Here is a 115,343-nt window from a genome sequence, read left to right on the forward strand (position 1 = left end):
GTGACGGCTCTTATATGTTTAGCAGATGGCATAATTAATAATTCACTTATTGTTTCTTCTTCATAATTTATTTTCTCTTCATACATTTTTTGTGCCATTGTTGCTGGTACAGTTTCATCATCATTACCATGAATAAATAATACAGGAATTGAAGAACAATATTTTAATTTATTAATAGGATCAATACTATTAATATTAAATTTATCTTTTAACCTAAAGAAAAATTTAACACCATAATAAAATCAAAATCAATGAAGGTTAAAGTATTGTTTACCCATAATTTTAATAATATGACTAAAACTATCAAATCCACAATCAGAAATTGCACATTTAACACCAAATTTACCAGTATCAAATCGAGATATTGTTTCCAAAACAGTACTGGCACCCATACTATTACCAATTAAAGTAATATTAGGAGGTTGTTTAAAATCTGTTTCTGCTAAATAATTATTAAGACTTAAAATAACAGCATATAAATCATCTGCTTCTTTATTACCAAAAGTAATTGCATCATGGATATTATTACTACCATGACCTCTTGTATCATAAGTAACAATACTATATCCCTGTTCATAAAAATGTTTAACTAAATATAAAATGCTATAGCGATTTTGTTGTCAACCATGAGTTGCAATTATTCATTTATGATTTTTATTAGATTGATGATTATTAATGAAAAAAGCTGATAACAAGCGATTATCATAAGTAGTTATCGTCATATCTTGTGCTTCCATCATATCCCAATTACTATCATCAATCATTAGTTGTAGAGCATTTTGTAATTCCATATCTCGATTATAAAAACTCAAAGTATTGAGATCAATTTTAGCAAAATTTGGATTAGTACTTCGTCCAATTCGTTGAAAATTTTCCATAACATTTCGCATCATCAAACCAATAAAAAAATTAGTAATTAAAAAAGGAATAATCCATAATGGAAAAGTAAATATCAAAATAATTTTTAATCATCAAGCAATTTTATATTTACTTTCTTTAACTGGTAAAGTCATTCTTGCTCTAAGTTTTAAATATTTTTCATTACTAACCATTATATTTTATTCCTCTCAAAATTAATTTGATAAGGCAATCTATTTTTTCTTACCTTTTAAATATGGATCTGGATATGTAACATCTTCTTTTGTTAAAATTCCTGTTGCTAAAAGTGCTGCCGCAGTAACAAAGTTATAAGGCTTATTAAAGTGTGGTAAGAAATACATATCAATTAATGGAATTTCATCAATAGTAACCTTTTTCAATATTGCTAATGAAAACATTGCAATTGTTTCTGTATGATCATGAGTTGAACCAATTTCAGCTCCAACAATACGACGAGAACTCTTTTCTCATATAATTTTAATTTTTACTTCATGATTTTCACTCATAAAAGGTGGAAACACTGTATCTTGATAAAAATATGCTTCTACATTATTAGATCCTAAAATTGCTTTTGCAGAAACTTCTGATAAACCAGTAGCACATAGTTTTCAACCAAAAACAGCAATTGCATTTGTTCCTTGAACACCAGGAAAGGCGATTCTTGTTTTAGGATCTGTTTTTGCAACATTTAATCCAGCAATTAAACCACTACGTACAGCATTAGTTGCTAAGGCAATATTAACATTTTTATTTCAAGCATTTGAACGAATATTAATACAATCACCAATTGCATAAACATTAGGATCTGAAGTTTGAAAATATTCATTAACTTCAATTGCACCACGGGGATCTAAGCTAAGTTGAACTTTACCATTCTCATCTTTCAAGATAGCAGTATTTGGTAAGAAACCAACAGCCATAATTACTAAATCAGCTTTATATGTTCCTTTATTAGTTTTTACTTCACTCACTTTATCATCTTTAATAATAAATTCTTGTAAAGTTTCTCCTAATTGTAATTTTACTCCTACTTTTTTCATATCTGCTTCAACATCATTTGTAAATTCTTCATCATAATAACGAGGCATAATACGATTTTCAAAATCAATTAAAGTAACTTCTTTTTTATCTTTATAAAAAGCTTCTACTAATTCAATACCAATATAACCTGCACCAATTACTACTACTTTTTTTACTTCTGGTTTACTCAAATCAGAAATAATTTCTTGAGCATGTTGGTATAGTTTTGATAAATGAATGCCATTTGTTAATTTAACACCATTTAAAGTATCTTTAACAACTACGCCATCTTTATGAGCAATTAAACCGGGAATTTCTTTACCACCTGGATTTAAGATTGGTCATGAACCAATCCCTAATACTAACTTATCATAACTTTCAGTAAATACTTCATTAGTATCTAAATTTTTAATAGTAACAATTTTAGCTTTACTATCATATTTAATCATTTCATGTTTTTCTTTAATTTTAACACCTAATGCTCTTAACTTTTCAATTGTGGCATAAAATAATCCTTTTGGATCAGTAAATTCTTTACCAACTCAAAGCGCAATTCCACATCCTAAAAATGAAATATTATCATTACGATCATATGCTACTACTTCATTATTTGGATTAGACCTCATAATTGCCTTTAGTGCTGTTGTTCCGGCATGATTAACACCTATAACAACTATCTTTTGTTTTCTTTCCATGCTAAAATCCTCTCTTACTTATTACTTTTTTTCAATTTCTTTTATTGTGTAATCACAAATACAAATATATATTATTTTATCACTTTTTATTTAATAGTTACAACTCTTTCTTTCGGTAGACAATATACCATTCATTTTAAAAACCTAAAATTGCAATTGGTCAATTTCCATCATGATAATTATCTTTATTACTTTCTTCTTTTCAATCACGACAAGTAACCCTACTACGACTTGATGATGACTTCTTAGTTAATTTATTAATTTCATTTATCATATTTTTATCAAAATTTTTAGGACGGTTGTCAAATTTACGAAATAATTAATTATTACATTAGTAACTTATTTTCAAAAATGAATTATTTGAAAAATAATGAAAATTAGACAAAATTACTCTCTTTAACCCTTAAATTTTTAAATTTATATTCGACGTATTTTAAAAAATATACATTTAAAAAAAATAAAAATTATTATCAAAGTTATTAAGGAAAAAGACAAGAAATAATCTTGTCTTTTTTTGTAATTGTAAAATTTTAAAATTTTTAATAATTTTCTTTAATACTATTATCAACACGTGTTAAGGAATTAAAAAAGTGAACCACAACACAGTTGTTCAAAATAGTGGCTAGCATGTGGACTTGCATGGATAAATAAGAAGTGGATGATGCCTAATAAAATATACTAACCAGAAATGGTAATTCTTGGGGTGGGAGCGAATTGGAAACTAGTGTATATAGACCTGTTGTAGGGACCTATTGTATTAATTCTATTCTTTATTTAACCAACCTTGCCACTCCCCAGTGAGCAAGTGTTGGTTTTATTTTTTATTTTTTTTGAAAAATTTTTTGGGCGAGAAAATAAATTTCAAACTTGTAAAAAAAATTGAGCGGGACCGGTTCAATTAAAAATATTAATTTGCTAAACGCAAATTAAATAAATATTGAATCGAATGCCTCAATGTTTTTTAAAATTTCACAATTTATTTTTGAGCCCAGAATTGCTGGAATGAATAAAACGAATAGTAGTATTATTAATAATCTAAAAATCAAAATATATGTTCTTTATGCTAGAAGCAACAGAACATATTAGGAAAGGATTATTATGCAAATAGAATTTAAAAAAGAACAAATTGTTAAAGATAGACCACAATCTATTCTTATTGATTATGGTGAATATAAATTACAATGTCCAAAATGAATGGTTAAAAATAATAGTTTTATTGCTGATGATAAATATACATATTGAGTTTTTAATTTAGAAAATATTAAAAGAAAATTAAGTGGTAATGAATTAATAAAATTATTAGAACCATATATTAAAGACCAAAAAATAACTGTTAATAAACCAACCGCTCCAAAAGAATATTATCTTAATGATATAAAACTTGAACCATTAAAATTTTATGAACAGCATAATAGTTGATTTATCGGTGAAATAACAGATAACAAAACTAAAATTACTAATCCTTGTTTTAAATATAACATTACGTGAGAAGAAAACAGAAAAGATTTTAAAATAAATAATCCATATAAACATGATGATTTACCAATTAATTATTTAGTTACTTCTTATAAGGAAATTTCAACTCATAATGAAAAAGTATTTTTGTTGAACATGTAAACAAAATAAATTAGATTATTTATTCTTTAATACTAATGATATAAAAACAAGAAAATATTTTTTAAGAGATAAAAATGGTAAAGCAATTTGTTATGACTGTATTTTAAATGTTAGGTTAAGTAGGAGGTATAAATATGGATAAAGAAAAATTAATTTATTATCTTGATAATGAATTTATGGAATTACTTAAAGATGATATTAGTGATGAAATTAAAATTAATATTAGTAATTGAAAACTTAAATTAATAATGAAATTACAAGAAAAAATTCAAAATGGTGAATTTGATTAATTATGCAATATGACTTAATTATTGGAATTGACCCCGCTGGAATTGGTAATAATGGAATTGTTATATATTCAAATGAAACAAATAGAATTATTTATATGGAAACATTCAACACAACACATGTTTTTGAAAGTAAAAATCGTTTTAAAAGAATACTATCGATAATTAAAGAACAATTTTTTGATAAAAAAATATTAGTTATTGTAGAAAATTTCTTTTTAAGTTCAAAGCAGTTATTAACTAATCCATTAGCAACTCCTAAAATTATTGGCGCGTTAATGGTATTAGTTCAAGATATTATGAACTGAGATTATCAAGAAAGTGAACCAAAAAATAAAAATAAAATAGAAAATTATAAAGGAAATATAAAATTAACAAAACATGAACAAGATGCATATAAGCATATTCAATACTATTTAAGGAATTATAAAAATGAAAGATAAAGCCAATTATGTCAAATTAACAGTAAAACTAAGTAACACTATTGAAGCAAAATATTACGAAAAAGGTAATAAGGAATTATATTATAGTGTTCGTGCTCAATGAAATGGATTAAACTATGTTACTTTAATTTTTAATAAACCAAAACTTTATAATCGATGTATTTTATTAAACAAAAATGATGAAATTTTAGTAACTGGTCAAATTTTTAATACTTTAAATATTCCTAAAAATCGTGCATTTTGTTCAATCAATGTTAAATGATTTAAAAAATGAAAAGAGTAAAAAATGATATTATGAAAAATTTTATTAATAGTACCAATATTAATAACAAGCATAACACTAATAATATTTTTAATATTTATTATTAAAGAATTAAAAAATGAATATAAAGTTTTAAAATTATTAAATTCAATTGCAAAAAATTTAGAAAAAAAATAATCAAATAAGGAGAATAAATAATGAATAGATGTACATGAACTGAAACAATAACATTTGAAAAATTTATTCATGAACCATATTATGATGAAATTAAAAATGAACAAAGACAAAGACAATGTGAAAATATGACAGATGAGCAATTTGATGAATATGGAAGAGCATATTGTAAAGAACATAGAATTAAAGTTGATGAAATTAATAAATCAAGACATAAAAATTGTATTAATAAAGAAAAATTAATTAATTTTATTATAACAACTCTAAAAGAAAATAAAGAATCTAATTCTAGTAATTTATTTAAAATAGGAAAAGAAAGTGTTTTATTTAATCTTCAGATTTATATTAATGAGGGAGACTTTGATAATGAATAAAGAAAAATTACTTAAATATATGAAAGATATAATTAAATGAACTAAAAAAATTAATTATACAAACTCTGATTTTGACAAAAATATTTTAAATTTATTAATTGAAAAAATAGAAAAAGGTGAATTTGACTAATGATAATATTGCCTACTTTATTTGAAAATAAAGATGAAATTGAAATATTATCACCATTTCCAAAAGCAATTCATACAAGTAATGATATTAGAGCAATTATTTTAAGACAATACCCAAATGTTAAATCAAAACATATAATTGTTTCTGACCCAGAAAGTAATGTTGCATTAATAGTTGGTGATAATGATGTTTATCAAGGTTGAATTAAAGTAACAATTAAAAAATTAGAAAATTAAAGGAGAATAAAATGCCAAGTATAGAAAATCAATCAAATTATACTTTAACTAAATTAATTAGAATTGGAATAAGTCCAATTTGTGCAATGATTGGTACAAGTGCTTATTATGGTCAAGTAATTGCAAATCCAGTATTAGGTTCAATTAATAGTTTATTATTTGGTAAAAAATTAGGTTTAGATATTTGAAATTTAAATCAAAGACCAAATACTAAAACTAAATTAATTAATAGTAGTAAAAAAATATTACTAGGTTTAGGAACAATTGGATTAGCAAATTATAGTAAATGAACAGAAAATAATATTAATCCTATTATTCCAACAACACCAACTCCAATAACTACTACAACTACAACTGAGGGTCCTCCATGATTACTATTAGATAAACAAGAACATCAGTCATTAATGGATTGAGATACATATATTAGTTTAAATGCTTATGGTATTTCAAATCTTATTAGTGGATTAACTGAGTTAATACCTAATAAATTTGAAGCAATAAGAAAGATTTGTAATATGGCTACTGGTGGTTGTTTAATATCAAGTGGTGTAGCAATGGGTATAAATAATGATTTTAATAATGCTTATGCAATACCTACTATAATTGCTGGTGCAAGTGAAATTATTCATAATTTATTACCTATGGAAAATACAAATCATATTGAAGAAATGCAAGAAACACCATTTACAAATGAAGCTACAAGATTAATTAATGATAATAGATTTACTATTAATAGTGAAACTGCAAGTCAATATTATGGTAGTGATAATATGAGCGAAGTACCATTAAATCATGATAATACTTCATTAAATTGAGATTATAATCACATGAGTTTATAAAGGAGGTGAATAATTTATGAATAAAGAAAAATTAATTGAATATTATAATAATGAAATTCAGACATATAAAGAGAGAATGGAACAGTTAAATAAAGAAATGGCCTTATTAGTAAGCATTATAAGTAATTCAAAATCGATGATTGAAAGAATTAATGGTGGTCAATTTGATGAATAATTAAAAATTAAAAATAAATAGTTGAAAGGAAAATATTCAAATGAAAGAATTTTTACATGAATTAATAATTATTGGAACAAGTGTTGGAACATTAATTTGTAGAGAAATTATTGTTTTATTAAAAAGATTTATCACAACTCCAAAACATGTTAGAGCAAATAACAAAATTATTAAACATCAAAAAAAATTAGCAAAGTTAAATGAAAAGATTAATAAAGGAGAAAAATAATATGACAAAAATTGAATTTAATGAAAAATATAGAAAACAAGATATCAGTATTGATAGAGATTTTGATTTACATATTGATAATTGTTTTAAATTTTCTGATATTGATACATTAGAAAATGCAGTTAATGATTATAAAAAATTAATAAGCGAAATGCCACAATTAGTTAAAGATTGATTATTAGGATAAGATTAGGAGAATATTAAATGTTAGAAAATGAAAATAATGTTCAACAAACAACTGAACCTTTAACTGAAAATAATGCTTCTTCACAAGAAATAGAAAATAAAGTTAATGAAGCAGAAAATAAATTAAATAAACTTAATCAAGAAATTAAAGAAAAAGAAATAATTAATATATTTAAAAAATATCAAGTTAAAAATGAATTTTATGATTATTTAAAATTTAAAACTAATAATTTAGAAAATTCAAAAATTGAAGAAACTATTAAAAAAATGATTAAAGAACAACCACTATTTAAAGAACCAATTAATACAGGTGGTAATAAACAAATAATTATTAATAATAAAACAAATGATAAAGAAAATTTTTTAATTAATTATAAAAAGAAAAATTATTTATAAACGAAAGGAAGAAATAAAATGTCAGTACCATTTAATCAAAATTTAGACAATACAGAGAGATTAGTAGAAGCACCAGAATTTATAGAGTTTTTTAAAATTTCAAATAGTCCATGGGCAAACTTTTTTCCTACTGAAATTGTTGACTCAGTAAATATTGAGTTTATTGTTAAAAAACCAAAAAAACCGGAAGTAAAAATTATTGCTTGGGATGATAAAAGTAAAAGATATGAATTACCATATGTTGATACAGATAAAATTAGTAAAAAAATAACTAAAAAATATCTTGCAGGAGAAATTATTGCAGATGTAGATTTAAAAGCAAATAATGGACAAAATTTATTAGATAGTATGCAATATGAAGTTGCAAATGATTTAGCAGATAAATTGGCAATTGATGATACACAAGCAATTGCAAAATTTGCTACTAAAATTGATATTGAAGATACAACACCAGTAGGCTATTTAAAATCAATGTTATCTGCTTGAAATACTTTGTTTCAATTTAGAAATATTGCAAATAGTAAATTTTTTATTACTAATGGTCTTTATGATAGTTTAGTTTATTTAGCAGATAATAAAGGTTTAATTACCGATAATCAGTTGGCACAACAATTACGTTTAAATGGAAATAATTTATATGTAAAAGGTGTATTATGTGAAATCGTTCTTGATGACTATATGATTTTTACTAATGATAAAAATGAACAACAATTAATGACCTTTATTTTAGCAACACCAAGAGCAATGAAAAGATACATGATAGAAAATACAGTTATTTATGTAGATTTTATTAAAGATGATAAAGCAGGAAGAGCATATAAAGTTGCTGGTGAAGTTGTTGGAGAAGCAATACCATATATTTCTAATAATGAAACAACATCAAGATGAATGTTATGTGGAGTTATTAAAACAGAAAAAACTGATTTAAAAACTAAAATTACAAGTTTAACAATTGATATTACTGCAAATGTTAATAACAATAATAGTGAATTAAATACACAAATAAAAAGTACTAATGAACTTAAATCATTAAATCCAAATTTAACAAATCCAACTATTAAATATTTTAGTGATGCACAAGGAAAAACTAATGTAAGTAATCAAAAACAAAAAGCGGGTGACTTATACATAGTTATTTCTTCAAATGTTAATGATTTAAATTATAAAGGTTCAACAAATCCAATTAAAATAACTCTTAAATAAAGGAAATTAATATCATGCCAATTGGTACAACTAGTACAGCAATACTTTTAAACATAAATAAACCAAAACATACTAGAACAAGTAACCAACAAGAAAATAAAAGTTTTTGATGAGAAATTTTAGAAATGATTGGTGTACAAGTTATAGCAGTAGCACTTGCTCCTTTTACTGGTGGATTAAGTGAAAGTGTAGCCCTTGGATTAGGTGCAAGTGATTTAGTTGTTAGTATTAGTGCTGTTGGTGTAGAATTTTTAACTGATTTTACTATTAATCAAGTTTATGATTATTTAAAAGGAAATGTAACAAAATTAAATACTTTTTTTAATATATTACCTGCATTTGCTGGACTGAATAAAATTAGTCGTGGTTATCGTACAAATAAATTTATTAAGTTAGCACAAAAAACTAAAACATTAGAACAAGTTGGTATTAAAGAAGCCAAAAATTTACAAGAAGTTATTAGTCAAGTAAGTGGAAAAGAAATTTTAACAGATAAAATTATTGGTAATAAACGTTATTTAATGAATTATAGTTTTACTCCTAATCGTGAAACAGTATTACGAGATTTAGGTTATGTTGCTGAAAGACAATATAAAAATAATTTTCAAAAATTAGAAGCACAAGAATTAAAAGATTATTTATTATTACAAAATACATTAATAAAATTAAGTCCACAATTAACTCTAAAATTTAAAATCAAAGATATTGAAAAAACAAATAACTTTTTAAAAAAATATAATACTGATTTAAAAAAAGTACTATCTATGAACCAACATGATTGATTAAATTTAGTTCATACAATACATTCAGAAAATAGATATGGAAAAACTTTAATTTTAGATTTACAAAAAATTCGTGCTAATTCTATTAAATTTAATTTTAAAAATAATGTTATTCATCAACTTGTTTTAAAAGCAAATCAAAGTTTTAAATATTTTGATATTAGATTTTATTTAAAAAAAGGTTTAAATAAATTTTGAAAAGATACACCATATTTTGAAAAAATAAGAGAAAGTATATATAAATTACAAGAAAAATTTGAAAAGTTAGAAAAACAAGCATTTGAAAAAATTAATAAATTAAAAGAAAAAGCAACTGATTTATTTACTAGTGCAGAAAAAAGAGCAATTAAACATGCACAATTAATTCCATTAAATTCACCAGTATTTATGGGTTGTAAAATTCAACCTTTGTCATTAGATAAATGTGCAATTACTATTTATCATCGCAATCCTAAATATAAACCAATTACAGTTGTTGATAGTATTCTTAAAGCAAAAACTTTTGTTACTCAAATACATCCATTTCATTGATATCTTTGATATAGTGGTTGATACATTGGTTATGGTGTTAATCATAATAAATGATTAAAAGCAATAGCATTTGCTCCACCAGTGGTTCAACAAGTAATTAGAGATAGTTTTAAAGTATATAGAGAAATATTTAGAACTATTAGAACTTATCATAAAGTAGTAAATGTTATTAATAATCCTATTGAAAATATTAACAAATCATTTAAAAATGTTGGTTTAAAGTTTTCAGTTAATACTTTATTTGGTACTGGATTATTACATCATTTAGAAAAGTTTGCATATAGTCAAGTTATAACAAAAAGTAAGAAAAAATTAAAAAAAGGTAAAAATAAAATACAAAAAGAAATTGAGCATATAACACATAAAAAAACAAAAAATATACTCATCATTATAAACAAGCATTTTTTAAGGAATGATAAATTATGATTAATAAACTTTGAACTGATGTCAGTCTTGAAAATTATAATAACTGATATCCATTAACTGGAAAAATTACAGAAACGCCACAGCAATACATACAAACATGACCTAATGTTAATGATTGATTTAAAACTTTTGCTATTCGTGCTCAAAATGATATTAATGCTTATCTTGATTTTATTTTATCTAAATTTCATTTTGATAGTTTTAAAGATGAATTAATTAAAGAAACATTAAGAGATATGGTTTATGTTATGGTTGAACATTGAGTATTTAATCGTACACCAATTGAATTTAATGTTGATGCAACTATTCAATTTAATAATGGTAATCAATTTAGTGCAAATAGTACTCCTACAATTAATGTTTGAGATTTAGCACCTAGTAGAATGAAAATATGAGCAAGATTAACAGAATTAAAACAAATATTTTCAAGTTATAATGATGATGAAATAGATGTTGAAAAAATTGACTTAAAAGCATTTTATACTAGAAATCAAGTTAATGAATTAATTCAAGAACAAAAAGAATTTACATTATCAAAGCAAATAAAATTATATGATGATTTAGTTGATGATAATGAAAATGAAATATATAGAGGTCCTGTTAGTAAATTTATTAATAAAGGTTATGTTGCAACTGATTATGATAAAGAAACTGAAACAATGATTTTAGATTGACCTGATGAAATTGGTACATTACCCCCCGAAGCATTACAAAATAATCCACAAATTGGTGATTATACGCATGCACCAACTTGTGATTTTTCTGCTAAACAACAAAAACGAATTACTACTAATGAAAATGAAATTACCAAATTAAATACTGAATTAATTAAAGCAAATGAAAATATTAATGATGTTAAAAATAATTGATTTAATATTGAAACTAGTCCTTTATGAAAAAAAATTAAAAATGAAAATATTAAAACAGATACATGATATATTATTGATTGAACATATTATTTTATCGATAGTAACGAACTTATTATAAGCAATAATAAATTAACTAAATCTAATATAAGAATTACTAATGGTCAAATAGAACAAAAACAAATAATAATTGAAAATATTGATGTTAATATTGACAAAGTAACATTATTATATGATGTTGATTTAATAAAGTTTACTATTATTAATAGCACAAAAAAGTATACACCAATAATTCATAATATATATCAATATCAAGGAACTGGGACACCAACTGAATTTATAGGAGAAGAAGGTACTGAACGTGATTATTATACAAAAATAGAAACTAATAATTTATTAGATAAAAAACAAGATAAATTAACTGCTGGTGAAAATATAACTATTGATGAAAATAATAAAATTAGTGCTACTAGTGGTAGTGGTGAATCATTATGAGAAATAGACCCTAATAGTTCAAATATAATTCAACCTAAAGAAAAAAGATTAATTACTGCTAATAATAAAAGAATTGTTTATATTGGTGAACCAGAACAAGAAAAAGATGCAACTACAAAAAAATATGTTGATGAAAAAATTGACAAAAAACAAAATAAATTATTATTGATAAATGAAAATATGGCATATGGAGAATTAAAATATAATAAATTACCAGAGGGAAAATTTGGTGATGATTTAGGAATACCACCTAATAAAGTTATTAAAGAATGAATTAGTGAAAATGTAAATAAAAAACAAGATAAAATAGAGAATTTACAAGATAAGATTTTTAATAATAAAGATGATAAAGATAGTAGTACAAGATTAGTTAATGAAATTATTAAAACAAATGTTGGTGGTAAAACTTTAATTTATAGAAATAATCCAGTTATAACTGATGATAATGATATTCCAAATAAAAAATATATAGATGATAAAATACCTAATTTAACTGATTATTATAATAAAACTGAGATAGATAAAAAATTAGCAGATTTTAAAATTATTAAATGAAAAGTAATAGGTAATAGAATTGATGATAAAACATGAAAAATTACATATGCACCATTATATCAATATATTTATCGAGTATTTGTAACATGAGAAGTTGCAAATGAAAAACCATTAGAAAAAGGTTATCAACAAGTTATATTTTTTAAATCACCAAGAGTAACGGGTACTGGTAATTGAAGAATTGCTTCGGGAAAAATTGGTAATAGTGATGCTACATTAAATATTAATTATGATAATACAAATTGAACTTTAACTTTAAATGGTGGTAATGGTGGAGCAATTATTAATTTTGAAGTATTAGAACAATCAGATGATAATGTTTATCAAATTAATAGTAAAACATTAAATATTATTGCACCTGAAAAAATTGATATAGAAAAACCTATTAAAATTAATTCATATAGTTTAGAAACTAATGAAATTAGAGAAAATGAATGAGATATTGAATTAAAAAATAATCCAACACCAACTATTCCACAATGAAAAGAAGTAGGAGAAGTTATAACAGATAAAAATAATAATAATCAAAATTATATAAAATATATATTTAAAGATAAAACACATTATAGAATATATATAAGTTATGGTGATTATACAACTAAAGAAAATAATAAAAATTATAGTTGACAAATAATTAATTTTTATTATCAATTAGATACAAGCGTTGTAAAAAGTAGTTTATGAATAGCAAATAATAACAATAACCAACAAACTGAAATTAATATTTATAACAATAGAATAATGTGGGGTATGGGTAGAAATTATATTTTTAAAAAATTAGAAGAATTACAGGAATAATATTATGATTTGAAAAATTATAAAGATTATTTTAGGTTTGATTGGAGTTTTATTATCTTCTGCTGTTGCTGGTTTAATTATATTTATTATTGTAAAAATTATATTAAAAATTAATCAAATATTTTAAAGAAAGGTGGTGAATATTATGTTAGGTAGATTTTTTAGAAAAGATAAAACAAATATTAGTGATAATCAAAATGAAAAAGTAAAATTTTTAACCAATAAAAAATAAAAGTACTCATGCTTCTATTTTAAATTATTTTGGTTTTAATGATTTTAATCATGAAACTTATTTTACTGATTTTGTAGCAGAAAATAATGCTAATTTATATAATGCTCCATTAGATATTAATAATGAAACTATTAAACAATATTTAATTAAACAAGAATTTTATAGAAAAAATTGAAATTCTATTTTTAAATTAAGCAAATTAGGAATTAGTGGTTATTTAATTTATATTGCTAATGATGATTTATATTTTCAAGTAGTAGATATACAACAAAGAGTTTATGATATTACTGGCAAATTAATTCAATGTACTATTTTTTATGATAGTTATCAACAAAATGCACAAACTGTAAGATTATTTGAAATTTATACATTAAATAATGAACAAGTAACTATTAATCGTGCAATTTATAGTATTAGTGATAATAAAAAACAATTTCCATTAGATTTTAAATCATATATTAATAACCCTAATTTAGAACAAGAACAAACATTAAATATTAATTATATACCAATATCAATTATGCGAAATAAAGCAAATGAGTTAGCAGATTGTAATAAAGTAATGGATAAGATTAAAGCATTAGATGTTATTTATGAACAAATTGTTTTAGATACCATTTTAAATTCACCTAAATTTATATTTAGTCAAACTTATGGTAATGTTCAATCTTTAATTGAAGATGCAGTAAGAACATTAGTTACTAAAAACTACATATTTAAAAGTGGTGGAGATAATAATGAACAAAACGAAAATATCAATATGACAAATAGTAATTTTAAAGGTAAAAATTTAACTGATATATATGATTGAAATGTTAATGAAATATTTAAACGTTGTGGTATTCATATACCAAGTCAAAAGAAATCTGCACAACAATCAGTACCTGAAAGTACAGCAGTAAATATTTCAACTATTAATTATATTGAACAAAAATTATGACAATTTAATATTGATATTCTTAAATTTATTCAAATATTAGTAAGTATAGATAAAGATTTATTAAATAGTAAAACATTTAATATTAATGATGAACAAGAAATTAATAATTTAACAGTTAAATTAAAATTATTTAATCCAGAAAATAACCAATTAATAGGAGATAACAATGGAAGACAACAACAAACCACAAACAAAGTTTCCACAGAAACAGAAGCAAACTAAACTTAATCAAGCAGAAGTAGAAAATGATTATTTAATTGATAATATTCCTTATGATTTTACTAATATGATGAGTGCTACTAGTGACCCAGATATTAATAGAGCATACGATGAATTTAAAAAAAGAACAATTTATATTTATGAAATTGAACGTTTATTTAAAAATAATGAAAATAATAGTTTAAGATTTTCAGCAAATACTATTAAAATTGGTTTTATTGATATTGATAAAGTATTAAAAACTATTGCTGTTGAAACATCAGACTTTACTATGCAATTAAATCAAAGAGCTAGCACAAATATTAATGATAATACAATTGAATATAGTATGACTGATATTAAAAATTTAATTTTTCAAGAAATAAATTTATTAAATCAATTTAAATTATATGCAGTTAGTATAAATGAACCATTAATTGAAAATAATATTGATAATTTATATATCATTAATAATTATTCACAACCTTATCAAAATCCAAAAACAAGAAGTACTAAAAGTATTACTATTATTAAAATTAAAGATTTTAAAACAAGAGATGGTTATCCAATTATTATTAAATTACAAAAACCATTAGATAAAGATACAAAAGTTATTGGTTTAAAAATTAAAGCACCTAGAAGCATGATTTTCGGCAATATAAAGGTACTTGGTGAAGTTGACAATATGGAAGTATACCCAAAGTTATTTATCAAGGATAAGATAGCATTTCCGCTATTATCAATGCCTATTGAAACTCAACCAAAAGTTAGAATATTACAACAATGATTTAGTGAACAAATCTTACCTTGAAAATTAGCAAAACAATTTATTGGACAAGAAAAATCAGTTTTAGATTTAATTGCTATTGGTGGGGGTAAAGAAACAAGAAAAGAAATAATTAAAAATGCAAGAGTTACACACGCTTGATTAGGATATTTTTTAAGTTCTTATTCTTTTGGTGAATGACCATTAAAAGAAAAGAAAGAACTTAAAGATAAAGAAGTATGAAAAATTCAGAGTGGTCCAATTGGAAAAGAATATACAAGTATTGCTACATATGATAAATTTGATGATATTGAAGTTGAAATAAGTGACAAACCACCAATTGATAGCTTACAACAATTATTATTAGATATGCTAAGTTATACATATAATTACAATAGAAATTTTGAAGGTGCTACATATAATGATAAAAATGGAAAACCATTAAATGATATAGCAATTTTACGTGCAAAATTTGAAGGACAAAAACCCGATGAAGTAATTACTAATTTATTTAAACAATGAGAATTAGATTATCCAAATTATGTAAATTTACCACAAATGCAAATATTTAAGCAAATATTTATTATGTTATCAAAATATATTTATTCATCTTTATCAATAAATAAAGGATTAAATGATGATAATAAAATTTTATTACCATATTACTTTGAATTAAAATCAAGTCCAATACATCCAACCAAAGATAAAATTTGACAGTATAAGGATGTAAAAGTAATATTAAAATCTGAATATTTTGATTTTTCAGATATCAATAATATTAAATTGAAAAATAATGATATTAGCCAAAATGAATTATTTAAACTAGATGATAATCAATTTAACTGATTATCCATAACAAATGAATTAGAAAGTAATAATATACCGTCATTAATTCCTGTTGATTGAACATTAGGAAATGGTGAATATGGAAAATATTTTACAAGAGCAATTATTGATAAAACAAAAATTTTAAATGCTTTAAATTTATATGGTTCAAATAAATCACAATTATTTTCTAAATTGGAATTTTATAAAGAAATATTACAAATTGATAATAATATTGAATTTGAATTACAAATTGAAAATCCGATTAATAATTTAAATCGGATTGAAATTAGTGGAATATTTGGTTCTGGAAATTATGATTTTATTTTATTAACAGATAAACAAGAAATAAATTTAACTAATATTAATTTATTTGATAAATATAATGAAAATATTTCTTATATTAATTTAGAAATTTAATTATCAAAATATCCATCTGGATAAATACCATCTCATTTTATGTCATCACTATTTTTTTCTGGTTTAATAGAAAAATATAACTCTATTTTGTGTTTATCATCATTCGTATATTTATGGGACCATATTGTTGTTCCAGCTCCCCCCAGTACGCTGTATAGTCATGTCCTAAATAAAAACTTAATTTTTGTCTTCCGTCTTTACATGCAAGACCTAAGGCAGTTGCTGAAATAATAAATAATATTGTCATAAATGAAAATAACCCAATAAATATATTTCTTTGTGTTTTTCTTTGTTTTGCTATGTTTTTAGCATAATGTAATTCTGTATTTTGTTCGTTCATATTTAATTACTCCTTTTTTCCTTGATTTTACTTATAAATTGTACTATTTTTGATTATTTTTACAAGTATGCTTTTAAACGCAAAAATAACGTCTAAATTAAAGGCGTTTATTTTATGATACCTATACTATTAATTATATTGAAATTGTTTGTTATATTTTAAATATGAAAGTGGTTTTTTAAATAATTTTTATTTTATTTAAAATTACACTTATATATTTATATAATAATTAAGTAAATTAATTTTTTAAATATATTTACAATAAATTTAGATTTTTTTAAAATAGTTAGGAGAAGTAAATGTGAATTTTAATTATAAATGAAATTTTAGAGAACAAAGTGCAAAAATTGATAAATTAGTTTTAGAACATATAACAAAAAAATGAGAAAAATGAGATTGAAGAATAAAAAATACAAGAGATAAAAAGAAATATAAAATTGTTGATTATCAATATCGAACAAGAAAAATAATGTATGGATTAGTAACTTATAAAAGAAGAATTTATGAATATTTTGATGAAAAATTACAAAAATGAGTTCGTGTTTGTTTAGTTGATGAATGACTAGAATTACCTAAATATAAAAGAATTGGTGAAGATGTTGAACAAACTATTATTAAATATTTTGCTGATGGAAAAAGATATCATGATATTTGTGCTATTTGTAAAAAAGCAGGTATTAGTGTTAGTACTGTTCATAGAGTTTTTAAAAATTTAGAAGTAATTGAAGCAAATCCAGTAAAAGTAAAATTAGAAAAAAATCAACCTATTTTTGTAGCAATTGATGATGGACATCGAAAGTTTTGAGATTTTAAACGTAAAGGTATAAAACACTCTATGAGATTAATAACAACATATACAGATAATATTAATCATAAAGTACAAAATAAAAGAGTAAAAGCAATTATTAGACCAACAAGAACAGCAATTGGAGTTAAAAAAACTGCTGAATTTGTTAAAGAACATTGTCAAAAATTTTATGAAAATGTTGAACAAGCAAAAATAATTATTTGTGGAGATAGTGCTGGATGAATTAAAGATGTAGCAGATTATCTTGGTGCTGAGTTTGTTTTAGATAAATTCCATTTAATTAGAACATTATATCTTGGTATAATGGCGGGAAATAAAGGAAAATATTGAAGTGAATATAATAATTGTAAAGATTTCATTAATAATGGTCAATATGAACAATTAATTGATTATTTATATAAAGAATTAGATAATCATAAAAAGTTAAAAAAACAATATTTTAAAAATAATAAAAAAGGTATTGTTAATCAAGGTGCAAAATGAAATATTGGTTATTTTACTGAAACAAATATTTGACATGTTTTAAAAGAAATGATTGTTAATAGAACATATAGTATTTTTATTTATATAAAAATGGTTATTTTTAAATGTAATCAAATAAATTTAAAAACATAATTTTACTTATTTTAAAATAAAAAATTAAAAAAACTTATTAAATTAAAAGTTAATAAGAATTTTTGTTATATATTTATGTTAATTAAATTATTAAAATGTTTTTATAATTTATAAAATTGAGTATTTTAATTGTAATATTTTTAAATTAGTAGTAAGATAAATTTACAATTTCATAAAAATCCAAATTATTTCTTGTCTAAATTTATAATAAGACTACAACGATTTAATTTATTCCGGATTTTTGACAACCGCCAAGATTTTATATTGATTTTCCTCACTAATTTTATGATTATTTTTTTCTTTAATGTATTTAAATTCCATACTTTTTTCTCCTTGAATCTTTAAAGTATTTATTTTTAATTAAAATTTGATAATTATTAAGTATTTTCACTTAATTTAAACATTATATATCAAAATAAAAAACCTTAATATATTTTTTTATTTTTTAAATATTTTTTAATAAATTATATGTATCTTGACAAATCATTAATTCTTCATTTGTTCTAATTTTAAAAATAGGAACTTCTGATTGTTTATCACTAATTTCTAAGTAATCATTATACTTATCATTATTTTTATTAGTTACTAATTTTAAAGTAAACACTTTAATTTCCTCAATAACTAATTGACGAATAATTGCAGAATTTTCACCAATACCTGCAGTAAATACTAATGCATCAATATTACTATCTAAATCATTACCATATTGAACAATATAATTAGCAATTCTTTGCACAAACATTTTTATTGCTAATTGTGATTGTAAATGATACTTATGGTTTTTATCATTACTACTTGCAAGAACATCACGTAAATCAGAAGAATGTCCACTAATTCCTAATAAACCCGAACTTTTATTTAAATCATTAGTAACAGTTTCAATAGTTGCTTCTGCTTTAACATTACACATATAACCATGAATAGAAGGGTCAATGATACCACTTCTAGAACCCATAATTAAACCATCTAACGGTGTTAATCCCATGCTAGTATTAAAACTTTTACCATTTTTAATAGCACAAATACTAGCACCATTACCTAAATGACAAATAATAGCATTAATCTTATCTTTTGGTTTATTTAAAATATTAGTTAATTTATCTAAAATATAACGATAACTAGTACCATGAAATCCATATCTTCTTACCTCATATGTTTTATATCAATCATATGGAACTGAGTAAAGATATTTTTCTTCAGGAATAGTACTATGAAATGAAGTATCAAATACTGCCACATGTTTAGCATGTGGAACTAATTTTTGGAAAGATGATAATCCTTTTAAAGCTGGTGGATTATGTAATGGTGCTAAAGGAATACATGCTTTGATACCAGCAATGACTTTCTCATCAATAACAATTGAGTTATTAAATTTTTGACCACCGTGAACCATACGATGACCAATTCGTTTAATATCATCAAAATTATTAATGACCTTATACTCAATTAATACATCAATTACTGTTTGCGCTCCTATAACATGATCAGCAATATCTTTTGTTACTTCATGTTTAATAAAGTTATCACCATTAGCAATTTCAATAATAAAATTACTATTTTTAATAGCTATCCTTTCAACTAAACCTTTACAAAGAATAGTAAAATGAGGTTGTTTATCATTATTAATAGCATTAAAAAGTTGAAATTTAATAGAACTACTTCCGGCATTAATAACTAAAATTTTATTTTGTTCTGACATATTTGTTTTATCTCCTTATTAATTCTTAATTAATGTTTGAATAGCAGTGATCAATGCTGTGTAATAAATGTCATCAATAGTAGCACCACGAGAAAGATCATTAACTGGCTGATTTAAACCCAAAACAATAGGACCAATAGCTTTATAATCACCTAATCTTTGGGCAATTTTATAACCAATATTAGCAGCATCTAAAGTTGGGAAAATAAATGCATTACAATGATTTTTAATTGTTAATTCTGGGAATTTTTTATTTCGCACTTCTTGATCTCAAGCAGCATCAAATTGAATTGGTCCTGCTACTTGCACGTTTTTTAATTTTAATTGTTGAACAAAGTTAGTAGCATTACGTACTTTATCAACACTTTCACCACTACCACTAGTATTAGTAGAATAAGATAACATTGCTAATTTAATTGGATTAAATTCTAAAAGTTCACCAAAGTGAATTGTAGATTTTGCAATATCTGCTAATTGTTCAGCTGTTGGATTTAAATTAATTGAACCATCACTAAATAAAAATATTTCTTCATTTTTATTCATAATAAATGTACTTGAAACAGTTTTAGTACCTGCTTTTGGTCCAATAATTTGCAAAGCTGGACGTAAAATATCAGCAGTAGTAAAAGTAATACCACCAACAAAACCATTAACCTCTTTATTATTTAATAACATCATTCCATAGTAATTACGACTTAATACCAATTTATTAGCTGCTTCTAAAGTTAAACCCTTTGCTTTTCTTAATTCATATAATTGATTAGTAAAATTTGTTACTTGATTTTCTTCAATAGATAATGTTTTAATATTAGAATTTTTAATATTACTAGGAATTTCTTTATCATTATTAAATAATAAAACCGGTGTAATAAAATTTTTAACAGGTGAATTATCATTAATAATTTTTAAAGCTACTGCCTGTACTTTTTCATTATCTCCTTCTGGAAATAAAATTCTGATTGGTGTTTTGCTTTTTTGTAAAATAGATAAAATAAAATCTAATAGTTTCATATTATCTTCTCTCCTTTAATTTGTTAATTTTGATTGCTAATAATAGTTGCAATTGCTTTATTTTGTACTGCTTTAATGATATTGTTTTCAACCTTAATATCAAATACCATAATTTTCAAGTTAGCTTCCATGCACATTGTTGAAGCAGTTAAATCCATTACTTTTAATTGTTTATTAGTAATATCTTGATATGATAAATGTGAATAACGAATAGCATTTTTGTTAATGTTTGGATCTTTATCATAAACACCATCAACGCCATTTTTTGCCATTAATAATATATCCGCATTAATTTCAGTAGCACGAAGTGCTGCTGCAGTATCCGTTGTAAAGTATGGTGAACCAGTACCACCAGCAAAAATACAAACATAGCCTTTTTCAAAACTACTAATAGCTTTTTTGTAATAAAAAGGTTCAGCAACTTGATTAATCTCTAATGATGTTTGCACAATAACTTTTACGTTAAGCGCTTTTAACTTTGATTCAATTACCAAAGCATTCATAATAGTCGCTAACATTCCCATATAATCAGCATTAATTCTTTTTAAACCAATCTTTTCTCCTTGTTTAGCACCACGTCAAATATTACCACCGCCAACTACTAAACCAACTTCTACTTTTGCCTTAACTAGGGTTTGAATTTGTTGACAAACATTATCAATACTTTCATTATTATATAATTCATTACTACCATCACCTAAAGCTTCACCACTAATTTTTAATAATATTCGTTTATATTTAAATTGTTCCATTTTTGATCATCCTCCTTAAATTTAATATTATAAAAAGCCACAGATTGCTTTGTGGCTTCTTATTTATTTACTGTTATCACTAGATAATGAATCATTATTTGCGCTTTCAGCGACAGTTTCTAATTCAACGTTAGCAATAACTTTTTGTGCTAAATGATCTTTAACAAAAAGTTGTGCTTGTGGAGTAATAATTGTTAAACGTTTTTTAATTTTTTTAATACCCTGTTCATAAACAATTTTTAAAACATTTTTCTTTTGTTCCAATGCAACAATTTTACTAGTATTAACGCTTTGTCCAAAGAAATAAATATTATGTTCATCAACTGCGATACCAAAATCAAAACTAAAAATATATGCTAATCCTAACATGATAACTAAAAATATATACTCTACTATTAATAAAGTTAAAAAAGCAGGATCAGATTTAATATATTCTGGTTCAAATGTTCAAACTTGCATTCCAATTGGAACAATCGAGATAACTAAACCAATTACACCAACTATTAATGTTGCTACTAATAATTTTAAATTCAAAAATTTAATAGTTGTTTTTGGTTTATTAAAACTATATCATCCTCAACCAAGAATAACTAATAATAATATAAACATTACTAATGCAATATAATATATAATTTGAAAATTCACTTTATTTACCTCCTAAATGTTTATTTGGCAGAACTATCAATTTTTTCACCTAATTGATAACGTATCATAGCTATAATTGTAGCATGATTTTTAGTTAAATACTCTTTAACCTTAATTGTATTATCTTTAATATAAAGTTGATCAACAATAGTTAATTCAGATAATACTTTTTCAAAACGACCTCTTATAATATTTTCAAGAATATTATCACGACGTTTTTTTGCTTTCAATTTTTCTTCTTCTTTTGTTTTTTCACTAATAATTGATAATTCTTTATCACGAACTGTTGCAGGTATGTGATCAATATCAATGTATTTAGCATCTGCTGATACTAATTGCATAGCAACATTATTTGGAATATCACTTTCCTTATCAACACCTTTGATAATAACTAAACCACTATATTTACCACCACCATGGACATATGAACCAAAAACTTCATCACTATTTTTACTTAAATATTGAAAACGATTTAAAACAATATTTTCACCTAATTTAGCGATAGCAAATCTTATCTCATCATTTAAACTTTCACTACTTCCATCAGCTTTTAACATTAAAGCTTCTTCAATAGTTTTAGGTTGATGTTTTAAAATTGTTTCTAAAATCTTAGTAAATAAATCATTAAAATCTTCTAAATCAGCAACTTGTTCAGTTTGACAATTTAATTCACCAATAATTGCATTATTACCACTAATAACAACTTTAGTAACCCCTTCAGTAGCTTTATTAATACTTTTTTTCTCTGCTTTTGCTAAACCTTTAATTTTTAATAGGGAAAGTGCTGCTTCAAAAATATTATTTTTTTCCATCAAAGCTTCTTTACAATCAGTAATTGGTAAATCGGTTGTATCTCTTAATCTTTTCAATAATTTAACATCTACTTTAACTTCTGACATATAAACTATTCTCCTTTATTCTTTATTTTTTTCAATTACATTTTCAGTTTTATTTTCATCAAGACTAATAGTTTCTTCTACTACTATTTCTTTTTTATCAATAACTGGTTTTACACTTTGTCCTTCATTAATAGCTTCAACAATTTTCTTTGTAATTAAAGTAATTGATTTTGTAGCATCATCATTACCAGGAATAATATAATCAATATTATCTGGATTTGAATTACTATCACAAATCGCAATAATTTTGATACCAAGTTTAACTGCTTCTTCGACAGCAATTTTATTAGTAATAGTATCAGTAACAAAAATAGCTTCTGGTAATTTATACATATTTCTAATACCACCAAGATTACGTTCTAAACGTGCTTTTTCTTTAATTACTAGCATTTGCTCTTTTTTTGTTAAAAGTTTAATTTCTCCACTTTTTTCTTTATTTTCAATATCAATTAACTTTTTAATACTTGATTTAATAGTTTTAAAATTAGTTAAATTACCACCTAATCAACGTTCTGTTACATAAGGTGAATTACAACTAATTGCAAGTTCTTGCACAGCTTCTTTGGCTTGTTTTTTTGTACCTACAAATAAAACTTTTCCACCATTTTCACTAGTTTCTTTAACAAAGTGACAAGCTTCATCTAATTTACACATTGATTTTTGTAAATCAATAATATGAATACCATTTCTTTGACCAAAAATATATTTACGCATCTTTGGATCTCATCTTTTAGTTTGGTGACCAAACTGAACTCCCGCTTCAAGGAGTTGTTCACGTGTTACAACTGACATATTGTCTCCTTCTAATTTGTTTTTCTTCCATTTATTTCTAACATTGGCCACTTTTTAATTAAAAAGCACTAGGCAATGAATTCACAAATGTGTTGCTTATTTTCATTAAATTAAGCCTGTATATTGTAGCATATTTTTTATATTTTAAACAAATTATTTTTAAACATAAAAATAGAATTGTATTTTAATAAACTATATTATAAAAATATTTTTTAGTTTTCTTAAAAAAATAATACCAATAAAAACACACAATATATTATAAAAATAAAAAGTAAATTACACATATAAAATATTCATTTATGATATAAAATACTAAAAACTTAATATTAAGTTTTTTTAAACTAATTACTTTAATTTTAAAAGTAAATAGTTTTTTTATATTTAAAAGGGAAGATGAAAGAAAAATGTTTAAATCTAAAACTCAAGAAAGACAACAACTTAAATATCATTTGCAAAATCAACAAAATAGATTAAAAGAAACTGTACTAGAAGAACAAACAATATGTGGAGTTACAGAATCATTTGTGAAACTTACTGAACAACAATTAAAAAAGCACAACTATGCTAATAGAAATGAGATAACTAATTTAGAAATAGATCAAAGATTAAGAAATAGATTTGCCATAGAAACAAAGACTAAAGGAACAACAAATGCTGGCATTTGTTCTAGTGATGTTTTATATGATAAAGAAATAAAAGCAAGTAAAAGTAAAATAGCACAAAACATAAGAACTGTTTATTATGCTCCACCTTCTACACATTCAATGTGAAGCCCTAAAAAACAAGTTAGACAATGAAATGAAGAAATGAAAAATAAAAGTAATCAAGATCTGGAAGTTCTCATTGAGATAGAAAACAAAATAGTAATCCTTTTAGTTCTCCATTTAAATAAAATTAAATATAACTATATAAAAAGAAGAGTGAAATTTCACTCTTCTTTGTTATATTTATTAATTTTAATAATTAAGATATAAATAAAGTCTCTTCAGTAGCAAATTGAATATCACCAATTGATATTTTTACTTTTATGGTATTTCCTTTAACAAAATTTCCTGTACCTTCTGCAGCTTCACTAACTTTAATTTTTAAAGCACCTTGTTTAATAAGGTCAGCAATACTTTTTACTGTTTTACCTTCAAGTTCAGTAGTTTTAAAATATTGTGTTAAATCTGTACCAACTGGAAATTTTGATTTTGGTTCCCCAGCTACAAATCCAGGAATAGATTCAAAATTAGCATTTGATATTGTAGTTGGTAAAATTGATGTAACTAATCCTTGATCTGATTGACCCAAAATATCTAATGAGAAATTATCACCTAATGATTTATCATTTTTTTGAAAATTAAAAATTAGTGTTCCACCAGTAACTACATAATCAACATTACCTGCCTTCTTAGAAATTGCAGGTGAATATGATTGAACATTGATACTAATTTCATTTGTTTTTTTAACCTCAAATATTCTGTTTTCACCTTCACCGGTTTTTGCTTCAATTTTTAAAACATTAACTAAAAAATTCGCAGCATCATTTGACTTAGCTTTTTGCTCACCAGTATTACCTTTTAATAAAGCTGTCGCAGTAATTGCTAATTGTTCAGATTTTCATGATGCTAATTTACTAGTTGCATTAATATCAATACTCAATTTAACTAGTGAATTAGCATTTGTATTTATTAAGAACTTACTTAATGAGTTAGATTATACCAAAATATAATTTTTCTTAAATAAAAAATGAAATAAATAATAAAAGAATAAAAGAATTAAATCTAATTAATATAAATTTTAATTTTAAATAAAATACCCTTTCTTTAAACAAATCATAAATGTTTATTCAAAACAATTTATTTGTCTAAAGAAAGGGGTAAATAACTAATTTAAATATATTTTCAAAAATAAATTTAATTTTATAAATCAATTTTAATATCTTGACGATCGCTATCTGATGCAAGAAAGTAATCTTTTGAAACTAAATTTAATGTTGATGCTACAACATTACTTGGAAAGGTTTTAATTTTACTATTGAACACCTTAACATTAGCATTATAAAATCTTCTAGCAGCAGCAATATTATCTTCACAATCTTTGGCACCTGATTGTAATTGTAAAACAGTAGTATTTGCTTTTAAATCAGGATAATTTTCTAATAAAGCATTAAATTTTCCAAAAGCTGCATTAAGTCCACTATCTGCTTTTGAAAGATCACTCATTGTTTCCATTTTTCCACTTCGTAAAGATACAACATCTGTTAATGTACTTTTTTCAAATTTCATATAACCTTTAGTAGCATCTACTAATTTTGTTAATAAATCAAAACGACGCTTTAATTGCACATCAATATCAGAAGCAGTTTCTTCAATTGATTGTTGTAATCTTAGAAAATTATTACGAGAAACAATAAATAAAATTATTGGAAATATTAAAACAAAAGATAAATAAACCATAATTTTTCCAAATAGTGACGGTTGGGCAGTAAATGATTCATTGCTTGGTTTAATTGTTGACATAATTTTCTCCTTTCTTATCAATATCTAATAACAAACTATGTTTAATAACTAGTCCATTTTTGGTAAGTTAAATATTATTTACACACTAAACCATAATAATTTTACTATATTTTTAAATTTAAGTAATGTATTTTTTTAAGTTTTTATTTAAACTTATAATATTTTTTATTTAAATTTATACTAAAATAATTACCTTTGCCAATAATAATATGATCAACTAAGGTAATATTAAAAACCTGAAAATTTTTTTTTAATTTCTTCGGTGATATATAAATCAGATAGTGAGGGTTCACTATTACCACTAGGATGATTATGAATACAAATTACTTTACTTGATTTATGAATAAGTGCCAGATGCAACATATCTTTAACATCAATTTTCATAGTATCATTAGTACCCTTATATAATAAATTTTGATGAATTAATTTATTTTGATTATTTAATAATAATAAATAAAAATGTTCTTGCGTTAAATTTTGATAATATGCATTAACTAAATTAAAAACATCTTCAGGAATAATAATTTTAAAATATTTTTTTTGACTTTCAATAGTTCTTATTCTTTTTACTATTTCTAAACAACTTAAAATTTCTAAAGCCTTACTAACACCAATACCTTTAATACTCATCAAAGATTTAATAGTTACTTTATTTAAATTTTCAAGACCATTAAAATTAGTAATTATTTCTTGCGCTAAAAATAATACTTTTTTTCTTTAGTTCCTGTTCGCAAAATAATTGCTAATAATTCATTATCACTAAGAGCGTCAAAGCCATATTTAATGGCTTTTTCTCTTGGTTTTTTTGTATTATTAAGTTCTTTAAAATTCATAAAAAGGCGGTATTAAATGTGTTAATTTTTCTTGAAATTTATTAAATTCATCTTTAATTTTTGTTAAATCTTTACTTTCATCTTTAGAACTATCTCATTTACTTTCAATACCACCTGGTAACTTAATACTTCCTGAAACACTATTTCATAAATTTTTAATAACAGGAATTGCTATCCCTGCTAACATGGCACCCATTAAAATTGAGCAAAACCACCACTAACTGCCTGACACTCTTGATCAGTCATTGGTTCTAAATCTTCTAAAATCATATTTATCAACCCCCTAAAACTTATTTTTATTTAAAAAATAGTTTTTTCCTTTTTAAATTTTATAAGTTTAAAAAAAAGTAATAGGATTTTCTAGATTATATTTAAAAACTTTAACTCTTGTTGATAATTTTTCAATAAGTAATTGAAAAAGAAAATCAACAAATTTTTGCTCCATATAATGACCAACCAAAATAACATTAATTTTTCTATCTTTAGCTTCCATAATATAGTTTCATTTCATTTCTCCAGTAATTAATAAATCAATATTGTTAGATAAATTACTAATAATATCACCACCAGCACCAGCAGATAAAGCAACAGTCACTATATTGTTATCACTCAATTTATTATTAACCAATTGTATATTTGCAACATTAAAATATTTTTTTAAGTTATTAATCAATTCTTTTAATGGCATTTGTCTATCAAATTTACCAACTATTGCCAACTTTTCTTCATTAATAAAATGAATATTTTTAATTTTTAATTCTTTAGCCATCAACATATTCATACCTACTAATGATATATCAAAATTAGTATGTAATGAATATACATTAATATCTGCTATTAGTATTTTACTATATAATTCTTTTTTTCAATTTGAAATATTAGATTGATTAATATCTTTGGCAAAAACTAATGGATGATGAGAAATTATTAAATCAATATTATTATTAATGGCCTCAGTTAAAACTTCATTAGTAACATCCAAACAAACTAAAATTTTATTAATATTGGTCTTTGTTTTTGATTTAATTTGTATTCCTGAAAAATCTCATTCACAAACATCTTTTAAAGGAAAATATGTTTCTAAAACATTAATTATATTATTGATAGTTAACATTTTAACTATTATCCTTTATAAAATTCTTTAATATGTTTAGATTTAGACGGATGTTTTAATTTTCTAATTGCCTTTGCTTCTATTTGTCTAATTCTTTCTCTTGTAACAATAAATTCTTTACCAACTTCTTCTAGAGTTTTTGGAGAATCGTACTTAGTAATATGACGATGAACAACCTTATCACTTAACAATTCTGTTTTATCTAAACTAGTATCATAGTGTAACTGTAAATTATTAACTACTGTTTTTAATTCAGTAATTTCTTTTTCATCTTCACAAAGTTCTAATAATCTTCTTAATTTTGTTGGTAAAATTCCAAAACGCATTCTAATAACTTTTTCTTCTCGTTTTGTTAATACTTCAGCAAAAACACGATCCAATTGTTCTCTTAATCAATGTCTTTCAGCATATTCATCGGGAGATAGCATATTTTTATCTTTAATAAAATCACCAAAATGTGTATCATCTTCTTCACCAATTGGTTTTTCTAAAGATACTGGTTCAATAGCAAGTTTTTTAATTTCACGAACACGATCGGCTGTCATGTTTTGTCCCATTTTATTGGCAATTTCCTCATGAGTAGGATCACGACCTAATTCTTGTGTTAAGTTTCTTTCAATTCTTGTTAACTTATTAATTCTTTCAACCATATGAACAGGTACACGAACCATTTTACCTTGATCAGCTAAACTTCGTGTAATTGATTGTCTAATTCATCAAGTAGCATAAGTTGAAAATTTAAAACCACGGCGATAATCAAATTTATCAACTGCTTTAATAAGACCAATATTACCTTCTTCAATTAAATCAGCAAAATCTAAACCACGATTTAAATGTTTTCTAGCAACAGAAACTACTAATTTTAAATTTGATTTAATTAATTGCTCACGACCATATGTTCTTTCCTCAACATCTTTTGATTCTAACATTTTAGCATATTTAATTTCCTCACCTTGACTCAATATTTGACTCGTTCCCAAAATATTAAAATAAGACTTAATTCCATCTTTTCTTCTTGTATCATTAGAGATCCCCATTGTATTTTTAAAACTCAAATCACTAACTAAAATATCAATATCTAAATCATCAGGTAATTGTTCATCATCAATATCGGTAAAATTAGCATCATCTTCAACTTCATCCATCAAAATATCAGTAAAGACTACTCCTTCTTTTTCTAACCGATCAAAAATTTCCTCAATCGTATCATCATCTAATTTTAAATGTGCAAACTCTTTAATGACATCTTCTTGTTTTAATTCTTTTGTTTGACTCTTTTCTAATTTTTTAATTAAATTACTTTCTACTTCCTCTAAAGTTAAAAGTTTTTTCAATTTCGTTTTTTGTTGTATAACAGCCATATTTTCACTTTATCCTTAATTTATCATCATACTTATTTTTTCTTTATTTTATTTTTTAATACTGATATTTCTTTTAATAACAATATTTGTTTTTCAATATTTTTTTCAGATTTCAATTTATCATTGATCATTTTTATTTCATAATCAATTAGTTGATTATTAATAATTTTTAAGTAATCATTAATAATTTGAGGTTTTAAATCAAACTTTTTATTTTTATACTTATCAAGAAGTTTTTCTAAAATATTTAAAAGTGAATTACCTTTAAGTTCTTCTAAAATTAAATCAAAATTAATTGCTTCTATTTGATTATTTTGATATTTTTGACTAATTAAAAAGTATAAATTCATAAAATCTTGATTTGGAAAAATAAATTTTTCTTTTTCTAAAATTAAATAAACATTTTTTGATAACATTACTAAAAAAATAAGTTGTTCTTGTGCTTCAAAAAAAATATTTTTTACTTCTATTTTAGATTTATTTTTGATACTAAAAGTTGTAGTTACTAAATTATTATCAATATTTAAAATTTGTATTAAGTCTTCAGTGGATAAATTAGTTATTTTTGCTAACATATTTAAGTAAAACTTTTTAGTAATAACATCATTGATTTTTGTTCAAATTGGAACTAATGATTTTAAAAATTCATTAAGTTCATAACTATCTTTTTTAATGTTATATTTAGTTAATGATAAATTAATTGCAAATTCAAAAGGATGAATGGTTTTTTTTATTATTTCATAAAATTTTTGAGGAAATTTATTTATTAATTCATCAGGATCAAATTTAGTATCATTATTGATAATTTGTACTTTAAAATTATTTGATAATAAAACACTAGCTATTTTTAAAGATGCTATTTTTCCTGGTAAATCACCATCTAAAAAAATAATAATATTAATAGTAATTTTTTTTAAAAGTAAAATATGTTCTTTTGTTAAATTTGTTCCCATTAAAGCAACAACATTTTTAATATTTTGATTATTTAGAGCAATAACATCCATAAAACCTTCAGTCAAATAAATAACTTCATTTTTTTTAATATAATTTTTAACATTATTAAAGTTATATAAAATTTTACTTTTCTTAAAAAAATCTGTTTCTGGACTATTAATATATTTATAACTTTTATCTTCTCTATTATAATTTCTTGCAGAAAAACCAACACAATCTCCATCTTCATCTTTAATAGCAAACATAATTCGATTTGAAAAGGTAGGAAGAAGTTGATCCTTATTATTAATTTTCATAAGTCCTAATTTTACAAATTCAATATTATCTTTATAACCTTGTGCATTAAGATAATCTATTAATTCATTATTAATAGGTGCATAACCAATATTAAAATATTTAATATTTTCAGTAGTAATATTACGATTTTGTAAATATTTCATTGCTTCTTGACCAATATCAGTTAGTAACTGATAACTAAAAAAATTCATTGTAATATTATTTAAAATTTTTAGTGGATTTTTTTTAGTTTCAACATTAAATTCAGATAAATTAATATCAAACTCTTTTAAATTTAAATTAACATTATCTGCTGCTTCTTTAAGAGCATTAATAAAATTAATATTTTTATATTTTTGTAAAAAAATAAAAACGTTTCCTTGTTCACCACAAGAAAAACATTTATAAATTTGTTTTTCTTGTGAAATTGATAATGAAGGAATAGAGTCTTCGTGAAAAGGACAGATAGCTCAAAAATTATTGCCTTTACGGATCAAATTTAAATATTTACCCATAACTTCAACAATATTAATTTTTGCTTTAACTTCATTAATTTTTTTATTAAACTCGATATCCATATTTTTTCACACAATTCTAACAAATAATGTCTAATTTGTCATATAAATATTCTTTAAGTTGATCAACTTTAACTATAACTTGATTTGTAGTATCACGATCTCTAATTGTAACAGTACCTTTAGTTTTTGTGTCATAATCAATTGTTACACAATACATAGTACCAATACCATCTTGATAACGATAAGATTTACCAACACTTGATGATGCTTCATAAATTACTCTTAATTGTGTTTTATTTAACATTTCAAAAATTTCATATGCCTCTTTACCCAATTTTGTTTTATTTAAAGACATAACAGCTACTTGATAAGGGCAAATACTCTTATTTAATTTTAACACTAACCGTTCTTTATCGTCTTTTAAAACTTCTTTTGTAAATGCTTCACAAACTAAAGCTAATAAAAGCCTTTCAACACCAATTGAAGGTTCAATAACTGAAGGAATAACCATTCTTTTTACTGTAACATTAGGATCTTGAATTTCAAAATTTACACCAGAATTCTCACTATGTTTTGTTAAATCATAATTCCCACGATTAGCTATACCACATAATTCACTCATACCAAAAGGAAAATTATATTCAATATCAGTAGTTGCTAATGCATAATGTGCTAGTTGATTTTGTTCATGATTTTTAAATTTTATATTTTTTGAATTCAATAAACCTACTAGAGAGAGAAATTCTTTACATTGATCAACTCAATAATTAAATCAAGTGTTATCATTTTTATCCTTTGGAATAAAGAAAAATTCTAATTCCATTTGTTCAAATTCTCTAGTACGAAAAATAAAATTACCAGGAGTTATCTCATTTCTAAAACTTTTACCAATTTGACCAATACCAAATGGTACTTTTTTATTACAACTATTTCTTACATTATTAAAATTTATAAATATTCCTTGTGCAGTTTCAGGTCTTAAATAAATTTTATTTTTATCTTCTTTTAAAACACCTTGATATGTTTCAAACATTAATTGAAATTGTCTAACTTTAGTTCAATCTTCATTATTGCATTTAATACATTTAATATGATTTTGATTAATATATGTTTCTAATTTTTCATTACTTCAATTATCACAATTAATACTAGGAAAATAATGATTAATTAAATTATCAACTCGAAATCGAGACTTACATTTTTTACAATCAATTAATGGATCACTAAAATTACTCAAATGCCCTGAAGCTTCTCAAACTTTAGATTTCATAATAATTGAACTATCTAACCCAACATTGTATGGATTTTTTTCGACAAAAAAAACTCATCAACTTTTCTTAATATTATTTTTAAGTGCTACACCAAGCGGACCATAATCTCAACTATTAGCAAGACCTGAATAAATTTCTGATCCTTGAAAAATAAAACCATTTTCTTTTAAATGAGTAATTATTTCCTTCATTGACTTATCATTGATAATTTTATTAATCATTGCCCCTCCATTAATCATAAAAATTTTCTTAAATATCTTAAATAATACATAAAATCTCTAAAAAGAATAATCTTGTTAATAATATGTTCATAGATAGGTTTTGTCAACCTATTATAAGTGTTATATATTATTAAAAACAATATAACAACTAATTATTAAAATATTTATGTAATTATTAATTTATTATTATATTTTTGACAGTGGTTTTCTAAAATATTAAGAATTTTATTAAGTTCTTCTTTTTCAACTTTTCATTTATTAATATCTTGATAATTTAATAAATAAAGTTGATATATTTTTTTAAACAAAACAATGTCAAAATTAATTATAGCTAATTCTAAAGAACAATTTTTACAAAAAATACCACCCAAATCATAATTAATTAAATACAAATTAGTTATTTGATTACAATTAATACAATTAGTAAAGTTAAACTGAATTCCTTGAAATATTAAACTATGAAATAAGAAAAAAACATAAACTTTCTTAAAGTTACTATTTATCATTAACTGTTCATATAAATTAAATAAAAAAGAAAAGATATTTTTATTATTAATACTAATTTTTTCTAAATAATTAATAATTATCTTGTTAAAACTTTTAATCAATTGATAACTTTTTTCATTTATAAAACTATTAAAACTTTTTATTTTTTTATATGTTATACATAAGTTTGAACAATCATAATTTTGATTAAAAATAAAAATTCAACAATCTAAAAGACTATATTTATTTAAATTGATTTTTATTTCTGGTAAAGAAACTATTTTAACACCATAATTTGATGTTAAAATGGTAACATTATTTATTGATTTAATGTAGTTAATGTTTAAAATCAAACCAGTATCAATATTAAACATATTTTAACTATAACCTAACTCTTTTAATTTTCTAGGATTATTTCTTCAATCAGGTATTACTTTTACAAAAGTTTTTAATATAATATGAGAATCAAAAATACTTTCTAAATCTGTTCTAGCTCTTATTCCAATTTCTTTAATCATACTACCTCCTTTACCAATAATAATTCCTTTTTGTGAGTCGCGTTCAACAACAATAACAGCATTAATATCAGTAATATTAGTATTTGGATTATAATTAATACTTTCAATTAATACTGCTACACTATAAGAAATTTCTTCTTCTGTTAAATTTAAAATTTTTTCACGAATAATTTCCTTAATTAAAGTATTATCTGAAACATCATCGTTATTTTCAATTAAATAATTCTTTTCACCAATTGGTAAATACTCATATAGTTTTTTCAATAATATATCTAAGTTCATTTCTTTTATAGCAGAAATTGGAATTATTTCTTTAAATGGTAATAAATCTTTTCACTCATTAATTTTATCCATTAATTTTTCTTTTGTTACTAAATCAACCTTAGTTAATAAAAGTAGAATAGTTGTATTTACCCTTTCTGATAATAATTTAATAATATGTTTATCGCTATTTCCAATGTATTCATTACATGGCGCTAATAAACAAATAATGTTAGTTTCTTTAGTGGCACGGTTAGCATCGCGATTCATCATTCGTCCAAGTTGGTTATTATGTTTATGAATGCCGGGAGTATCAAAAAATATGATTTGCATATCATCACTATTATAAATACCTTGAATTTGATTTCTGGTTGTTTGTGGTTTATTAGACACAATTGCCTTTTTTTCTTGAAGAATGGTATTTAATAAAGTTGATTTTCCAACATTACTTCTACCAATAAAACTAACAAAACCTGATTTAAAATTATTAGTCATAAATTAATTCCCTTTCAATGAACTTGGTTTAAACGCTAAAGGTAATAAGTCTTTTACTAATATTTTACAAATTGTTTTAGTATCATTATTTTCATTTTTATTACTAATATAAACAGGGCATGTTTCTGGCATAATTTCAATCATAAATTGACGACACATACCACAAGGAGAACCAACCGTTTCACTATCAGTAATTAAAAATAGACTAATAATATCTTCTTTTTTATAACCTTGAGCAATAACTTGTGACAAAGCTGCTCTTTCAGCACAAATACCTACTGAGTATGCAGCATTTTCAACATTTACTCCTAACACTTCTTTACTATTTTTCAAAATTACTATTGCAGCAACTCTAAATAAAGAATAAGGCGCATAAGCATTTTTTTGTATTACTTTTGCTTTTTTCAATAATACTAATAAATCTATATCTTGTTCCATTATACCACTCCTTATTTTCTAGTAATACCAAGAATATTTAAAATTTCATCTTGTAAATCAAACATAACCTTTTCTTCTACGCTATTTTGATGATCATATCCTAATGTATGAAGTAATCCATGAATAAAAAGAAATGATAATTCTCTAATTAAACTATGACCATATTCTTGTGCTTGCGCTACTGCCTTTGAATAACAAATATAAACATCGCCTAAATCTCTAATATCAATATTAATATTTGGAAAATCATCATCATTATTTCCAAATGATAAAACATCAGGAACATAATCTTTATGACGATACATTTTATTTAATTCAATACTAGTCTGTTCGTCATTAAAAATAACAGCAATACACCATGTAATTTTCTGTTTTAACTTAATAGCTACTGCATTTAAAATATTTTCTGATAAAATATTAAAATTTTTAATGTCATAGTTATGATCATTGTAAATATTTACAATATTAATTTTTGCTGGCATTTATCTACCTAACTTCTTTTTGATTAAATTATATCAATATTTACATTTATGTTGTAATATTATTTCAAATAAATGTTAACAAACTTTCTTTACCAATAATTATTAATACCATTTGATTTAAATATGTATTAGAATTAATGTTTTCTTCAATTAAAAGTTGATTATTATCATTTCATTTTGGAAAAAAAATTGTTAAATAACATTTATTAATAGAGAAAAAAATAGTAATTTGATTAAAACTATTAAACTTTAAACATTCTTCTCTTTTAAAATCTAATAAATAAGCAAAGTGTCCCTTATTTTCATATCTTGTCTCACTTATAAAAATAGTTTGACCATTAACAGCATAAACATGAGGAATATTAATAATTTTTAAACCTAATAAGAGTCCTAAAAAAAGAAAAATTGAACTACTTCCTAATAAATAAGTACTTTTTCTAAAAAAAATCATTATTCATTACCATCTATACTTTTATAATTATTTAAATCAATTACATTTTTAAATAATTTTACTAGTGTTAAATCATGACCTGCATAAATAATAATTATTTTTTTATAATGATTCAATAATAAAGTTATTAACTTTATTTTTAAATCATTATTGATGTTACTCAAAATTTCATCTAATAAAATTACTTTTCAATCATAAAAAAATAAACTTAAGAAAATAATTATTTGTTTTTGACCTTGACTAAGATTAGCCCCATATTCTTGACAATAATAAAATGTTGTTAAACCTAAACTGCCCAAGAGATCATTAAATCCTAATTTTTGAAAATTTATTAATTTTTCTTTTGTAATATTAAATGATAAAATATTTTCTAAAACTGTACCGTTATGAATAATAGAATTTGAATGTAAATAAATACATTTTTTTTGTCAAAATTCATATGAAATATTATCTAATCCAATTTCATTATTAATTAAAATTTTACCTTTAAAAGGCACATATTTCTGAATTAATAATGATAGTAAGGTTGTTTTACCAATGCCAGAAGGACCAATAATAATATTACTTTGTTTTAATATTAAATTTAAATTACTAAAAACTACTTTATTTCTTAAATTAAAATAACAATCTTTTAATACTATTTTATTAATTGATATTGAAAAAAATTTTTTTGTTATTCTTATATTGTAATCTACAATTAATAAAATTATTAAATCTTTGAAATGATTTAATAAAAACCGGAAAGAAAATAAGACTATTACCAATATTTTGAAAAAAAGAATTAATATAAATACTAATACTAGTAATAAATATTAATTGAGATAGATTAATTTTACCATCAAAAATTAATATTAATGATAAATATATAGTAATAAAACTAATAATATTTTTAATAAAACTTGTTAACAAACTATTATTAATAACTAAATTATTTAATTGTCAATAATTATTAATATGTGTATTATACTTTTTAACTAATATACTTTTAATATGCAGTTGCAAATTACGAAAATAGGCATCTTCAAAACTTTTTTGACTTAAAATTATTTGTTGCTGCAAATCTAATTTGGTAATTAGTTCTTTTTTTACTAATGGTTTTTTTCATAACATTATTATAAAATTAATTAATACTGTTATAAAACCATTTAATAAATTTACTAATCAAATCATAAAATGAATCTTAATCAAAACTATGCTAACAATAACACTAGTAATAAAATTAATAATTATCTCTAAACTATTATGACAAAACATAGTTGATATGTTATTAATATCTTGATATATTTGTAAAAAATCACTACCATTATATTTTTGTATTTCTATTGGTTTATTTTTAAATCATTTATTATGAAATAAATCTACTAAAAAGTTATTGAAATAAAAATAAAATTTTTGACATATTTTATTTAAAATATATTCAATTAAAATTTTCATTAAATTAATAAAAAAGAAACTTAATAATAAAATCATTGCTAACTGTAAACTATTATTTAAAATAATTTGATTAATAAAATGCTTATAAAATACTTGTGCTATAAAAAAGGTAGTAACTAAAAATAAATTATTAATTATAATAATTAATGAATAATATAAATAATTTGGAATCAAAAATGGTGAAAAATTTTTAATTTTATTCATCTTTTTTTTATTACTAATAAAAAATTTATTTATTATATTAGTTGAAATAACAACATTCGTAAAAATTTTTGTAAAATCTTCAATATTTTTTCAACTAAGTTCAATATCTTCTGGATTTGCCACCAGTCATTTATTTTTTTTCTTTTTGTAAATAACTATAAAATGAAATCCGACATTAGCATTATATATTTGAATAATTAATGGTTTAACAATTATTAGTGATTTTAATTTATCAAAATTAATATTATAAGCTTTTAATAATAAATTATAATTACTAGCCAATTGTTTTAATTCTAAAAGATTAATTCCCAATTTTGTTAAAAATATATCTTTTTTTATGTCATTAATTAATAACTTTTTCTTAAAATAAAACCTATATATTATAGCAAGACATGCCAAACCACAATCATTTTCTGTTTCTTGTTGAACAAAAGGATATTTCATATAAAAAATCACCGCCAATAATAATTAACAGTGATTACCATTTTTTCCTTTTTATTACTTACGATGTTTTTTCTTTTTAGCAGCAGCGCTTTGTTTTTCGCGTTTTTCATCACGCGCAGAAAGAAAATGTTTATGTCTTTTTTCTGCTCTTTTAGTTTCTTGGGCCTTTTTACTAAATCCTTTTAAAAGACGTTGAAACTCTTGTTCACTACTTGTTCGTTCTTCGTTTTCTTTGTTGTCTGATGATGGTGATTTTTTCACTGAATGCATTCATGTCAGCTCCTATTTTTTATTTTACTTTAACAATTATATTAGTAAATTAAAAAATTATCAATATTTTTATACAATATTAAACTTTTTATTTTAAAAAAAATTAAAAGTAAGATTATCTTTTAAAATTTCACACTTACTAACTATTATTTAATAATACTTAATGATTTTATCATATTTTAAATGTTTATGTTTTTAATAAATAAAACAAAAAAATTATTTATAAAATAAATCTAAATGAACGATTTGATACTAAAAATGGAATAAAATTTAAATCTTCTTTAGAAAGTTTGCCAACAACGTTACGAATACCATCATTTTTAATTTTATTTGTAATAATATGTAATTCACCACGATAATTTTGTGCTTTATTATTAAGAATAACAACATCACCTTTTTCTAATCATTGATTAGTATTGTTAGCAGGGATATCTAATTCTTGATATATAACTCGAGAAATAACACTACGAATTATATCACGTGCTAAATCAGATCTAACTTTATGAATATTTTTATCAAAAAGAATCTGTTGTTCACTATCAGTAATATTAGAATTTAACTCAATTTTTAACGATAAATTTTTATAATCAATTTCATTTATCATTTTCAAATCATATTCTGTTAAAAACTGGTTAGCAATAATTATCATATCAATGTATAAAGCAATATAATGACGAATTTGTGTTACCAATGGTCAATCACGATGCAGTTCTAATGTTGGTAAATTATCATTATATTTTCAAGGTCCAATTTTATCTTTTCCTAATAATGTAACAAAGCTGGCAAATGGAATTTTATTAACAACGCTTTCAGATTGATTTAAACAAAAAAAGTCAATATCAGCACCGGTATATCTTTGTGGATAAAAATTATAACAACTAATAAGGTTATTAACATTAACTTTATAAAATAATATTAAGTAGTTGATATCATTAATAACATATGAACCATTAATAAATATTTTAAAATTTAAACGATTTTGACTTAATTTTGCTTGATGCTTAATATCAATTCCTTCGTTGCAACGAATACCCGATAAACCATACATTTTAAAAAACTTTATGAAATCAAGTCGTTTATTAAGATTCAGATTAAATTCATTAATAAATTCAATATTAATATCTGCAAAAACATGCATATTATACTTTTTAGCAATTTGTGTTAATACTACTAATTTTTTTAAATTTTCATAATCTGTTTTTTTAAAACTAATTAAAGTTGTAAAAATAGTTTTAATATTATTCTTGGCTAATAATTCGGTATAATTTTTAATTTCTTCTAAATTTGCTAAATGTAAATAAACTGCAGCACCAATTTTTTCCATTTACTTCCTCCTTTACTTTTTATATATTAATTTTATCATTTTGTAACTTAATAATTTTTAATTTTTACAATAAATAATGTAAAGGATTCCTAGTTTGATAAAATAACTACTTCTACATAAAATAAGAAAATTGACTACGCTAATCTTAATTTTAATACAACTTATACATTAATAAATCTACTACTTATATTTATTCGTGTTAAATATTAACTTTATAAATATAATTATTTTTTATGCTAATATTTATTTATAATTTAATAAAAGTTGATTCCTAATATAGAAATTTATCTATATTAGGTTTTTTATTAAATTAAAATTAAAGAAAGGAAAAAGATTAAAAGATATGCCTTTAACTTATATAGAAAAAGAAAAACTATTTCAAAAGGAATGAGAAAAAAGAAAAAAAGAAGCATTAAAAAATATTAACAAAAAAATACCAGATGAATATTTATTAAAAATATTTGAAACTATAATCTTAGATAATGATACAAAAGTTAATGAGGAAAATCCTCAACAATCTCAAGAATTCGAAACGTTGGAAGAAAAACCATTACAAGATAATGATAATAAACAAGAATCAAAAAACTGAACACAATTTAAAACAGAGTATCCAAATATTGCACAAATAATAAAAAATAGCAAAAATACTGGCATTAAGGTATTAATATCTTTAATTAAATTTTTTGAAATTAATAATGACCCACTTGGAATTACAGAATACATACTAATTTTAAATGAAGAACGTAAAAAAGAAAAAATGAACATTAAAGAAATTGAAAAAAAATAAAAAATATTTGAAAAGAAATCCAAAAATTAAAAAAAGAACTATTTGTAGATGAACCATCATCATTATGATCTTGTTCTTCTGAATCAAAAGAAGAAAAAAATACTAGAGACATTGAACTTGAACTAATAAGAATAGGAAGGTTCGAAGTATCACAAGCACAAATGGAGCAATATTCACCAGAAGTAAAACAAATTATAAACGATTCAAAACAACTCTTAAAAGAATATGATGATGAATTAAATAAATCAATTACATTATAAATAATTTCTGTAATTACTTAATAAAAAGTAAATTTTTAGTGTTTATTAAGCAAAAACAAACATTTATACTTTTTTATCTTATTTAATTATTATTTTTGATATACTATAAGTGTGTATGACTATATAAATTAAAAAAAGAGGATAAAATGAAACAAAAACAGATTCAAAAAACAAATGATAAAAATGATCAAAAAGTAAAAAAAACTATCGAAACAAGTGATATTCAAACTGAAAATAATTTGAATTCAAAAGAAACTGATGAACAAACTGAAAATTATAAATACGAATTAAAAAAACTTAAATTTTATTTTATAATTAAATTATTAACAATAATATTTGCATTTTTATTGGCAGTAGTTTTATATTTAGGTTTTTTATTAACAAATAAATTAGACTTAGATACATTATTAGAGTTTGAATGACCTTTATTACTACTGATGGGAATTACAACCACAACATTACTTCCAAGTAAAATATCTAAAACTACTAAAATTTAAAATAATTTTATAATTATTATTTCTTATTGCTTAAATTATATCCTTTTAACAAAAAATATTATTAATCTCTTTAAAAATAAAATTTTAAAGAGATTAATTTTTATTTTAAATTAAAAAAAAATTATCACCAAATAATAACGTCTTATAACAAATTTTGATATGAAAAACTCTTTTCTACAATATTATGCTCATCTAAATCATTTATTGATTTTCATTTTTTACCATAATTTAAACTACTACTTCCTAATATTTTAGTTTTCTTTTCTGATTTATTAACTTTAGTTTTTAAAATTTTAATATCACTTTCTAACTCATTAATTTTAGTATTTAATCCATTATGTTCGCGAATTAATTTATCAAAACTATCCTTACTATATTTATTATTAATTGCTTTAATTTTATTACTTTCTCACATTCCACAAGTCAAAAATTTAAGTGGTCAATGTCACCATCTTCTTGCTAATTGTTTTTCATTTTTGAAATTCAAATTAAAATTATTAATTTGTCCACATATTTTATTTTTAGCTTCTTTTAGTATTTTTAAATCATGTATTTTTTCTTGCATTTCTTTAAAAATTTCATTAATGTCTGAACTATCATATAGTGTTAAATCATCTAAACTTTTAGAACTATCTCTATACTTTATTTTAACTTCTAAATCAGTTTGTGAACCTAATACAAATAACTTATCTTCTGAAGTAGTTAAAACATTACTCAAATCATATTTATATATATTTTTAAAATCTATTGCTAATGCCCCCTTATTTACTTGTGCTTCTAAAAAACTAATAGTTACAGTAAACAAAGATAAAATTGGCATTATTGCTTTATCAGAATATTTTTTAGTACTTTTTTCCGCAATTATCTTGAAGATAATTAAGATTTTTAATAACATTAGGAATATCTGCAACCAAAGATATACCTTTTAATTCTTCAATAATTCTTTTAAAATAAGGAATTTGAGTATTATGTTGTTTTTGATATCTTAACTTTATACTTTCAAGTTTTTTTATTAACTCTGTTGCAGATGACATTTTTTCTTTTACCATTTTTTAATTTCTCCTCTTTTAAAAAATAAAAAAACCCATTTATTTTTAATAAAAATAAGGGTTAGAAAACTTATATTAAGTTTATGATTTTTATTATACTATCTTTTTTTTAAGATTTTATTAATATACTTTTGTCATAAAATAATAATTAGTTTTTCTAAATTTTAAAAATTATTTATGTAAAAAAAGCTAAACATTTTCCTTTTTTAATAATTAGTTTTGGTCTTTCTTCTTTGTTAAATTCATTACTAATAGTTTGCGTACTATTATTAGTAACAGTAATATCTTGATTTGGATAAAACTTACAACCACTAAAATTATAAATTACTTCTTCATTGTCTAAACTAAAAAAAGAAATATATTTATATGTTAATTGTCAATTGTAAAAAATATATTCTGATTTTGCTTTTAGTAAAAAACAATAATTATTTTCACCTAATAAAATTGGGTTAAAACATTCATATTTTTTTAATATATTAATACTAGCAAGTAACATATCCCAACGTATTCCATCACTTACTATCACTATTTGTTGAAAATCAATTTTTTTGGAAATTGCAGTAACTATCGCAAGTTCACTATCAATAAAATCTTTTTCTTTATTAAAAGTAATAATTTCAAAATTATGTATTTTACTTTGATCATTTAAAATCTTTAACTGTTGTTTATTAATGGTATCATTATCACCACAAATAAACTTAATTGGTTTGTTATATTTTAATAATGATAAAACACCAGTTTCAACACCAATAAAAATTGGATTAATAAATTGTTCTCAATTTAAATTATAATCACGACAAACAATTACTAATTGTTTAATATCACTATTTTTCATAATTTGTTAACATCGCAACTTGTTTTTTTACTGAATTATCACTATTTAATAAATAACTACCCGCTACTAGGTAATTAGCACCAGCAGCAATACAATCATTTGCTGTTAAATTATTAATGCCACCATCAACAGCAATTGTAATATTTGGAAAATTATTATCGATATGTTTTACTAACATTTTAATTTTATTAATAGTTAAATCTAAAAAACGTTGTCCACCCGCACCTGGTTGCACACTCATAATTAAAATTGTATCAAGTTCTTTCAAATAATCATAAATTTTTGAAATTGGTGTATCAGGATTAATGGCAATTCCTTTTTTAAAACCAGGGTTTTTTCACTGCAGAAATTCTTTTAATTGTTCTTCTGTTAATGCTTCATAATGCAAAGTAATATTTTTAACTTGCGGTAAAATTATAAATGGTTTTAAATAATCACATACTTTTGATGTTGTTATCTTTACCATCATATGACAATCAATATTGATATTAGAACTAAATTTACATACATCACTTAATATTTTTGCACCAAAACTTAAATTTTCAACAAAATGATGATCCATAACATCAAAATGAATTCAATTAATTCCTGCATTTTGTAAATTTAATAAATCATCTTTTAAAGATAGAAAGTTAGCAGTTAAAATGCTAGCGGCAATTGTTACTTCTTTTTTCATATATTACCATCCTTTATTTTAAATTATTAATTTTATTGAATTCTATTAAAATTTTACAATAATCTTCATAAAAAAAACTAGAAATTATTTTATTTGCAACTGCTTTTTTAATTGCACATTCTGGTTCTTGCTGATGTAAGCAAGTACGAAACTTACAATTTTGTCAAATATTAGTAAAACTAGGAAAATTAGTAGCAATATCAATACTACTTAGACCTTGTAACTGAAAGACCGAAAAACCAGGTGTATCTGCAATAATACCATCATGTAAAAAATAAAGGCGAGTTTTAGTTGTGGTATGTTTACCACGATTTAAACTTGTAGAAATATCCTGTGTTCATAATTTTAAATTATTATCCAAACTATTTAAAGTTGAACTCTTTCCCACTCCTGAAGTACCTGTTAATATTGATAACTTGTTTGTAAAAACTTTTTTTAAATCTTCAATACCATTTTTTTTAACATTTGAAATAAAAATTGTTGGTAAATTTAAATTCTGATATGCTTTAACTTTTGTTCAAACTTCATTATCTTTAGTTACCAAATCAATTTTTGTAAATATTAAAATTATTTTTAAATGATAATAATTAAAAATAGTTAATAATTTATTTAATAGAAAACTACTAAGAAAAGGATTAACAAGAGAACTAACAATTAATACTTGTTCAACATTAGCAATGCTTGGTCGATATAGTTCATTAAATCGAGGTAAAATTGATTCAACCAAAGGATTTTTATCATCTTTAAAATTAACTTTAACATAATCACCAACTAAAATTTTTGCTGTTTGAAATTTTAAATTTCCTTTGATTAAACAAGAAAAAATTTGATTATCAATTCTTACTTCAACAAAGTTATTTGCAACTCCAATAACTATTCCTTGTTTAAAATTCATAGTGTCCTCCAATTAATATAAAATTAATATGCTTATAATAACACCAATAAGTAATAATATAATTAAAATTAAAGATAATAAAAATTCTTTTTTTAAATAAAATGGTTTTTTTAATTTTTGTGAATTTAAGTAATTTTTCTTAAATAACATATTATTTTTATTTTCCGTTTTTAAACAACAATCTAAATCATTACTCAATTCACTAATTGTCCGATAGCGATCATTAATATTCTTAGCAGTTGCCTTCAAAATAATATTTTCTAAACTTTGTGGAATATTCTTATTAATTTCATGAATTAATGGCATTGGTTCTTTAATATGTTTAGCGGCTAATATTTGTGGATTTTTATGAAAAAAAGGTGGTTTACCAACTAATAATTCATATAATATAATACCCAAAGCATAAATATCACTTTGAATTGTTGGTTTTTGAAATTTTACTACTTCTGGAGCAATATATTTCATTGTTCCTACAACTTGATTAGCGTGTTTTTTAACTTCATAATCATCAATAACAGCAATACCAAAGTCTAAAACTTTAATTGCTCCACTACTAGTTAAAATAATATTTTCAGGTTTTAAATCACGATGAATAATATTGACTGAATGACACGCATTAACCCCTTTTAAAATTTCTTTCATAATAACTATAACTTCATTAACTGATAAAACTGAATAATTACTTAAATATTCTTTTAATGTTTTACCTTCTAATAATTCAAAAACTAAGCATCAATCTTTCTTATCAATAAAAACATCATATACCAAAATAACATTGGGATGTCTAACTCTAGATACTGCTCTAATTTCTTGCAAAAATCGTTCTTTTATTAAGTCATCTAGTGGTGAAATTGGATTAATTACTTTTAAAGCAACTTGCCGATTTAAATATTTATCTTGTGCTTCATAAACTTTAGCCATACCACCCGAACCAATAATTTTTAAAATATGATAACGATTATTCAATAATTTATTTATTTCCATTAGTTTCACCATTACTTTTAAATTTATTTTTTAAAAATTACTAACTTATTTATAATTTATATTTTACACAAAAATATCAAAAGACTAAAATTTTATTTCCATTAATAATGCAGTAACATTATCAGTTGAAACATTAAGTAATGCTTGCTTAATTAATAATTTAACTTTATTATTAATATTTCCATTTTTTTCTAAAATATTAACTATTTCATATTCTTCTAAAAAATCATGAACACCATCACTAGTTAAAAGAAAATATGATGGAATTATTAATGGTAAATGAAAAATATCAGTTTTTAATGGCTTACGTGGACCAAGAGCACTAGTCAATGCCTTTCAATAAGTGTGATTTAAATCAACACTTGATTCTTTAGTTGTATTTTTTTGTAAATATAAATTTAAAATATTATGATCAACTGTTAACTGTTTTAATCCTTGTTCACTATATTGATAAATACGTGAATCACCAATATTTACTAAATAAGCTTTGTTATTAGTAATTAAAATTATTACCATAGTTGTTCCCATATCAAGCGCTTGTTCATTACTTAAACTAAAATTATTCATTTCAATTTGAATAATTTCTATCTTTTCTTGTAATCATGCATGAATTTGTTTATCATGTTTTAATTTAGTAAAATCTGTTGTTTCAAAAAATTTTTTTAACATACTAACAGCCATATTACTCGCCACTTCACCACATTTATGACCACCCAATCCATCACAAACAACACCAATAACTTGTCCAGTGTTATTTGTTAAATATAAAACGGCATCTTGATTATTTGTACGATAATTACCAACATCTGTTTTATAACTAGCATTTATTTTCATAAACTGTCCCCCTATATTCCTTTTTTTAATTTACAAATATAAAATCCATCAGTATTGTTATTAAAACCAAAAAATTGTTTTTCTGCAATGATTGTCATATCTGGGTGATTTTTAACAAAATTCTCAATTTGATTTTGATTTTCTTTAATATTGAAAGTACAAGTAACATACACAACTATCGCTTCAGGTTTTAAAAGTTGATAAGCCTTATTTAATAATTTTGCTTGAACAGTAATTAACTGATTAATTTCTTCTTTACTTCAATTGATAAGTTTAACTTCTGGTTTTCTTTTAATTAAACCTCAAGCAGTACTAGGAGCATCAATTAAAATTTTGTCAAATTTATTATTAAAATCTAATATTGTAGAATCACCATATTTAAGTTTAGTATTTGTTACCCCTAATTTTTTTAAATAAGTAGCACCAATTTTTAATCGTTCTTCATTTATATCACAAGCAACTATCTTACCGTGATTAGACATTAAAGCTGCCATATGGGCTGTTTTACTAGCAATTCCTGCACACATATCTAATACTTCATCATATGGTTGTGGATCTAAAATATGACTAACTAACATACTTGCTTGATCTTGTTTAATAATTTCACCATTTTCATATAATTTTGTGTTAAAAATTGACTTTGAACTAATAATACCATCAGATACTATCTCGCTTAAACAAAAGTTAAAAGATTTATAATTTTCATTGTTTAACACTTTATTAACAGTAGTTTTTAATGTATTAACTCTAAAACTAATTAATGGCATTCTTAAGTTATCTTTTATCAATTGATTTGCAATATTAATACTAAATTGTGATTTTATTAAAGAGTATAATCAACTAGGATAACTATATTTAATTAATTTAATATTTTGTTTACTTTCTTTTTGTAAATTAAATTCTGATCTAAATTCAGTAAAACATAAATCTAATACTTTAGAAATAATAAATGTTAGTTTATTATCAATGGTGCTTACTTTTTTTAAAGTATTTTCAATGAAAATTTCTTTATTAGTAATTTCTAAAAAATAGATTTCATATAAAACTATTCATAATAAAATAGTTATGTGAAAAGGAATAGTAATTACTGATTTCAAAACATTTCATATTTGATTTAATATATAATCTAAATAAATTTGATTTTTTAAGGTTCCTAGTACTATCTTTTCAATTGCTTCTTTTTCTGATAATGTTAGATTTTTATCTCGCATCATTTGTGCTAATAAAACATTACAATGACCTTTTTCTAGGATTACTTGTACTAGAATTTTATAAACATCATTTTGAATTATCATTATTTAACCCCACAGAATTTTTAATTATACATATATTATAACTTAAATTATATTTTTAATTTTGATAAGTATTTTACTACTATAACTATTAAAAAATGCATCATTACAATGCATTTTTAGTAATAAATTATTATTTTTTTAAAAAAATAAACTATTAAAAGTTACTCTTTATATTTACTTTACCTTTTCATTTTTTACAATCTTCACCATATTTATACATATTATTAATTTTAATACCAAGAATAATTCCTGATCATATTGCACAAGGTGTATTAGCACAAATTATAACTAAATCTTTCATTAAAATTGTTGATTCAGATCCACCATGATATGATAAATGAATAATGCCCCATAATACTCATAAACTGTTAGCTGTTGTATAAAGAATAAATGTAAGTAAAGAAATACCATCTGTTTTTTTAGTTTTTATTGTTTTTAAAGACTGTGGACAAAATGCTATAACAGCAATAAGTGCTCCAATAATCCCTATTATAGTAATAATTCATCATTCAGTATTTGCCATTATTTTTATTCCTCCAAAGTTTTAGCATTTTCGCCCAACGTTTTCATATTTTTTACTTTAACATAAATAATACAATTAGTTGCAGTCATTGTTACTGTATACGGTATTATTAAGGTAGAACCTCAAATTGCAATTTCAAGAGTATCAGCACCTTCTGGTCACATTACTGGTAATGTTACTGAAAGTATTCCAAATATCAAGAAAAAAAGATTAGCAATATTATAAATAATATAAGTTGATAAGATTATATGTTTAGTTTCCTTAGTTTTTATTGTTTTTATTGCTTGTGGAATAAATGTTATAATAGACAATATTCCGGCTAAATAACCTATAATTCCAATAAAAGTTTGCATTTTCATCCTCCATTAAATTTTAAAAATATTTTAGTAGTTTTTTTAAAACTATTAATATACTTATTTCTTGTTTTATTAAACATAACATTATTTTAATTTTAATCATTTAAAATAGAAAGTGTTTAGTTAATTTTTTTTCAAATAAATCTAAAAAAATGAAAAATAATTTATAATAAAAAAATAAAAAACCACTAAAATAGTAAAAATTTATTTAAAATAAAATAATAAATTTAAAAAATATTAGTTAAAAATTAAATAAAATTTTAATTTTAATTTTACAATAAATATAAAATTATGAAATAAATTCGCCTTTTTATAAAAAAGTGAATTTTTTATTGTATATTCATTTTTTCAATTATAGACTTAAATTAAGATTTACTTAGAATTCAAAAATAAACAATAAATAATAATTTTTCAATTAAAACTATATTCTATAAAAAAATAATTTGTTATCAATTTATGTTATTAACAATATTTTTAATATTGTCATAAATTTAACTTATCATTTTATTTTTTATAAATTTACAAACTAATTTAATGTTCTTACACCATTTCATATTTTTTTAAAATCCTAAATATTATAAATATAATCTATGTTCTAAGTAAATCTTAAATTATGGGAATATATAAAAAAGTATTGGAGTTAAAAATGAAAAAAAATAATTTTATTTATGCGAGATATGATAAAGAAGATAACTGTTTAGGTGTTTATGACACTATGGAAGAAGCAATATTAAAAGTTTACCACATTGATAAAACTAATAAAAAACGCTATTATCAAGCCTATAATAATATTTGTCGTTCTTATCAAAAATATAAAAATAATTTTGGAAATGTTGTTTGTTATGAAGGTTTTTGATTTAAAATACCACTAAATGAAAATGGCTATTAAAATTAAAAAAATAAAATAGTTATACTATGAAATGGTTAAGGATACTTAATAAAAATATTTTTTAATTTTATAGTTAAAACTCAATAAATTAAAAAACCATTACTTTGATTTATCAAGTATATAGGGACTTCGTCCCTCGCCACTACGTGGCTCACCCAAATTATAGTCCCAGTAGGTTCACTGGGACTATAATCATTTTTATTTATCTTTATTTTTAAGTTTATCTTTTTTCTTTAAAATATTATCCAATTTATCCAAACCAGCAAATTTAATATCACTATAAGTCATATCGATACTACTTGCTTCTTTAAGGTATTTCTTAGGTGATAATTCACTTTTAAGTTCATGCACATAATGTAAAGCCCTAGAATTATACCTTTTCAACCAATGTCTAGGAAAAAATAAAGTCATAGCCATTGCTTCACCGCTATAACTTGGAGGCATTATGCCTTTTTTAATCATTTTCTTTGTTCTACGTCGTGAAAACACTACTTTATTATAATCCTCAATATTAGTATATAAATTAAGATTAAATATAACAACAAAGCCCAAAAAACGCATTCTTTTAACTTGCACAACATACTCTACTTTTTCTCTTGCTTGTACTGGTATTCTATTAGGGTATTGTTCAATCAAATACATTGTACCATTAAACATGTGACCTATTAACTTACAAAATTGTCCTAAACTTTCTTGTTGATTTTTAAACTGTACTCCTAAATCATTAGAATTTATTTTTAATGCTAATTCATCTAAAATTATTAAATCTTGTTCCTCAAAAGCATAATTACTTGCTAACTGATTAAAAGTAAAAACATCATTATAATTAACCAAATAAGAATAACCATTTTTTAATTTAATAGGAAAAGGACTAACTACTCGTTTTTTATGAGTTTGTGCTAAAAAACAAGCAAGAGCAGATTTACCAGTGCGTGGTGGCGCTGAAATAATATAACTACCTACACGTTTTAAAATTTTAACATTACGAATAGTTATAAGAATTGGATAAATAATCATAATCAAACCTATAACCAATAACACGTAACCATATCAAGGCATTATTTAACCACCTTATTTTTATTTTTAAACTTACTTTTAATTCAAAAACAAAATTTCATAAAATATGAACCAAAAACAAAAGAAAAAATAAAATTAAAAATAAACAATAAAAATTGAACATCAAAACCAGAATTTTCATAAAATAATTTTAATTTATCTACATCAAAATTAAAAAATAATGCAGTAACTAATGATGTTAAAAACAAACAACAACTGTAATCAAAATTTCACATCAAAACAATCTTTTATTTTCCATAATAAACTCCTAACCTATAATTAAACTAATTGCTCTAACAAATAACCATAAAGGTATAATATTTTCTATTCCACTAACAATATCAACATTTAAAGCAGTACTAATCGTATCTGAAAAAATATGTCGTAATAAACTATCTGTTGTAAAAAGAAATTGTCTTAATGGTTCAACTGGTAAAACTTTACCAACAACACCATAAAGTATTCATCTAAAAGCATTACGCAGATGACCAAAAACATCATATCAACTAACACGTTCATACTCAGGGTTAAAAGGACTATTTGGTGGTACTGGAACAATATCTTTGGAAGAAAAAATATTCATCTGACCAAATTTAACATGCAAACCGTCACGATTAGTTAACGAAGATAAATCAAAATCAATTGTTAAATGCTTTAAATTTGGAACACGAACCGGCATAGTAACAAAATTATATTTTCCTAAATTATAAACACTATCTTTATCATTTAATACACCTTTAAAATTATAACGAATATTACCCTCATAATCTAAAAATGAAAATGTATAAATAGAAGAAAAATAACTAAAATATTCAGCAGAAATATAAAACATAAAACCTTGTATATAAAAACTCAAAGGTTTTGTAATTTCAAAAGTCAACTTAAAACTTAAATTATTAGAAACATTATAATTTCAAAAAACTAACTCATTAAACTTACCAGTTTGTATATAATTATGATTAAATAAAATAAGAGATAACTGGTTTAAATCTTGCTCTGTAAAATCATAATTTGTAGACAAATCACTAACTCGTCTATCAAAATTACCTACCACATCAGAATGAAATTGAATTGAATAAGGAGTATCAGTAGTTTTATGTACAACAGCAGAAACTAATTTTAAATCTGGTTGGCCAACATCAAAATAAGCAGAGTTTCATGGAATAGTTGCTCAATCATTAAAATCATTATATTTAACGGGTTTAACCATATCGCTAGTTATAGTGTAATTACTTTCACTAGGTGCATTAAAAACAATTAAACTAGTTGGTGCTTGAACAGTACTATTTACAACAAAAAATAATTTAACAAACTTAAATCACATAATTATTTACCAAATAAACATTTTAAAATTCACCATGAACCATAAAATATAATAAATCCAATAAAAAACTGAGTTCCATAAACCACTAAATTTCATAAAATAGTAGTAAAATCATCAACTGGACTACCTATAAACATAGTTCAATAATCAACTATACATTGATGTATTTTATTGTAAATATCTCAAACACTCATAATTAACACCTACCCAAATAATGACCTAAAAACAAATTTAATACTACGATAAATAAAATTAAAAAATACACCTAATACCAACCAAAAAGTCAAATTAAACAAAATATAAACTTCATCAGTAATATTTGGTTGATTTAAAAATATACTAATATCATTACTAGAAAATATAAAAATTAAATGCAATATACTATTAACAAAATCACTCATAAATTAAGCACCTACAAACTTCCCTTTTTTATTTTCAACACCCTTAGCCTTATTTCTTAAACGTTTTCTTTCATGTTGTTTAGCAATTTGCTTTCCAACAAATTTTGAACTTCCTTTAATATTTCTATAACTTTGCTTTACAGTACCCGATGTAAAAACTGGCTGAATATCAATATTTAAAAAAACTGACATAGCAAACTTTATTAAAAGAATAAAAACAACAAAAGTCCCCAAATTAAAACCCAAATCTGCCATTGGCAAATTTCAAAATTTCATAAAAATTTGCGCAAATAATTCTAAAATTTTTGAAATAAAAGCAACACCCATAATAAACTACTCCTATATTATTTTTAATAATTTTAAAATTAATGAAAAAGTAAAAAGTACTAAAATAATTGCTAACAATGGTGCTGGCATAGAAACTATTTGTTGTGAACTATCACCAAAAATAAAACTTTTAATAACCAAAGATAAATTATGTAAACCGGAAAAATCAGTAATATAACTTTGCAAAATATTTTGCACAATATTATTTAAAGAAGGTAAAAGTTTACCTAATAAAGGAAAAACAAAAATTATTGCAAAAAATAATTTAATCATAACTATTACCTCCTAAAAACAACTTTAGTTTTTTCTACCTAAATCCACGAATAATATGTCCTATAAATTCTTTAATAAATACTAAGACCATCATAAATATTGGAATTAAAACTGGTCAATTTGTCATAATTGAATCACCAGCAAATACTCAATCAAATACATAACTAAAAGATTCTAATAATTTTTGGCCAATACCTCCAATCATATTTAATAGTGCGGTTAAACCTGCGGGCATTTTAATCACCTCCCTCCTCTAATTCTTTTCTTGCTCTTTCTTTCCGTTTTTGTTCTTTACAATATCAACAATCGGGATCAACTATATCATGTTTTTTATGTTTAAATTTTCAAACTAACTTTTTAATAGTACCTTTAAAAAACCAAGAAGTAGCAAACACAGCCAATATTACAACTATTCATTTAACCATTATTTTTTACCTCCTAAAAAATTATCAAAACTCATATTTTCACTTAATCTTTGTTCAAAATTTCGCTTTGCTTTTTTCTTATGTAACTTTTGTCTTGGCATATTTTTTCATTTATCTTTTTTCATTTTAAACACCACCTAATGTATAAGCATAAGAATAATCCCAGTTTAAACTTGCTCTATCTAAATTAATCTCCGACATATTATCATCATTTAAATCAACATCAACCATACTGTCATTTGTACTTTGATAATCACTAACACTAGTGTTAATTAATCTTGCTCTTTCATCAGTAAATACTTCTTGTAACTCTATATTATTATGTGTATTGCCTAATGGCAACAATAAACTATTTATAATTTCACTTGCTCCCGCAATTATCGTAGGAATAGCAAAATAATTATTAAAATTATTATTAATTCCCATAGCAACACCACTACTAATCAAACATCCACCAGTAGCCATATTACATATCTTTCTTATTGCTTCAAATTTATTAGGTATTAACTCAGTTAAACCACTAATAACATTCGCTATACCAAAACTATTTAAAGATATATAAGTATCTCAATCTACAAAAGGCTTATCAATTACTGGATTAGGAGTTGGTATTGGAGTAGGAATTGGTGGTTCAGTAGGACAAGGCGGCCAAAAACAAGGTTCATCTCTTAATAAAGAAACTGACTTATCTACATACTGAACAAACTTGGCATAGTTAATTAAACCAATAGTCCCTAAACCTAAAAATATCTTTTTATAACTATTAATAACTTTATTTCTAGTAGTTGGTCTTTGATTAATATTCCATATATCAATTCCTAACTTTTTACTAAATAACAAAGAATTTATAGAACCTAATACTGGGTCTTTTAAATATTGACCATAATAAGCACTAACACCTACCATAGCACTTAATGGACTTAATCCAGTTCTTAAAATTTTAGTTAAAGTATAATTACTAGTTTGCTCTAATTCATTAGGCATAAATAAAACTCCTTACTTTATATACTAATAAGGAGCTTATTTATGAATTATAATCTAATCCATTGGGGCTTAATGAAAAATATATAATCCATATATAAGCCCCTTATTTAATTTTTACTTATTTCTTTTATTCTCTTTTTTTATTCGTTCCATTTCATTAGCAACTCTGTAACACATTTCACAACCATATACTCGTTCATAAGTTCAATCACTACATTTATGTCTCATAATTTAACTTACTTTCTTGCTGTCTCATTGCCTGATTTAAAGCAATATCTAATATACAATTTGGACAATAATATTTTCTAGTATATAAGTTTTGTAAAACTCTTTTAGGACAAATAACTTGGTCACAAAGTTTACACATATAAATAGCTAAATGAAATGGTTGTCCACAAGAACAATTATTACTTCTAGCCATAATTTAAAATTAACTCCTAACATAAAATAATTATTTAAAATTACCCTTTTAATAAATAACTATTTTCAATTAGAAAGTTTTTTAATATTACCGCTTAAATCAAGTTCAAGTGAATAAAAATTACCAACTTTTAAATCAAGAGTAGATAAACAATTATTAAAATCACTAGCAAATTCCGGATTATATCATTTATCACGTGTTTGACCAGTTGGCACACTTGTTTGTTTGTTTATTTCTACAAACTTCAAAACATCAAACTTTAATGTTTGACCTTTATTATTTTTATCGGGAATAATACGCCCTTTTTCAATATTAACTAATTGAACTTTAAACATAAAAAAATACTTAACCTTTCGCGTTCATTAAAATTTAATTTAATAAGTCAAGCATAGTAGGGTAAACCTATACTTACTAATAATATATCATAAAAATATAAAATTTCAACTAAAAATAAAAAATGAACATTAGTAAGAACGCGAATAATCACTAATGTTCATTAACCATTATATATATATATATATATATATACAAGTATATTCTTTAATAATTTAATTTTTTATGATAAAACTTAAAATTTTTAAATTTATTATTTTAAATCATTTTTTAAACAATTCGGGCAAATAGCAATCATAATTTTTAACTTGTTTTTTTCAGTTACTAAAAAGAATTTAAAAATTACACTTCAATCAATTATTTTTTTCCTATTATATAATGAATTAGTAAATTCATCTCATTTTTTTGTATCAATAATACTTCTACATTGAGAACATTCATATTTATTTTCGAAATTAAAAATAGATAATAAAATATTTACTTCTCACAAATACGAATTAAAATGTGTTATAAATTGTTTTGACATTTCTTTTACTGAAAGTTGTTTACTACCTATTATTTCATTTTTATAATCTCTAAGTAAATTTTTCTCTTCATAAGAAAAAAATTGATATTTATTTCAAATCTTTTCTAATTCTTTATATAATTCTGTTCTAATTGTTCTTTTTCTATTTTCAAATTGAAAATATATAGTAATTCCTAAAGTTATAATAACAGACATAGCACTAATAATACTAGTACAAATTTCAATTATTGTTTTAGTATCCATTTTTTTCTCCTTTTATATTTTATTATAATTTAAAAAAATAAAAAAAATACTAAAAATTAAACTAATGTAAAACTTTTTTCTTAAAATTTATTTCTTCAACTTTACTACCAAAAACTTTATAAACCCAAGTCAAAACATCTCTATCTCTATGATTTAAATAACCAATTTCACTAGTCCATAAATAATGTTTATACGATAAAGCACTTAAATATACATATTTTTCGTAATCTTCATATTCTTTAAAATAATCATTTACAACAGTACTCTCAATAATAGCACCAATCATCACAGTATCACCATTACTATCTCTTTGAGTTTTAAAATAAAATACATTTGTTGCATTAAAACTTGCTTTAATTATATCTCCAATTGTCAATTTTTTAATACCACGAACAACAAGAGGATTTTTACAATTACGACTAAAAGCATAAGCCTTTACACCTACATCTGTCTGATTTATAGATTTAACATCATCCATGGCTTTTGTAACATATTTTCCTAAATATTTAATAACAAATTCATTTGTACCTTTTTTAACTACTTTTAAATCATTAAAACCATGAGTTCATCATTCTGCTAACATACTTTTATATATCTTTCTATTAAAAATTATATGAAAATGAATAGCACCACGAGATTGATATTCATAAACATAAAAATACTTTAATTCTCCTAAATTTTGAAAACGTTTAGGGTCATTTCATCACTTTTTTAATTTAATAAAAAATAAACCAATATCTTTTTTTGCTTTTTTAATATCTTGCATATTATTTTTATAAGTCAAAGTAACAAAACTTAACATTTTACTATTATAAAAATTATGTAATGCTTTTTGAATTAAATTAGTTTTAGTACGAGAAGTATTATTTCTCAATTTTTGTTTATTTCCAACATAACATTTACCTTTTTTATTTCCAATATTATTTAAAAAAGAAATAGGTAAAACAACATTTTTAACATAACAAGCATAAAAAATTTTTTTAACATAAAAATCTTGTTGAATATCCATATATAAAACTTCCGCGTTCTAGGTTTTAAAAAACCAATTTTATACATTTTAATAATAAACAAATCTTAACATAAAAAATTATAAAAACAAATAATAAAAGAAAAACGATACTTAATTTAAATATTTATTTTATTAAATTTTTTCAATTATTTCTTTAGTTTAAAACTTTAATTATTAATAAGAATTTAAATCATAATATTTAATATTTTATTATTTATAAGTTGAAAAAATCTGAATGTTAGTAAACTAAATTAACCTTTACTAACATTCTTTTTTAGATTTAAAGTTTTTTATATATTTTCTAAAAAACAGAATACTTAATCAATCTTTTATAAAACTACTTTTTTATTAGACTTCTTTTACTCATTGATTAGGTACTACTGAAAAACCAATAGTATTATTACCAGTATGTGTTTTTAAAATATTACATAATGGTTCAACTTTATATTTGGTAAATCCTCTATTTTTTACTTTTTTAATTGCTTCATCAATAATATCTTTTCTACATCAACCATCAATAATATATATTGTTTCTTTAGTAACGTCTTTAATTTTAGTAATAATATCTAACATTTCTTCCATAGCTTTACTTAAGGTTCTAACTCTACCAATATTATCAATTGTTTCTTTACATCTTAAAATTGGTTTAAAACGTAAAAAATTACCAATTCTTGCTTTACTCATTGGTAATCTACCACCACGAGCCAAAAATTTTAAATCATTAGGAGCAATATAAGATTCATAAGTTTTACGAAATTTATTTAAAATTCCTAAAATTTCAGGAATTTTTTTTCCATTTTTAACAAGAGTAAAAGCAATTAAAACCATAAATTTTAAAGGTATTGAAGCAGCACCTGTTTCTAAAATATGAACTTTATTTTTATATTTTTCTTCTTTTTGTAAAACTTGTGAACTTGCATATTGTCCTGAAGCATTATTAGCAATTGGTAAAAATAAAATTTGATCATATTTACTTAAAGCATTATCTCAATATTGTTCAAGTTTACCACGACTAGTTTGACTAGTTTTTAAAATACAGTGTTCATCAATCATCTTTTTACGAATTGTTTCACTATCAATATCAATGTTATTATCATCATAAGCATTTTCTCCTTCAATAATATTTAAAGGAATAATTATTATTTCAGGATATTTTTTCATATCTTCAACGGTAAAACCAGTAGCTGAATCACTTACAATTCCAATTTTCATTTTGTTTGCTCCTAACCTTTTATACTAATAAATTATAGTAAAATTATAACAAATTTATTTTACTATATATCGTTTTAATTTGAAAAAATATAAAGTGACTATAAACTTATTAGTAGTAAAAATAAAAATAGTCTTAATTACTCAATAATTAAGACCATTTTTTAATTACTTTTAAGTTAAATAAATAATACGATCAGCAATAATTTCTGTATAGTAAAAATCATTAGCTTTATTAGCAAATGTTTGAATTCTACCTTTAATACCAATAATTGCATTCTTTTTTAATAGTGTTTTTAATTCCTCTGTATTAGCTATTCAAGTTTTAATAGTGATAAAATCAATTTCAAATTGATTTTGACGATTTTTAAAAGGTCTTTCAACAGCCATTATAAACTTGGTCCATTTTGTTGGAATTTGTTCTCTGGTTGGTATTATTTCTGGTTCATTCATTAATTTACCTACTAATACAACATTATTTATCATTTTAACACCCCCTCTTATTTGATAATTATAAATTTAGTTCATAAATAAAATATCAAATTATTTTATTTATGAATAAAAGAAAAAATAAATTAATTCAACAAACTTAAATATTAAAATAAGACTAGATAAAATAATTTATTAATTAACACAAAAAGAGCATTGTCAACTGCTCTTTTTGTAAAATATAATTGTGTTAATATAGTTTTAATCTAAAACTGGTAATGATCCAATTCTTGAATCTTTTAGTGCATTTACTTTCCCAAAATCTACTTGTAATCACACTCTCTGAACATTAACAAATCCAGTAATTTTATTACCATTTTTAGCAGCATCATAAAAAAATGTATAAACTTTTGTATTTAATAAACTAATTAAAGCTTCTCATTGCTTTTGTTTATATGGTGCAAATTCTAATTTAAAATCAGAGGCTAAACTTCCTTTTTTAACTCCCACATTGTTATAAAGTTTCAAATCAGGTAAAATTTTTCGAAATTCTTGACTAACATCTAAATCCTTATTGTCAGCTGTATTAATAATATAAGATTTTAAAATTTCATTATTTTTGATAATATCAATTTGACACGTACCTGCTTCTAATTCAAAACTATCTTCGGTGTATTTTTCTTTAATTTCTCCTGGAAAAGTATTTTTAATACTAACAGTTAAACTAACAATTTCAGCATATTCTTCATCTGAATAAACGCCAATTTCATCACCAGTTTTGAAACCTAAATCTTTTAAAAAGTGTGCTGCATTAGCATTTTCTGCCCTATATTTATGAGGTGGTGCACCTGTTCTTAACAATTTATTTTTAAAAAGATCATTAATTTTCATTAAGTGATCATCTGCAATAACCGAATATTTTTCACTATCAGATGTATTATCATAGTTTAATTTTTGTAAAATTAAACTTTTACCATCAGTATCATATCAACCTAATAATTGTGCATATTTACTGTCTAATTGTGGTAATGAATAATTATCACATGCAACTGTACTAAGGGTTGCTGTTGTTGATATTCCCACAGTAGCTGTCGTTGCTAATATTTTTTTAAATTTTTTCATAAATCTAAACACCTCTCTATATAAATCTTGTGTAAAAATATTGTACATGATTCTTAACAGTAAACTTACTCATATACTTATTAGTAATCAATAAAAAAATAAAATTTATTTTTCATCTATCTTTATTTTTTTATTTCTTTATTATTTAATAATAATAAAAACTTTTTTATTGTATATTATTTTTTTCACATATAAACTTTAATTAAGATTTACCTAAAATAACTATTAAAAAATATTAGAATTTATCATTACTAATTTATATAAAACTGTTTCAACAAAATTAAGTATTAATCTACTTTTTTAAATCTATAACAAAACTAGTAATATATTATTGATTAAATTATATATATGATGTTATTATTACTAATTTAACTTTATAAATAATATAAAAATACTAATTTTTATATGAATTAAATTAATTAACAATATTTTACATTTTTTTCTAAACCTACGATATTAAATAATAAAAAATCAAATTTTTGGTAAATCTTAATATTAAAAATTAATATTTATATTAATTTAAAGAAAGAGGTACTTATTAAAAAATGATAAATAATAAAAAGAAAATATTAGAAAAAGAAAGTCTAACTAATAATAAATATAAAACCAAAATTGAAAAATTAAATAAAAAACTACAAGAAACTCTTGATGATTTAAAAGAAATAAGTGATCTCTATGCAAAATCAGAAAGAGATGCATTAGATAAAAGAAAAATAATTACAAATCTTGCAAATAAAATTACAGAATTAGAAACACAGTTAATAGAAAATCAACAACAAGCAGAAATAAAAAATAATAATAAAAAAATTATAATTCCAAAAATAAATTTAATAATACCTGGTGAAATATGTTCTTTAGCAACTGATACAAAAGGTAATCTTTATCTTGGAACTAGAAATAGTTCTTGACATGGTGCTATTTATAAATGTTTAGCAGGAGAAACAAACTTTAAACCAATATTAGGAATATATGGTGAAATATGAACAATAGCTATTGATAAAAATGAAAATGTTTATATAGGTACTAGAGAAAGTAGTTTTAAAGGTAACGTTTATAAATATCAAAAAAATCAAAATACTTTTAAAAAAATGGATGGTATAAATAAATCTGTTTCTTCTTTAACTTTTGACAATGATGATAATATTTATGCAGGAGTTTGAACCGGTTCATATCAATCTCCTAGTAATGGTGAAGTTTACAAATGTTTAGCAGAAGAAACAAACTTTAAACCAATGTCTGGAATAAAAGGGGGAGTACTATCATTAGTTTTTAATAAAAATACAAATTTTTTATATGTTACTACATGAAACGGAGATGGAAAAACTAAAACTAATGATGGTTCACTTTATAAATGCTTACCACCAAATAATGTCTTTACTTTAGTTCAAAAAAATTTACCAGCTATATGACATCTAAAAACCAAAGATAGTGAACCATTTATTGAACTTGAATATTAACAAATATCAAAAAAAATATAATTGAAATTAATAATTATTAATTTAACATTATTGAAAAATTGATTTCAATTAAATTACATAATTAATCTCTAATGAAAAACAATTTAATTATTTTTCATTAGAGATTTTTAATATTTATATTTTCTAATTTTATTAAACTTCTAATCACTTTAAAATTAAAATTTTACTTCTTAAATTCCAAATTTAATATTGATAACTGATCAGATGAAATTTCACTAGGACTATTTGTTAATAAACAAATACCACGATTATTTTTAGGAAAAGCAATAGTATCACGAATTGATTCATTCTTAATTAAAATCATTAATAAACGATCAATGCCAAAAGCAATACCACCATGTGGAGGAACTCCGTAATTAAAAGCTGATAAGAAAAAACCAAATTTATTTTCAATTTCTGTTTTACTTAAATCTAATAATTCAAAAATCTTTTTTTGTAATTTATAATCATGAATTCTAATGCTCCCACCAGCAATTTCAAAACCATTTAAAACCAAATCATAAGCATCTGCAGTTAAAGTTCCTAAATCTTTATTTTTTATATCTAATAATTTTTCAGGATTTTTTGGACTTGTAAAAGGATGATGACAAGCTTGTCATTTATTTTCTTCCTGTTCAAACATTGGTCAATCAATAATTCAAATAAATTCAAAGTTTTCAATATTATTCATAAAATCTTTATGATTAATTCGTTTTGACAAATCATTAATATAAAAACTTCTAATAGCACCCATAACTTTATTAGCAACATCTTGTTGTTCATATACGAAAATTAAAAAATTATTATTATATTTTATTTTTGATATTTCTTCTGCTAAAACTAAATCATCAAACTTTACTTTAGAATTATTATGAATAATTTTTTTCTTAATTAAGTCATAAATTATTAATGTTTTTCCTCCATGCTGATTGCTAATTTCTGTTATTTTTTTTATAGTTGTTTCATTCATTTTATCATTAACTATAAAACCCTTATAAATAAATCCATCACTATTATTGTTAATATTAATATTTATTAACTTACATGTACAACGCAAATCAGGTTTATCACTACCATATAAATCCATTGCTTGATCATAGGTAATCGATGAAAATGTTGAGGGAATATTACCAATTTTTAAAGTATTAAAAAGACTTATTATCATATTTTCTACTATTAATTTAATTTCTTTACTAGTAGTAAATGCCATTTCTAAGTCTAATTGTTGAAATTCGGGTTGTCTATCAGCACGAAAATCTTCATCACGAAAACATTTAGCAATTTGATAATATTTGTCAATACCTGATATCATTAATAATTGCTTATAAATTTGTGGTGATTGTGGTAAAGCATAAAAATGTTTTTTTTGAATACGAGCAGGAACTAAAAAATCACGAGCACCTTCTGGTGTTGATTTTGTTAAGCAAGGAGTATCAATTTCTAAAAAATTATTTTGATTCAAAAATGTTCGTAAGCAACTAAGAACTTGGTGTTTAAATTTAATATTATAATTCATTGCTGGTCTTCTTAAATCTAAATAGCGATATTGTAAACGTAATTCTTCACTAGCAAGCGTATTATCATTTTTAATAACAAATGGTAAATTAATAGAATTGCTTAATATTTCAATATCTTTTGCTACTACTTCAATCATATCATTAGCAGTTTTTGCATCTTTATTTTTTCGTAAGACAACTGTTCCAATTACTTTTAAAACAGATTCAACTTTAACATTTTTTATTTCTTGATAATATCCGTTATCTGGTTTAACAATGACTTGTGTTGTTCCATACATATCACGTAAATCAATAAAAATACCAAATTTATTAATACGAATATCTTTAACTCAACCACTAATAATAATTTCTTTTGTAATATCACCCTGCGTTAAATTACCACATGTATGAGTTCTAAAGAGTTTTTCCATATTCTTCATTCTCCTCTAATAATAGATTTTTAACCTTACTAAACAATTGCTGTTCAGTATCAAAAATTAATTTTATCATTTCTTTTTTAACAAAAGAATAAAAACTAACCTGATTTTTTTCTTTTAAAAATAGTATATTTTTGGCTAAACTACGATCAATAATCTGTGACTTATTTTTATCTTGATATAAATTATATTCCATATCAATATGATAATTTTCTTTACGTAATTGTAATAATAAATCGGAAGCTATTATTAATCCTAATTCGCTTAAAGCAATAATTTGTAAATCAATAATTGGTGGTTTATTAATATTTTTATTTTCTACCAATAATAACATTAATCTTTCAATACCAATTGCAAAACCAATAGCAGGTATTTTTAATGGTGAGCCCAATTCATTAAATAAATTATCATATCTACCACCACCAAGTAAAGTATTTTGACTTTCACCAATTCGTGAATCAATAGTAGTTATTTCAAAAATAATACCATTATAATAATCTAAACCACGAACTAAATGCTCATCAATAATAAAATTAACTTTATTATTTTTTAAACTATTAATAATGGTTGTAAAATATGTTTTTTCTTCATTAGTTAAAAAATCATTTAAATATGGTATTTCTAAATTTAATTTAGTACAAATTTTACAATCAAGAACTCTTAGTGGCGATACTTTAACTCTAATTTGACAATTTTCACACAATTGCTTACTTTGATTTAATAATTGTTCTTTAAGTGCTATTTGGTATTTATTTTTTGTTTCATTAGATCCAAAATAATTAATATTTAAAGTTAAATTTGGTATTGAAAAACTTTTTATCATTTCTAGGGCCATCATCATTACTTCAACATCAACTAAAGGATGTTTAACACCAACAGTTTCGATACCAAATTGATTAAATTGACGTTGACGCCCTTTTTGAGGTCTTTCATATCGAAACATTGAACCATAATAAAAATACTTTAACGTTTGCTTAGATTTATATAATTTATTTTCAATTATAGCACGAACAATACCCGCTGTTCCTTCAGGACGAAGAGCTAATAATCTATCATTTTTATCATTAAATTGATAAATTTCTTTCTGAATAATATCAGTTGTATCTCCCACGGCTCGTAAAAATAGTTGAGCATTTTCAAAAATAGGAGTAATAAATTCTTGATAATTATATTTAATTGCACACTGTGTTAAAGATTTAATAATATTACGATATATAATAACCTCTTCATTATACATATCACGTGTTCCTCTTGCTTTTTGAAATTGCATACTTTTTTTACTCCTTTTAATAAAAAATAAATCTTCTAAAAAAACGTTCCTAAAATAAAGGAACGTTTCTTAACGCGGTACCATCCTAATTCATTTACAAAGTAAATGCACTTAATTATAATTTATCATATTTAATTAATTAATAATACAAGCTATTTAATGTCATAAAATTAGTTAACCAATGTTTGCACCAACCACACTGTCTCTTAATGTTTACCCTAAATTTACTTTTAAATGCTGAAAATATTATACTAAAATATTACATAATTATTCTGTTTATTGCAATAATATCAGGAATTTTTTTAATTGATGAAATAATTTGATGTAAACGTTCAATATTAGAAACTTTAATTAAAATTTTTAAACTTCCATGATTTTCCTTAAGCTTATTATTAGCATCAATACTTTGAATTTGTGCCTTTAAATAGCCCAAAATATTTAAAACATCAGTCATCAATGCTGGTCGATCTAAATATTGAATTTGAATTTTTGAATTATAAAGATGATGACTGGTTGCTAATAAATTTCACTTAGTATCAATAATACGTTCTTTACGCTCTGGCAAACTAACATTAGGACAAATTAAACGATGAACTTTAATACCTTGCCCTTTAGTAATATAACCCGCAATTGGTTCATCAGGGATAGGTAAGCAACAATGAGCCAATGATGTTTTAGTATTGGGGGCATTTTCAATAATAATTTCATTATTACTACTTAAATTCATTGTTGTTTGTTGTTTAGTTTTTAATTCTTGAAATGTTACTGAATCACTATATAAAATAGTAGTAACCGCCTGTTCAATTGTATAAGTTCCATTAGCAACATCTAAGCAAAAATCTTCATACGTTTTATATTTTAATGATCTAATTCTTGACATAATAACATTACGTTTTGCAATTTTTCAACGAATGTGATTTTCAATAATATATTCTTCTATTTTTTCCTTTGTTTTTTTTATTTTCTCTTTGTTTTCTGTATCTTTAATTTTATTTTCTTGATTAAATTTTTCTTGCTGATTATTTAAATATTTTTTTATTTTATGTTGAGCAAAATTGGTCTTAACAATATTTAATCAATCACGAGAAGGGCGTGCAGTTTTAGCAGTTTTAATTTCAACAATATCACCTGATTTTAAAACAGTATTAATAGGAGAATAAATACCATTTATTCTTGCACCTACTGTTGTTTCACCAATTTCAGTATGAACTTTAAAAGCAAAATCTAAAACAGTTGAACCAAATGGTAATGTTATAACATTACCATTTGGAGTTAATACATAAATTAAATCACTAAAAATATCTTGTCGAATTTCTTTTTCTAAATTATTATCTTTGGCAATATTATCTGCTAATATGTTTTCATCAACATTTGGATTTAAGTCATTTAAATTTAATATTTCTTGAAAAATATTTAATTTTTCATCAATTTCTGCTTGACGTTTCTTAGGATTTTTATTTTCCCCTTCTTTATATCTTCAATGCGAAGCTGCACCTGCTTCAGCAAAATCTTCCATTTCTTCAGTTCTAATTTGTAATTCATAAATTTCATTATCAAAAACAACAGATGTATGTAATGATTGATACATATTATTTTTTGGTGTTGCAATATAATCTTTAAATCTACCCGGAACAGGAGTAAAACTTTGATGAATATAACCCAAAATGGCATAACAACTATCAATAGAATTAGTAACAACTCTAATTGCTAAAATATCATGTATATCATCAAAATCTTTTCCAAAATAATACATTTTACGATAAATAGAATATAAGTGTTTACTACGACCATAAATTTTAAAAATTAAATTTTTATGTTGTGATAATGTTTTAGTTAATTCTTTAATAATTTCATTAACTAATTTTTCACGTTTTTCACGATCCAAATTAATAAGATTATCAATTTTTTTATACTCTTTAGGATGTAATACTGCAAAAGAACGATCTTCTAGTTCTGATTGTAATTTACGAATACCTAGACGATGAGCAATAGAAGCATAAACTTCTAAAGTTTCTTTAGCAATAATTATTTGTTTTTCGGGATTTAAAAAATTAATAGTTCTAATATTATGTAAACGATCTGCCATTTTAATAATAATGACACGAATATCATGAGCTAAACTTAAATATAATTTACGTAAATAATTAGCTTTAATTTCATTTCTTTTTTCTTTTGCAAAATGACTAACTTTAGTTACAGCTAAAACTAAATTAGCAACTTCCAAACCAAATTCTGCTACTAACTCATCAAAAGTTGTTGGTGTATCTTCTAAAATATCATGTAAAAATCCTGCTTGTATTGAAGAGACATCTAAATGTCATAATACTAAATTATATGCTGTTGATAAAACATGATAAACATAAGGATCACCATTCTTTCGATATTGATCTTTATGTTTTAATAATGCATATTCATAAGCTACTTTAATTTTTGTAATTTGCTTAGGATCTTTGATAAATGTTTTTGCTTCCGCTAATAATTGGTTAAAATCTTTACAAGTTAAATTATTCATTATTTACTACTTATTAAAACTGAATTATTTCTAACAGCGGAATATTATCAAAATGATGTTTATTAGCAAATTCAGAAAGCGAAATTAAAGTAGCAATGCCAACTGATTGAGCATTACTTTGTTTTATTAAATTAAGACAAGCATTAATTGTTCCCAAAGTTGCAATCAAATCATCAATTATTACTACTTTATCTTTTGTTGAAAGTACATTTTGCTGCATTTCTAATATAGCAGTACCGTACTCTAAATCATAAGTTACTTTATAGGTTTTACCTGGTAATTTACCTTTTTTGCGTGCAAGAACTAATTTGATACCCAACTTATATGCTATAGCAGCACCAAAAATAAATCCTCTTGCTTCAGGTGCTAAAATTGCTGTTGCTCCACATTTTTTAATAAAATCTACAAAAATATTAACAACACTTTGAAATGCTTCTGGATTACTTAATATTGGGTTAATATCTTTAAATTGGATACCTTTAATTGGAAAATCAGGAATATTAATAATAATTTTTTTTAATGATTCTTTTGTCATTGCAACCACCTATTCATTAATACCTTTAATAACATATTCATCTGCACCAATGAAATGTTTTTTAATTTTATTAATACGTTTTTTATATCTATAAACTCTTCATTTCTCAAAATAAATTCAAATAAAAGGAGCAATAAAGTAAGATGATACTAAACTTACTATACAACCTATTAATAATGATAAACTAACTATTCAGAAACTAGGAATAATAAACATAACAATTACTGATGTTATTAATACTACACCATTAATAACTAATGTTCTTGGTAAAGCCTTTTGAACACTTTTATTTGAAATTTCAATTATTTCTTCTGTGCTAATAACTTGTGTTTGATTATTATTAATCTTAATTTCACGAATATTATCAAAAATTGACATAATACTAATTATTGTTAAAATCATTACTCCCAATAATATTCCAACAATTGAAGTAGAAATTACAATTTGGAAAATACTAATAATAGCAAGTGTCATTAGTAAACTAAAAATAATAGCTAAAATTAAAGGAATAACATAAGTTAATTGAAATCTAATAATAATATAAATTAAAATAACAATAAAAGATAAAGCGATTGAAATAATCATATTAACTAATAAATCTACACCTGACTTAGCAACAACTAGATCAATTTCTCCTCATTGTAAAATAGATTCTTGTTTTCAATTTCTAGTAATCTCCCCTAAAAAATTCTTAAACCTTTGCTGCATACTTTGAGAATTTACTGTTGTTTGAACAATAATTTTAAACTGATATGGTTTTCCTTCACCACCAGCAATTAAGGAAAAATTAATATTTTTAAAATATTTACTAAATTGACTATTATTTTGAATTTCTTTACTAATAAAATCTTTTGCTAATTCTGCTTCTTTAATAATATTGTAACTAGGATCACTTGGATCTTGAGTAATTGTACCCATTCCAACAAAATCAGTTCGTTGATCAAAACCAGAACCAAAATTTAAACCAATTACACCATAAGTAATACCTGAAGCAAGAACAATAACAGCAGAGCCTGAAAGAATTCATTTTGTTAATTTATGAAAATAATTTCAGTTACTTATTTTAAGTTTTGAAAAAACATTTTTAAAATTAATAACTAATATTTTTTTGTCTTTTGCTTTAACTATTTGAATTTTTAACGGTTTTAATGCATTAATTAATTCTTGTTTCAATTTATTAATTTCTTGTGAAAGATTTAATTTTAAATCTTTTACTTTTGACTTATAAACTGATCTTGATTTACTATGTTCTTTTTTTAATTGCTGTTTATCAACTTTAAATTTTTTAATTAATTCTTTAACTTTATTTTTAAAATTAATTTGAAGCTGACATTTTTCTGAAATTAATTGTTTTTTTATTTTTTTATCACTACTTTTAATATTATTTGTATCTATTGAATTATTTAAAACTATAGTGCTTTTTCTACTAATATTATTAGTTCCTAAAAGTTGAGGTTTATTTTCTAACCAGTTATTTCGTAATAATGTTCATAACATTAATCTTAATAAGATAATTCCAAAAATAATTACACCAAAAGTAGCAATAGAAGTCATAATAATAAAACCTTTGATAGCACGAGTTCCAAATCAGAAAATAGTTAAATTAACAATTAAAATAATAGCGCTACAATCTAATGAAGAAGATAATGTTTTCTTATTTGCTGATTTAAAAGCACTAATCAAAGTTTTACCTTGCATATATTCATTTTTAAAACGTTCCAACAAATTAATAATCGTATCTAATAATAGTGCAAAACCAATAATTAAAGCAATTACGCTTTCAGGAGCAATTATGCCATTAATGAAAACAAAACTAACAATAGTAAATAATAAAAATAATGATATTATAATTAGAACAATAACTCCTAACATACGATAATAAAACAGAACAATAGTCATAAGAACAAAGGTAACTAATATAATAATAACAACTGCAATTTTTAAAGATGTTGCACCTAGCGTTGGACTAACATTAGCATAAGATAACATAGTAAAATTATTTTTTGACAATCCTGATGTTAAAACACTTTTCATTTGTTCAACTGTTTCAAGATTAAAAGTATCTGAATTAATTGAAATACTATTGTTAGTTACTTTAACTTCACCAACTCAATATGGAATATAACGATAATCAATAACATCTTCATGTAAAATATCTGAAACATCTGGTAAACGCAATAAATCTTTAATATAAGGCAATCATGCATTCATAGGTGAACCAACAATAGGAGAAGCAAAAGGATCAAAGCGATTAGCAGGATCATATGTATTTTTTTCATCATTAGTATCAACAGAAAGACTATGAACTGAACCTAAATTATCAGAATAAATTCAATTAATACCAAATTGACCATTTTGATTAGGATTTAATAGTCGTGCTAAAGTAGGGTCTTGTGCTTTAGCTCTAGCTAAAATATCAGTACCTTTACCAAGACCTGGTGTATTATTATCTAATAATGATGTTAATGATGCTTTAATCTTACCATCAGTATCATTTTTAAGATTATCAATTATAAAAGCAAGGGAGCGAATACCCTCCATACTACTTCGAATATAATCTAATAACTGACCAATATCTGAATAAATATAAAATGTATTTTCTTTGGCAGAAGTAAGTTCTTTTAAAACTGAATCATTTTTAACATCAAAAACAAGTTCTGGGCGATGAGTAACAGAATTATTAACAGCTTTAATAGCAGAAAAAACATCACTAGTTAATAATCTTTTATCTCTTTTTGTTCAAGTAGTAGCTTTGTCATCTTTCTTTTCGGTTGCTAATAAGTCATTACCATCTTTATCAACAATATAAGAATAACCACGTCGTGATACACTGTGAACAAAAGTAGAAATATCAACTCCCGCATCTTTACTCAACGCTAAATTATACTTATTATTATTGCTAGTAATGCTTTCAATATAAACGTTACTAGTACCTAAAGGGTCAACTCTGTCTTTTAATAAATTAATAACATCTTTTTGTTTACCTTTACCCTCATATTGAACTTGTGTTTGATAACCACCAGCAAACTCAATACTTAATTTACTATTATTTTCAACATATTTAGCACTAAACACTACTGAAATTATTATTGCAGAAACAATAATTATTAAACTAAAAATCCTTAAAAAAAATCCAAGATTTTTAGTTTTTCTTGTCCTAGAAGAAGTGTTCATATTTCTTCACTCCTAAATCATTTTATTTGTATAAACATAGATTGTATATTATTTAAGCACTATATAAGAATACCAACATTCGTTATAAATAACAATTGTTTTACAGTAATATCAAAAATAATTATTTTCTAAATAAAATTATATTATTATTAATATACTCTTTACCAATAATTGTTATTTTACGACCCTTAGTTGTCTTAGTAATTAAACCACAATGAATAAGTCAAGGTTCATAATGAATTTCAAGATTTTTTCTTTCTTCATTCAAAAGTTGACAAATAGTTTCAATACTCAAACTTTTATCTAAATTTACATTATTAAACAATGCTAAATATGCCAATTGTAAACTATTTAAACCTAAAGGATAAATTTGCAAAAAAAATAAAATTTGCAAAATATTAGTTTCATTTAAATCTACATTCATAACAACACAATAATTATACAATTGTTTAATGATGTTAATAATGAGTCGCGGAATATTACGACAATGATTAGCAATAATATTTATTATATTATTTTCTAATTTTCAATTTAAACTTAAAGAAACTTGTGAAATAATACTTTTAATATCCTGATAATTATAATCAGATAATTGTAAAATATTAAGAATACGACTTATCAACGCTTTAGTTAAGATTCCTACTTTATTAGTAGCACCAATAAATGTAAAAGAGGGTAAATTAATTTTAACAATTTTATTATTATAATCTTTACCAATCATAATATTAATAAAATTACCTTCTAATGCAGAATATAATACTTCTAATATTTCATAGTTAACAACATGAATTTCATCAATAAAAACTATATCAGATTGTTTGATATTTGCTAAAATACTAATAATATCGCTAGTTTTATTAATGCTTGTTCCTTCTAAACTATGAAAATTTACTTGCAATTCTTCTGCTATTAATCGTGCAATAGTTGTTTTTCCAATACCAGGAGGACCAATTAATAAAATATGACTTAAAGCAATATTTTGAATTTTACTACCTTTGATTAAAATTAGAATACGTTCAATAACATTATTTTGTCCAACAAAATTATTAAAACTACTAATACCCATATTTTATTTCCTTAATAGCTAATGCAATAATTTCTTCAACTTCCAAATCTCAATTAATATTTCTTAATAAAAAATTATTAATTACTATTGAACTAAAACCTAATTTTAATAATGTATCAAATACTAAATCTGATTTTTCATTTTGACTAGTTGTTAAATTACTTACTAGTTTAATATGATTACTAAAATAATTAATAATATTATTAGCAATTTTATGAGTTATACCTTTACACTGTTGCAATATCTTATAATCTTGTTTGCTTATAGCCAACTTAATACTATCAAGTGATAGTTGATTTAGTAATCTTAAAGCAGTTTTTGGTCCAATATTACTAATATTAAGTAAGTGAATAAAAAAGGTTTTTATTGGTTTTGATACAAACCCAAAAAATTGTTCATAAGTTGGTTTTTGATGAAAATAAACATAAATTTTCACTTTAATATTTAATGGTAATGTTTGTAAATTAACACCTTCAATAATATATCCATGATCATTACATTCAAAAATAATTTTATTTTCATAAAATTCTTTAATAATACCTAAAAATATTCATCCATGACTTATTCCTCCTTTTCTATTCTTACTATTAATTAGATGAAAAAGAAAAATAAACCTTTTTATTTTTTAAAATTATGTTCAATTGAAAGCACATCATCATCATTTTCAATTGTTTCTAACAATATATCAATTAATTTAATTTGTTGTTGATCAGTAATGGTAATCAATTCATGGGGAATATTAACAATTTCATTAGTAATAAAATCATTAATATTATTTTTTTCTAATAAATTAGTTACAGCATTTAACTGTTTAGGATTAACTTCAATATCAATGATATCTTCATTTTTTTCAATATTAAAAATTTCAAAATCAATTATTAACTCCAAAATTTCTTCAACTGATAATAAACTTGAAAATTGAATTACCCCCGTTGTTTGAAATAAATATTGAACAGAATTAGTAGCAGCTAAATGACCACCCAATTTATTAAAATAACTTCGAATATTACTTGCAGTTCGATTTTTATTATCAGTTAAACAATGAATAATTATGGCAATATTACTTGGTCCATATCCTTCATAAGTGACTGCTTCATAATTAGTTGTTTCATTTTTATTACTAGCTTTATTAATAGCACGATTAATATTATCCTTTGGCATATTTATACGTCGTGCTTTTTCTAACATTAATTTCAATCGCGGATTATTTTCAACATTTGCACCACCTAATTTAACAGCAACATAAATTTCTCTTGATAATTTTTGAAAAATTTTACCACGTTTGTTATCTTGGGCATCTTTACGATGTTTAATATTTGCATATTGTGAATGTCCAGCCATATTCTCATTCCTTTATTTTTTTCTTGTTCATTTCGGAGCTTGCGGTACAGGTATTCTTTTGTGTGCACTATTCTGATGCATAAATTCAATTTTATTAATTACTGATGATGGTATTAATGATTTATTTCCTAGTAAATATTGATCTAATTGTTCATACTTAAATTGCATTTCCATTTCATCAGTTTGTCCATCTCATAAACCAGCAGTTGGCTTACGAATAATGATCTCTTCACTAACTTTTAATATCTTTGCTGCAGCAAAAACATCTTTTTTTAACAAATGAATAATTGGTAATAAATCAACACCACCATCACCATATTTAGTAAAATAACCAATGTGTCATTCATCACTATTATCTGTTCCTACAACTAAATAATTATGATTTTGTGCATATGCATAAAGAGTATTCATTCTTAATCTAGCTTTTAAATTGCCTAAAATTAATTTTGATTTTTCTATATTAATTTCAGTTTCTAATGTTTTTTTAAAACTTAAAAAAACATTATTTAAATTAACTACTTTGGCATTTAATTTATGAATATTAACTAAATTATTTGCATATTCTAAATCAATATCTGGTGAAAAACAAGGCATAATTAATGCTAAATGATCATTAGGAAAAGCTTTTTTAATCAATAATGCTACTACTGCTGAGTCAACACCACCACTTAAACCAACAATTAAACCTTTGGCATTTGCTTTTTTTACTTCACTTTGTAAAAATTTAATAATTTCATCTAAATATTGTTCTAAATTCATAATTATTCACTCTCTTTTATTTCTTCAGACATTTCAAAAATATTGTTATAATGTCCAGCAATTTTATTATGGGTTTTATCTAAAGTTTCAATGGCTTTATTAGTTGTATCAAAACCAGCCTTAACTTTTTCTCATCTATCAACCCAACGATCAAAATCATCTTTGAATAAACGTAATTTTTTTGCCATTTTTTCTAAATTTTTATTAAAATCAATGTCTTTACGATTTTTATCAACTGTAAATAAAACAGCAGATAAAGTAGTAGGAGAGGTAATTCAAACACGTTTCTTAAAAGCATATTCAACAATATCATCAGCAAATTGTGCGTAAATAAAAGCAAATATTTCTTCAGAAGGAATAAACATTACTGCGCTAGAAATCTTATTTTTAATATTAATATATTTTCCAACTTCATCAATTCGTTTACGAATATCATTACGAAAATCTTTTAAATAATTTTCTTTAACTTTAATATCTTCACTTACTAAATACCTTTGATAGTTATCAATTGAAAACTTTGAATCAATAGCAATTCCTTCTTTTTCAGAATCTGTTTTTACATAGGCATCAACAACTTTGCCATCAATTGTTTTATATTGTCGTTCTCATAATTTTTGATTTGAACCCAACATATTAGTCAAAATTTTTTCTAAAACAAATTCACCAACATTACCACGTTTTTTAGTATTAATAAAAACTTCTTGTAAACTTTGAATATTATCATTAATTTTTCCTAAAACAGTTGATGATTCTTGTAACTTTGCTAAATCTTTAATAACATCTACTACTTGTCTTTGAATGACATCAGCATTGTGTTTATAATCATCTTCTTTTTTATCTAAATTTTTTTGAAAATTATCAATATTACTCATTAAATTAATTAATTTTTCGGTTTTATCACGATCCGAACCATTTCATGATGTTTTAAAATCATTTAATTGTTCTTTTAAAGTTTCTACTTGCATTTTTAAAAAGTCTTGTGCAATTGGGTCACTAGTAACATTCTGACTTTTTTTAATTTGCATATAAATTATTAAGCCACCAATACTACTAATAATTAAAATAACTACCAATAAACTAATTACTATTTCCATTTCCTATTTTCCTTTGCCCTTTTTTTTATTCTTCTTCTCAAATCATATCATAATTAAAAATCTTAACATGATCACCTTTTTTTATTCCTTGCTTTCTTAATTCATCATAAATTCCTAAATCTTGTAATTTAATTTTAAATAATAAAATATTATGATAATTATTTAAAGGATTTTTTTGATATATTACTTCAACGGTTTTACCAGAAATAGTTCATTGATTATTTGCAAATTTAGTAATAATAACTTGTGGAACTTCTTCTTTATTAGTATATTCATAAAGAATATGTTCTTCATTATTTTCATTATTATTAACTTGATGCAGTTGTTCTTTTTCAACAGCTTTAGCAATATCTTTAATTAATATATCCAAACTAATATGTTTCATAGCAGAAATTGCAATTATTGGTAATTTAATTTGTTCTTTTAATTTCTCTAAATTAGTTTGTGCATCTGGTAAATCAATTTTATTTGCAACAATTAAATGCGGTTTTTTTGTCAAATCTTTATTATAACTTTCTAATTCACTCATAATTAATTGATAATTTAAAAAATGATCTTGAGTCTTATCACTAATATCAATCATATGTACTAAAACTTGACAACGTTCAATATGACGCAAAAACTGTAAACCTAGTCCTTTTCCTAAACTAGCTCCTGCTATTAATCCAGGCAAATCCGCCATAACAAAATTATTATTTTTATCAACTCTAACAACACCTAAATGTGGATTAAGAGTAGTAAAAGGATAATCAGCAACTGTTGGAGTTGAAGCAGAAATAGCTCCTAATAATGTTGATTTACCGGCGTTAGGCAACCCAACTAATCCGGCATTGGCCAATAATTTCAACTCACAAATTATTTCAAAATGTTGTCCAGGCATTCCTTTTTCACATATTTTAGGTACTCGATTTATTGCCGAAGCAAAACGAGCATTTCCTCGTCCACCAAGACCACCGGCAGCAATTATTATTTCTTGTTTATCTTTAATAATATCACCAAGAATATTTTGAGTTTTGTTATCTCTAATAATAGTACCTAATGGAACTTTTACATAAGTATTGGTTCCTTTACGTCCATGCATATTTTTGGGTGCACCATTTTTACCATCTTCAGCAGTTATCTCTTTATTTTTACGTAAGTCTAATAGAGTATTCATACCTGAATCACCAATAAAGATAATATTACCGCCTCTTCCTCCATCTCCACCAGATGGACCACCTTTGGCTACATAAAGTTCACGACGAAAAGCAACAACACCATCACCGCCTTTGCCGGCAGTAACTTTTAATTTTGTTACATCTATAAAACGCATTTCTTACTCCTTTTTTATATTAATAATAACTCTTATTATATAGTGTTAACATTTTTGTGTAAAATACTATTTTATTTTTCATATAATTTTAGTATACAGATATTATTGTTAAAAAAATAATAATTTACTATATCTAGTTAATATTTTTTGTAAACTATTTTTGCTTTATGAAAATTAAAAAAATGTTTTTTTAATGTTAAATATCATTTAAGTTATTTTCATATATGAAAAATTATATATTAAAATAAAACTTATAGGTGTTTTTATTAATTTGATTAAAATCAAATCAATAGTTTTTTTATTTAATTTTATCTTTGAAAAAATATATTGTATATTGATTTTTTCACATATAAACTTTATTTGAGATTTATTTAAAGTAATTTAAAAAAATAAAATTTATTACTGACTTATTAGTCAACTACTTTTATTTAAATTAAAACATTAATAATATTAGTTTAAATATATTTATTATTTTTTTAATTTATAAGAAAAAATAAATGAAAATTTAATTAAAAATATTTTAATAAATCTCAATTATTAAAAATAAATATTTATATTTAAAAAGGGGTACTTTAAAAATGATAAATGATAAAGATAAAAATATAGTAAAAAAATCTGATGTTGATAGTTGATGAGGTATTACCACTAGCAATAAATGTGATAAAAAAATTGAGAAATTAAATAAAAAATTACAAGAAACATGTAATAAATTAGACGAAATAAGCAATCTTTATACAAAATCAGTAAAAGAAAACAAAAATTTTGAATATAAAGTTAAAGAACTAAAAGAAATTCAAGATAAAAATACAAAATTAGAAACAAACTTAAAAGAAGCAACAGAAAGTATTGAACATTTACAAGAAATAATCCAAGATTACATGGATAATAAAGAAAAACTAGAAGAAGAACTAAAAGAAATTCAAGATAATAATATAAAACTGGAAACAAAATTAAAAGAAGTAGAAAATGATAAAGAAAAACTAGAAACAGAACTTAAAGATTATAAAAATAATAATGAAAATTTAGAAGAAGAATTAAGAAAATCTAGATATACTATAGCAAAACAAGCAGCAGAATTAAGAGAATCTAAAGGTATTAAAGAAAAATTAGAACAACAATTAAAAGAAGCAGAAAAAAATATTAGATATTTACAAAAAATAATACAAGAAAATACAGAAAGTAAAACACAATTAGAAAAAGAATTAAAAGATTATATAAATAAAAACCAAAAATTAGAAAAAGAACTAAAACAATCTCAATATGATAAAGAAAAATTAGAAAAACAATTAAAACATTCAAAAGAAAACATTGAAGAACTAAAAAAAATAATACAAGATTGTAAAAACACTGTAGAAAAACTAGAAAAAGAATTAAAAAATACTAAGGATATTAATAAAAAAATTAGAGACTTTGTACTTGAATGTGTACCTTTAAATTAAAAAAACACTTAAATATATAACCTTTTCTTATATATTTATTGATACAAATTAATTACATATTCAAATTTTATTATAAAGTTAGCTATATAAATATTTTTTTAAAATAATCTATTGTTAGGAAAAAATATTAAAGCAATAAATTCTATTTTTATTATATTAATAATTTAAAATATTCTTACTTATAATATCAACTATCTGCTTAGCAACTTCCACTTTTGAACCAATTAAATTATAATTATTATTTTTAAAATAAAAATTAATTTCTGTTTCATTTTTACCCATAACACTAATATTATTAATACAAATACCATCACAATTTTTAATTTTCATTTTTTCGATACCAAGATTTTTATCATTAAATTCTTGAGCAGCAAAACCAATTAAAACTTGTTTTGTTTTCTGCTTACCTAAAAATGCCAATACATCAATATTAGCAATCAGTGATAAAGATAAATTTTCGTTTTTATTTTTAATTATTTTATTAGGAATATATTTACTTACTTTATAATCATTTAAAGCAGCAGCACATATTACAATATCAGCATTATCAAAGTTTTCTTTCATTGCTAAGAACATTTTTTCATTAGTATTTGCTTCAATAATAGTTAGGTTTTTTTGCGATTTAATTTCAAAATCACAATCACCTGCAACTAATACTACTTTAGCGTTAGTTTTAAGAAAAGCATCTACTAATGCTTTACCCATTTTTCCTGAAGAATTATTAGTAATATAACGAATTGGATCAATATAAGTTCTAGTACGACCAATATTAATTAAAATTTTTTTATTAGATAAATCAATACTTTTTTTAAAAAAATCTTTAATTATTGTTAATGCATTATCTGGACTTTTAACCCGTCCATCACCAATCATCTTACAGGCTAACATTCCTGAATCTGGAGGAATAATAGTAATATTTTCAAAATTAGATAATTCTAATAAATTTTTTTGAAAACTTTGATTGTGATACATATTATGATTCATTGCTGGAAATAATATCTTTTCTGCTTTGGAAGCTAAAAATACTGATAATGCTAAACTATCAGCAATTGCTAAATTTGCTTTACTAATAAAACTCATAGTAGCAGGATAAACAACAATTAAATTTGTTTTAATTGCTAAATTAGTGTGAGTAATTAAATCTCCTTTAACATATGATTCTTGTTCAAACATTTCAGAATAATAAGAAAATGTTTTATCTTCTAGAAAATGTAAAGAACTTTTAGTACAAATAATATCAACTAAAAATTCTTTTTTTAATTGTTTTAATAAAATTAAGGCTTTGTTTGCTGCAATACTACCAGTAATTATTAAAGTAATATGTTTCATTATTTTCTCCTATCATATCATTAAACATAAAATAAACAAACAAAACCTATCTTCAAAATATGATAGCATTGAAAATAGGTTTTTATTATTAAAAATTTATTTTTACTTTTTATCAAGTATAACTGAAACTCGTGTTTTATTTTTTTTAAAAATAGTATACTTAACAATTCCTGATTTTAAAGCAAATAAGGTATCATCACCACCACGTCCTACATTTTCACCAGGGTGAATTTTAGTTCCACGTTGACGATAAATAATTGTTCCCTCTTTTAAACTTTGTCCATCACCAATTTTAGCACCTAAACGTTTAGAATGTGAATCACGACCATTACGAGTTGAACCCACTCCTTTTTTTGAAGCAAATAATTGTAAATTTAATTTATAAAACATAATTACACCTCCTTTATGTTAATATATTTTGGATATTGTTCTTTAATAGTTTTTAATTGTCAAAGCATTGTTTTTAAAATGATTTGACTATTATTAGTGAAACTAGCAACTTTAAGTTTAACTAATCCAGCAGTATTATTAATTACTTGAACTTGATTATTATCAAGTTCATGAAGTGCATTTAATGTACCAATAACAATGGCTGAAATCCCTGCACAAACAATATCATTTCCAATTTTTCAAAAATTAGCATGACCAGTAATTATAACTTCTACAATGTTACTATTTTGGTAATTATAAGTAACTTTAACCATAATTTGATATTACCTTAAATTATTTTTTATTATTTTCATCATCTTCTTTAACAACTTTAACAGTCATATTTTTATGATCAAAAATAGTTTTTAAATTACCTTCACTAACAACAGTTTTAGTGTTATCTGGTTCTGTAATATTATCCTTAACAACTGATTTAGTTTTAACAACTTTTTCTTTTGTAAGTTCTTTTTTTACTTTACTAACTACTGATTTTGGCTCTTTAATAATAGGAGTTACTACTTCAGAAATTACTTCTTTTTTTACTTCATCTTTAATTACTGGTTTTGATTGTTCTGCCTTCTTATCAACAAGACTTTTACCAGCAAGTAAAATATCAGTAATTAATACCTTTGTATATGGCTGACGGTGTCCATACATTGTTTTTGAATTTTTCTTAGGTTTATATTTAAACACTCGAATCTTTTTTGATTTATCTTGTTTAATAATCTCACCATGAACTTCAGCACCTTTTAGGAAAGGTTTACCGAATTGTTGATCAATCATCAATATTTTGTCAAAAATAATTTTATCTTTAGCTTTGCCAACAAGTTTTTCAACAAAAATTTCTTGACCATAGGAAACATTAATTTGTTTTCCTCCTGTTTGAATAACTACAAACATTTTTCTTATTACCTCCAGTTTAGACTCGCCTTATAGGTGGAATAAATCACTTGTTAACCTAAAGTAGAGCGGTTGAAACTGCATAAACAGTCTTAAATATTATAAAGTATTTTTTATTAAAAGCAATACAAAATTTAGAATTATACACATAATTTAAATATAAAAATTACTAAAAAAAGAAAATAAAAAATATATCTTTAATATTTAATAATTAATGTAACTATAATTAATCTACACTGAATTATGTAATTAATATTTTTTTATAATTATTATTAAAATTATGATATTATTTTTCTAAACTTAATATAAGTTTTTAACTCATTACTTGTTAAAAAGTAAATGAGTTTTTTTGTTTTTAGAAAGGAAGATTAAAAGAAATGGCTAAAGATAAAAATATCGTTAATGAAACAATTGATTATTTACCAATGATTTTTGGTGGATTGGGTGCTGGATTAGGAGCAATTGATGGTCTTTCATGAACAAATCCACTACCTGTTACCGACATTGCGATTGGTGCTGTAGCCGGAGGAATAGCGGGTTATCAAATTAAAAAATCCATAAAACATAAAGATAAAAATAAAACTAAAGTTGGAACATCATTAATTTGTGGTGCTGGTGCTGGTGTATTAAATGCAATATTAAATCCAGAAGCATCATTAATGAATACATTAGAAGCAACTGCTGGTGGTATTGTAATTGCTAAAGGTGGCAAATATATTGTTGATAAAGGTAGTAATTATGTAAAATCTAGACCAGAATATCAAATATTGAAACAAGGATATAAAATCAAGAAAAAAGTAAATAAAATTCAAGATTTTTCTTCAATAAAAAAAGAAGCAAATTCACTAAATTCACAAAAAAAATCTTCAACAAATCAATATAAATTAAAACTAATGTAAACTGATCAATAGTAAATTAAAACATTAAAACATTATTTAGGAATGAAAATATAATTGATATTCAATTTAACTCATTCCTTTTTAAGTGTTGAAATTCAAATATAAAAGAAATATAATAACACTTTGGAGTGATGAAAGATGAAAAGAAAATTAAGTTACAAAAAAATGCTAGCAACAGTTGGTGTATTAACTGTTGTATTACCAATGTCTTTAAGTATTGCATCATGTGCAATAAAAGAAAAACAAAAAAATAATGATCAAAAAATAGTAAATGCAATTAATCAAACTAATTATTCACTTGATAATATTATAATTAATAGTACTATAGATGAATTAAAAACAAACATTAGTTCAGAATTTATTAAAAATTCATTAGATGAAATTAATCAAAAAAATTTTAATAATGATTTATTTTCATTAAATAAAATTATAAATGAAAAAAATGAAGACATTAATAATAATGATTTTAAAAAAATAGGACTTATTAATGCAAAAATTAATTATAATTATGGAAAAATTAAAAATCAATTTGTTGATTTAAAAATCAGTGTAAAATATTCAGATAAACAAATTGTTGATGCTATTAGTGAAACTACATATACAGTTAATATAACAATGAAAGATAGCTTAGAATCTATCAATAAAAAAATTAATAAATCTGAATTTATTAAAAATGAAATAAAAAATAATGATATTAAAAATGCTTTTAAATTCGAAGATTTTAAATTTAATAAAATTATTAATAATGGAGAAGATTTAAAACAAGAAGATTTAGATAAATGAGGTATAATTAATGCTAAGATCATTTTTAATTATGGAGAAATTAAAAATAAAGAAACTTTATTAATAATTAATATTAATGCTTCTTCTGAAAAAATTGTTGATGCTATTAATGAAACAAAATATACAAAAAAAGTTAATTTTCAAAGTTCAGTAATGGAATTAAATGATTCAATTAATGAATTTATTAAAAATTCATTAATTTCTGAAATTAAAAATTCTTTTAAAAATAATTTATTTTCATTAAACAAAATTACTAATAATAAAGAAATTGATTTAAAAGATGAAGACTTCATAGTTAGTGGTTCTATTGATGCAAAAATTAATTATAATTATGATTCATTTAAAAATTTAACTACTAATCTAACAATTATCATAGGTGAAGGTCAAATTTCTAATAAATATAAATTAAATGATGGAAAAATAAATAAATTTCTTCAAATCTCAGATAGTATAATATTTGCTGCAACAGAGAACGGAAATATTTGAGAGATTGATTTTACTAATAATACAAAAATCAATAAATATCAATTAAATGAAGAACGTATAAATAGTTTAATTAAAGCATCAAATGGTAAAGTATATGTTGGTACAATAACAAATACAATTTGAGAAATTGATTTAGAAACTGAAACTGCAGAAAAGAAATTCATTGGATTTGGTGATAAGTATGATTCTAAAACTTTAATTGAAGGTTCAAAAGATAAGTTATATGTTGGTACTGGTATTGGTAATGTTTATGAATTAGATATTAATACTGGTAATACTAAAAAATATCGTTTTGACGATTGAGGTGATGTAAATGCCCTAGTTAAAATTACAGAAAATAAAACATACGCTGGCACTAGTGAAGGAAAATTATGAGAAATTGATTTAGAAACTAAAACCCATAAATTAAAATATGATTTTAAAAATAAAAGTAATATTATTTTTGATATTAAAGCACTATCTGATACTGAATTAATATTAGCAACAGAAGACAAAATTTATCAGTATGATTTAATCAAAAATGAAATAACAGAAAAAATTAATTTGAAAGATGGTAAAATTTTTTCTTTATCAATAGAAGATTTAAATAACAAAATATATGCTACCACTGATAATAATAATGTTTATGAACATGATTCAAGCTTTAGTCAAGTAAAAAACAAATATGAATTAAATGCTTCAGTATATTCATCATTAATAGTTGATAAAAAACTATTTGCTGGAACAATTACAAATGTATGAGAATTAGATATTGAATAATTTTTATACAGTAAATAAAAAACATATATTTAAAAAGGTGTGTAACATATATTACGCGCCTTTTTTTCGTTTTATTTTTTTAGATTTATATCACTTATTATAACTTAATATATGATTTTTTTTGTTTTTTTCTTAATACTAATAATAAAATAATACTCGTTAAAAAAATACCAATAACAGCACCAGCGATTGAAATAATAAAACGTATTAAAATTTGTTGAGGAGTTAAAAAGTATCCTGACAAATAAAATAATGATAAAACAAAAGCAAATGGAATACTATATGTAAATTGATCTAATTGATGTAATTTTAACTTATATGTAATAAAGGTTATAATAAAAGTAAATATGATTAAACTTAAACTAGAAAGTACCATTATTCAAAAAGGTAATTTAAAAGTAAAAGTAAAATCAGTACTAGTAGTAAAAAAAAGAATAATTCCTGGAATTAATACTTGTATTATTAAATAGCCAACACTTATCAAAAACTTAGTTCTTGGAAATGTATTTTCACTATTATTTTCAAAATTAACTTCTTGGTTTTTATTTTCCATACTTATCCTCTTCTATAATATAATTCTTTACAATTTTAACATGCTTTTATCAATAATTAAATAAGATTTATATTTATTAAATAACACTTATTTTAATACAAAAATTTAAAATAAAAATAGTTTTCCACAATTTAATGAAATTAAAAATTACCTATCCTATAAATTAATTGATTTTTTTGATTTAGTTTTTGTTTTATTTTGTAAATCTGTATTAGAATTTATTGCGTGTTTTTGTGCTTCTTCTAAATCTTGTTTTTGTACTTTTTTCTTTTCATCAAATTTTTTTGCTGCTACTTTTCCTTTTATAATAGCTACATGACTACCTTTAACAACTGCATAAGTAACACCACCAGCAACAGCAGCTCCTGCAACAATAATGCCGGCAGGTGGAGATACAAAAAAAGTTGTAACCAAAACACCACCAGCACCAATAATAGTACCTCTAACAGCACCTTCAGGAATCCCTTCATAAGCCCCCTTAACAAGTCCTTTAGTAGACGCACAAATAATTTTTAATGTTTTTGCTGTTGTTGAATGCTTTGTTTTAATTTTTTTTCAGTATTTGTATTTTTTCTTAGTCATTTCTGGATGATAATTACTATCAACTAATATAAAATTAGTTTCATCTTTTTGTCTTTCATCTAAATCTGCAATTGCCTTTTCTACTTCTAATCAAGTCGTTATTAACTTCTCCTTTTTTAAAAAAAAATAAAAAAAACTCATTTACTTTTGAATAAGTAATGAGTTTAAAACTTATATTAATTTTTAAAAAAATAATATCATATTTTCTATATTTAGTATAGAAAATTTAATTATTTTTATCAATATTACATAAATTTTTATACTATCTATATGTTTAAAATTTAGTAAACTATATCTATAATGACTAGACTTACCCCAAACTGCTTACTTTTTAATTTTCTTTCTTCTTAATATTGCTATAACTACTGGAATAGCAATAATAACTAATAAAAAAGTACTACCAATAATTATAATATTTCAATTATTAATTAAAGTTGTCGTTTTTAGTTTTATTTCTGGTAAGGCAAAAGGGTTATTTTTATTTTTTTCATCATGTTTAACATTAGCATATAAATGAGTAATTAAATCGTGCTCATAAAACAATAATCAATAACGTAATTGACCTGGATTTAGTACATCAATTGCACAATCTATATTAGTGGTTTCTTGTAAATACTGATTAAAATCAATACCAGATTGACTATTAGCAAAATTAGTAAAACCAGAAAACTTAGTTGATAAAGGATTAATATTATAAATATTTAAATATTGTCTTGAAGAACTATCAACTTTATCATTTACTATTCTTTGTAATAAATAAATAGTATGATCTTCAGATTGATATGTTTTTAATGGTTGATTTGAAATAGGTGTTACCTTTTCTTCTTGTGGAACAAGATTATCATCAACACGCTGATATATTCATTTATCTTCACTAACATTAGCAGTAATAACAGCTTCTGATTTAATTTGACTAAAAGCAATCATTTGTAAATTACTATTTTTTTCATCATTAATAAAATATTGATGAATTAATGAAGAATTAACTTCTTTTTCATTAATAACTTGAATGTCTGGCATAGAACTATTAATAGTAAGTGTTTCTTGTCTTAAAACAGTACTACCATCACTATCGTTTCATTTAACATTATATATAGTGGGCTTATTTTTACTATAATCTTGGTTTAAAATAGCATAGTCAAAAGTTTTATTACTATTAGTTTTAACATTTTTTTTCATTTCTCTGTTTTCATTATTAATAGAAATTTCTAATCCTGATTTTTTAAAAGGAGGATGCACATAAAAAACAAATATTTCATTACTAAAACTATCCTTAGTATTTGCAAATGGTCCAATTGGAAATATTTTAGCACGCGTTTCAAAATTAGATTTTTGAAAATTAGTACTTGGTTGTAAATTATATGGAACTTCCATTAAAGTATTAATGTCACTTGCTTCATATATTGTTGCAAAAAGTCCTGCATCAATACTTTCTTTAATTGTTTGATGATATTGTAAAATTAAATTATTACTTTTTTCATTAAAAGTATGACCAAAAGCACCCGCAGTAAGAAAACCTTGTGCATTTTTAAAATAACTACTATTATCATTAATAATACTTTTTAATTGACTATAACCTTGATCATTAATAATATCATTGGTTTCAATATTACTATGTGTTCAATCATTATTAATAATTTGATCATAACTATCAAAATTAACATTTAATGGTGTACTTTTAACATTATTATATAAATATTGTGAATCATTATTTCAAGATTTAATACTATTAACTAAGTTACGATTTGATGACTTAACAGTAATATGAAAGCCGCTAACTTTACTATTACTAGTTTGATGATTTTTATTATTAAAACTAATACTTAATACTGAGGTTACTAATAAACTGCTAGCACTAAGTAATAAAATTAATTTTTGTTTAAATTGTTTCATAATATTTCCTTATAAATTTAATATTTAAAAGTTATTAAATTACTATTATTTATTTTTATCTAGCAATTATGTAATTAGTATATCAATTCTTTTAAAAATATGATATATATTATTTACACGAGAAATATATATTTAAGATCTAAAATACCTACAAGATCTATCACAAATATTAATATTATATTAAGTTTCTTTAATTGAAAATACTTATCCCTAATTCAATTAAATATAAAATTAGCAGTTACTACTTGAAACTGCTAATTTTATTTGTTAGTATATTAATATGATTAGCAATCAAGTAATTATAGTGCTAAAAAGAGGAGTGACATTATGCAATTAAATGAAATCCCTAACTATAGTAATGATCCTAAAATTCTTGATAAATTTGCTCGTAATCTAATTGTACAAGCTAAAACAGGAAAAATGGATCCTATTATTGGACGTGATGAAGATATTCGTAAAGTAGAAGAAATACTCTCACGAAAAACTAAAAACAACCCCGTCTTAATCGGTTTACCTGGTATTGGTAAGACTGCTATTATTGAAGGTTTAGCCCAACGTATTGTTCGTGGTGATGTTCCTAGTAACTTAAAAGATAAAATTATTTATGAACTAGATATGGGAGCACTAATTGCTGGCGCTAAATTCCAAGGTGAGTTTGAAGAACGATTAAAAGCGGTTATTAACCAAATTAAAAATTCTAATGGAAAAATTATTTTATTTATTGATGAACTACATTTAATTGTTGGTGCTGGTAGAACACAAGGTTCAATGGATGCTTCTAATTTACTAAAACCAATGTTAGCACGTGGTGAACTACGTTGTATTGGTGCCACAACACTTGACGAATATCGTCAATACATTGAAAAAGATGCAGCCCTTGAACGAAGATTTCGTAAGATGATTATTAAAGAACCAACAACAGAAGATACAACTGCTATCTTACGTGGTTTAAAAGAACGTTTTGAAGCTTATCATGGTGTAAAAATTCATGATAGTGCATTAAGAGAAGCTGTGTATCTATCTAATAAATATATTAATGATCGTTACTTACCTGATAAAGCAATTGACTTAATTGATGAAGCTTGTGCTAGTATTAAAACTGAAATTGCTTCGGTTCCTAGTGATTTAGATGATATAAGAAGAAAAGTCTTACAATTAAAAATTGAACAAGCAGCCTTAAGCAAAGAAAAAGATGAAAACTCGCAAACAAGACTAATTGAAGTCGATAAACAATTAAAAACTAAAAAAAATACTTTACAACAATTAGAAGATAAATGAATCAAAGAAAAGTCAGCATTAGACCATATTACTAGTTTAAAAAATAAATTAGAAAATGCTAAATCAGAATTAGAATTGTATCAATTATCAGGTAATTTTACAAAAGCTGGTGAACTACAATATAGTATTATTCCCAACTTAGAAAAAGAACTTAAAGATAGTGAAAATATAAAAAAAGATAATCCTTTACTACGCGAAGATGTTACTAGTGAAGATATTGCAAAAGTTGTTGCAAAATGAACTGGCATTCCTGTTACTCGTTTATTAGCAACTGAAAAAGAAAAATTATTAAAATTACCCTTAACTTTAAATACGAGAATTAAAGGTCAAAGTAATGCCCTACAGTTGGTAAGCGATGCTTTAATTAGAGCTCGTGCTGGCATTAAAGATCCCAATCGCCCAATTGGTTCATTTATTTTCTTGGGTCCAACCGGTGTTGGAAAAACTGAAGTTGCTAGAACCTTAGCTGATATTTTATTTGATAGCGAAAAAAATATGGTTCGTATTGATATGTCAGAATTTATGGAAAAACACGCAGTTAGCAAATTACTAGGTTCACCTCCTGGCTATGTTGGTTATGAAAACGGTGGACAATTAACCGAAAAAGTAAGAAGAAATCCTTATAGTATCATTCTTTTTGATGAAATCGAAAAAGCCCATCCTGAAGTATTAAATATTTTATTACAAATTCTTGATGAAGGTAGAATTACAGACAGTCATGGTCTCTTAATTGACTTTAAAAACACAATAATTATTATGACTTCAAATCTTGGTTCACAAGAACTATTAAGTGGTAAAGATAACAGCAAAGAGCAAGCATTAAATATCTTAAAAAAATCATTTCGACCAGAATTTATTAATCGAATTGATGAAATTGTTATCTTCAATCCATTAAGTAAAAAAGTAATAACAGAAATTATTATTAAAGAATTAGATACTTTATTATTGCGATTAAGACAAGAAAAAAATTTACAATTATCTTATGAATCAGAAGTAGTTAATAAAATACTAAAAGATGCTTATGATGAAGAATATGGCGCACGACCGATTAAACGCTATATTCAACACTATATTGAAACTATTATCGCACAAGCTATTATTAAAGAAGAACTAATACCCCACAAACGAATGGTAATTACTATCAATAAAGACAATATGTTTATTCTCAGTAAAAAAATAAAATTCAATTAAGTCTTGATATTATTACACTCTCAGTTATAATTATATAAGTATTGGCATTCAATGTTAATGAATGCTAAAAAAGGTGGTGAACAATGTTAAGTAACAGACAATCACAAATTTTAAAAATCATTGTTGAAAAATATATTAAAACAGGATTACCAATTGGTAGCAAAACTATTTTAGAAAATAATAACAATATTAATTTTTCTAGTGCTACTATTCGTAATGAATGTGTTGAATTAGAAACATTAGGATTATTAGAAAAAGCACATAGCTCTAGTGGTCGTATTCCTTCAACAAAAGGTTATCGCTATTATGTTGATAATTTAATGAATATGGGTGAACATCAAGAACTAGAAATCTTGAAGAAAAAAATAGCAGAAGTATTTAATAACCGTAACTTAGTAATTACCGAAGTATTAAATAAAACTAGTAGTATTTTAAGTGAAATGACTAATTTGATTAGTATTGTTACTGGTCCTAATATTAATGAAGATACTTTAAAAAAAATTGAATTAATACCGATTAGTAATGATAATGCTTTAACAATTTGTATTACTAGTAATGGTCATGTTCAAAACAAAATGTTTAATATTCAAGAAACATCATTAACCGATTTATCAATTGCCATTGATATTTTTAACACCAGATTAATTGGTACTAAAATTAGTGAAATTAGTGAGAAAGTAAATTTATTAAAACCAATCCTTGAACAACAAGTACAAAAATCAGAATATATTATTCAAGGATTTGTTAACACTTTAATTAATTTCTCACGACCACTATCAACAACACACGGTGTTCAATATATGTTAGAAAATCCTGAATTTAATGATATTAATAAGGTTAAAACAATTATTAAATTCATTGAATCACAATCACCATGAATGTATTTTGATGAATTAAATAATAATCAACTACAAATTAAAATTGGTGAAGAACTGGGTAATGAAAATAACGATATGGCAATGATTACTACTACTTTTAAAGTTCATGATGGTGAACAAGGACAAATTGCAATTGTTGGACCTAAACGTTTAGAATATGAAAAACTAACTGAAATTCTAAATTGGATTAATCAAACATTGATTAAAAACTTTAAATAGAAATGAGATGATAAAATGACAAAAGCTAAAAAAGATAACATTGATAAAGTATCAGCAACAGAAACTAAAGATACAACTATTTCAACTCCTGTTACTGAAACACCAGTAAGTGTCGAAGAAGAAAAAATATCATTAAATAAAGAAATCGAATTAGAAACAAAAATTAAAGAATTAACAACAGAACTTAATAAAATTAATTCACAACAAAAGCAATTAATGCTAGCTACTAGATTAAATACCATTAAAGAATTAGAAATTCAAAATAAAGAACACATTAAATATGCTAACCAAAAAATTATTAAAGATTTAGTTCATACTTTATTAAATTTCCAACGAGCACTAAACTTTAAAACTGATAATGCAGCTGTTCAAAATTTCCTAGTTGGTTTTAAATTTATCTATGAAGAATTAATTAAAGCACTTGGTAAAGAAGGTTTAAAAGAAATTACTGCTAAAGTTGGAGATCAATTTAATTCTCACCAACATGAGGCAGTAGAAATTATTAATGATAATACAAACAATGCTTATCAAAATGTAAAAAATAATACTATTGTTGAAGTTATAGCTAATGGTTATGAATTGCATAATCGTGTCATTAGCACTACTAAAGTTAAAGTTTTTCAAACTAAAGAAGAAAAAACAGAAACAAAGAAAAATTAAGGAGTGAAAATATTATGTCTACAAATAAAACAACAAATAAAGAAATCATTTTAGGAATCGATCTAGGAACAACTAATTCATGTGTTGCCGTAATGGAAGGTGATAAGCCAAAAGTTATTGAAAATGCCGAAGGTGGAAGAACAACACCATCAGTTGTTGCTTACAAAGATGGTCAAATTATGGTTGGTGAAGTTGCTAAACGTCAAGCTATTACTGATCCAGATAATACTGTTAGTTCAATTAAAAGAATTATGGGAACTAAAGAAACAGTTAAAGCCGCTACTAAAACACGTAAACCAGAAGAAGTATCTGCAGAAATTTTACGCACTATTAAAACTTTTGCTGAATCAAAATTAGGTAAAAAAATATCAAAAGCAGTTATTACTGTTCCTGCTTACTTTAACAATGAACAACGTGAAGCTACTAAAAATGCAGGAATTATTGCAGGATTAAAAGTAGAAAGAATTATTAACGAACCAACTGCTGCTGCCATCGCTTATGGTTTAGACAAACAAGATAAAGATCACAAAATTTTAGTATTTGACTTAGGTGGTGGAACATTTGACGTTTCAGTTCTAGAATTAGCAGGTGGAACATTTGAAGTATTATCAACTAGTGGTGATAACAAACTTGGTGGTGACGACTTTGATGCCTTAATTGTTCAACATTTAGTTAGTGAATTCAAAAAAAGTAATGGTGTTGACTTATCAAAAGATAAAATGGCAATGCAACGTTTAAAAGATGCTGCTGAAAAAGCAAAAAAAGACTTATCAGGAGTAGTACAAGCTGATATTTCATTACCATTTATTTCAATGAATGCCTCAGGTCCATTACATTTAAATGAAAAATTAACACGTGCCAAATTTAATGAACTAACAAAATCACTAGTTGAAAGAACTATTGCTCCTGTTCGTGATGCCTTAAAAGAAGCTAAATTAAGCAAAAATGAAATTGATGAAGTTATTTTAGTTGGTGGTTCAACAAGAATCCCAGCTGTGCAAGAAGTTATTAAAAACGAAATTGGTAAAGAACCACATCGTGGTGTTAACCCTGATGAAGTAGTAGCTTTAGGTGCTGCTATTCAAGGAGGAGTATTATCGGGTGATGTTACTGACGTTTTACTATTAGATGTAACTCCTTTATCATTAGGTATTGAAACTTTAGGAGGAGTAATGACGCCATTAATCTCTCGTAATACTACTGTTCCTACTAAAAAGTCACAAGTTTTTTCAACTGCTGAAGATAATCAACCCGCTGTTGATATTAGTGTTTTACAAGGAGAACGTCCACTAGCCAAAGATAATCATTCACTGGGTCGTTTCCAATTAAGTGGTATCGAACCAGCACCAAGAGGTGTTCCACAAATTGAAGTTACTTTTGATATCGATGTTAATGGTATTGTATCTGTTAGTGCTAAAGATCTAAAAACTAATAAAGAACAAAAAATTACTATTAGCAATAGTGGTACTTTAAGTAAAGACGAAATTGAAAAAATGGTACAAGATGCTGAAAAGAATCGTGAAAACGATGAAAAACATAAAGAAGAAATTGAATTATCTAATCAAGCACAAGCCTATATTTATGATATTGATAAAATGACTGCTGAAGTTACTAAATCAGCAAAAGAAGGCGAAGCAGAAAATCCACAAATTGCTGAAATGAAAAAACTACGTGATGACTTACAAAAATCACTAGATGAAAAAAAATATGATGATTTAAAAGAAAAACTAGAACAATTAAAACAAGCATTTGCTGCTGCACAACAATTTATGAACCAACAAAAACAAGAACCAACAGATCATATTAAAAAAGATGATAATAAAAGTGATGATGTTATTGATGTTGACGCAACAACTAAATAAAATAATTAGAGGTGGACAAAATGGCAAGTAAAAAACGTGATTATTATGAAATTCTAGGAGTTTCACGTAATGCTACTCCAGATGAAATTAAGAAAGCGTTTCGTACTCTTGCAAAAAAATATCATCCCGATTCACCAAGTGGTGGTGATGAAGCTCGATTTAAAGAAATAAGTGAATCTTATCAAGTTTTATCTGATACTAATGAAAGAGCAAAATATGATCAATTTGGTCATGATATGCCCGGAGTTGGTAGTTCTTCTGGTTTCGGTGACTTTAGTTCGGCATTTGGTGACTTATTTGGTGACTTATTTGGTGCTAATAGAAGACAACAACAACGCTATAATGGTAAAACACCAGGTGATAATATCCTAACAAAAGTTGAAATTAGTTATCGTGATGTATTCTTTGGCAAAAAAATGACCATTAGTATTAACATTGATGTTGCTTGTAAGGATTGTAAAGAAACTGGTGCTAGAACTCCTAATGATATTAGTACATGTGATAAATGTAAAGGTAAAGGAGTTCTTGAATATGTTCAACAATCACCATTAGGTATGTTTAGACATCAAGGTGTTTGCAACCAATGTCAAGGACTTGGTAAAATTATTCGTCAAAAATGTTTAAAATGCAAAGGACATCGCTATTATATTGAAAATCAAAAATTAGAATTTGATATTCCTCGCAGTATTTTTGATGGTCAACAAATTAGAATTAAAGGTAAAGGTAAAATTGGTCATAATGGTGGTACTCAAGGCGATTTATTTGTTGGTATTAATATTAAGCGACACGCTTTCTTAGATCGTCAAGGTAGTGATATGTATATTAAATTACCAGTATCTTACTTAGATATTATTTTGGGAAATATTATTATGATTCCTACCTTTGAAGGAATAATTAAACATAAATTACCATTAGGACTACAATACGGTGACAAAATTACTTTAAAAAATCAGGGATTCTATTACCCTAATAGTAGTAAACGTGGTGACTTACATGTTATTCTTGATATACAAATGCCTAATAAAGTTACTAAAACAGAGCAAGAAAAATTATGAAATATTAATAACGAAACTAAATTTGATCCAAATGAAGATTTTGTTAATAGTGCAATAAAAAGAATTTAATAAATTAATATATAAAAAATAAGAACATATGTTCTTATTTTTTATATATTAATTTTTTCACTTTATTAATTGGAACTTTTTTACCGATATAACACATTACACAACTAGTTTCATTTAAATATTTGTAATAATCTTCATTAGAGTGAAACCTTTGTCATTGTTTTACTTCTCATATTGGTATGTCGGTAATATTAATTACTACAACATTAAAATACAACGGACTTAATAATCATAATAAATGAAATAAATAATTTATATCACTATTAATATTTTTAAATAATAAATCACAAATAAACAATGCTGTCATCATATATCAAAACCCAATTTCTGCTAAATAATTAGGGTGACGACAATCTTTTCATAAACCATAATTAATAAAAAATAAATCATGTTTTTTCTTTAAGGAAAATCTAAACTTTTGTCAATCTGCAATTGTCTCAATAACTAAAAATAAAATAGCAAGCATAATAAAAATAAGTAAGTAATTATTAAATGTACTATTAAAATAAACAATATCAAGACTTAATGCAAAAACCGTAGGAATACTAATCATAAAAACTGAAATTCCTTGTAAAATTGAAAAAATACTAAATTTTCAAAAATTAATAATAATTTTATCAAAACGATATTCAACCTTATGTTTAATAATTTTTAATAATAAAAAACTACCTAATCTTAGAGCTCAAATATTATAAAGAACAAACAACGAAATTTGGACAGGACTAAAATTTTGCTTTCACGCAACGATGATCACACTTAAACAAATAAAACTTAAACAATAAATAATATCAGTTAAAATAGCAGTTTTAAAAATAAAAGCTATCATAAAGAAAATAAAATTAATAGTTAATGATATTAAAAATATTCAAAGTATAATATAAAAATCCATAATAAATACCCCTCTAAATTATATTAAATATATTTCAATTATAACAACTAATGAAATAAGTTTAATAACTTAGATTTAAATTTTAATTTTGTACAAAAATATATTTAAAATATATATTTTAAATATATAATTCAATTATAAACTTACATAATATAAGTTTATAATTAACTTTAGTTTTAAAGTAATTGAATTTTTAATTTTAAAAAAATAAAGGGGAATTAAAATTATGCCATCAATAACTGAAATAGTTAATATATATTACACACAAGATTTATTAAAAGAAAGAGAAAAAAATAAAAATATTAAAAAAGAAAAAGTAAATGACAAATTAGATGTTAATAAAATAAATGCTAATGATACACAAAATAAACAAAATTCAACAAACAAAGATAATAGTTATTGTAGTATTTCATAATTTGTTATTAATACAAATATACAAAAATAGTTACCAGAAATGGTAACTATTTTAATAAAATAGTTAATTGCATTTATTTTTAAAAACACTAAAATGTAGTTAACTTCTTAAATTTAAGAAGTTATTGGAAAAAATAAAAAGGGGGTTTTCATAATGAAAACATTATTAACAGCAGTAAGTCTTTTAACATTTGCAACAACCACAGGAAATTTAGCAAGTTTCTTAAACTCAACTATACAAAAAAATAATATTACAACTAACTATATTCAAAATAAAACTCAACAAGACACAATTTATATTGACAAAGATGGCAAACAAATAACAACTAGTGAAAAAGACTTATCAAAGATAAATAGTAAAGAAATTATTCAAATTGGATTTTATAAAAATATATTAGGAGAAATTCAAGTTGTTAGAATGCCAAGAACAATTGAAAAAGTACCTGACAAATTACCACCAGAAATCACATCTTTAAAAAATATGTTTACAGGTGCAACCTCATTCAATCAAGACCTTTCAACATGAGATACTTCCAATATAACAAATATGAATTTTACATTTAATGGAGCCACTTCATTTAATAGTAATATTACTAATTGAAATGTTTCTAATGTAAAAAGTACTTTTGTTATGTTTGCAAATGCAACTTCATTCAATCAAGACCTTTCAACATGAAATGTATCTAATATAAACCGTTTTAGTCTTATGTTTTATGGTGCAACCTCATTCAATCAAAACATTTCAAATTGAATTACTTCTAATGCAGTATATATGAATTTTATGTTTTATGGTGCTAAAAAATTTAACCAAGACCTTTCAAAATGAAATGTAAATAAAGTAAGAGAACATAGTAACTTTGCAAATTATTCAGGAATTACTAATCCTAATAAATTACCAAAATTTAAAAATAATATTATAACAATATATTAATTAATATATTACTAATTTTTCTTGCCTTGTATATTAATACTTAAAGTGTTAAAATTAAGATGGATAGAAAACATTTCCAAGTTTTGGATTAATATTATCATTCCTAAAATTTATAGAAACTATTATTAATCCAAAATATCCTTTTAATTTATCACGTATATATAAAGAAGGTGTTTAAAATGAAAAATTTAATTACTGCCCTAAGTGTTTTAACACTTGGTACAACTGTAGGAAATTTAAGTAGTAACTTAAAGACTAATCAAAAAACAGAAGCTGTTAATACTATTTTAAACCAAGATATAAAAAAAGTAAGTAATGTTGATTTATCTAATATTACTGCTGAAAATAACGTTTGAAAATATTTAACAAAAAATAACGTAGCAACATATGCAGGCGGCGAAAACTATTATCAATATTATTTTGCTTACCATGTTATTGGATTAAATCATGATACATTACATAAAAATTAAATAATGCGATTGGTTCGGGAATAGGAGCAGTCTCTGCTGTCCTAGGTGTTGCCTTACCAGCATTAGCTCCAATAATTGGTGCAGTTGCAGCAATATTAATTGCACAATGATACATATGACAAATTTCTGACTATGATAATGGTAATGGAGTTGTTATTGATATGGTTGGTTTAACACCAACATGAATCGTTAATGTTTCATCACAATAAAAAAATAATAAATTTATTTTTAATATAACATAAAGTTTAAACGACATAATTAACATTTTTCACTGATTTATCGCTTTCAATAATTTTTTTAGCATCTGCTAATTTAATGGCTACCATTTTCGTAATTCCTTGATTTTGCATAGTTGTCCCATATAATACATCACAATTTTCCATTGTGCCTGGACGATGAGTAACAATAATAAATTGTGTATATTGTGAAAAACTACGAACATATCTAGCAAAACGCTCTAAATTTGCTGGATCCAATGGTGCTTCAACCTCATCTAATATTGTCAATGGCAACGGCTTGACTTTTAAAATAGCAAATAATACTGCTAATGCAACTAATGATTTTTCACCACCTGATAATAAGTTTAAATTACTAATTCTTTTACCAGGAGGATTAGCAAGCACTTCCACACCTGTATTTAAAATATCATCAGGTGATGTATATCGTAAACTACAAGTTCCTCCACCAAATAAAGTTTGAAATGTTTCGGGCAATACCATATTAATAGCTTTGATTGTTTCATCAAATTGCGTTACCATAACATTATCCATTTCATCAATGGCTGTTAACAACGATTGTGATGCTAATTGTAATTCATCATGTTTAGTTTTTAAACGTAAATAACGTTCATTTTCATTTTCAAATTCTTCAATAGCATTAATATTTACAAATCCTAAATCTTCAATTTCACTACGTAATTGTTGTACCAAATTACGTGCTTGTTGTTCATCTGCTAATGGTTCACTATAATGTTCTCTAGCATATTCATAAGTTAAATTATAAGTTTCAACTAAACGTCTTAAATGTTGTTCTACTTTTGACTCCATTTTTACTTGTTCAAGCTTTTGATTATTTAATTTATCACTAGTCATAAAATGTTCTTGATTTAAACTATATAATTCATTTTCTAAATTTTGCATTTGTTCTAATAATTGATGTTTCTGTTTACGAATTAATTGTAGTTGACTTTTTATTGTTGCTTGATCATATTTAAAATTTTCATATTGAATAAAAATATCATTTAATTGGTTTGTAGTATCAATATCTAATTTTTTACCAGTTAATGTTTGATATTGAGTAGTTAATAATTGTGATTGATTAGTGATTTCACTAATTTCACTAATCAGTTTATTTATTGTTAAAGTAATTGTCAACTTTTGACCTTGATAATTATTTAATTCGCTTTCAATACTTGTTCTTTGGACATTTATATTAACTAATTGTTGTTCTAATGATTTAATTTCTTCTTTTAATTCAGAAACTATTAACTTTTCTTTAAAAACATTAATACTATTTTGATGTTGATAACCTCCAACAATAGCACCACCAGCTTTAATTAATTGACCATCTAAAGTTACACATTGGTATTTAGCAGCAATTAATTGTGAAATAACTCTTGCGCTTTCTAAGTCTTCACAAATAATAGTACGACCTAAAAGAAAATTAATAATCGGCTGAATTCTATTATCAACTGCTGTAACTAAATGATGAGCAAAACTTAAATAACCTGATTTACTATTAACAATAATTTCATCTTCTTTAGTCGCTGTTCGAACTTGAATTGAATTTAAAGGTAAAAAAGTGGCAATTCCCGCTTTATTTTGTTTTAAAAATTCAACAGCCTTGGTTGCATCTTTGTTAGTCGCCGTAACAATGTTTTTTAAAGTATTGCCCAATACTTTAACAATCGCTTCACTATAAAGATCGGGCACCGAAATTAAATCACTCACTACTCCAATGATGCCATATAGTTTATCTTTATTATTTAAAATTGTTTGAACACCCAAATATTTTTGATTTTGTCGTTGTTGATAATTAATTACCGATTCTAATTGTGCTTTTTTTTCACCTAAACCACGATGAATATTATTTTGTCCTAAAATTAAATCTTGATGTTGAACATTTAGTTCTTCAAATAAATTATTAATTTTATCAAAATTTTCTTGTTCTTTTTTTTGTAAAAAAGTTTTTTGTTCAATAATAGTAAGCAAAGTTTCAATTTCATTTTTTAATTTTTCAACTTCTGTTTGATCTTTTATTTCACTTTGTTTTGTTTTCATTAACGATTTTTGTTGTTCTAAAACTTGCAATAAACTATTAACATTAGATAAATTCATTTCTAAACTATTAATGTTTTTATCTAAATCATAACTTTTATTTTTTAAAAATTTTAATTGTTGTTCATTCTTACTAATATTTAAATTAAGTTGTTGTTGTAAAATTTCATTATCATTTATACTGAATGTTGTAAGTTTTAATTGATTATGATATGTCTCCAAATCTTTAACAATAATAGTAATTTCATATTTTTTTAAATTATCACGTAATTCAACATAAGTTTTAGCTTTCTGTGCTTGTTTTGCTAATGGTTCAATTTTTCTACTTATTTCACTAATAATATCATTAACTCGAACTAAATTTTCATTAGTACGCTCTAATTTACGTAATGACTCTTCTTTCCTCTTTTTGTATTTTGAAACACCCGCAGCCTCTTCAAATAAAGTTCTTCTTTCTTCTGGCTTAGAATCAGCAAATCGTGAAACATTACCTTGACTAATAATTGCAAGTGAACCTTTAGCTAAACCTGTACCCATAATAATTTCTTGTACATCTTTTAAACGAACACGAGCTTTATTAATGTAATATTCATTTTCTGAACTATTACGAAAAGTTTTTCTAGTAATTTGTACTTCATTAAAATCAACTTTAAATATTTTATTAGTATTATCAAAAACTAAAGTAACTTGAGCACTATTTAATGGCTGTTTTCCTTTAGCACCATTAAAAATTATATCTTCACTATTTTCACCACGTAATGATTTAACTGATTGTTCACCTAAAACTCAACGAATAGCATCATTAATATTAGACTTCCCAGAACCATTAGGGCCAACAATACCTACAATATTAGTATCAAATTCTATTGTTAAAGGTTCTGCAAATGACTTAAAACCATATGCTTCGATTCTTTTTAAGAATGCCATCTTACCTCACCTATTTTAAAATATATATTTATATTTTACCATGAATCAGCTTAATATTTATTGTTAAGATTTAGCAGAAATATTACTTTATTTGCATTATTATTTGTTCTTTAATTGTTTTATAATAAAATTTATTAATTCACAAATAAAATAATGTAGTACTAATAATAGTACTAATAATTAACATTATAACTAAGATACTATTAATTCATAATGGAATTCCAATAATTGAATAATTAAAGTTGAGAATATTATAAGGATAAATAAAATTTTTAACATCATTTGCTTGTAAAATACCGGCTCTAATATAAATATAAGTTAGATAAATAATTGGATAAATAACTACTAATATAAATTGTTTTTTAATATTGATATTAAATTTATTTTTTCTAAACGTTAAAATTAAAAAAATAATCATCAATATTGGTGATACTAAATGATCTAAAAAGGAACAAAATAAAGATAAATTATTCAATTTTCAAAATCAATTAAGTTCTAAATCTAACTTTGAAACACTATCAATAAATATCCCCGCTCAAAAAATAAGGGCAGTAATAGTTATGTATATTGTTAAATTAATTTGACTATAAATATTAGTGAATCTATTTGTCTGCTCTTTTTGATGATAAATTAAAGAAAATAAAAATCAAATATTAACAATAAATATTGTTTGAGAAGACCAAAATGATAACATTACATCAAAGTTTTGCAATACTATAGAATTATAAAAATTATCTTTATTAGTATTACTAATATATCAAAATTCAGTAAATACAGAAAAGATGATAGTCAATATTGATAAAATAAAAATTAATATACAACTTAATAATTTATATAAAAATCTTCAATCTTTAAATTTTTGCTTATATAATAAAAACACAAATTATTCCTCTTCGAAAAACAAAATCATATTTAATAAATATAATAATAACAATTTTTTTTGCTAATTTAACAAAAAATAAGTATTAATTAAATTTTGGCATGAATATTTTAATAAGAAGCAAGCGAAGTTGAAGATAAATTTCTACTAGAATCACTTTCTTTACTTTGTTCAAGTTCATCAAAATTGTTTTCTAAAATTGGTAAAAATTCTAAATCACATTGCTCTTTTATATCATTAAAATCCACAATTGGACTATTTTTTTTAGGTAGCACATTTTTTAATTGTGTCTCTAGTTGTGCAATTTTTTCTTCTTTTTCTTCAAGAATTTTTTTTAAATGTTGAATTTCAGTATCTTTTTTTTCAAACTCAGATTTGAAAGCAGTAGTTATTGCTTCAACTGCATCTCAATCTTCATCTTCAGTTTCTTCTCATTCTTTTTCAACTTTTGCTTTAATTTTTGGAATTAAATCTTCTATATATGTATCAATATATTTAATAATCATTTCAAATAATAAAGAATCTTCATTTTTAGTTGCTACATTTTCATTATTATCAATTGTCTTTCAACTATTAATAACTTTTAATCTTTCAATAGGAAAAATTTCTTTTAATGATTTTATAAGTGACTGATATTGTTCTTCAATTTTTTGAAATATTTCATTAAGTTTTGCTTGAAAAAATTCTTTTTGTTTATTATTTGTTAATTGAGGAGTTTCATTTTCAATAGTTTTAATATTCTCTAATACTTCTATTTTTTTAAAAATTTTGCTTACTTCCTTTTCACTTAAGAAATTATCTTCAACTAATGTAAATTTAGTGTATAAATTACAAAATTTTCTAGATAAAAAATAATATTTTTCCTCTTCAATTAATTTTTTAAGCAAAATTTTTCTGCCTTCTTTATTTAATATTTGAAAATTAGCTTCTTCACTATCGGGAATTGCTAATACCAAATAATTATCATTTTCTGTTTTTAAATAAATAAAATTTGATCATGGTAACTTATATTGTAAATTATCATTTTTATATTCAATTTTAATAATTAATCCTGGTTGTAAAATATTATTGATGGTATTGTTTAATTTATATTTTTCACGATCTCATTCATTATTTTTAAATCATAAAATAAATTCATAAAGTGAAATTGTAAAAGACTTAATAAATTCAATTTTTTGGGAGCATACCGATGTTGTCAATAATATTCAAATTTGTCTTTAAATTATAAGTTTATACGAGAATAATTTAGACTTCAATATGCAATTGTAAGTTAATCTTAACACTTCAAAAATATTAGTCAACAATAATACTTACTTTTATAACTCAAAAATTCTTATTAAAGTTTTCTTTAATAAGTTTTATTTTATTTTTATTTATTTTTTAAATTTAAGTTTTAATTTATAATAACTGGATAATTGTATTTATTTGATAACATTTAAAATTAACCATTTTTGTATACATATCAATGTTATAAGTTCTATCACCAATCATATGCTTTAAAATTTGTTTAATATTAGTTTCAGTAAAGCAACCAATATTTTCAACTAATGCTTGGTTTAATACACCATCTTTTGCATTAATAAAATAACCAACTTTTAATTTTTTATATTGTAAAGTTAATGATTGTAAAAAATCAATTAATTCATAATATTGACCTTTGGCAAATAAATTTATTGCATTTTGATAGTGTAATTTAGCAATTTGATTTTTTCTTCTTCCTGCCATTATACCAAGAAATAAAACATGAAAAGCATGAAATTTATCTAAAATAAATTTAGCATTTAAAATTGTAGCAGTTTTTCTAATTCATTTTGCACTATCTCCACAAACTATTAAATTTGCTTGGTCAAAGTTTTCAAAAAATAAATTACCATATTTTTCTATTAATTTTGCGGTTTTTTCAGCACCAATTTCTGTTTTTGAAACTCTTATTTTACATACAGCTCTTTTATTAATTAATTTTCCATTTTTCTTTTTACCAGTACACATTACTATTAATCTCATCGAACATTTTTTACAATTTTTAGTATTGTGTTTTTCATTAAACTTAAATTTTCGATGACCATCATCAATATTTACATATAAATTTTGATTTGGTTGTAATGGTATTTTGGGAATATTTGCTTTTGGTAATTCAAATTTTTGATATGTTCTACAAACTGTACTATTACTTATTAAATCTTCAATAAAAGTATCACAAACATCACGATACTTTTTACCATCAGCAAAATATTTTAAAATTTGTTTAATAACGTTAGGTGCAAGTTTACTATATTTTTTAACACCAAGATAATTATCTAATAATGATACGTACTCCATTTTTTGTGTTTTTGTGTTATAATGTGTACAAATACGTCGTTTATAAGTTAATAAACCTTTTTTTGCTTTTAATTTTCGTTGTCTAAATCTATATGATTTATATTCAGATTTATCACATATACTTCATAAATAATCATCTATTTTTGCAAATAATTCTTCTGTTTGTTTTAAACTTAATTCATCTTGATTAAAATCATGTTTGTCTCAATCAAAATGATTTGCGAATGGTAATATAAACATTTTTAATGTTCCTTTCTAATTTTTGTTTGTTAATAATTTAAGTTTAATTTTTTTTAAAAAATAAGGAGTAAATATGGCTTTTATTAGTAGTTATGGACAATTAAATAAAAAATATAATCTTAATTTTAGTGATAATAATTATGGTTTTAGTTGAGATATTTTTAAAGAATTTGTTGGTGATGAATGAGCAGAATATTTTACTACTAATTGTTTTTATCGTTTTGTTCCAACAGCACGTGGAACAAGAAAAACTTGAAACTGTTTAGCATTTGATTTATTTATATGTTGTAATTTTAGAGATAGTAGTGTTCAAGAAGTAAGAAGATATGAAAATACTCATAGTGAAACTACAATTGGTGCTTTAATGAATGTTTGTCAAGTTTTATTAGATACATATAATATTAATTTATTACCTAATAATCCACATGGCATTAAATGAAAAATTACTAAGGATGGGGGATGTATTATCTTTCCAAGTAATCAACAAATTGACTTTATTGGTTATGCTAATGGTAATAAGATTTTTGGAAAAGAAGCAGGTGGGTCAAGTTTTTTAGGTTCAAGAACAGATGAAATTATTATGGCAGAAGAAAAAGAAACATTAACTGAAAAACAATTAACATATCGATATGAACGTTTACAAAACTCTATGTTTAGAAGTAATCGTATTAAAGTATCAAATAAACCTATTAAAGAGTGAAGTTGAACATTTATTGATAAAAATATATATAGTTCTACCTTTGGACAAAAGATTACTCGTTATTTTTATAAAAGTTTTTTCATTACTTTTACATGTAATCCTTATGATAAATATCATCCATTTTATTTAAAATACTGTACACCATTTTTACCATTAAATGATGAAGTCATGAAAAATCTTAAAAAAGTTGGTAAAGTTTATTATGAAAATAAAGATATGTTTAGTGGTTTAGGTTTATTTGTTTTAAGATTTACTATTCAACCATTTTGAAATAAATTACCTGACATTCAACAAAGAACATTATTAGAAATGGAAAAAAGTAATCCAGATGAATATAATACTGTTTATTATGGTTTTGAATTTTTAGATAGCGATGCAACAATTTTCCCATTTCAAAAAACAGTAAAATATTGACAATCATATGATTTAAAACAATTTTATAATCAAGAAAAAGAAATGTAAAAATTTGATTTTTATAGTGTTGGTATTGATTGAGCTACGGGACCAAAAGACCATACTGTATTTATGGTAGTTGGTTTTAAAGAATATAATAATACTGGTTATTATGATGCTTATATTATTTGTGAATTAGTAGTTACTCCAAATGATTTTATAAATGAAAATGAAAAAATTAATGCTTATGTTAATGAAATTTTAGGATTAATGGATAATTTTGAAAATTTTGAACAAGCAATTTATTTTTATGATGATAAAGCAAGAACAGCAATGGATTGATTAAATCAAAAATTAATTGATGAACACAATACTATTTTAATAACACAAACCGCTATTAAACATGCTTCAAATTTAAATCAAGAAGCCGGATTAACTAATAGAGTAGTTTGAATGAGAAATATTATGAGTTATGGAAACTTTTATGCAAATAAAGATGATTTACCAAAAACAACTCAATGTTTAGAAGAATTACGTTATGACCAAACCAAAACTAACATTCCTGACAAAAATATGTATCAAGACCCTTATGATGCATTATTTTATGCATTATATCCATATAAAAATGTAATTAGGGGTAAAAATAATGCTACTGTAAAAAAAAGTATCTTCACATTTGCAATATAATAAATAAGCGCAATACAATTAATAGTATAGGTATCAAAAAATAAACACCTTTAATTTAGGCGTTATTTTGCTTTTAAAAGCATACTTGTAAAAATAATCAAAAATAGTACAATTTAAAAGTAAAATCAAGGAAAAAAGGAGATATTTATTATGAAAACATGAATAAAAACAAATTTTCAAAAAATATCATTATCATTTGCTGTAATAACTGGTGTTACCGGTTTAATCTTAGGAATAGTTTCATATAATAAAAATAATCAATTAACATATTTTTATGATTACGACCATGAAGCACACTGGGGGGGCAACTATTTGAGCAAGACCAGTAAGTAATAAACATAAAATTACTCTTTACTGAGCATCAAATAAATTAACTGATGATGCAGTAAAATGAGATGGTATTTATCCAGATGGATATTTTGATAATTAAATTTCTAAATTTATATAAGAAATATTTTCATTATATTTATCAAATAAATTAATATTATTTAAATTTATTTCTTGTTTATTTGTTACTAAAATTAAATCATAATTACCAGCACCAAATAGTCCGCTAACTTCAATTCGATTTAAGTTATTAATTGGATTTTCAATTTGTAATTCAAATTCACTATTATTGTCAATTTGTAAAACTTCTTTATAAAATTCTAATTTAGAAAATAATTGTGATTTATTTGAACCATATAAATTTAAAGCATTTTCGGTTTTATTTTTATTAATAATTAATCTTGTAAAATATTTTCCATATTCACCATTACCTAATGTTCAATCTGCCGGAATTAATGATGGTATATTATTGCTTTCTAATTCATTAGTTATGGATAGTCAGTTAAATTGATTATCATCTAATTTCAATAATTCATTTTGACTAATGTCATTGTTTTTTAGTTTAATGTTATTGATATCTGTAAAATCAAAATATGCAGATTTTAATACTACTTTTATATCTTTAAATTCTCAAATCTTATCAGGTGTAGAATGTATAGGATTTGATTTTAATTCAAAATAATAAGGTAATAATAATTTATAGTCATCATTTAAACCGTTATTAATAGACATGGTTGAATAAATATTTTTTGATAGCATTATAACTATTTGTTTTAATATTTTAACTTGTGGTAAATTTGTATAGTTAGGATAATCTAATTCTCATTGTTTAAATAAATTAGTAATAACTTCATTTGGTTTTTGTCCTTCAAACTTAGCACGAATTTTATCTAAATCATTCATTTCTTTTAAAACATTACTTAATGATGCACCATCAAAGTTTCTATTATAAGTATATGTATAAGTTAACATATCTAATAATACTTTTTGTAAACTATCAATTGGTGGTCTATCTTTTATTTCTAGTTCAACATCATGAAATTTATTTGTTGTAGAAATAAATAAATTATAGTCACTTACTAAAAATCATGACTCTAATTTTGTATCTTTTAATTCTAGTTCATCAGATAATGGTCATACTTTTGAATTTTTAGAAACATCATAACCAATTTTAGCATTAGTTACTCTTGCATTATTAATAATTTCTTTTCTTGTTTCTCTACCACCACCAATAGCAATTAAATCTAAAACTGATTTTTCTTGTCCTATAAATTGTTTTGCTAAATTTCAAGGTAATATTTGTTCACTAAATCATTGTTGTAATATTCTAACTTTTGGTTGAGTTTCAATAGGCATTGATAATAGCGGAAATGCTATCTTATCTTTGACAAATAACTTTGGGTATACCTCCATATTGTCGACTTCACCAAGTACCTTTATATTGCCAAAAATCATGCTTCTAGGTGCTTTAATTTTTAAACCAATAACTTTGGTGTCTTTATCTAGTGGTTTTTGTAATTTAATAATAATTGGATAACCATCTCTTGTTTTAAAGTCTTTAATTTTAATAATAGTAATACTTTTAGTACTTCTAGTTTTTGGATTTTGATAAGGTTCTGAATAATTATTAATAATATATAAATTATCAATATTATTTTCAGTTAATGGTTCATTTATACTAACTGCATATAACTTAAATTGATTTAATAAATTTATTTCTTGAAATATTAAATTTTTAATATCAGTCATACTATATTCAATTGTATTGTCATTAATATTAGTACTTGCTCTTTGATTTAATTGCATAGTAAAATCAGATGTTTCAACAGCAGTAGTTTTTAATACTTTATCAATATCAATAAAACCTATTTTAATAGTATTTGCTGAAAATCTTAAACTATTATTTTCATTATTTTTAAATAAACGTTCAATTTCATAAATATAAATTTTTCTTTTTTTAAATTCATCGTATGCTCTATTAATATCAGGGTCACTAGTAGCACTCATCATATTAGTAAAATCATAAGGAATATTATCAATTAAATAATCATTTTCTATTTCTGCTTGATTAAGTTTAGTTTGTTTCTGTGGAAACTTCGTTTGTGGTTTGTTGTTGTTTTCCATTGTTTTCTCCTATTAATTGGTTATTTTCTGGATTAAATAATTTTAATTTAACTGTTAAGTTATTAATTTCTTGTTCATCATTAATATTAAATGTTTTACTATTTAATAAATCTTTATCTAAACGTACTAATATTTGAATAAATTTAAGAATATCAATATTAAATTGTCATAATTTTTGTTCAATATAATTAATAGTTGAAATATTTACCGCTGTACTTTCGGGAACCGATTGTTGTGCTGATTTCTTTTGACTTGGTATATGAATACCACAACGTTTAAATATTTCATTAATATTTCAATCATATATCAGTTAAATTTTTACCTTTAAAATTACTACTTGTCATATTAATATTTTCACTTTTTTCATTATTATCACCAGTAGTTTTTCAAATATAGTTGTTAGTAACTAATGTTCTTACGGCTTCATCCATTGTAGATTTAGCATTACCATAAATTTGGTCAAAAATAAACTTTGGTGAATTTAAAATAGTATCTAAAACAATTTGTTCATAAATAACATCTAATGCTTTAATTTTATCCATTACTTTATTACAATCTGCTAACTCATTTGCTTTATTTCTCATAATTGCTATTGGAATATAATTAATATTTAATGTTTGTTCTTGTTCTAAATTAGGATTATTACTATATTCTTTAAAAGGTAAAGGAAATTGTTTTTTATTATCACTAATACTATAAATTGCACGATTAATAGTTACTTGTTCATTATTTAATTTATAAACTTCAAATAATCTTACTGTTTGTGCATTTTGTTGATAACTATCATAAAAAATAGTACATTGAATTAATTTACCAGTAATATCATAAATTCTTTGCTGTATATCTACTACTTGAAAATATAAATCATCATTAGCAATATAAATTAAATAACCACTAATTCCTAATTTGCTTAATTTAAAAATAGAATTTCAATTCTTTCTATAAAATTCTTGTTTAATTAAATATTGTTTAATAGTTTCATTATTAATATCCAATGGAGCATTATATAAATTAGCATTATTTTCAGCAACAAAATCAGTAAAATAAGTCTCATGATTAAAATCATTAAAACCAAAATAACTTAAAATAGAAGTGTGTGTACTTTTATTTTCTAAAAAAATTAATTTAGATTTTTCTTCATTATTATTAATATTTGTTTTATCTTTTCTTGGTCAAAAAGGTTTCATTTTTTTCTCCTTTCTAAAATATTTGATTAATTTTTAAGACAATTTTTACTATAATAAATATAATTAAACCAGCAACAGCAGAAGATAATAAAACTCCAATTAAACTTAAAATAATTTGGGAGGTTCCCAAAAACGTAGGAAGATAAATTACTAGATAAATAAATTCTTTTGAATATTACCATTTCAAAATGATGATAGACAAATTAAATTCTCTTTTACCCTTAAATTTATATTCGACGTATTTTAAAAAATATAGATTTTATAAGATAAAATAAAAATTATTCTCAAAGGAAAAAGACAAGAAATAATCTTGTCTTTTTTTGTAATTGTAAAATTTTAAAATTTTTATTATTAACACCCTTTAAATATCTACTACACGCAGTGACCAAGTAGGAGAAAGTTAATAATTAATAACCCTCTTTAACACTATTATCAACACGTGTTAGGGAATTAAAACAGTGAACTACAACACAGTTGTTAAAAATAGTGGCCAAAACATGTGGACTTGCATGGATAAATAAAAAGTGGAGTGATACCTAATAAAATATACTAACCAGTAATGGTAATTCTTGGGGTGGGAGCGAATTGGAAACTAGTATATATAGACCTACTAGGGAACCTACTATATTAATTCTATTCTTTATTTAACCAACCTTGCCACCCCCCAGTGAGCAAGCGTTGGTTTTATTTTTTTTGAAAATTTTTTTGGGCGAAAAAATAAATTTCAAACTTGTAAAAAAAATTGAGCGGTGCCGGTTCAATTAAAATATTAATTTGTTTAACACAAATTAAATAAATATTGAATCGAATGCCTCGATTTCTTTTTAAAATTTCACAATTTATTTTTGAGCCCAGAATTTCTGGAATGAATAAAACTAATAGTATTAATAATATAAAAATAAAAATATATATTCTTTATGCTACAAGCAACAGAATATATTAGAAAAGAAAGTAAAAATGGAAGAAAAAGAAAAGAAAGAATTAATAGAACAAAAAATCAAAATAGCAAAAGAACATCAAAAAAAGTGATTAAAAATAAAAATAATTATTACTTTAATTTCAACTTTAATTGGATTAATAATTTTATTAATTACTGTAAGTAAAAATTAAAGAAATAAATAAAGTTATGAATATTAATGAAAATAAAAAATGTGAATTAAGAATTTGTAAAAATAAAGTTTGAAAAGATTGTATTAATAATTCTACTAAAACTATTAAATATAAAAATTGACCAATACCTTATTTAATATGTGACAGTTGTTATCACAAACTACCTAAATACCTTAAACAAACAGCAAAAATAATTGAAAAGGATATTTTGATTATGAATAAAACTAAAAAAAGAAGAAAAAGATGTGTTGAATGTAATGAATTATATGAAGATAACAAAATCAATATGCTTTATCACTTTAAAACAGAATTAGAAGCAGAACAACATAATACTAAAAAATATGAAGATAATTATGATATTGAAAAACATTTAGATTATACAAAATCATATGGATATGTTTGTGATTGATGTAGAGATGATTAATAAATGCAATACGAATTAATCATTGGTATTGACCCTGCTGGTATTGGTAATAATGGAATTGTTATATACTCAAATGAAACTAATAATATTATTTTTAATGAAACATTTAAAGCAAAAACAGTTTTAGAAAGTAAAAATATATATAAAGAATATTTTAAATTAATTAAAAAACAATTTAAAAATAAAAAAATATTAGTTATTGTAGAAAATTTCTTTTTAAGTTCAAAACAGTTATTAACTAATCCATTAGCAACACCAAAAGTTATTGGTGCTTTAATGATATTAGTACAAGATGTTATGAACTGAGATTATCATGAAAATGAACCAAAAAACAAAAATAAAATAGAAGATTATAAAGGAAATATAAAATTTACAAAACATGAACAAGATGCTTATAAACATATTCAATATTATTTAAGGAATTATAAAAATGAAAAATAAAGAAAATTACGTTAAATTAACAGTAAAACTTAGTAATACTATTGAAGTAAAATATCATGAAAAAGGTAATAAACAATTATATTATACTGTTCGTGGTCAATGAAATGGATTAAACTATGTTACTTTAATTTTTAATAACCCAAAATTTTATAAACGATGTATTTTATTAAACAAAAATGATGAAATTATAGTAACTGGTCAAATCTTTAATACTTTAAATATTCCTAAAAATCGTGCATTTTGTTCAATTAATGTTAAATGATTTAAAAAATGAAAGGAATAAATAATGAATTTTGATGAATGATACATGAAAAAAATAAAAGAAACTTTAAAAATTATTGAAAGTGATAGTTATAAAGAAGAACTAAAAAAACATAATGAAATCATTGAAAAACATAAAAATTTAATGAAAGAACTAAATAATGAATAAAGAAAAATTAATTAATTATATTAAAAAACAACAAAAATTCTATAACGGTACAGAAATAGATTTGATACTTGATATTTTATTGTAAAAAATAATTAATGGTGAATTTAATAATGAATAAATGTAAAAAATGTAATAAAAGAATCTGATTAAGTAAAAATTGATGTATGACATGTTTAGAAATAATAGTTAATAATTTAAATAAAAATAAGGAGAAATAGATAGTGAATAAAGACCAAGAAATTATTAATGAATATAATAAAAAACGTAATAAAGAAATAACTGAAGAACATTTATATAATATAGAAAAATTAAGAGAAGAGTTTAAACAAAAAGTAATTAATAAATATAATGAAAAATTAATTATCTGATTGAATAAGCAAATTAGTATTTGTTTATGTGATTCATTAAAAGAAGCAGGTAAACTTACTGCTTATTATAAATTAATTGAGTTTATAGAAAATGGAGAACTTCATTAATGATAATATTACCTACTTTGTTTGAAAATAAAGATGAAATTGAAATATTATCACCATTTCCAAAAGCAATTCATACAAGTAATGATATTAGAGCAATTATTTTAAGACAATATCCAAATGTTAAATCAAAACACATAATTGTTTCTGACCCCGAAAGTAATGTTGCATTAATAGTTGGTGATAATGATGTTTATCAAGGTTGAATTAAAGTAACAGTTAAAAAATTAGAAATTAAAGGAGAATAAACAAATGCAAAAGGAAAAAATTAAAATTAGAAATTATGAATTTGAATTAAATTCTTATGTAGTAGATTCCTTATTAGATGTTATAAGAGAACTGATAAAAACAAATAAAGGAGAATAAATTATGTTAGATGAAATTTTAAAAGTAATTTTTGATAGAGCAGATAAAAAAGAATTAATTAATATGATAGAAAGATTAATTCTTTGTACTAATAATAGAAAAGAAACAAAAAAATGACTTATTAGAGAATTTGATAAAAATAATTATGTTTTAGAAAAATTATTACAATTAGAAATACAAGGAGAAAAAAATGGAAACAAATAATTATACTTTAACTAAATTAATTAGAACTGGTATAAGTCCTATTTGTGCAATGATTGGTACAAGTGCTTATTATGGTCAAGTAATTGCAAATCCAATATTAGGTTCAATTAATAGTTTATTATTTGGTAAAAAATTAGGTTTAGATATATGAAATTTAAATCAAAGACCAAATACAAAAACTAAATTAATTAATAGTTCTAAAAAAATTATTTTAGGTTTAGGAACAATTGGTTTAGCAAATTATAGTAAATGAACAGAAAATAATATTAATCCTATTATTCCAACAACACCAACTCCAATAACTACTACAACTACAACAGAAGGTCCTCCATGATTACTATTAAATAAACAAGAAAATCAGTCATTAATGGATTGAGATACATATATTAGTTTAAATGCTTATGGTATATCAAATCTTATTAGTGGAATTCTAGAATTAATACCTAATAAATTTGAAGCAATAAGAAAAATTTGTAATATGGCAACTGGTGGATGTTTAATATCAAGTGATGTTGCTATGGGTATTAATAATGATTTTAATAATTCTTATGCAGTACCTACCATAATTGCTGGTGTAAGTGAAATTATCCATAATTTACTTCCAATAGAAACAAATCATAATAGAGAAATGCAAGAAACTTCATTTACAAATGAAACTGCAAGATTAATAAATGATAATAGATTTACTATTAATAGTGAAACATCAAGTCAATATGGTAGTGGTAATATAAGCGAAGCACTATTAAATAATGATAATGCTTCATTAAATTGAGATTATAATCACATGAGTTTATAAAGGAGGTGAAAAATAATGAATAAAGAAAAATTACTTGAATATTACAATGATAAATTAAAACAACATGAAAAAGATTTACAAGAAATACGACTGAATGAAGGTATAGCTAAAAATATTTTAATAGACACAAAATATATGATTGAAAAAATTAATAAAGGTGAATTTGATGAATAATCAAAAATAAAAAAATAAAAAATTGAAAGGAAAATATAAAAATGAAAGAATTTTTAAAAGCACTTGAAACAATTGGAATAAGCACTGGTATATTAATTTGCAGAGAAATTATTGTTTTATTAAAACGATTTATTACAACTCCAAAACATGTTAGAGCAAATAACAAAATTATCAAACATCAAAAAAAATTAGCAAAATTAAATGAAAAGATTAATAAAGAAAATAAATAATAAAGGAGAAAAATAATATGACAAAAATTGAATTTAATGAAAAATATAGAAAACAAGATATCAGTATTGATAGAGATTTTGATTTACATATTGATAATTGTTTTAAATTTTCTGATATCAATACATTAGAAAATGCTGTTAATGATTATAAAAAACTAATAAGTGAAATGCCACAATTAGTTAAAGATTGATTATTGGGATAAGATTAGGAGAATGTTAAATGTTAGAAAATGAAAATAATGTTCAACAAACAACTGAACCTTTAACTGAAAATAATGCTCAACAAGAAATAGAAAATAAAGTTAATGAAGCAGAAAATAAGTTAAATAAACTTAATCAAGAAATTAAAGAAAAAGAAATAATTAATATATTTAAAAAATATCAAGTTAAAAGTGAATTTTATGATTTTTTAAAATTTAAAACTAATAATTTAGAAAATTCAAAAATTGAAGAAACTATTAAAAAAATCATTAAAGAACAACCAGTATTTAAAGAAACAATTAATACAGGTGGCAAACCACAAACAATAATAACAAATCAACCAAGTTCAATAAAAAGTACATTATTGGATTATAAAAAAAATAATAATTTATAACAGAAAGGAAATCAAAAAATGGCAATACAATTCAATAAAAATTTAGATAATACCGAAAAATTAGTAGAAGCACCAGAGTTTATAGAATTTTATAAACAATCAAATTCACCATGAGCAAGTTTTTTTCCTATCGAAATGGTTAATTCAACAAAAATTGAATTTATAGTTAAAAAACCAAAAAATTCAGAAATTAAAGTATTAAAATGAAATGATAAAAGCAAAGGATTAGATGTTAGTTATGCTGAAACTATTAAAATTTTAAAAGAAATTAAAGAAGAAGCAGTTGCGGGTGAAATAATTGCTAATGTTGATTTAAATGCTGAAAATGGACAAAATTTATTAAATACAATGCAATATGAAGTTGCTAATGACTTAGCAGATTATTTAGCAAATAATGATACAAATGTAATTGCAAAATATGCAACTAAAATAGACATTACTGATAAATCACCAGTAGGATATTTAAAATCAATGTTAGATGCTTGAAATACTTTATTTCAACTAAGAAATAGTAATAATTGTCGTTTTTTTATTACTAATAATCTTTATGATAGTATTGTTTATTTAGCTAATAATAAAGGATTAATTACTGATAATCAGATTGCTCAACAATTAAGATTAAATGGAAATGATTTATATATTAAAGGTGTACTATGTCAAATTGTAATGGATGATTATATGACATTTACTGATAATAATGAAACTAAAATTATGTCTTTTGTTTTAGCAACACCAAGAGCAATGAAAAGATATATGTTACAAAATACAGTTGTATATGTTCAAGATATTGCTGATGGTAAAGTTGGAAGAAGATATTTAGTTGGTGGAGAAGTAACTGGTGAATCAATACCCTATATAACAGATGAAGAAACAACTTCACGCTGAATGTTATGTGCAATTGTTAATAATGATAAAAATGATTTAAAAACTAAGATTACAAATTTAACAACTGATATTACTGCAAATGGTAATAACAATAACAATGAATTAAATACAGAAATAAAAAGTACTAATGAACTTAAATCATTAAATCCAAATTTAACAAATCCAACTATTAAATATTTTAGTGATGCACAAGGAAAAACTAATGTAAGTAATCAAAAACAAAAAGCAGGTGACTTATATATAACTATTACTGCAAATATTAATGACTTAAATTATAAAGGAACAACAAATCCAATTAAAATAACTCTTAAATAAAGGAAATTAATATCATGCCAATTGGTACAACTAGTACAGCAATACTTTTAAACATAAA

Annotated in this window: 140 protein-coding genes, 1 pseudogene and 1 other annotated feature (2 of these 142 only partly in view); of the genes and pseudogenes, 57 read left to right on the plus strand and 84 right to left on the minus strand. The window is 23.3% G+C overall.

Annotated elements, in window-relative coordinates; all coding sequences use genetic code 4:
• The 3 genes from AACK83_RS07120 to AACK83_RS07130 form a co-directional block, all read right to left on the minus strand.
• Nucleotides 1-1,052: the 5' portion of an alpha/beta hydrolase gene (locus tag AACK83_RS07120; RefSeq protein WP_338957284.1), read on the minus strand. 85 nt of this gene lie to the left of the window's left edge; 1,052 of the gene's 1,137 nt are visible here — the first part of the coding sequence; its start codon is at nt 1,050-1,052; its stop codon lies off the left edge, out of view.
• A gap of 39 nt (nt 1,053-1,091) precedes the next feature.
• Complete coding sequence (locus AACK83_RS07125) at nt 1,092-2,594, minus strand: FAD-dependent oxidoreductase (protein WP_338957286.1); 1,503 nt, start codon at nt 2,592-2,594, stop codon at nt 1,092-1,094.
• Between the two features lie 136 nt (nt 2,595-2,730).
• A complete protein-coding gene (locus tag AACK83_RS07130; RefSeq protein ID WP_252319741.1) occupies nt 2,731-2,868 on the minus strand; it encodes a hypothetical protein in 138 nt (45 codons plus the stop codon).
• Nucleotides 2,869-3,548: 680 nt separating this feature from the next.
• On the opposite strand from AACK83_RS07130, the gene AACK83_RS07135 reads away from it, so the two are divergent.
• The 20 genes from AACK83_RS07135 to AACK83_RS07230 all read left to right on the plus strand — a co-directional run bounded on the left by AACK83_RS07135 (nt 3,549) and on the right by AACK83_RS07230 (nt 16,979).
• On the plus strand, nt 3,549-3,680 hold the full coding sequence (locus AACK83_RS07135) for a hypothetical protein (protein WP_338957288.1): 132 nt from the start codon (nt 3,549-3,551) through the stop codon (nt 3,678-3,680).
• Nucleotides 3,681-3,692: 12 nt separating this feature from the next.
• A complete protein-coding gene (locus AACK83_RS07140) occupies nt 3,693-4,211 on the plus strand; it encodes a hypothetical protein (protein WP_338957290.1) in 519 nt (172 codons plus the stop codon).
• Between the two features lie 134 nt (nt 4,212-4,345).
• Nucleotides 4,346-4,501, plus strand: a complete 156-nt coding sequence (locus AACK83_RS07145) for a hypothetical protein (protein WP_338957292.1) — start codon at nt 4,346-4,348, stop codon at nt 4,499-4,501.
• 2 nt (nt 4,502-4,503) lie between these two features.
• A complete protein-coding gene (locus tag AACK83_RS07150; protein WP_338957294.1) occupies nt 4,504-4,941 on the plus strand; it encodes a hypothetical protein in 438 nt (145 codons plus the stop codon).
• On the plus strand, nt 4,931-5,224 hold the full coding sequence (locus AACK83_RS07155) for a hypothetical protein (protein WP_338957297.1): 294 nt from the start codon (nt 4,931-4,933) through the stop codon (nt 5,222-5,224). Before AACK83_RS07150 ends, AACK83_RS07155 begins: the two co-directional genes overlap by 11 nt.
• A 3-nt stretch (nt 5,225-5,227) precedes the next feature.
• A complete protein-coding gene (locus AACK83_RS07160) occupies nt 5,228-5,380 on the plus strand; it encodes a hypothetical protein (protein WP_338957299.1) in 153 nt (50 codons plus the stop codon).
• A 20-nt stretch (nt 5,381-5,400) separates the two neighbouring features.
• Nucleotides 5,401-5,751, plus strand: a complete 351-nt coding sequence (locus tag AACK83_RS07165) for a hypothetical protein (RefSeq protein WP_338957301.1) — start codon at nt 5,401-5,403, stop codon at nt 5,749-5,751.
• Entirely contained in the window at nt 5,744-5,881 is a 138-nt protein-coding gene (locus AACK83_RS07170) for a hypothetical protein (protein WP_281747958.1), read from the plus strand. The genes AACK83_RS07165 and AACK83_RS07170 overlap by 8 nt, the downstream gene beginning before the upstream one ends.
• Entirely contained in the window at nt 5,881-6,117 is a 237-nt protein-coding gene (locus AACK83_RS07175) for a hypothetical protein (RefSeq protein ID WP_174480108.1), read from the plus strand. Before AACK83_RS07170 ends, AACK83_RS07175 begins: the two co-directional genes overlap by 1 nt.
• Before the next feature lie 11 nt (nt 6,118-6,128).
• On the plus strand, nt 6,129-6,956 hold the full coding sequence (locus AACK83_RS07180) for a hypothetical protein (protein WP_338957308.1): 828 nt from the start codon (nt 6,129-6,131) through the stop codon (nt 6,954-6,956).
• 16 nt (nt 6,957-6,972) lie between these two features.
• Nucleotides 6,973-7,131 carry a hypothetical protein gene (locus tag AACK83_RS07185; RefSeq protein ID WP_174481559.1) on the plus strand — a complete coding sequence of 53 codons (159 nt, stop codon included), beginning with the start codon at nt 6,973-6,975 and terminating at the stop codon, nt 7,129-7,131.
• Between the two features lie 40 nt (nt 7,132-7,171).
• On the plus strand, nt 7,172-7,360 hold the full coding sequence (locus AACK83_RS07190) for a hypothetical protein (RefSeq protein ID WP_174481134.1): 189 nt from the start codon (nt 7,172-7,174) through the stop codon (nt 7,358-7,360).
• A gap of 1 nt (nt 7,361) precedes the next feature.
• Nucleotides 7,362-7,547: a hypothetical protein gene (locus AACK83_RS07195; protein WP_281748210.1), complete on the plus strand. Its 186-nt coding sequence runs from the start codon at nt 7,362-7,364 to the stop codon at nt 7,545-7,547.
• Nucleotides 7,548-7,564: 17 nt separating this feature from the next.
• A complete protein-coding gene (locus tag AACK83_RS07200; protein WP_338957323.1) occupies nt 7,565-7,942 on the plus strand; it encodes a hypothetical protein in 378 nt (125 codons plus the stop codon).
• A gap of 18 nt (nt 7,943-7,960) precedes the next feature.
• Complete coding sequence (locus AACK83_RS07205; protein WP_338957325.1) at nt 7,961-9,145, plus strand: hypothetical protein; 1,185 nt, start codon at nt 7,961-7,963, stop codon at nt 9,143-9,145.
• Nucleotides 9,146-9,159: 14 nt separating this feature from the next.
• On the plus strand, nt 9,160-10,941 hold the full coding sequence (locus AACK83_RS07210; protein ID WP_338957327.1) for a hypothetical protein: 1,782 nt from the start codon (nt 9,160-9,162) through the stop codon (nt 10,939-10,941).
• A complete protein-coding gene (locus AACK83_RS07215; protein WP_338957329.1) occupies nt 10,881-13,598 on the plus strand; it encodes a hypothetical protein in 2,718 nt (905 codons plus the stop codon). Before AACK83_RS07210 ends, AACK83_RS07215 begins: the two co-directional genes overlap by 61 nt.
• A gap of 4 nt (nt 13,599-13,602) precedes the next feature.
• Nucleotides 13,603-13,725, plus strand: a complete 123-nt coding sequence (locus AACK83_RS07220) for a hypothetical protein (RefSeq protein WP_338957331.1) — start codon at nt 13,603-13,605, stop codon at nt 13,723-13,725.
• A 625-nt stretch (nt 13,726-14,350) separates the two neighbouring features.
• On the plus strand, nt 14,351-14,992 hold the full coding sequence (locus AACK83_RS07225; RefSeq protein WP_338957333.1) for a hypothetical protein: 642 nt from the start codon (nt 14,351-14,353) through the stop codon (nt 14,990-14,992).
• Nucleotides 14,937-16,979, plus strand: coding sequence for a hypothetical protein (locus AACK83_RS07230; protein WP_338957335.1), 2,043 nt, complete (start codon nt 14,937-14,939; stop codon nt 16,977-16,979). The genes AACK83_RS07225 and AACK83_RS07230 overlap by 56 nt, the downstream gene beginning before the upstream one ends.
• Nucleotides 16,980-17,061: 82 nt before the next feature.
• Here the strand turns inward: AACK83_RS07230 and AACK83_RS07235 are convergent, their stop codons facing one another.
• Nucleotides 17,062-17,319, minus strand: a complete 258-nt coding sequence (locus tag AACK83_RS07235; RefSeq protein ID WP_338957338.1) for a hypothetical protein — start codon at nt 17,317-17,319, stop codon at nt 17,062-17,064.
• A gap of 301 nt (nt 17,320-17,620) precedes the next feature.
• Between AACK83_RS07235 and AACK83_RS07240 the strand changes: the two genes are divergently transcribed.
• Nucleotides 17,621-18,742 carry an Mbov_0401 family ICE element transposase-like protein gene (locus AACK83_RS07240; protein ID WP_338957340.1) on the plus strand — a complete coding sequence of 374 codons (1,122 nt, stop codon included), beginning with the start codon at nt 17,621-17,623 and terminating at the stop codon, nt 18,740-18,742.
• Nucleotides 18,743-19,187: 445 nt separating this feature from the next.
• Here the strand turns inward: AACK83_RS07240 and AACK83_RS07245 are convergent, their stop codons facing one another.
• From AACK83_RS07245 to rpsB, 6 genes are all read right to left on the minus strand, one after another.
• A complete protein-coding gene (locus tag AACK83_RS07245; RefSeq protein ID WP_338957342.1) occupies nt 19,188-20,441 on the minus strand; it encodes an acetate kinase in 1,254 nt (417 codons plus the stop codon).
• Nucleotides 20,442-20,459: 18 nt separating this feature from the next.
• The gene (gene pta, locus AACK83_RS07250) at nt 20,460-21,452 is read right to left on the minus strand and encodes a phosphate acetyltransferase (protein ID WP_338957344.1); all 993 of its coding nucleotides are present in this window, start codon (nt 21,450-21,452) and stop codon (nt 20,460-20,462) included.
• A 23-nt stretch (nt 21,453-21,475) separates the two neighbouring features.
• Complete coding sequence (pyrH, locus tag AACK83_RS07255) at nt 21,476-22,204, minus strand: UMP kinase (protein ID WP_338957346.1); 729 nt, start codon at nt 22,202-22,204, stop codon at nt 21,476-21,478.
• Nucleotides 22,205-22,267: 63 nt separating this feature from the next.
• Nucleotides 22,268-22,849, minus strand: coding sequence for a hypothetical protein (locus AACK83_RS07260; protein WP_252319747.1), 582 nt, complete (start codon nt 22,847-22,849; stop codon nt 22,268-22,270).
• Between the two features lie 20 nt (nt 22,850-22,869).
• Nucleotides 22,870-23,748, minus strand: coding sequence for a translation elongation factor Ts (gene tsf, locus AACK83_RS07265; RefSeq protein WP_338957349.1), 879 nt, complete (start codon nt 23,746-23,748; stop codon nt 22,870-22,872).
• A 15-nt stretch (nt 23,749-23,763) separates the two neighbouring features.
• Nucleotides 23,764-24,540 carry a 30S ribosomal protein S2 gene (gene rpsB, locus AACK83_RS07270; protein ID WP_338957352.1) on the minus strand — a complete coding sequence of 259 codons (777 nt, stop codon included), beginning with the start codon at nt 24,538-24,540 and terminating at the stop codon, nt 23,764-23,766.
• A gap of 404 nt (nt 24,541-24,944) precedes the next feature.
• Between rpsB and AACK83_RS07275 the strand changes: the two genes are divergently transcribed.
• Nucleotides 24,945-25,514, plus strand: coding sequence for a hypothetical protein (locus AACK83_RS07275; RefSeq protein WP_338957355.1), 570 nt, complete (start codon nt 24,945-24,947; stop codon nt 25,512-25,514).
• Here AACK83_RS07275 and AACK83_RS07280 read toward each other — a convergent pair.
• The 19 genes from AACK83_RS07280 to AACK83_RS07365 all read right to left on the minus strand — a co-directional run bounded on the left by AACK83_RS07280 (nt 25,504) and on the right by AACK83_RS07365 (nt 40,399).
• Nucleotides 25,504-26,184, minus strand: a complete 681-nt coding sequence (locus AACK83_RS07280; RefSeq protein ID WP_338957358.1) for a hypothetical protein — start codon at nt 26,182-26,184, stop codon at nt 25,504-25,506. The two genes, AACK83_RS07275 and AACK83_RS07280, sit on opposite strands and share 11 nt — an antisense overlap.
• Nucleotides 26,185-26,444: 260 nt before the next feature.
• On the minus strand, nt 26,445-27,044 hold the full coding sequence (locus tag AACK83_RS07285) for a LemA family protein (RefSeq protein ID WP_252319773.1): 600 nt from the start codon (nt 27,042-27,044) through the stop codon (nt 26,445-26,447).
• A gap of 143 nt (nt 27,045-27,187) precedes the next feature.
• Complete coding sequence (locus AACK83_RS10635) at nt 27,188-27,346, minus strand: JAB domain-containing protein (protein ID WP_422397097.1); 159 nt, start codon at nt 27,344-27,346, stop codon at nt 27,188-27,190.
• Complete coding sequence (locus AACK83_RS07290; protein ID WP_338957362.1) at nt 27,273-27,674, minus strand: JAB domain-containing protein; 402 nt, start codon at nt 27,672-27,674, stop codon at nt 27,273-27,275. The genes AACK83_RS10635 and AACK83_RS07290 overlap by 74 nt, the downstream gene beginning before the upstream one ends.
• Nucleotides 27,675-27,739: 65 nt before the next feature.
• Nucleotides 27,740-27,877: a UPF0758 domain-containing protein gene (locus AACK83_RS07295; protein WP_338957365.1), complete on the minus strand. Its 138-nt coding sequence runs from the start codon at nt 27,875-27,877 to the stop codon at nt 27,740-27,742.
• Complete coding sequence (locus tag AACK83_RS07300; protein WP_338957368.1) at nt 27,867-28,073, minus strand: hypothetical protein; 207 nt, start codon at nt 28,071-28,073, stop codon at nt 27,867-27,869. Before AACK83_RS07300 ends, AACK83_RS07295 begins: the two co-directional genes overlap by 11 nt.
• Before the next feature lie 141 nt (nt 28,074-28,214).
• Nucleotides 28,215-28,991: a Nif3-like dinuclear metal center hexameric protein gene (locus AACK83_RS07305; RefSeq protein WP_338957371.1), complete on the minus strand. Its 777-nt coding sequence runs from the start codon at nt 28,989-28,991 to the stop codon at nt 28,215-28,217.
• Between the two features lie 8 nt (nt 28,992-28,999).
• Entirely contained in the window at nt 29,000-30,352 is a 1,353-nt protein-coding gene (locus AACK83_RS07310; protein ID WP_338957374.1) for a sigma-70 family RNA polymerase sigma factor, read from the minus strand.
• A gap of 32 nt (nt 30,353-30,384) precedes the next feature.
• Nucleotides 30,385-32,160: a DNA primase gene (gene dnaG, locus AACK83_RS07315; RefSeq protein ID WP_338957377.1), complete on the minus strand. Its 1,776-nt coding sequence runs from the start codon at nt 32,158-32,160 to the stop codon at nt 30,385-30,387.
• Between the two features lie 16 nt (nt 32,161-32,176).
• The gene (locus AACK83_RS07320; RefSeq protein WP_338957380.1) at nt 32,177-33,610 is read right to left on the minus strand and encodes a glycine--tRNA ligase; all 1,434 of its coding nucleotides are present in this window, start codon (nt 33,608-33,610) and stop codon (nt 32,177-32,179) included.
• A 146-nt stretch (nt 33,611-33,756) separates the two neighbouring features.
• Nucleotides 33,757-34,452 carry a DNA repair protein RecO gene (recO, locus tag AACK83_RS07325; protein WP_338957383.1) on the minus strand — a complete coding sequence of 232 codons (696 nt, stop codon included), beginning with the start codon at nt 34,450-34,452 and terminating at the stop codon, nt 33,757-33,759.
• Nucleotides 34,453-34,455: 3 nt separating this feature from the next.
• Complete coding sequence (era, locus tag AACK83_RS07330; protein ID WP_338957386.1) at nt 34,456-35,352, minus strand: GTPase Era; 897 nt, start codon at nt 35,350-35,352, stop codon at nt 34,456-34,458.
• Nucleotides 35,353-35,355: 3 nt separating this feature from the next.
• Complete coding sequence (gene cdd, locus AACK83_RS07335; RefSeq protein WP_338957389.1) at nt 35,356-35,790, minus strand: cytidine deaminase; 435 nt, start codon at nt 35,788-35,790, stop codon at nt 35,356-35,358.
• 11 nt (nt 35,791-35,801) lie between these two features.
• Nucleotides 35,802-36,272: an rRNA maturation RNase YbeY gene (ybeY, locus tag AACK83_RS07340; RefSeq protein ID WP_174480613.1), complete on the minus strand. Its 471-nt coding sequence runs from the start codon at nt 36,270-36,272 to the stop codon at nt 35,802-35,804.
• A 46-nt stretch (nt 36,273-36,318) separates the two neighbouring features.
• Nucleotides 36,319-36,723, minus strand: coding sequence for a hypothetical protein (locus AACK83_RS07345; RefSeq protein WP_338957396.1), 405 nt, complete (start codon nt 36,721-36,723; stop codon nt 36,319-36,321).
• Entirely contained in the window at nt 36,723-37,487 is a 765-nt protein-coding gene (locus tag AACK83_RS07350) for an ATP-binding cassette domain-containing protein (RefSeq protein ID WP_338957397.1), read from the minus strand. Before AACK83_RS07350 ends, AACK83_RS07345 begins: the two co-directional genes overlap by 1 nt.
• Complete coding sequence (locus tag AACK83_RS07355; RefSeq protein ID WP_338957399.1) at nt 37,369-38,805, minus strand: cysteine peptidase family C39 domain-containing protein; 1,437 nt, start codon at nt 38,803-38,805, stop codon at nt 37,369-37,371. The genes AACK83_RS07350 and AACK83_RS07355 overlap by 119 nt, the downstream gene beginning before the upstream one ends.
• A 54-nt stretch (nt 38,806-38,859) precedes the next feature.
• Nucleotides 38,860-39,075 (minus strand): hypothetical protein, encoded by a 216-nt coding sequence (locus AACK83_RS07360; protein WP_174480618.1) that lies wholly within the window; start codon nt 39,073-39,075, stop codon nt 38,860-38,862.
• A gap of 220 nt (nt 39,076-39,295) precedes the next feature.
• Nucleotides 39,296-40,399, minus strand: a complete 1,104-nt coding sequence (locus AACK83_RS07365; protein ID WP_338957403.1) for a MupG family TIM beta-alpha barrel fold protein — start codon at nt 40,397-40,399, stop codon at nt 39,296-39,298.
• A gap of 343 nt (nt 40,400-40,742) precedes the next feature.
• On the opposite strand from AACK83_RS07365, the gene AACK83_RS07370 reads away from it, so the two are divergent.
• Nucleotides 40,743-41,186 carry a hypothetical protein gene (locus AACK83_RS07370; RefSeq protein ID WP_338957406.1) on the plus strand — a complete coding sequence of 148 codons (444 nt, stop codon included), beginning with the start codon at nt 40,743-40,745 and terminating at the stop codon, nt 41,184-41,186.
• A gap of 406 nt (nt 41,187-41,592) precedes the next feature.
• Entirely contained in the window at nt 41,593-41,943 is a 351-nt protein-coding gene (locus tag AACK83_RS07375) for a hypothetical protein (protein ID WP_338957409.1), read from the plus strand.
• A 142-nt stretch (nt 41,944-42,085) separates the two neighbouring features.
• On the opposite strand, the gene AACK83_RS07380 is transcribed toward AACK83_RS07375, so the two are convergent.
• The 10 genes from AACK83_RS07380 to AACK83_RS07425 form a co-directional block, all read right to left on the minus strand.
• The gene (locus AACK83_RS07380; RefSeq protein ID WP_338957411.1) at nt 42,086-42,763 is read right to left on the minus strand and encodes a hypothetical protein; all 678 of its coding nucleotides are present in this window, start codon (nt 42,761-42,763) and stop codon (nt 42,086-42,088) included.
• Between the two features lie 22 nt (nt 42,764-42,785).
• Nucleotides 42,786-42,992: a hypothetical protein gene (locus AACK83_RS07385; RefSeq protein WP_338957413.1), complete on the minus strand. Its 207-nt coding sequence runs from the start codon at nt 42,990-42,992 to the stop codon at nt 42,786-42,788.
• 175 nt (nt 42,993-43,167) lie between these two features.
• Nucleotides 43,168-43,827 (minus strand): thiamine diphosphokinase, encoded by a 660-nt coding sequence (locus AACK83_RS07390; protein ID WP_338957416.1) that lies wholly within the window; start codon nt 43,825-43,827, stop codon nt 43,168-43,170.
• Nucleotides 43,817-44,503: a ribulose-phosphate 3-epimerase gene (locus AACK83_RS07395; RefSeq protein ID WP_338957419.1), complete on the minus strand. Its 687-nt coding sequence runs from the start codon at nt 44,501-44,503 to the stop codon at nt 43,817-43,819. The genes AACK83_RS07390 and AACK83_RS07395 overlap by 11 nt, the downstream gene beginning before the upstream one ends.
• Before the next feature lie 13 nt (nt 44,504-44,516).
• Nucleotides 44,517-45,398: a ribosome small subunit-dependent GTPase A gene (gene rsgA / locus AACK83_RS07400; protein WP_338957422.1), complete on the minus strand. Its 882-nt coding sequence runs from the start codon at nt 45,396-45,398 to the stop codon at nt 44,517-44,519.
• Between the two features lie 12 nt (nt 45,399-45,410).
• Nucleotides 45,411-46,382, minus strand: a complete 972-nt coding sequence (locus AACK83_RS07405) for a serine/threonine-protein kinase (protein WP_174481523.1) — start codon at nt 46,380-46,382, stop codon at nt 45,411-45,413.
• Nucleotides 46,383-46,466: 84 nt separating this feature from the next.
• Nucleotides 46,467-47,216, minus strand: a complete 750-nt coding sequence (locus tag AACK83_RS07410; protein ID WP_252319575.1) for a protein phosphatase 2C domain-containing protein — start codon at nt 47,214-47,216, stop codon at nt 46,467-46,469.
• Between the two features lie 11 nt (nt 47,217-47,227).
• Nucleotides 47,228-48,511: a methyltransferase domain-containing protein gene (locus AACK83_RS07415; protein WP_338957427.1), complete on the minus strand. Its 1,284-nt coding sequence runs from the start codon at nt 48,509-48,511 to the stop codon at nt 47,228-47,230.
• 154 nt (nt 48,512-48,665) lie between these two features.
• Nucleotides 48,666-49,034, minus strand: a complete 369-nt coding sequence (locus AACK83_RS07420; protein WP_174481526.1) for a SemiSWEET family sugar transporter — start codon at nt 49,032-49,034, stop codon at nt 48,666-48,668.
• A 5-nt stretch (nt 49,035-49,039) separates the two neighbouring features.
• A complete protein-coding gene (locus AACK83_RS07425) occupies nt 49,040-49,387 on the minus strand; it encodes a SemiSWEET family sugar transporter (protein WP_174481527.1) in 348 nt (115 codons plus the stop codon).
• A 649-nt stretch (nt 49,388-50,036) separates the two neighbouring features.
• On the opposite strand from AACK83_RS07425, the gene AACK83_RS07430 reads away from it, so the two are divergent.
• Nucleotides 50,037-50,279 (plus strand): hypothetical protein, encoded by a 243-nt coding sequence (locus tag AACK83_RS07430; RefSeq protein ID WP_338957432.1) that lies wholly within the window; start codon nt 50,037-50,039, stop codon nt 50,277-50,279.
• A gap of 198 nt (nt 50,280-50,477) precedes the next feature.
• Here the strand turns inward: AACK83_RS07430 and AACK83_RS07435 are convergent, their stop codons facing one another.
• From AACK83_RS07435 to AACK83_RS07520, 18 genes are all read right to left on the minus strand, one after another.
• Nucleotides 50,478-51,338 (minus strand): hypothetical protein, encoded by an 861-nt coding sequence (locus AACK83_RS07435; RefSeq protein WP_338957434.1) that lies wholly within the window; start codon nt 51,336-51,338, stop codon nt 50,478-50,480.
• Entirely contained in the window at nt 51,338-51,571 is a 234-nt protein-coding gene (locus tag AACK83_RS07440) for a hypothetical protein (RefSeq protein ID WP_338956739.1), read from the minus strand. The genes AACK83_RS07435 and AACK83_RS07440 overlap by 1 nt, the downstream gene beginning before the upstream one ends.
• A 32-nt stretch (nt 51,572-51,603) precedes the next feature.
• Nucleotides 51,604-52,659 (minus strand): hypothetical protein, encoded by a 1,056-nt coding sequence (locus AACK83_RS07445; protein WP_338956741.1) that lies wholly within the window; start codon nt 52,657-52,659, stop codon nt 51,604-51,606.
• Between the two features lie 2 nt (nt 52,660-52,661).
• The gene (locus AACK83_RS07450; protein ID WP_174481228.1) at nt 52,662-52,853 is read right to left on the minus strand and encodes a hypothetical protein; all 192 of its coding nucleotides are present in this window, start codon (nt 52,851-52,853) and stop codon (nt 52,662-52,664) included.
• Between the two features lie 9 nt (nt 52,854-52,862).
• A complete protein-coding gene (locus AACK83_RS07455; protein WP_338956743.1) occupies nt 52,863-53,060 on the minus strand; it encodes a hypothetical protein in 198 nt (65 codons plus the stop codon).
• Between the two features lie 3 nt (nt 53,061-53,063).
• The gene (locus AACK83_RS07460) at nt 53,064-53,387 is read right to left on the minus strand and encodes a hypothetical protein (protein WP_338957437.1); all 324 of its coding nucleotides are present in this window, start codon (nt 53,385-53,387) and stop codon (nt 53,064-53,066) included.
• A gap of 12 nt (nt 53,388-53,399) precedes the next feature.
• The gene (locus AACK83_RS07465) at nt 53,400-53,660 is read right to left on the minus strand and encodes a hypothetical protein (RefSeq protein ID WP_338956747.1); all 261 of its coding nucleotides are present in this window, start codon (nt 53,658-53,660) and stop codon (nt 53,400-53,402) included.
• Between the two features lie 34 nt (nt 53,661-53,694).
• On the minus strand, nt 53,695-53,895 hold the full coding sequence (locus AACK83_RS07470) for a hypothetical protein (RefSeq protein WP_338956748.1): 201 nt from the start codon (nt 53,893-53,895) through the stop codon (nt 53,695-53,697).
• A gap of 1 nt (nt 53,896) precedes the next feature.
• Nucleotides 53,897-54,085 carry a hypothetical protein gene (locus AACK83_RS07475; RefSeq protein ID WP_338956750.1) on the minus strand — a complete coding sequence of 63 codons (189 nt, stop codon included), beginning with the start codon at nt 54,083-54,085 and terminating at the stop codon, nt 53,897-53,899.
• A complete protein-coding gene (locus tag AACK83_RS07480; protein ID WP_338956654.1) occupies nt 54,085-54,210 on the minus strand; it encodes a hypothetical protein in 126 nt (41 codons plus the stop codon). The genes AACK83_RS07475 and AACK83_RS07480 overlap by 1 nt, the downstream gene beginning before the upstream one ends.
• Nucleotide 54,211: 1 nt before the next feature.
• On the minus strand, nt 54,212-55,069 hold the full coding sequence (locus tag AACK83_RS07485; protein ID WP_338956752.1) for a hypothetical protein: 858 nt from the start codon (nt 55,067-55,069) through the stop codon (nt 54,212-54,214).
• Between the two features lie 217 nt (nt 55,070-55,286).
• Nucleotides 55,287-55,490 (minus strand): hypothetical protein, encoded by a 204-nt coding sequence (locus AACK83_RS07490; RefSeq protein ID WP_338957439.1) that lies wholly within the window; start codon nt 55,488-55,490, stop codon nt 55,287-55,289.
• Between the two features lie 59 nt (nt 55,491-55,549).
• Complete coding sequence (locus AACK83_RS07495) at nt 55,550-55,825, minus strand: hypothetical protein (RefSeq protein ID WP_338956755.1); 276 nt, start codon at nt 55,823-55,825, stop codon at nt 55,550-55,552.
• 251 nt (nt 55,826-56,076) lie between these two features.
• Nucleotides 56,077-56,592: a hypothetical protein gene (locus AACK83_RS07500; RefSeq protein WP_338956756.1), complete on the minus strand. Its 516-nt coding sequence runs from the start codon at nt 56,590-56,592 to the stop codon at nt 56,077-56,079.
• Between the two features lie 61 nt (nt 56,593-56,653).
• Nucleotides 56,654-57,601 (minus strand): rolling circle replication-associated protein, encoded by a 948-nt coding sequence (locus AACK83_RS07505; protein ID WP_338956758.1) that lies wholly within the window; start codon nt 57,599-57,601, stop codon nt 56,654-56,656.
• 348 nt (nt 57,602-57,949) lie between these two features.
• A complete protein-coding gene (locus tag AACK83_RS07510; protein WP_252319596.1) occupies nt 57,950-58,813 on the minus strand; it encodes a DegV family protein in 864 nt (287 codons plus the stop codon).
• Between the two features lie 171 nt (nt 58,814-58,984).
• The gene (locus AACK83_RS07515) at nt 58,985-59,296 is read right to left on the minus strand and encodes a single-stranded DNA-binding protein (protein ID WP_338957442.1); all 312 of its coding nucleotides are present in this window, start codon (nt 59,294-59,296) and stop codon (nt 58,985-58,987) included.
• 204 nt (nt 59,297-59,500) lie between these two features.
• Complete coding sequence (locus AACK83_RS07520; protein ID WP_338957444.1) at nt 59,501-60,361, minus strand: hypothetical protein; 861 nt, start codon at nt 60,359-60,361, stop codon at nt 59,501-59,503.
• A 545-nt stretch (nt 60,362-60,906) separates the two neighbouring features.
• Between AACK83_RS07520 and AACK83_RS07525 the strand changes: the two genes are divergently transcribed.
• The gene (locus tag AACK83_RS07525) at nt 60,907-61,818 is read left to right on the plus strand and encodes a hypothetical protein (RefSeq protein WP_338957446.1); all 912 of its coding nucleotides are present in this window, start codon (nt 60,907-60,909) and stop codon (nt 61,816-61,818) included.
• A gap of 184 nt (nt 61,819-62,002) precedes the next feature.
• Here the strand turns inward: AACK83_RS07525 and aspS are convergent, their stop codons facing one another.
• The 11 genes from aspS to obgE form a co-directional block, all read right to left on the minus strand.
• Nucleotides 62,003-63,745 (minus strand): aspartate--tRNA ligase, encoded by a 1,743-nt coding sequence (gene aspS / locus AACK83_RS07530; RefSeq protein ID WP_338957448.1) that lies wholly within the window; start codon nt 63,743-63,745, stop codon nt 62,003-62,005.
• The gene (hisS, locus tag AACK83_RS07535; RefSeq protein ID WP_338957451.1) at nt 63,729-65,021 is read right to left on the minus strand and encodes a histidine--tRNA ligase; all 1,293 of its coding nucleotides are present in this window, start codon (nt 65,019-65,021) and stop codon (nt 63,729-63,731) included. The genes aspS and hisS overlap by 17 nt, the downstream gene beginning before the upstream one ends.
• A gap of 259 nt (nt 65,022-65,280) precedes the next feature.
• Entirely contained in the window at nt 65,281-67,533 is a 2,253-nt protein-coding gene (locus AACK83_RS07540) for a RelA/SpoT family protein (protein ID WP_338957453.1), read from the minus strand.
• A gap of 13 nt (nt 67,534-67,546) precedes the next feature.
• Complete coding sequence (locus AACK83_RS07545) at nt 67,547-68,068, minus strand: adenine phosphoribosyltransferase (RefSeq protein ID WP_338957455.1); 522 nt, start codon at nt 68,066-68,068, stop codon at nt 67,547-67,549.
• 9 nt (nt 68,069-68,077) lie between these two features.
• Entirely contained in the window at nt 68,078-71,242 is a 3,165-nt protein-coding gene (gene secDF / locus AACK83_RS07550; RefSeq protein ID WP_338957457.1) for a protein translocase subunit SecDF, read from the minus strand.
• Nucleotides 71,243-71,363: 121 nt separating this feature from the next.
• Nucleotides 71,364-72,308, minus strand: a complete 945-nt coding sequence (locus tag AACK83_RS07555; protein WP_338957460.1) for an AAA family ATPase — start codon at nt 72,306-72,308, stop codon at nt 71,364-71,366.
• Nucleotides 72,298-72,930, minus strand: a complete 633-nt coding sequence (gene ruvA, locus AACK83_RS07560; protein ID WP_338959813.1) for a Holliday junction branch migration protein RuvA — start codon at nt 72,928-72,930, stop codon at nt 72,298-72,300. Before ruvA ends, AACK83_RS07555 begins: the two co-directional genes overlap by 11 nt.
• Entirely contained in the window at nt 72,927-73,649 is a 723-nt protein-coding gene (locus AACK83_RS07565) for a YebC/PmpR family DNA-binding transcriptional regulator (RefSeq protein WP_338957462.1), read from the minus strand. The genes ruvA and AACK83_RS07565 overlap by 4 nt, the downstream gene beginning before the upstream one ends.
• Nucleotides 73,650-73,661: 12 nt before the next feature.
• Entirely contained in the window at nt 73,662-74,408 is a 747-nt protein-coding gene (gene nadE / locus AACK83_RS07570; RefSeq protein ID WP_338957464.1) for an NAD(+) synthase, read from the minus strand.
• 2 nt (nt 74,409-74,410) lie between these two features.
• Complete coding sequence (locus AACK83_RS07575) at nt 74,411-75,502, minus strand: DNA recombination protein RmuC (protein ID WP_338957467.1); 1,092 nt, start codon at nt 75,500-75,502, stop codon at nt 74,411-74,413.
• A 25-nt stretch (nt 75,503-75,527) separates the two neighbouring features.
• Nucleotides 75,528-76,814, minus strand: coding sequence for a GTPase ObgE (gene obgE / locus AACK83_RS07580; protein WP_338957470.1), 1,287 nt, complete (start codon nt 76,812-76,814; stop codon nt 75,528-75,530).
• Nucleotides 76,815-77,392: 578 nt separating this feature from the next.
• On the opposite strand from obgE, the gene AACK83_RS07585 reads away from it, so the two are divergent.
• The gene (locus AACK83_RS07585) at nt 77,393-78,253 is read left to right on the plus strand and encodes a hypothetical protein (RefSeq protein ID WP_338957472.1); all 861 of its coding nucleotides are present in this window, start codon (nt 77,393-77,395) and stop codon (nt 78,251-78,253) included.
• 156 nt (nt 78,254-78,409) lie between these two features.
• Here AACK83_RS07585 and coaBC read toward each other — a convergent pair whose 3' ends face one another.
• The 4 genes and pseudogenes from coaBC to rplU all read right to left on the minus strand — a co-directional run.
• Nucleotides 78,410-79,582 carry a bifunctional phosphopantothenoylcysteine decarboxylase/phosphopantothenate--cysteine ligase CoaBC gene (gene coaBC, locus AACK83_RS07590; protein WP_338957475.1) on the minus strand — a complete coding sequence of 391 codons (1,173 nt, stop codon included), beginning with the start codon at nt 79,580-79,582 and terminating at the stop codon, nt 78,410-78,412.
• Between the two features lie 102 nt (nt 79,583-79,684).
• Nucleotides 79,685-79,972, minus strand: a complete 288-nt coding sequence (gene rpmA, locus AACK83_RS07595; protein ID WP_174481212.1) for a 50S ribosomal protein L27 — start codon at nt 79,970-79,972, stop codon at nt 79,685-79,687.
• 2 nt (nt 79,973-79,974) lie between these two features.
• On the minus strand, nt 79,975-80,286 hold the full coding sequence (locus AACK83_RS07600; protein ID WP_338957480.1) for a ribosomal-processing cysteine protease Prp: 312 nt from the start codon (nt 80,284-80,286) through the stop codon (nt 79,975-79,977).
• A gap of 334 nt (nt 80,287-80,620) precedes the next feature.
• Nucleotides 80,621-80,911 (minus strand): annotated as a pseudogene (gene rplU, locus AACK83_RS10640) (50S ribosomal protein L21); the annotation flags it as partial.
• A gap of 11 nt (nt 80,912-80,922) precedes the next feature.
• Nucleotides 80,923-80,995, minus strand: a sequence feature (ribosomal protein L21 leader region).
• A gap of 293 nt (nt 80,996-81,288) precedes the next feature.
• On the opposite strand from rplU, the gene AACK83_RS07610 reads away from it, so the two are divergent.
• Together AACK83_RS07610 and AACK83_RS07615 are read left to right on the plus strand one after the other, a co-directional pair.
• Complete coding sequence (locus AACK83_RS07610; RefSeq protein ID WP_338957485.1) at nt 81,289-81,810, plus strand: hypothetical protein; 522 nt, start codon at nt 81,289-81,291, stop codon at nt 81,808-81,810.
• Between the two features lie 138 nt (nt 81,811-81,948).
• Nucleotides 81,949-83,838: a hypothetical protein gene (locus AACK83_RS07615; RefSeq protein ID WP_338957487.1), complete on the plus strand. Its 1,890-nt coding sequence runs from the start codon at nt 81,949-81,951 to the stop codon at nt 83,836-83,838.
• A gap of 97 nt (nt 83,839-83,935) precedes the next feature.
• Here the strand turns inward: AACK83_RS07615 and AACK83_RS07620 are convergent, their stop codons facing one another.
• The 3 genes from AACK83_RS07620 to AACK83_RS07630 form a co-directional block, all read right to left on the minus strand.
• Nucleotides 83,936-84,391: a DxFTY motif-containing membrane protein gene (locus AACK83_RS07620; RefSeq protein ID WP_338957489.1), complete on the minus strand. Its 456-nt coding sequence runs from the start codon at nt 84,389-84,391 to the stop codon at nt 83,936-83,938.
• A 156-nt stretch (nt 84,392-84,547) separates the two neighbouring features.
• The gene (locus tag AACK83_RS07625; RefSeq protein WP_338957490.1) at nt 84,548-85,114 is read right to left on the minus strand and encodes a hypothetical protein; all 567 of its coding nucleotides are present in this window, start codon (nt 85,112-85,114) and stop codon (nt 84,548-84,550) included.
• A 183-nt stretch (nt 85,115-85,297) separates the two neighbouring features.
• Nucleotides 85,298-86,866, minus strand: a complete 1,569-nt coding sequence (locus tag AACK83_RS07630; protein WP_338957492.1) for a hypothetical protein — start codon at nt 86,864-86,866, stop codon at nt 85,298-85,300.
• A gap of 327 nt (nt 86,867-87,193) precedes the next feature.
• Here AACK83_RS07630 and AACK83_RS07635 point away from each other — a divergent pair, with 327 nt between their 5' ends.
• The 5 genes from AACK83_RS07635 (at nt 87,194) to AACK83_RS07655 (ending at nt 94,078) form a co-directional block, all read left to right on the plus strand.
• Nucleotides 87,194-89,335 carry an ATP-dependent Clp protease ATP-binding subunit gene (locus AACK83_RS07635; RefSeq protein ID WP_252320599.1) on the plus strand — a complete coding sequence of 714 codons (2,142 nt, stop codon included), beginning with the start codon at nt 87,194-87,196 and terminating at the stop codon, nt 89,333-89,335.
• 83 nt (nt 89,336-89,418) lie between these two features.
• On the plus strand, nt 89,419-90,432 hold the full coding sequence (gene hrcA / locus AACK83_RS07640; RefSeq protein ID WP_252320996.1) for a heat-inducible transcriptional repressor HrcA: 1,014 nt from the start codon (nt 89,419-89,421) through the stop codon (nt 90,430-90,432).
• A gap of 15 nt (nt 90,433-90,447) precedes the next feature.
• Nucleotides 90,448-91,092 carry a nucleotide exchange factor GrpE gene (locus tag AACK83_RS07645; RefSeq protein ID WP_338957498.1) on the plus strand — a complete coding sequence of 215 codons (645 nt, stop codon included), beginning with the start codon at nt 90,448-90,450 and terminating at the stop codon, nt 91,090-91,092.
• A gap of 14 nt (nt 91,093-91,106) precedes the next feature.
• A complete protein-coding gene (gene dnaK / locus AACK83_RS07650; protein WP_174481222.1) occupies nt 91,107-92,954 on the plus strand; it encodes a molecular chaperone DnaK in 1,848 nt (615 codons plus the stop codon).
• 20 nt (nt 92,955-92,974) lie between these two features.
• A complete protein-coding gene (locus AACK83_RS07655; RefSeq protein WP_338957501.1) occupies nt 92,975-94,078 on the plus strand; it encodes a DnaJ C-terminal domain-containing protein in 1,104 nt (367 codons plus the stop codon).
• A gap of 34 nt (nt 94,079-94,112) precedes the next feature.
• On the opposite strand, the gene AACK83_RS07660 is transcribed toward AACK83_RS07655, so the two are convergent.
• Nucleotides 94,113-94,967 carry a DUF1295 domain-containing protein gene (locus AACK83_RS07660; RefSeq protein ID WP_338957504.1) on the minus strand — a complete coding sequence of 285 codons (855 nt, stop codon included), beginning with the start codon at nt 94,965-94,967 and terminating at the stop codon, nt 94,113-94,115.
• Nucleotides 94,968-95,193: 226 nt separating this feature from the next.
• Here AACK83_RS07660 and AACK83_RS07665 point away from each other — a divergent pair, with 226 nt between their 5' ends.
• The 3 genes from AACK83_RS07665 to AACK83_RS07675 all read left to right on the plus strand — a co-directional run bounded on the left by AACK83_RS07665 (nt 95,194) and on the right by AACK83_RS07675 (nt 96,782).
• A complete protein-coding gene (locus AACK83_RS07665) occupies nt 95,194-95,382 on the plus strand; it encodes a hypothetical protein (RefSeq protein ID WP_338957506.1) in 189 nt (62 codons plus the stop codon).
• A 153-nt stretch (nt 95,383-95,535) separates the two neighbouring features.
• Entirely contained in the window at nt 95,536-96,312 is a 777-nt protein-coding gene (locus tag AACK83_RS07670) for a BspA family leucine-rich repeat surface protein (RefSeq protein WP_338957508.1), read from the plus strand.
• Nucleotides 96,313-96,491: 179 nt separating this feature from the next.
• Nucleotides 96,492-96,782: a hypothetical protein gene (locus AACK83_RS07675; RefSeq protein ID WP_338957511.1), complete on the plus strand. Its 291-nt coding sequence runs from the start codon at nt 96,492-96,494 to the stop codon at nt 96,780-96,782.
• Here AACK83_RS07675 and AACK83_RS07680 read toward each other — a convergent pair.
• The 6 genes from AACK83_RS07680 to AACK83_RS07705 form a co-directional block, all read right to left on the minus strand.
• Nucleotides 96,745-96,897 (minus strand): hypothetical protein, encoded by a 153-nt coding sequence (locus AACK83_RS07680; RefSeq protein WP_338957514.1) that lies wholly within the window; start codon nt 96,895-96,897, stop codon nt 96,745-96,747. The genes AACK83_RS07675 and AACK83_RS07680 overlap by 38 nt on opposite strands.
• 15 nt (nt 96,898-96,912) lie before the next feature.
• Nucleotides 96,913-97,038: a hypothetical protein gene (locus AACK83_RS07685; RefSeq protein ID WP_338957517.1), complete on the minus strand. Its 126-nt coding sequence runs from the start codon at nt 97,036-97,038 to the stop codon at nt 96,913-96,915.
• Entirely contained in the window at nt 97,028-99,985 is a 2,958-nt protein-coding gene (locus tag AACK83_RS07690) for an AAA family ATPase (protein ID WP_338957519.1), read from the minus strand. The genes AACK83_RS07685 and AACK83_RS07690 overlap by 11 nt, the downstream gene beginning before the upstream one ends.
• A gap of 82 nt (nt 99,986-100,067) precedes the next feature.
• Nucleotides 100,068-100,865, minus strand: a complete 798-nt coding sequence (locus tag AACK83_RS07695; protein ID WP_338957521.1) for a hypothetical protein — start codon at nt 100,863-100,865, stop codon at nt 100,068-100,070.
• Nucleotides 100,866-100,975: 110 nt separating this feature from the next.
• A complete protein-coding gene (locus AACK83_RS07700; protein ID WP_338957523.1) occupies nt 100,976-102,064 on the minus strand; it encodes a hypothetical protein in 1,089 nt (362 codons plus the stop codon).
• Between the two features lie 199 nt (nt 102,065-102,263).
• The gene (locus AACK83_RS07705; protein ID WP_338957526.1) at nt 102,264-103,424 is read right to left on the minus strand and encodes an Mbov_0401 family ICE element transposase-like protein; all 1,161 of its coding nucleotides are present in this window, start codon (nt 103,422-103,424) and stop codon (nt 102,264-102,266) included.
• Between the two features lie 73 nt (nt 103,425-103,497).
• On the opposite strand from AACK83_RS07705, the gene AACK83_RS07710 reads away from it, so the two are divergent.
• The 4 genes from AACK83_RS07710 to AACK83_RS07725 all read left to right on the plus strand — a co-directional run bounded on the left by AACK83_RS07710 (nt 103,498) and on the right by AACK83_RS07725 (nt 105,634).
• Complete coding sequence (locus AACK83_RS07710) at nt 103,498-104,586, plus strand: hypothetical protein (protein WP_338957528.1); 1,089 nt, start codon at nt 103,498-103,500, stop codon at nt 104,584-104,586.
• Nucleotides 104,587-104,649: 63 nt separating this feature from the next.
• Nucleotides 104,650-105,204, plus strand: a complete 555-nt coding sequence (locus AACK83_RS07715) for a hypothetical protein (protein WP_338957530.1) — start codon at nt 104,650-104,652, stop codon at nt 105,202-105,204.
• A 150-nt stretch (nt 105,205-105,354) separates the two neighbouring features.
• Nucleotides 105,355-105,537 (plus strand): hypothetical protein, encoded by a 183-nt coding sequence (locus tag AACK83_RS07720; RefSeq protein WP_338957532.1) that lies wholly within the window; start codon nt 105,355-105,357, stop codon nt 105,535-105,537.
• Nucleotides 105,491-105,634: a hypothetical protein gene (locus tag AACK83_RS07725; RefSeq protein WP_338957535.1), complete on the plus strand. Its 144-nt coding sequence runs from the start codon at nt 105,491-105,493 to the stop codon at nt 105,632-105,634. The genes AACK83_RS07720 and AACK83_RS07725 overlap by 47 nt, the downstream gene beginning before the upstream one ends.
• Here AACK83_RS07725 and AACK83_RS07730 read toward each other — a convergent pair.
• Nucleotides 105,631-107,655, minus strand: a complete 2,025-nt coding sequence (locus AACK83_RS07730; RefSeq protein ID WP_338957538.1) for a hypothetical protein — start codon at nt 107,653-107,655, stop codon at nt 105,631-105,633. The genes AACK83_RS07725 and AACK83_RS07730 overlap by 4 nt on opposite strands.
• Before the next feature lie 287 nt (nt 107,656-107,942).
• Nucleotides 107,943-108,842, minus strand: a complete 900-nt coding sequence (locus AACK83_RS07735; RefSeq protein WP_338957540.1) for a hypothetical protein — start codon at nt 108,840-108,842, stop codon at nt 107,943-107,945.
• A 799-nt stretch (nt 108,843-109,641) separates the two neighbouring features.
• Here AACK83_RS07735 and AACK83_RS07740 point away from each other — a divergent pair.
• From AACK83_RS07740 to AACK83_RS07815, 16 genes are all read left to right on the plus strand, one after another.
• The gene (locus tag AACK83_RS07740) at nt 109,642-109,785 is read left to right on the plus strand and encodes a hypothetical protein (protein WP_338957035.1); all 144 of its coding nucleotides are present in this window, start codon (nt 109,642-109,644) and stop codon (nt 109,783-109,785) included.
• A 14-nt stretch (nt 109,786-109,799) separates the two neighbouring features.
• Entirely contained in the window at nt 109,800-109,952 is a 153-nt protein-coding gene (locus AACK83_RS07745) for a hypothetical protein (protein ID WP_338957033.1), read from the plus strand.
• A gap of 16 nt (nt 109,953-109,968) precedes the next feature.
• Nucleotides 109,969-110,376, plus strand: a complete 408-nt coding sequence (locus tag AACK83_RS07750; RefSeq protein WP_338957031.1) for a hypothetical protein — start codon at nt 109,969-109,971, stop codon at nt 110,374-110,376.
• Between the two features lie 3 nt (nt 110,377-110,379).
• Nucleotides 110,380-110,817: a hypothetical protein gene (locus AACK83_RS07755; RefSeq protein WP_338957028.1), complete on the plus strand. Its 438-nt coding sequence runs from the start codon at nt 110,380-110,382 to the stop codon at nt 110,815-110,817.
• Entirely contained in the window at nt 110,807-111,100 is a 294-nt protein-coding gene (locus AACK83_RS07760; protein WP_338956663.1) for a hypothetical protein, read from the plus strand. Before AACK83_RS07755 ends, AACK83_RS07760 begins: the two co-directional genes overlap by 11 nt.
• A gap of 3 nt (nt 111,101-111,103) precedes the next feature.
• Nucleotides 111,104-111,247, plus strand: coding sequence for a hypothetical protein (locus AACK83_RS07765; protein ID WP_338957025.1), 144 nt, complete (start codon nt 111,104-111,106; stop codon nt 111,245-111,247).
• A gap of 221 nt (nt 111,248-111,468) precedes the next feature.
• A complete protein-coding gene (locus tag AACK83_RS07770; RefSeq protein ID WP_338956667.1) occupies nt 111,469-111,723 on the plus strand; it encodes a hypothetical protein in 255 nt (84 codons plus the stop codon).
• Nucleotides 111,723-111,968, plus strand: a complete 246-nt coding sequence (locus AACK83_RS07775) for a hypothetical protein (protein ID WP_286640816.1) — start codon at nt 111,723-111,725, stop codon at nt 111,966-111,968. The genes AACK83_RS07770 and AACK83_RS07775 overlap by 1 nt, the downstream gene beginning before the upstream one ends.
• 121 nt (nt 111,969-112,089) lie before the next feature.
• Complete coding sequence (locus AACK83_RS07780) at nt 112,090-112,290, plus strand: hypothetical protein (RefSeq protein WP_338957016.1); 201 nt, start codon at nt 112,090-112,092, stop codon at nt 112,288-112,290.
• Nucleotides 112,277-113,086: a hypothetical protein gene (locus tag AACK83_RS07785; RefSeq protein WP_338957014.1), complete on the plus strand. Its 810-nt coding sequence runs from the start codon at nt 112,277-112,279 to the stop codon at nt 113,084-113,086. The genes AACK83_RS07780 and AACK83_RS07785 overlap by 14 nt, the downstream gene beginning before the upstream one ends.
• A 15-nt stretch (nt 113,087-113,101) precedes the next feature.
• The gene (locus AACK83_RS07790; RefSeq protein WP_338957013.1) at nt 113,102-113,260 is read left to right on the plus strand and encodes a hypothetical protein; all 159 of its coding nucleotides are present in this window, start codon (nt 113,102-113,104) and stop codon (nt 113,258-113,260) included.
• Nucleotides 113,261-113,301: 41 nt separating this feature from the next.
• On the plus strand, nt 113,302-113,490 hold the full coding sequence (locus AACK83_RS07795) for a hypothetical protein (protein ID WP_338957011.1): 189 nt from the start codon (nt 113,302-113,304) through the stop codon (nt 113,488-113,490).
• Between the two features lie 17 nt (nt 113,491-113,507).
• Complete coding sequence (locus tag AACK83_RS07800) at nt 113,508-113,693, plus strand: hypothetical protein (RefSeq protein ID WP_174480219.1); 186 nt, start codon at nt 113,508-113,510, stop codon at nt 113,691-113,693.
• A gap of 17 nt (nt 113,694-113,710) precedes the next feature.
• Nucleotides 113,711-114,085: a hypothetical protein gene (locus AACK83_RS07805; RefSeq protein WP_338957002.1), complete on the plus strand. Its 375-nt coding sequence runs from the start codon at nt 113,711-113,713 to the stop codon at nt 114,083-114,085.
• Nucleotides 114,086-114,103: 18 nt separating this feature from the next.
• Complete coding sequence (locus AACK83_RS07810; RefSeq protein WP_338957176.1) at nt 114,104-115,285, plus strand: hypothetical protein; 1,182 nt, start codon at nt 114,104-114,106, stop codon at nt 115,283-115,285.
• 14 nt (nt 115,286-115,299) lie between these two features.
• Nucleotides 115,300-115,343: the start of a hypothetical protein gene (locus AACK83_RS07815; RefSeq protein WP_338956996.1), read on the plus strand. The gene runs 1,654 nt beyond the window's last position; only the first 44 of its 1,698 coding nucleotides appear in the window; its start codon is at nt 115,300-115,302; the stop codon falls past the right edge of the window.

The organism is Spiroplasma endosymbiont of Tiphia femorata, assembly GCF_964020225.1.
Taxonomy (GTDB): domain Bacteria; phylum Bacillota_I; class Bacilli_A; order Mycoplasmatales; family VBWQ01; genus Spiroplasma_E.